Genomic DNA, 113,219 nt, shown 5'->3' with positions numbered 1-113,219 from the left:
TCGTCGGGGTCTCGTCGCTGGCCGCCGGCCACCTCACGCTGCTGCCTGCGTTGAAGGCAGCCCTGGCCGAGCAGGGCCGACCGGACATCATGATCGTCATCGGCGGCGTCATCCCGCCCGACGACGTGCAGACGCTCAAGGACATGGGCGCTGCCGCGGTCTTCCTGCCCGGCACGGTCATCGCCGAGGCCGGTCTCGACCTGCTCGAGAAGCTGTCTGCGCAGCTCGCGGACTGATGGCGGGCGACAGCCCCGCCCGGCGCTCGCGCGCCGTCGACGTGGCAGCGCTCCGCACGGGGATCCGTGCGGGGCGCCGCGCCGACGTGTCACGGGCGATCACCCTGGTCGAGTCCTCGCGCGTCGACCACCGCGCCGCCGCGCGTGAGCTCCTCGCGGAGCTCACCCCGGACGCCGGGGGTGCGATCCGGGTCGGCATCTCGGGGGTGCCCGGAGTCGGCAAGTCCACGTTCATCGAGGCGCTGGGCAGCGAGCTGACCGCGGCGGGCAAGCGGGTCGGGGTGCTCGCCGTCGACCCGTCCTCGGTACGCACCGGCGGCTCCGTGCTCGGCGACAAGACCCGGATGGCCCGGCTGGGCGCGGACCCGAACGCCTACATCCGCCCCTCGCCGTCGGCCGGCACGCTCGGCGGCGTCGCCCGGGCGACCACCCAGGCGATGATCGTGCTCGAGGCCGCCGGCTACGACGTGGTGCTCGTCGAGACCGTCGGCGTCGGCCAGTCGGAGGTGACCGTGGCCGGCATGGTCGACACGTTCCTCTTCCTGACCCTGGCGCGCACCGGCGACCAGCTGCAGGGGATCAAGAAGGGCATCCTGGAGATCGCGGACGTGATCGCGGTCAACAAGGCGGACGGCGACCGCGAGGCCGAGGCGCGCGGGGCCGCCCGTGAGCTGGCCGGTGCGCTGCGGCTCGTGCACGGCAAGGGGGAGTGGGCGCCGCCGGTGGTGACCTGCTCGGCCCTGGAGGGCACCGGCGTCCCCGAGCTCTGGGAGCGGGTGCTGGCGCACCGCGACCACCTGGGGGAGCGGGGGCTGGCCCGCAAGCGGGCCGGCCAGCAGCTGGAGTTCACCTGGGCGCTGGTCCGTGACGAGCTCGACCAGCGGCTGCGGCGCTCGGCCGCGGTGGCCGCGGTGCGCGAGGAGATCCGCGGGGCCGTGCTGGCCGGCGAGATGGCCGCCCCCGAGGCGGCGGACCGGATCCTCGCGGCCTACGACGGCTGACCGCCGGGTCGGCGTTGTCATCGCCACACGCCGTTGGTTTCTCCTTGCCTCCTGCATGTCACTAGGCTGGGAGGTGATGGCAGCCCTCTTCCCGATCCGCTCTGGTGCGACCGCGATGGTCGACGCCGTCATCGGGGACCTGCACGACGAGCTGATCGACTTCCGTCGTGACCTGCACGCGCACCCGGAGCTGTCGTGGCACGAGGAGCGCACGACCCGTCTGGTGGCCGAGCGCCTCGAGAAGGCCGGGGTCGAGGTCTCGCTGCTGCCGCGCAGCGGCCTGACCGCCGACATCGGCACCGGCGGCCCCCTGGTCGCGTTGCGCGCGGACCTCGACGCGTTGCCGGTCGAGGACCGCACCGGGGACCCGTGGGCGAGCACCGTGCCCGGTGTCGCCCACGCCTGCGGGCACGACGTCCATGTCACCGGCCTGCTCGGCGCCGGGCTGGCGCTCGCCGCCACCCACGCCGCGGGCCTGCTGCCCGGACGGGTCCGGCTGGTGTTCCAGCCGGCCGAGGAGGTGATGCCCGGCGGCGCCCTGGACGTGCTGGCCCAAGGCCGGCTCGACGACGTCGACCGGATCTTCGGTCTGCACTGCGACCCCAGCCTCGACGTCGGCGTGGTGGGACTGCGCGAGGGACCACTGACCGGCGCAGCCGACGCAGTCGACGTGCGGCTCAGCGGCAAGGGCGGCCACACCTCGCGGCCCCACCTGACCGAGGACCTCACCTTCGCGCTCGGCAAGCTGGTCACCGAGCTCCCCGCCATCCTGTCGCGACGCCTGGACCCCCGGGCCGGCGCGAGCGTGGTCTGGGGCCTGGTGCGCGCCGGTGCGGCACGCAACGTCATCCCGGCCTCCGGGCGGGTCTCCGGCACGGTGCGGATGCTCGACGCCGTGGCCTGGGGGGAGGCGGAGCGGCTGGTACGCGAGGCGGTCGACCAGATCATCGCGCCGTACGGCGTGAGCGCCGAGGTGACCTACCAGCGTGGTGTCCCGCCGGTGGTCAACGAGCCCGACTCGACGCGGATGCTCGGCCATGCGGTCGAGCTCGTGCTCGGCGCAGCCGGTCGCGTGCCGACCCAGCAGAGCCTGGGCGGCGAGGACTTCGGCTGGTACCTCGACCGGGTCCCGGGCGCGATGGCCCGGCTCGGCACCCGCACCCCCGGGGGCGCCTCCTACGACCTGCACCAGGGCGACCTGCGCATCGACGAGCGCGCCGTCCCGATCGCCGCCCGAGTGCTCGCGAACGCGGGCCTGGCCGGTGTCGGAACCGATCTTCGGCAGTGACCTGCGCCACCACGTCAGAGCCCCCCACGCGGGCGGACGACCGGGGAAGATAACCGGTCGGTAACGTTTATTGCAAGTCATCTGGTCCGCCAGCGGACACGCCTCGGGGAGGCTTACTGTTCTCACGGGTTTCGTCGGCTGGCGGAGCCGATACGGAACTGAGGAGGAGTCTTGCGCAAGCTTCGCAGGATTACGCTGGTCGTCGCGGCGAGCACGTTGGCACTGACCGGCTGTGGTGGTGGCGGCGACGACGACACCAAGGAGGCCAAGGGCTCCAAGGGTGGCGACGAGGCGGTCTGCAAGACCGCCGACGGTGACGGCCCCAAGATCGGCGTCGCCTACGACGTCGGTGGCCGTGGCGACCAGTCGTTCAACGACGCCGCCTACACCGGTCTGGAGAAGGCCGTCGAGGAGCTCGACGCCACCTGTGTCGAGGCCGAGGCCGGCACCGGCGAGACCGACACCATCCGCGGCAACCGCCTGCGGACGCTGGCCGAGCAGGGCTTCAACCCGATCATCGCCGTCGGCTACATCTACTCGCCGGCCGCCGCCGAGGTCGCCGCCGAGTTCCCGGACACGAACTTCGCCGTCATCGACGGCTTCGCCAGCTCGGTCGCCCCGGCCGACAACCTGGCCGACCTGACCTTCGCGGACAACGAGGGCTCCTACCTCGTCGGCGTGGCCGCCGCGCTCAAGAGCGAGGCCAAGCACGTCGGGTTCATCGGCGGCACGCCCGGTGACCTGATCAAGGGCTTCGAGGCCGGCTACGTCGCCGGTGTCAAGGCGGTGGACCCGCAGATGAAGGTCGAGGTCCAGTACCTGACCCAGGACCCGGACGACGGTGAGGGCGGCTTCGAGAACTCGCCCGGTGCTCGCACCGCTGCCGAGGGCATGCTCGACAAGGGCGTCGACGTGATCTACCACGCCGCCGGCAAGTCGGGCCTCGGCCTCTTCCAGGCCGTCGCCGGCCAGGACGGCAAGTGGGCCATCGGCGTCGACTCCGACCAGTACCTCACTGCCTCGGACGACCAGAAGGCGCACATCCTGACCTCGATGCTCAAGCGCATCGACACCGGTGTCTTCGACTTCGCCCAGGCGGTCGCCAACGACGAGGTGCCCAACGGCTTCGTGAAGTACGACCTCTCCAAGGAGGGTGTCGGCTACTCGACCTCCGGCGGCTTCGTGGACGACATCGCCGAGCAGATCGACGGCTACAGCGAGAAGATCGCCAACGGCGAGATCAAGGTTCCCACGGCACCCTGATCGTGCGCACCACCTTGCGGGCTCTTGCCCCGTGAGTTCCGGGCCCGGATCGGCCATCCCCCGCGGGCCGGTCCGGGCCCATCTGCGTCCAGCGGCAGCGCGCCGGCGGATCACACAGGAGGAAGTTTCGTGACAGACACGACCGAGCCGGTCGTCCCGCCAGGGGCGGTTGCGGTGAGGGTTGAGGGCATCGGCAAGAGCTTCCCGGGCGTGGTCGCCAACCACGACGTGAGCTTCTCGATCGGTCAGAGCACCGTCCACGCGCTGATCGGCGAGAACGGTGCCGGCAAGTCCACCCTGATGAAGATCCTGTACGGCGTGCAGAAGCCGGACGAGGGCACGATCGAGGTGAACGGCGAGCAGGTCAGCTTCAGCTCGCCCTCCGACGCGATCGACCACGGCATCGGCATGGTGTTCCAGCACTTCCAGCTGGCCGACAACCTCACCGTGCTCGAGAACGTCGTCCTGGGCGCGGAGAAGCGGCACGGCATCGGCGCCGCCGCCCGCGCGGAGATCGTGCGGATCTCCGAGGCGTACGGCTTCGACCTCGATCCCGACCTGCTGGTCGAGCGGCTGGGAGTCGGTGCGCGGCAGCGCGTGGAGATCCTCAAGGTCCTCTATCGCGGTGCCCGCATCATCATCCTCGACGAGCCGACCGCAGTGCTCGTGCCGCAGGAGGTGGACGCGCTCTTCGCGAACCTCCGCACCCTCAAGGCCGAGGGCCACACCATCGTCTTCATCAGTCACAAGCTCGACGAGGTCCGGGCCATCGCCGACGACATCACGGTGATGCGGCGCGGCACCACGGTCGCCTCGGTGAAGCCGCAGGGCATCACCTCGCGCCAGCTGGCCGAGCTGATGGTCGGCAGCGAGCTCCCCTCGCCGGCGACCGAGGAGTCCACCGTCACCGACGTGCGCCGCCTGGTCGTCGACCGGGTCACCTGCACCGACTCCACCGGACGCACCGTGCTCACCGACGTGGACCTCGTCGTCCACGCCGGCGAGGTCGTCGGCATCGCCGGCGTCGAGGGCAACGGCCAGACCGAGCTGGTCGAGGCGATCATGGGCATGGTGAGCCTCACGGGCGGCACCATCCACCTCGGCGAGCGCGACATCACCGCGCTGTCCGTGCGGCGTCGCCGCGAGCTGGGCATCGGGGTGGTCCCCGAGGACCGCCACCGCCACGCCCTCCTGCTGGACTCGCCGCTGTGGGAGAACCGCATCCTGGGCCACCAGACCCGCCGGCCGCTGGTCAGCCGCGGCTGGATCAACCGCAAGGTCGCCCGCGAGTCCGCGCGCCGCATCATCGCCGACTACGACGTGCGCACGCCCAGCGAGGAGACCACCGCGCGTGCCCTCTCCGGCGGCAACCAGCAGAAGTTCATCGTCGGGCGGGAGATGAGCTCCGGGCCGGACCTGCTGATCGCCGCGCACCCGACCCGCGGAGTCGACGTGGCGGCCCAGGCCGCCATCTGGGACCACATCCGCGAGGCCCGCCGCAGCGGGCTGGCGGTCCTGCTCATCTCGGCCGACCTCGACGAGCTGATCGGACTGTCCGACACCATCCGTGTGATCCTGCGAGGCCGGCTCAGCGAACGGCTCGACCCACAGCAGGTGACGGCCCAAGAACTCGGCTCGGCGATGACCGGAGCCGGCAAGGAGTCCCCGACCCCATGAACGCCGTACGACGAATCGGACTCAACCTGGCCGCCCCCGTGCTGGCCTTCGCGCTGGCCGGGCTGATCGCCTCCGCGATCCTGCTGAGCACGGACGCGGACGTCGGGCTGTTCTGGCGCACCCTGCTGGCGTGGCCCGAGCCGCGACAGCTCACCAACATCATCAACGGCGCCGCGATCCTCTACCTCGCAGGCGTCGCCGCGGCCATCTGCTTCAAGATGAACCTGTTCAACATCGGCGTGGAGGGCCAGTACCGCGTGGGCTCGTTCGTGGCGGCCTACGTGGCCGGCGAGGCCTGGCTGCCCGGGGCCGCGAACACCGTGTTCGCGATCGTGCTGGCCATGGTGGCCGGCGCCCTGTGGGCCGGCATCGCCGCCGTGCTCCGGGTGACCCGAGGGGTCAGCGAGGTGATCTCCACGATCATGCTGAACTCGATCGCCGGGCTGCTCGTCGGGTACTACCTGCGCAAGGTCGGCGTCAGCACGGGCAACTCGCGGGCCACCGAGCCGGTACCCGAGGAGAGCTGGGTGGGCGGCTTCTCGCTGCTGCCCGACGCGGCCAACGAGGTCTACGGACTCTCGATCCTCGCCGTCGTGGTCGGCGTCGTCTACGCGGTGGTGCTCAGCCGCACCAGCTTCGGCTTCGGGCTGCGCGCCACGGGAGCCTCGGAGACGGCCGCCAAGGCCGCCGGCGTGGACGTGAAGCGGATGATCGTCGTCACGATGCTGATCTCCGGCGCGATCGCCGGGCTGATCGGGATGCCGGTCCTGTTCGGCGAGGCGCACAGCTACGGCTCGTCGTTCCAGAGCGGCCTCGGCTTCTCCGGCATCGCGGTCGCGCTGCTGGGACGCAACCACCCCCTCGGCATCGCCCTGGGCGCCCTGATCTTCGCATTCCTCAACGACCAGGGAGCGCTGCTCAACATCCTGGTCGGGGTCTCCCCGGACATCGTCTCGGTCACCCAAGGCATCATCGTGCTCGCTGTCGTCGTGGCCTACGAGGTCGTGCGGCGCTACCGGGTCCGTCTCGAGCAACAGAGCGTCGCGCAGCAGATCGCCAGCGCCCAGCCCGAAGGAGTCAAGGCATGAGCGACACCCGTTCGCCGGCCGGCCTCACCCACAGGTCCGCGACCCCCGCTGCGCGGTGGAAGACCTCCACTCCGCTCCGCTGGATGCTGATGGTGGCCGGGGGGCTGATGCTGATCTCCCTGGTGCGCATCGTGACCGGGGTCGACGGCATCGACTCCGCCGGCGCGCTGCGCGCCGCGATCATCTCCTCGGTCCCGATCGCGCTGGCCGGCCTCGGCGGCCTGTGGTGCGAGCGGGCCGGCGTGGTCAACATCGGCCTCGAGGGGATGATGATCGCGGGCACCCTCGGTGCCGGCTACTTCACCTACCACTACGGGGTCGGTGTCGGTCTGCTCGGCGCGATCCTCTTCGGCGCCATCGGCGGCCTGATCCACGCCTACGCGACCGTGATCATCGGCGTCGACCACATCGTCTCCGGTGTCGCGATCAACATCATCGCGGTCGGCGTGGCCGGCTTCCTGGCCGAGGCGTTCTTCACCGGGCTGCCCGGTGGCGGCCCGACGCAGTCCCCGACCCTGCCGCGCACTCCGACGATCACGATCGAGCCGGTCGTCGAGTTCGCCAAGGACATGGAGGAGCGGCACTGGTTCTTCGTCTCGGACTTCTTCTCGGTCGTGGCCGCCCTCACCGACCGCATGTCGGTGGTGACCCTGCTGGTCTTCGCGCTCTTCGGGTTCACCGCCTGGATCCTGTGGCACACCTCGTTCGGCCTGCGTCTGCGCTCGGTGGGCGAGTCCCCGAGCGCCGCGGAGTCGCTGGGCGTCAACGTCTACCTCTACAAGGTCATCGCGGTCACCATCTCCGGCATGTTCGCCGGACTGGGCGGCGCCTACCTGGCCCTGGTGGCCTCCTCGGGCTACCAGAACGGGATGACCGGCGGGCTGGGCTACATCGGCCTCGCCGCGATGATCTTCGGCAACTGGCGCCCCGGCGGCCTGCTGCTGGGCGCAGGCCTCTTCGGCTACTCCACCGCGCTCGAGCTGCGCGGCGGCAGCGAGTCGGTGCACGCCCTGCTGCTGCTGGTCGGCGTGGTGCTGCTGATCCTCGGCGCCCTGCAGCTGCGCCGCACCGGTGTCTCCACGCGCGCGGTCGTCTTCGCCGGGCTGGGTGCGGTGTTCGTCGTGTGGTGGGCGCTCACCGACCGGATCCCGCCGGACTTCTCCAGCATGACGCCGTACGTCGCGACGCTGTTCGTGCTCGCGTTCGCCTCGCAGTCGCTGCGGATGCCGGCGACCGCCGGTCAGGTCTACCGCAAGGGCTCGGCGGGATGAGCACCGCCGACGGCGCCGACCCAGCCGACCCGGGCTGGGAGGAGCTCCGCCAGGCCGCTCGCGCCATGACGGCGCAGGCCTACGCGCCCTACTCGGGCTACCGGGTCGGGGCCGCGGCCCGGGTCGCGGACGGTCGCATCGTCGTCGGCTGCAACGTCGAGAACGCCTCGTACGGCGTGGCGCTCTGCGCGGAGTGCGGGCTCGTCTCGCAGCTCCACGCCAGCGGCGGGGGCCGGCTCACGCACTTCGTCTGCGTGCGCGAGGACGGGGACGTGATCATGCCGTGCGGCCGGTGCCGCCAGCTGCTCTTCGAGCACGGTGGGCCCGAACTGCTGCTACAGACGGTCTCCGGCATCCGCCGGATGGACCAGGTACTGCCGGACGCCTTCGGACCGGAAGCACTCGAAGGGAGAGATCAGTGAGCAAGCACGACGCCATCGAGGTGATCACCGCCAAGCGTGACGGGGGTGAGCTGAGCGACAGCCAGATCGACTGGGTGATCGACGCCTACACCCGCGGTGCCGTGGCCGAGGAGCAGATGGCGAGCCTCGCCATGGCGATCCTGCTCAACGGCATGGGTCGTCGCGAGATCGCCCGCTGGACCAACGCGATGATCGCGTCGGGGGAGCGGATGGACTTCTCCTCGCTGTCCCGCCCGACCGCCGACAAGCACTCCACCGGCGGTGTCGGCGACAAGATCACGCTGCCGCTGGCGCCGCTCGTCGCGGCCTGCGGGGTGGCGGTGCCGCAGCTGTCCGGGCGCGGCCTCGGCCACACCGGCGGCACGCTGGACAAGCTGGAGGCGATCCCCGGCTGGCAGGCGTCGCTGTCGAACGAGGCGATGCTCGAGCAGCTCGAGTCGGTGGGCGCGGTCATCTGCGCCGCCGGCACCGGGCTGGCCCCGGCCGACAAGAAGCTCTACGCGCTGCGCGACGTCACCGGCACGGTCGAGGCGATCCCGCTGATCGCCTCCTCGATCATGTCCAAGAAGATCGCCGAGGGCACCGGCTCGCTGGTCCTCGACGTGAAGGTGGGCAGCGGTGCCTTCATGAAGGACGAGGCGCGCGCCCGGGAGCTGGCCGAGACGATGGTCGCGCTGGGCAAGGACGCGGGCGTGCGCACGGTCGCGCTGCTCACCGACATGGCCACCCCGCTGGGCCGCACGGCCGGCAACGCGATCGAGGTCGCGGAGTCGGTGGAGGTGCTGGCCGGCGGCGGCCCCGCCGACGTCGTGGAGCTCACCCTGGCCCTGGCCCGGGAGATGCTCGCCGGCGCCGGGCGCGACGACGTCGACCCGGCCGACAAGCTCGCCGACGGCTCGGCGATGGACGCCTGGCGCCGGATGATCAGCGCCCAGGGCGGCGACCCCGACGCAGCGATGCCGCGCGCCCGCGAGGAGCACGTCGTCACGGTGCCCGTCAGCGGGACGCTGACCCGGCTCGACGCGATGGCGGTGGGCCTGGCGGCCTGGCGTCTCGGCGCCGGGCGCGGTCGCAAGGAGGACCCGGTCCAGGCTGGCGCCGGTGTGGTCTGGCACGCCCGCCCCGGCGACCGGGTGGAGCAGGGCCAGCCCCTGTTCACCCTGCTGACCGACGAGCCGGACCGCTTCGAGCGGGCGCTGGCCAGCCTCGAGGGCGGCTACGACATCGGTGACGCGGCGTCGTACACGCCCCAGCCGCTGGTGATCGACCGGATCTCCTGACCGGGCGCACCGCAGAGCCGGTCACCACCGCCGTCGCGCACGCTCCGAGAGGAGCCTGCGCGACGGCGGTCGTGCGTCCGGGTCAGGGCAGGAGCAGGACCACGGTCTCGGCGACGCAGGCGGGCTTGGTCTCGTTCTCGATCTCCACGACGTACTTCAGCGTCAGCTGCTTGCCGGCCGGGAGGTCGGTGACGTCGGCGACCGAGACGGTGGCCCGCACCCGGGAGCCGACCCGCACGGGGTTGGGGAAGCGCACCTTGTTGACGCCGTAGTTCAGCTTGGCGCCGGGCGTGGCCAGGTCGAAGACCTGGGTGCCCAGCCAGGGGACCAGCGAGAGCGTCAGGTAGCCGTGGGCGATGGTGCCGCCGAAGGGCCCCTGCTTCGCGCGCTCGACGTCGACGTGGATCCACTGGTGGTCGCCGGTGGCCTCCGCGAACTTGTCGACCCGGTCCTGGTCGATCTCGACCCACTCGGTGGTGCCGAGCTCTTCGCCGACAGCGGCGGCGACCTCGTCGAGGGTGGTGAACACGCGCATTCGTCTGCTCCTTGGTCTGGGACGTCAGGGTCCGGTGGGACAATGACGTGCATGACGACGTCCCACTCCCTCGCCGAACCTACCGCCGCAACGACGCCCACGTGGGAGCAGGTCCACCGCGCTCCCAAGGTGTTGCTGCATGACCACCTGGACGGCGGGCTCCGGCCGGCGACCATCGTCGAGCTGGCCGCGGAGATCGGCCACGAGCTGCCCGCCCCGGATGCCGAGTCCCTGGCCCGGTGGTTCACCGAGTCGGCGGACTCCGGCTCGCTGCCGCGCTACCTGGAGACGTTCGACCACACCGTCGCGGTGATGCAGACCGCCGAGGCGCTGACCCGGGTGGCCCGTGAGTGCGTCGAGGACCTGGCCGCCGACGGCGTGGTGTACGCCGAGATCCGCTACGCCCCCGAGCAGCACGTCGAGGGCGGGCTCAGCCTCGACGAGGTCGTCGCCGCGGTGCAGCGGGGCTTCGACGCGGGCACCGAGGCGGCCCAGGGCCGGATCGTGGTGCGCCAGCTGCTCACCGCGATGCGGCACCAGGCCCGCTCACGCGAGATCGCCGAGCTGGCGGTGGCCTGGCGTGACCGCGGCGTCGCCGGCTTCGACATCGCCGGCGCGGAGGCCGGCTACCCGCCCACCCGCCACCTCGACGCGTTCGAGTACCTGCAGCGCGAGAACGCCCACTTCACCATCCACGCCGGGGAGGCCTTCGGGCTGCCCTCGATCTGGGAGGCGATCCAGTGGTGCGGCGCGGACCGGCTGGGCCACGGCGTGCGCATCATCGACGACATCACCGTGCACGAGGACGGCTCCGTCGAGCTGGGCCGGCTCGCGGCCTACGTCCGCGACAAGCGCATCCCGCTCGAGATGTGCCCAGCCTCCAACGTGCAGACCGGGGCGGCCAAGTCGATCGCGGAGCACCCGATCGGGCTCCTCAACGACCTGCGCTTCCGGGTCACGGTGAACACCGACAACCGGCTGATGAGCGGCACCTCGATGACCGCGGAGATGTGGTCGCTGGTCGAGGCGTTCGGCTACACCCTCGACGACCTGCGCTGGTTCGCCATCAACGCGATGAAGTCGGCGTTCCTGCCCTTCGACGAGCGACTGGCGATCATCGACGGCGTGATCAAGCCCTGGTACGCCGACCCGTCCTGAGCGGCACCACCACCAGCCAGGGGACCCGCCAGCCCGACACCCTCAGCGGGCCGTCCACGAAGGCGGCGCGCGAGACGTCGACGGGCCGTCCCCGGGCCGGGTCGTAGCAGCGCAGCCGGCCGGGCTCCGCACCCACCACGAGCACCACGTGGCGCGGGGCCCGGCGGTTGCCGACGTAGAGCGGCGCCGGGGCGCGGCCGGCCAGCGCGTCCACCAGCCGGTCGAAGGCGCGAGCGCGCCCGCGCCTGCTGGGCCAGACCGCCCGCACGCCGTACGACGTGGCGGGGCGGCCGCTGGGGGAGCCGAGCAGCCGCGCCAGCGCCCAGGGAGCGGTGCCGAGCGCTCGCGGCCACGGGAGCTGTGGCCGGCCGTCCGGACCCAGCCACGAGGCGAGCCGGGCGTGCGTGGACGCGACCTCGTGGGCGAACCGCGTGCCCGCGGCGACCCACGCGCGGTACGGCGGATCGAGGAGCATCCGCGCGGTGACGGCGACCGCCGGCCCGCAGGTCGTCTGGTCGGGCTGGACCAGGCCCGTGGGGAAGGGCAGCGCCTGGTCCACGGGAGGCTCAGCCGTGGACGAGCGACTGGATGGCGTCGTAGGCGTCGTGCGGCCGCAGGGGCGTGCAGCCCAGCGCCACCGCGTGGTCCACCACGCGGCGCTGGTCGCGCATCAGCGCCGCGCCGCGGCGCACCAGGACCAGCGGGGGCTTGCGGTGCTCGCGCAGGTCCCGGGTGAGCCGGCGCCAGAAGGTCACCAGCGGATGGTGGTGCACGCAGTACGCCGCGGCGACCAGGCCGCGGGCACGGGCCGCCGGGACGATCTCCTGCGCGAAGATGCCCTCCGCCACGAAGAGCCGGTGATCGCCGAGGACGAGGGGCCGCGATCCGCAGCGGCCGTCCTGGGCGATCTCGTAGATCGGCACCTCCGCCCGCTGCTCGCGGCACAGGGTCTCGAGGGTCTCGAGCGCGTCGTCGTGCAGCCAGGACGCGGGGTCGTCCCAGTCGACCATGCCGGCGTTGGCGCCCTGCTCGATGCGCGGCAGGTCGGCGTCGCCGCCGTCACGGTAGAAGTCGTCGAGCCGGAGGACGGGGAGCCCGAGTCGCTCGGCGAGCCGGGACTTGCCGGAGCCCGACGGCCCGGCCAGGACGATCACTCGAGCGCGCACCGGATCATTCTGCCGCAGGCGGTCCGCGCTCCGGGACCAGGGGAGGTCAGTAGCCGGGCTGCGCGTCGCGGACCTGCTCGATGGCCTCCGGAGCGCGCCTGCCGCAAACGGTGGAAGGCGTCCTCCTGGTCCACCCGATGACCGACTACAGCCAACTCGAAGACCCGCTCGACAGGGTCATCGAGGCCGACGTGCACTCCCGCCCACGGAAGCCGACAAACCAGCCGCTCAGATCCCGATCGGGTGCCAGACCGTCTTGATCTCGAGGAAGTCCGTCATCGCATCCAGCGAGGGACGGACGCTCCAGTCCGGCTCGGCGTCCGGGGCCCGGCGGACCCGCTTCAGGTTCTCCGCGGCCCCGACCTCGAGCGCGGTGGCCAGCTCGGCGTCGCCGGCCACCCCGGTCAGGTCGATCGCGTTGACGTCCATGTGCGAGGCCAGCCACGGGCCGATCGTCGCGGCGGACCCGGTGAGCAGGTTCACCACGCCACCGGGCACGTCGGAGGTGGCGAGCACCTCGGCGAGGGTGATCGCCGGCAGCGGACGCTGGTGGGAGGAGACCACGACCGCGGTGTTGCCGGTGACGATCACCGGGGCCAGGACGCTGACCAGCCCGAGCAGGGACGAGCCCTGCGGGGCCAGCACCGCGACGACGCCGGTCGGCTCCGGGCTGGAGAGGTTGAAGTAGGGCCCGGCCACCGGGTTGGCGCTGCCGACGACCTGTCCGATCTTGTCGGCCCAGCCGGCGTACCAGACCAGCCGGTCGACCGCCTCGTCGACGACGGCCTCGGCCGCCGCCTCGTCGAGGCCCTCGGCCTGGCGCACGGCGTGCACGAACTGCGGGCGACGGTCCTCCATCACCTCGGCGACGCGGTAGAGGATCTGCGCGCGGTTGTACGCCGTGCGGCCGGCCCAGCCGCCGAACGCCTTGCGGGCCGCCACGACGGCGTCGCGGGCGTCCTTGCGGCTGGCCAGCGAGGCGTTGGCCACGAAGTTCCCCTCTGCGTCGTTGACGAGGTAGGAGTAGCCCGACTCCGAGCGGGGGAAGGCCCCGCCGATGTAGAGCTTCCAGGTCTTGCGGACCTCGATCCGCGTGGACTGCGAGTTGTCGCGCTTCATCACTTGAGGTACCCCTCCAGCCCGTGCCGGCCGCCCTCGCGGCCGTACCCGGACTCCTTGTAGCCACCGAAGGGGCTGGTCGGGTCGAACTTGTTGAACGTGTTGGCCCACACCACGCCGGCGCGCAGCCGGTCGGCCATCCACAGCATCCGCGAGCCCTTGTCGGTCCACACGCCTGCCGACAGCCCGAACGGCGTGTTGTTGGCCTTCTCGACCGCCTCGGCGGGGGTGCGGAAGGTCAGCACCGACAGCACCGGGCCGAAGATCTCGTCGCGGGCGATCCGGTGGGCCTGGGTGACGCCGGTGAACAGCGTCGGGGGGAACCAGAAGCCGCGCTCGGGCAGGTCGCAGGCGGGGGCCCAGCGCTCGGCGCCCTCGGCCTCGCCGATGGCGGAGAGGTCGCGGATCCGGGCCAGCTGCTCGGCGGAGTTGATCGCGCCGACGTCGGTGTTCTTGTCGAGCGGGTCGCCCACCCGCAGGGTGGCCATCCGGCGCTTGAGCCGGTCGAGGACGTCGTCGAGGACCGACTCCTGCACCAGCAGCCGGGAGCCGGCGCAGCACACGTGGCCCTGGTTGAAGAAGATGCCGTTGACGATGCCCTCGATCGCCTCGTCCATCGGGGCGTCGTCGAAGACGATGTTGGCGGCCTTGCCGCCCAGCTCCAGGGTGACCCGCTTGCGGGAGCCGGCGACCGTCTTCGCGATCTCGCGGCCGACGGCGGTGGAGCCGGTGAAGGCGACCTTGTCGACGTCCGGGTGCGCGACCAGGGCGCGCCCGGTCTCCCCGGCGCCGGTGACGATGTTGACGACGCCCGCCGGGAGGCCGGCCTGCTGGCAGATCTCGGCGAAGAGCAGCGCGGTCAGCGGGGTGGTCTCGGCCGGCTTGAGCACGACGGTGTTGCCGGCGGCCAGCGCCGGGGCGACCTTCCAGGCCAGCATCAGCATCGGGAAGTTCCACGGGATGACCTGCGCGGCGACGCCCACCGGCTGCGGGGTGCGGCCGTCGGCCAGCGGCTGGGCCACGGCGTACTCGAGCTTGTCGGCCCAGCCGGCGTAGTAGAAGAAGTGCGCCGCGGCGGTGGGCACGTCGACGTCGCGGGCCTCGCGGATCGGCTTGCCGTTGTCGAGGGTCTCCAGCACCGCCAGCTCGCGGCTGCGCTCCTGGATCAGCCGGGCGATGCGGTAGAGGTACTTGGCGCGCTCGCGGCCGGGCATCTTCGACCAGACCCGGTCGTAGGCGCGCCGGGCCGCCTTGACCGCGCGGTCGACGTCGGCGGCGTCGGCCTCGGCGACCTCGGCCAGCACCTCCTCGGTCGCGGGGTTGATCGTCTTGAACGGTGTGCCGTGGCCGTCGCCGAAGGCGCCGTCGACGAAGAGGCCGTAGGACTCCTGCAGGTCGACGATGCTGCGCGACTCGGGGGCGGGGGCGTACTCGAAGGTCATCGTCCTCAGTCCAGCGTGAAGTAGTCGGGACCGCTGTAGCGGCCGGTGCTCATCTTGGTGCGCTGCATGAGCAGCTCGTTGAGCAGGCTCGAGGCGCCGAAGCGGAACCAGTGCGGGTCCAGCCAGTCCGGCCCGGCCACCTCGTTGACGGTCACCAGGTACTTGATCGCGTCCTTGGCGGTGCGGATGCCGCCGGCCGGCTTGACGCCGACCATCTGGCCGGTGGCGGCGCGGAAGTCGCGCACCGCCTGGAGCATGATCATCGTGACCGGCAGGGTGGCGGCCGGCTGCACCTTGCCGGTGGAGGTCTTGATGAAGTGCGCGCCGGCCATCATCGCCAGCCACGAGGCGCGTCGTACGTTGTCGTAGGTCTGCAGCTCGCCGGTCTCGAAGATCACCTTGAGGTGCGCGTCGCCGCAGGCCTGCTTGACGGCCACGATCTCGTCGTGGACGTCGAGGTAGCGCCCGCTGAGGAACGCGCCGCGGTCGATGACCATGTCGATCTCGTCGGCGCCGGCCTCGACCGCGTCACGGGTGTCGGCGAGCTTGATGTCGAGCGCGGCCCGGCCGCTGGGGAACGCGGTGGCGACGGCGGCCACGTTGACCCGGTCGCCGACGACCTCCTTGGCGTGCGCGACCATGTCCGGGTAGACGCAGACCGCCGCGGTGCTCGGGCAGGTCGGGTCGGCCGGGTCGGGGCGCAGGGCCTTGGCCGACAGCGCCCGGACCTTGCCCGGGGTGTCCTGCCCCTCGAGCGTGGTCAGGTCGACCATCCGGATGGCCAGGTCCAGGGCGTAGGCCTTGGAGGCGGCCTTGATGGAGCGCGATCCCAGGGTTGCGGCCCGGGCATCGGCCCCGACCTGGTCGACGCCGGGAAGCCCGTGCAGGAAGCGGCGCAGCGAGGACTCCGAGCCGGTGATGTCGAAGAAGTCCCCTCCCGTCGGACCTGCTGCGGGAACGGCCGTTGCGGCAGCGTTGATGGGGGTGCTCGTCACCGAGCAAGCATAGGCCGACCGGCTCGTCGGTGAGCGGCACCCCCACCCGGGCTCACAGCCCGGCGGCGGCCTTGATGTCGTTGCGCACGGCGTCGAGCCGGCCCGCCGCGGCGATCCGTGCGGCGTCGACTCCCTCGCCGGCCTCGACCGGGACGACCACCTCGAGGTAGCACTTGATCTTGGGCTCGGTGCCGCTCGGGCGCACGATCACCCGGGCCCCGCCGGCCAGCCGGTAGCGCAGCCCGTCGGTGGGGGGAAGCTGCGGGGAGCCGAGGGACAGGTCGTCGATCCCCTCGACGGCCAGGCCGCCAAGCGACACCGGGGGAGTGGTGCGCAGCTGCTGCATCGCACGTCCGATCTCGGCGAGGTCGCTGACCCGGACCGAGAGCTGGTCGGTGGCGTGCAGGCCGTGCTCGCGGGCGATGTCGTCGAGGACGTCGGTGAGCGTGCGGCCCTGCGCCTTGACCGACGCGGCGAGCTCGCACAGCAGCAGCAGCGCGGAGACGCCGTCCTTGTCCTTGACGTGCTCGGGGTCGACGCAGTAGCCCAGCGCCTCCTCGTAGCCGAAGGCCAGGCCCTCGATGCGTCCGATCCACTTGAACCCGGTCAGCGTCTCGGTGTACGCCTGACCCGCGGCCGCCGCCATCCGGCCCAGCAGCGAGGACGAGACGATGGAGGTGGCGAAGACGCCGGTGCGTCCGCTGTCGAGCAGGTGCTTGGCGAGCAGCGCGCCCACCTCGTCGCCGCGCAGCATCCGCCAGCCGTGCGGCCCGGGCACCGCCGCGGCGCACCGGTCGGCGTCGGGGTCGTTGGCCACCACGAGGTCGGCGTCGGTGCGCTGGGCCAGGGCCAGCGCGAGGTCCATCGCGCCGGGCTCCTCGGGGTTCGGGAAGGCGACGGTGGGGAAGTCGGGGTCGGGCAGCTCCTGCTCGGCGACCACGTGCGGGGCCTTGAAGCCGGCCGTCTCCAGCACCTGGATGACCGACGTGGCGCCGACGCCGTGCAGCGGCGTGTAGACGATCTCGAGGTCACGCGGCCCGTCGGCGGCCAGGCCCGCGACGGTGTCCAGGTAGCGGTCCACGATCTGCTCGTCGAGGACCTCGCCGGGCGCGCCGCGGGGCACGTCGGCGAGGGCGCCCACCGCGGCGATCCGCGTGGCGATCTCCTGGTCGGCCGGCGACACGATCTGGCAGCCGTCGCCGAGGTAGACCTTGTAGCCGTTGTCCTGGGGCGGGTTGTGGCTGGCGGTGACCATCACCCCGGCGACGGCTCCGAGCTCGCGGATGGCGAAGGCCAGCAGCGGCGTCGGCAGCGGGCGGGGGAGCACCAGCGCGCGCAGGCCGGCGCCGGTCATCACCTCGGCGGTGTCGCGGGCGAACACGTCGGAGTTGTGGCGGGCGTCGAAGCCGATCACCACGCTGGAGTCGGCGGGCACCCCGCTGTCGCGCAGGTACGCCGCCAGGCCGGCCGCGGCGCGGGTCACCACGACGCGGTTCATCCGGTTGGACCCCGCGCCCAGCGCGCCACGCAGCCCCGCGGTGCCGAACTGCAGGGTGCCGGCGAACCGGTCGGCCAGGTCCGCCGGGTCGCCCCCGGCCTGCGCCGCGGCGACGGCCTGCTCGAGCTCGGCGCGGGTCTGGTCGTCGGGATCCTCCGCGATCCAGGCGCGCGCGAGGTCCAGCAGGTTCGAGAGGTCGACTGTGCTCATGACCGCACGGTAGCCCCTGCGCGGGTGCGCTGCGCCGGGGGTGCGGGCAGGATGGCGCCCGTGGTGACCTACTCGTTTCGTGACTCCTGGTGGCTGCCGCATCCGGTGCGGTCGGTGGCGGCCCCGCTCAGTGATCTCGAGCACTACCCGGGGTGGTGGCCGCAGATCCTCGCCGTCGCCCGGCTCGGTCCCGACGACGCGCTGGTGCTGTGCCGCTCGGTGCTGCCCTACACCCTGGAGCTGCGCCTGACCGCGGTGCACCGCGAGGCGCCGCTGCTGGAGACGACGATCTCCGGCGACCTCGAGGGCTCGGTGCGCTTCCGGCTCGCCGAGCAGGACGGGGGGACGCGGGTCGACTTCGAGCAGGACGTGCGCGTCACCGGCTCGCTGCTCGGCCTCGCGTCGTACGTCGCGCGGCCGGTGCTGCGCTGGAACCACGACCGGATGATGGCCGGCTGCCTGGCCGGTCTGCGGCGGAGACTGGCGGAGCCCGCTCAGGCCTCGATCGACGACATGTCGCCGTAGCGCGCGCCGATCACGGCCTCGCGGGGCACCGCGTCCGCCAGGGTGGAGAGCACGTCGGCGTCCAGATCGACGGTGGCCGCGGCGGCGTTCTCCTCGAGGTAGCGCACCCGCTTGGTGCCGGGGATCGGCACCACGTCGTCGCCCTGCGCGAGCACCCAGGCGAGCGCCAGCTGGCCCGGGGTGAGCCCGAGCGCGTCGGCCTGCTCGCGGATCCGGGCGACCAGCCGCAGGTTGTGCTCCAGCGCCTCCGCCTGGAACCGGGGGAAGTAGGAGGTCCGTCGCGAGTCGTCCTCGCTCAGCTGCTGCTGGCTGGTGATGGCGCCGGTGAGCAGCCCGCGACCGAGCGGGGAGTAGGGGACCAGGCCGATGCCGAGCTCGCGGATCGTCGGCAGGATCTCGTCCTCGAGGTCGCGGGTGAACAGCGAGTACTCGGTCTGCAGGGCGGTGATCGGCGCGGTGGCGTGGGCGCGGCGGATCGTCTGGGCGGAGGCCTCCGAGAGCCCGAGGTGGCGCACCTTGCCGGCGGCGACCAGCTCGGCCATCGCGCCCACGGTCTCCTCGATGGGCACGCTGCGGTCCACGCGGTGCTGGTAGTAGAGGTCGATGTGGTCGACGCCGAGCCGCTGCAGCGAGGCGTCGCAGGCCCGGTGCACGTAGTCCGGGCGCCCGTTGATGCCCACCCGGGTCCCGTCCGGGAGGCGCTCGTTGCCGAACTTCGTGGCCAGCTGGACCTCGTCGCGGCGTCCGGCGATCGCCTTGCCGACGAGCTTCTCGTTGGTGAAGGGGCCGTACATGTCGGCGGTGTCGAGGAACGTCACGCCCAGGTCGAGCGCGCGGCGGATGGTGGCGAGCGCCTCGGCCTCGTCGCCGGTGCCGTAGAACTCCGACATCCCCATGCAGCCGAGGCCGAGGGCGGAGACGGTCAGGGGGCTGGCGTGGCCGAGGACGCGGGTGCCGAGGGAGGTCATGGGCCGAGTCAACGCCGGTGGCCGGCGCACTTCAAGACCTCCGGCCCGCGAGCCGGGAGTCCGAGTCAGGCCGGCGGCAGCGCGTTGCGGTAGAAGGCGGCGCCGGCGAACGGGCCTCCGACGTAGGCCGCCTCGTCGGCGTCGTCGGGGGACTCCGCGATCTCGGCGGCGAAGCGCTCGGCGTCGTCGCGGGGCTCGTAGCCCAGGGCCCGTCCGGGGGCCAGGTCCCACCAGGCGCGGGTGTTGGCGGAGATGCCGTAGAGCACCGCGAAGCCCGGCGCCGGCGTGGTCAGCGCGGCGTCCACCATCCGCACGCAGTCGTCGTGGGACAGCCACGTGGACAGGTGCCGGCGGGTCTGGGGCTGAGGGAGGAAGGAGCCGATCCGGCAGGCGACCGTGTCCAGCGCGTGGCGGTCCGCGTACAGGCTGAGCAGAGCCTCGGCTGCGACCTTGCCCACGCCGTAGAAGGTGTCGGGGCGCGGGCGGGCGTCGACGCCGAGCAGGTCGGTGTCGGGCCGGCGCGGGGTGCGCCCCACCGCGTGGTTGGAGGAGGCGTAGACGATCCGCGGCACCGCGTGCGTCACCATCGCGTCGAGCAGCGCGGCGGTGGTCACGACATGGCTGGCCAGCGCCCCGGGGAGATCGGTCTCGTCGGGGATCCCGGCCAGGTGCACGATCGCGTCGAGGGGCTGGGCGCCGACCGCGGCCTGCACGGCGTCGGCGTCGACGGCGTCCGCGGTGTGCCACGCCCCGTCGTACCCCTCGGGCGCGGGCAGCAGGTCGAGGCCGACGACCTCGTGGTCGGCGTTGCACAGCGCGGGCATGAGGACCTGCCCGATGCTGCCGGCGGCTCCGGTGACGAGGATCCTCATCGCTGCCCTCTCGTGCCGTGACCCTGGGTCAGCGGCGGTAGGCGTCCATGTTGCGGCCCAGCTCCTCGAAGAGGTCCTGGTTGAGGCGGAAGGCTACCTTCACCTCGTCGACGACCACCTGGCGCTCCTCGGCGCTGAGGGCGAGGGCGTCGAGGCGCGCGCGGTAGCCGTCCTTGTAGGGCTTCGGCTTGGCGATGGCGGCGAACTCGTAGAACGCCACGCCGCGCCCCTGCAGGCCGAACGCCCGGTCCAGGACGCGGCCGATCACCTGTCCGCCGGAGAGGTCGCCGAGGTAGCGGGTGTAGTGGTGGGCCACGAAGCGCAGCGGCGAGGACGCCGAGGCCCGCACCCGCTCGGCGTACGCCGCGGCGGCCGGGCCGTCGGTGGCGGTGCCCCCGGCGGCCGGCAGCCAGTACTCGAGGTCGGCCCGGATCGCGGCGGTGCGGTCCAGGTCGGCGTCGAGCACCGCGGCGGCGACCGGGTCGCCGGCGAGCGCCCGGCCGGTGGACTCGAGGGCGTCGTAGACCTGCGCGAGGCGCAGCAGGTAGTCGGCGTAGCCCCGCTCGTTGATTCGCCCCTCCAACAGCTCGGAGGTGAACGACGCGCTCTCCGCGGCCGTGTGCTGGGCCTGGGAGCCCTCGCGCATGGCGACGGAGAGGGGGACGACGGGGTCGAGGACGTTCATGCGCGGCTCCCGGGCAGGGGTCGGTGGGCGTTCATGGTGACACGACACCCGGTGGATATTGACATAGCGTCAGCAAATGTCTGGACATTAGGGAAGGCTCACCTAAGTAATGTTAGGTTAACCTAATTCGACCCCCTGGGTCTCGGTCGTCTCATCCGTCTGCGAGGAGCAAGTCAGTGCCGTCCCTCTCCCGCGTCCGGTCCCCGCGTGGGCGGGCGCTGCTCGCCGTGCTGGCGAGCACTCTGCTGCTCGGCACCGGCTGTGGCCTCGACACCGGCTCCGCCCCTGCGCAGGGGGCCGCGCAGACTGCCGCGACGGCCGCGCCCGAGCTGTCCTCGGTCGAGCCGCTCGCCGACCCCCGCGACTGGCAGGGCGCCGTCACCGCCGGCGTCGCCCAAACCCCGGTCGACCCCGTCGCGGGCGCCGCGCCGCAGCTGCCGGTGACGCTCACCGACGCCCAGGGCACGCGGGTGACGGTGCGCGACACGTCGCGGGTGCTGGCCCTGGACGTCCACGGCACCCTGGCGCGCACGGTGTTCGAGCTGGGAATGGGCGATCGCCTGGTGGGTCGCGACGTCTCCACCCAGTTCCCCGAGGCAGCCGACCTGCCGCTGGTCACGCAGGGTGGGCACGACCTGAACGCCGAGGCGATCCTCGCGCTGGACCCCACCCTGATCATCACCGACACCTCGCTGGGCCCCTGGGACGTCGTGCTGCAGATGCGCGACGCCGGGATCCCGGTGGTCGTGGTCGAGGGCGAGCGGTCCCTGGACAACGTCGGCTCGCTGATCGAGCAGACCGCCCAGGCGATGGGCGTGCCGGCGGCCGGGCGGCGCCTCGCGGAGCGGACCTCGGACGCGGTCGACGAGGTGGGGGCCCAGATCGAGGAGGTCGCTCCCGCCGACGAGACCGACCGGCTCCGCGCGGTCTTCCTCTACGTGCGTGGCAACGCCGGCGTCTACTACATGTTCGGCACCGGGTCGGCGGCCGACTCCCTCTTCGACGCCGTCGGCGCCTACGACGTGGCCGAGGAGATCGGCTGGTCGGGCATGAAGCCGGTCACCGACGAGGGCCTCATCGCGGCGCAGCCCGAGGTGATCGTGATGATGAGCCACGGGCTGGAGTCCGCCGACGGCGTCGACGGCCTGCTCGAGCGTCTCCCGGCGCTGGCCCAGACGCCGGCCGGGCGCAACGAGCGCTTCGTGGACATGGAGGACTCCCTGGTCCTCGGCTACGGCCCGCGCACCGCCGAGGTGCTGAACGCGCTGGCCGTCGCGCTGCACGCCCCGGCCGCGCTGTCGTGAGCGTGCTGGCGACCCGGACCGGTCTCTACGCGCTGCTGGTGGGCGGTCTGCTCCTCGCCGTGCTGGCCTCGGCGGGCAACGGGCAGCTGGCGATCCCGGCCAGCGAGGTGCTCGGCTCGGTGCTGCACCGGCTCGGCCTCGACCTCGGCCCGATGCCCAGCCACCCCCAGGGCGACAGCACGCTGTGGCAGGTGCGCTTCCCGCGCGTCGCGATGGCCGTGCTCGCCGGGGCCGCGCTCGCCACCGCCGGCGCGGTGATGCAGGGGGTCTTCGGCAACCCCCTGGCCGAGCCGGGCGTGGTGGGCGTCTCCTCAGGCGCCGCGGTGGCCGCGGCCTGCGTGATCGTCTTCGACCTGGCCTTCGCCGGCTCCTGGACGGTGGCGCTGGCCGCCTTCGTCGGCGGACTGGTCACCACCCTGCTGGTCTACGTCCTCTCGCGCGACGCCGGGCGCACCGAGGTGGTCACGCTGGTGCTGACCGGGATCGCGATCAACGCGATGACCGGCGCCGCGCTGGCCTTCCTGATGTTCCTCGGCGACACCCAGGCCCGCGAGGAGATCGTCTTCTGGCAGCTGGGCAGCCTGAACGGCTCGCGCGGCGAGCACGTGATGGTGACGCTCCCGCTCACCCTGGTCGGACTGGCCGGTGCGCTGGTGCTGGCGCGCCGCCTGGACCTGCTCGCCCTGGGCGACCGCGCCGCGCGGCACGTCGGCGTCGACGTGGAGCGGCTGCGCCTGATGAGCATCGTGGTGGTCGCGGTGCTGACCGCCGGTGCGGTGGCCTTCTGCGGCGTCATCGCGTTCGTCGGGCTCGTCGTGCCGCACCTGGTCCGGATGGTCGTCGGCCCCGGCCACCGGCTGCTGATCCCGGCCAGCGCGCTGGGGGGAGCGGTCCTGCTGGTGCTCGCCGACCTCTGGGCGCGCACCGCCATCGCCTACGCCGACCTCCCGATCGGGATGCTGACCTCGCTGGTCGGGGGACCGTTCTTCTTCTGGCTGCTGCGCCGGGCCCGTCGTACGGCGGGGGGCTGGGCGTGAGCCGCCGGCCCGCCGGGACCGTCCTGCGCGCGCTGGAGGTGGGCGTGGTGCTCGGCGGCGCACCGATCCTGCGCGACGTGGAGCTGGACGTGCACCAGGGCGAGCTGCTCGCCCTGGTCGGTCCCAACGGCGCCGGGAAGTCGACGCTGCTCTCGGTGCTCGCGGGGGACACCGTCCCCACCCGGGGCCGCGTCGAGCTCGCCGGGGTCCCCCTGCGCAGCCTCGGCGCCCGCGCGCTGGCCCGGGAGCGGGCGGTGCTGCTGCAGAAGCAGGGGCTCTCGTTCGGCTTCCGGGCGCACGAGGTGGTGCAGATGGGACGCACGCCCTGGCACCGCACCGCGCGGGCCGACGACGACGAGGCGGTCGTCGCGGCCGCGATGGACTCCGGCGACGTCACCCATCTCGCCGACCGGCTGTTCCCCACCCTCTCGGGGGGCGAGCAGGCCCGGACCTCCTTCGCCCGGCTGCTGGCCCAGGAGGCGCCGGTGATGCTCCTCGACGAGCCCACGGCCTCCCTCGACATCCGGCACCAGGAGCAGCTGCTCGAGGTCGCCCGCGCCAGCGCCCACGCGGGCGCCGCGGTGGTCGTCGTGCTCCACGACCTCTCGCTCGCCGCCGCCTACGCCGACCGCGTGTGCGTGCTGGCCGAGGGTCGGGTCCGCGCGTGCGGTCCGCCGGGCGACGTGCTCACCGCGGACCTGCTCAGCGAGGTCTACCAGCACCGGGTCGACGTCGTCGCGCACGGTCACCAGCTGCTCGTCGTCCCGGTGCGCAGTCCCCGGGTCCCGATCCCTCAGGAGTGCCCATGAGAGCCCGCTTCCTCCTCCCGGCCCTGGTGGCGCTGGCCGCGCTGGGGCTGGCTCCGGCGCCGGCCCAGGCCGCCGCCCGGGTGAGCGTCGACGCCTCCGGCGCCGGCGCGGCGATCGACGCGTCGTACTCCACGACGCTGACGGTGCGCGGGCGCGGCTTCCAGTCGGTGCGCGGCGGGCACGGCGGCGTCTACGTCTGGTTCGGCACCGTCGGCAGCGGCTGGCGACCCAGCCAGGGGGGCGTCTCGGGCGAGGACTACCTCTACGTGCCCGACGGCGAGGCGAAGGCCAACCAGGGCTTCCAGCGCTTCGTGGCCTTCCCCGGGTCCGACACCGCCGGCTCCGCCAACGGCGGCACCATGAGCGACGCCGGCGACTTCTCGGCCGAGCTGGTCGTGCCCGGACCGGTCTTCGAGGCGGTCGGGCGCAACGGGAAGGCCCGCACCGTCGACTGCCGCGAGGTGACCTGCGGGGTGATCACCGTGGGGGCGCACGGCATCAAGAACGCCACCAACGAGACCTTCACGCCGGTAGCGGTCAAGGACCTGCACGGCGAGGGGGAGCGGCCCGCGAGCGGGACGCCGGCGGCAGGTGAGCCGGCCGGGGACGGCGCGGCGGCCGGCGCCGCCGGTACCGCCGGTGCCGCCCGGGGCGCCCGGGCGGCCGGGCGGGGCCGACCGCAGCTGAGCATCGACCGCGAGTCGGCCCGCGCCGGGCACGTGCTGGCCTTCAGCGCGAGCAGGCTGGTCCCCGGTGAGCAGGTCTCGGTGGTCCTCGACGACGGGCTGGCCGCGAGCGGCCCGTTCGTGGTCGGCGACACCGGCCAGCTGGCCGGCGTGGTCTCCCTGCCCGCCGACCTCGGCGCTGGCACCCACGAGCTCCGGCTCTTCGGGGTCGCCCGGGCGCCCGCGGTGCGCTTCGCGGTCGCCCCCGCCGCCGCGGACGGTGCGCCTGCCTCGGCCGGCGACGCCGCAGCGCCCCTCACGTCGGTCGCCGCGCAGGACGACACCGCGCCGAAGGTCTTCGCGGGCGTCGCGGCCGGGCTCTTCCTGGTCTCCGGGGGCGTCACCCTCGCGCGGCTGATCAGGAGGCGTCGTGCCACGCCGTGAGCTCACCGCGCCGCTGCTGGCGCTCGCGCTGGTCTGCCTCGGCTTCGCCCTCGCGCCGGGCGCCGCGAGCCACGCCGCGCACCCCGCCGCGCACCCCAGCGCGAGCCCGGCGCCGAGCGCGACGGGCGAGCCCACCACCGCCGTCGAGGTGGACGCGGCCGTGTTCCGCTGGGGCCTGAGCAACCAGAGCAACGCCCGGTCCCACAACCCCGCGGCGATCAACTTCCTGGCCGCCGGGGTCGCCGACCCGGGCCGTGGGGGAGCGGTACTGAAGCAGTCGCAGTGGCGCGCGGCAGCCGGCGCGGTCACCGTCGAGAAGCGCAACGGGTCCGGCTGGCGACGCGCCACCTGGCCGGGGCTGAGCACCTCGCCCGCCGGCGCGCCGATCGGGGTCTACGGCCCCTTCAGCGAGCACACGGTCGCGATCCGCTCGGGCACCGGCACCGTCGACGTCGCCGCCGGCACCGCCAGCATCGCCTGGCAGGGCACCTTCACCGTCGTCTACTACGCCGGGAACTCGATCTTCACGGTGAGCGACCCACGCCTGGAGGTGGCCGAGGGGCGGGGGAGCGTCACCGCGGTGCTCGGCGGGTTCGCGGCCGATCGCGACGACACCGGCAGCTGGGTGCCCACGACCCCGCGGCGGGTCACCCTCGCCGACCTCCCGGCGGTCTCCCTGGAGGAGCGGGGCTTCACCGCGCAGCCGGCCTACCTCGGCGTCCGCGCCCAGGGCAGCGAGCCCCAGGACCTCGCCGGCGAGCACGCCGGCGCGTTCCCGCCGTCGTTCGTGGGCTACCTGCGCGAGCTCGGCATCGACCAGTTCTGGTACTCCACCGGCCTGCGCTCGGACGAGACGAAGGCCGCGCTGCCGCTGAGCGTGAGCTGGTCGGCGACGGAGGTGGCGGCCCCGTCACCGACCGGCGGCGCCGACCCGGAGCCCGACGTCACCAACGAGGTGACCCCCGCGCCGACCGACCCTCCCGTCCCCGCGAGTCCCGCGCCGCCACCCTCCGCCCACGCGCCGGGGTCGCCCGCCGGTGCGCCGGCGGCGACCGGAGCGATGCCGACCGGCGCAGCCGAGCCGGGGATCCGGCAGGCGCCCACGAACGTCGCGCTCGCCGCGGCGGCGGCGGACCCGCCCCGATCTGCCGCCGGCCCGAGCAACCACGGACTGTGGTGGCTCGCCGGGCTGCTGCTCGTGGCCGCTGCGCTGCTGCTGCGGGTGCCCCACCGACCCTCGTCGCGCGTCCCCTCCCCACCCACCGGCTCCTAGGGCTCCGGCCCTGCGGCGTCACCCACGAAAGGAACCTCCATGCCCCCCTCCACCCGCTCGCGGGCGCGGCTCACGGCCGCCGGGCTCGCCACCGCGCTGGCCGCCTCCGTCACGGTCGCGGCCGTGCCGACGGCCCACGCCGCCGAGGCCGCGCCCGCGTCGCTGACCTGGTCGATCTCCCAGCAGTTCGTCGACCACCTCTCCACCCGCGTGCTCGCCGACGGCGCCGGGTTCGACAGCGAGACGGGCACGTTCTCGTTCCCCGGCGAGTCGACCTCGGTGGCCATGAACGGTGACGTCACCTACTCCTACGACGGCAGCGTGCGCGGCGCGTTCGTGATGGCCGGGACCGAGTACTACGCGGTCACGATCGCCGACCCCGAGGTCACCGTCGAGCCGGACGGCGACGGAGCGGTCACCGCCGTCGTCTCCGCCGCCAACGCGGCAGCGATGGGCAACCCCGCCGGCGGCACCGAGCCGAAGCGGGTGACGGTGACCGAGTTCGCCGACGCGGCGATCACGGCCACCGGCGTCAGCGCGACGCCCGACTGGGCCGGCGTGCTCCCGGCGGGCTCGCAGCCGGCGACGACGCTGGGCCTCAAGGAGGGCCAGCCGGTCGACGGCAAGAGCTTCCACCCGGACTTCCTCGCCCAGCTCACGGCCGGCGTACGGGCCCACTTCCACGCCAGCGGGGCGACCGCGGACCCGAAGAAGAGCCCGGGGCTGCTCACCGCCCGGTCCGTGCCGAGCGTCACCGCCACGGTGACCGAGGCGTCGTACGCGGACGGGCTCACCGTCGCGGTCCGCGGCTCCGGCTTCAACCCGCGGACCAACCCCGGTGACGACGGGGTCTATGTCGGCCTGGCGCCGGCGGACGCGGTGATCGACTACTCCGACCGGGAGAACGGGATGGCCGCGTTCGTGAGCGTGGACTGGGTGCGGGCCAGCCGCTTCTCCGGCGGTGACTTCGCCATGTCGCTGGTCGCGCCGACCGAGCGGCTGAAGCCCGGCACCCGCTACGTGGTGCACACCTGGCAGGCGCACACCCACTCGAACACCGGCCAGGACACGATCACCCCGGTCCAGGTCGACTGGTCCGCGCTGCAGGCGCCCGCGGTCCGGGTGAAGCCGGTGGTGAGCGTGAGGATGCGCAAGCAGGTGACGACCCGCGCGGCAGGCAGGGCCACGATCTCGGTCACCGGTCGCAGTGGCGCGGCCACCGGCAAGGTGCGGGTCCAGCTGTTGCGCCAGAAGAAGGTCGTCAAGGGCCTCGGGGTGCTCCGGCTCAACCGGGCCGGGAAGGTCACCGTGACCGTCCCGCGCGGCGCCCGCGGCTGGCGCAACCTGAAGGTGAGGTACCTCGGCGACACCGCCTACACCGCCACCACGAAGACGGTGCGCGTGCGGATCAGGAAGTAGCCGGCGACTCGGCCATCCTCAGCCCGCGACACCCAGCCCACGCAGGACGAAGCGCTCGATCGCGTCCGCCGGCAGGTGTCGCGGGCTGAGGCACGCGTGGATCAGCGACATCGTGGCCTCGACGTCGTCCACCACGAAGTCGCCGCCGGCGGCGCCGGCGGCGATGATCGCGCGGAGCACGTCCTCCACGGCCACCACGTGCTCGCGGATCGCCAGCCGCGCCCCGGGGCCGAGCATGCCGACCAGCTGCACGCCCAGGCCCATGTGGAACCGCTCGCCGGCGCGCAGCTGGTGGTGCAGGTAGACCCTCAGCTGGGCGACCGGGTCGTCGGCTTCGGCCAGCAGCCGGCGCAGCTCCGCGACGTAGCGGTCGGTCTCGTGGGAGGCGTAGGCCACCACCACCGCCTCCTTGTCGGGGAAGTGGTGGTAGATCGCGGTGCGGCCCAGCCCGGCGCGGGCGGCGAGCTGGGCCATCGAGATCGCGTCGAAGCTGTGCTCGGCCATCAGCGCGGCGAACGCGTCGAAGACGTGCTGACGCACCTGCTCGCGGTGGAGGGCGAGCGTGGCGCCGGAGATCTTGGGCACGGGGCGTCGGGCTAGATGCGGGGGACGATCTTGCCGAGCAGCTCGCCCATCCGCGACGCCGCGGCGCGGCCGGCCTCGAGGACCTCCGCGTGGTTCAGCGGCTCGCCGGTGATGCCCGCGGCCAGGTTGGTGACCAGGCTGATACCCAGGATCTCCATGCCGGCCTCACGGGAGGCGATCGCCTCCAGCGTCGTGCTCATCCCGACCAGGTCGCCGCCGATGGCGCGGATCATCCCGATCTCGGCGGGGGTCTCGTAGTGCGGGCCGGGCAGCTGGACGTAGACGCCCTCGTCCAGGCTCGGGTCGAGCTCGCGGCACAGCTCGCGCAGCCGGCGGGAGTAGAGGTCGGTCAGGTCCACGAAGTTGGCGCCCTCGATGGGCGAGGTGGCGGTCAGGTTGATGTGGTCGCTGATCAGCACCGGGGTGCCGGGCTCCCAGGTATCCTTGAGGCCCCCGCAGCCGTTGGTGAGCACGACGGCGCGGCAGCCGGCCGCCGCGGCGGTGCGCACGCCGTGCACGACCGCGGACACGCCGCGGCCCTCGTAGAAGTGGGTGCGGCCCAGGAAGACCAGCAGGTTGCGGTCCCCGGCGCGGACCGAGCGGATCGTGCCGGCGTGGCCCTGAACGGCCGGGGGCGCGAAGCCGGGCAGGTCGGTCACGGGGATCTCCGCGGTCGCCTCGCCGAGCGCGTCGACGGCGGGCAGCCAGCCGGAGCCCATCACGAGCGCGACGTCGTGCTTCTCGACGCCGGTGATCTCGGCGAGTGCTGCTGCTGCCTGGCGGGCCAGTTCCTGGTTCTCGGTCACGGGCGAACTCTAGACCCGAGGTGGCCGGGCCCCGGGAATCCCCGGGACCAAGGTCCTCACCCCTGGCGGGTGCGCGCGTACCGCGCCAGGCTGGTCCCATGATCGACCACTTCGGCATCAACTGCGCCGACCTCGAGGCGGCGAAGACGTTCTACGACAAGGTCCTCGGCGTCCTGGGGCACACCCGGCTGATGGACTACGACGTGGCGGTCGGCTACGGCACCGACCAGCCGGCGTTCTGGCTGGGCGCGATGCCCGAGACCGGCCCCAACCGGGAGGTGCACGTCGCCTTCACGGCCACCGACGCCGCCCAGGTCCGCGCCTTCCACGCCGCCGCCGTCGAGGCCGGCATGGAGTCGCTGCACGAGCCCCGGCTGTGGCCGGAGTACCACGAGCACTACTACGGGGCGTTCGTGCGAGACCCGGACGGCAACAACGTCGAGGCGGTCTGTCACACGGCGTCCGAAGGCGACTGACCGCCCCATCTGAGTCGCCTGCGGCGCATGCGCCGTACACCGCGACCAGCCCGCCCCGATGGGCGTACTCGCGGGTAACTGGAGGATCCCGTGCACCTGGTGCGTGCGATCCTCCAGTTACCTGAAGGTAAGGGCCGGCGCGGGGCCCGGCGGGTTAGAGGCCGGTGGAGCGGCAGGGGCGCCGGCGCAGGGCCGCGACGTAGTCGGCCGGGGCGTCGGCGGCCTCGGCGGCGTCGGCGAGCACCCCGAGGTACGACGCGGAGGGCAGGCCGCCCTCGTAGGCGTCGAGGACGTAGGCCCACACGACGAGATCGCCGGTGAGCGTGGCCACCCGGACCTTGGTCTTGCGGAACAGGCCGGTGTCGGCCGACTCCCAGCCGTCCAGGGCGGCCATGTCCTCGGGGGTGATGTCGTAGATCGCCACGAACACCTGCTCGATGGGGTCCTCGACAATCGTGGCGAGCGCGCCGTCCCAGCCGTGCTCCTCGCCGCCGAAGGTCAGCCGCCAGCCCTGGAGCCAGCCGGTGGTCTGCAGCGGGGAGTGGGGGCAGCGCTCGCTCATCCGGGCAGGGTCCATGTTCGACCCGTAGGCGGCGTAGAGCGTCACAAGCGGCACGTTATCGGCTCCGGGCCCCAGCCCTCGTCACCGGTGCCCACTGGGGCGCGGCGGGAGCGACAGCCTAGGCTTGGCCTCGTGACCCACTTCAACGTTCTCGTCCTTGGTGCCGGCCCCGGTGGATACGTGGCGGCGATCCGTGCGGCCCAGCTCGGGCTCTCCGTCGCAGTGGTGGAGGACAAGTACTGGGGAGGTGTCTGCCTCAACGTCGGCTGCATCCCCTCCAAGGCGCTGCTCAAGAACGCCGAGCTCGCGCACACCCTCACCCATGAGAAGGCCAAGTACGGCATCGAGGGCGACGCCACGATGTCCTTCGGTCCGACGCACAAGCGCAGCCGCCAGGTCTCGGCCGGCATCGTCAAGGGCGTCCACTTCCTGATGAAGAAGAACAAGATCACCGAGATCAACGGGTGGGGGACGCTGACCGGCCCGAAGGCGATCGACGTCAAGGACGGCGACGGCAACGTCACCTCCTACACCTGCGACAACCTGATCCTGGCCCCCGGCGCGACCACCCGGCTGATCCCGGGCACGTCGCTGAGCGAGCGTGTGGTCACCTACGAGGAGCAGATCCTCGACGCCGAGCTGCCCGGCTCGATCGTGATCGCCGGCTCCGGCGCCATCGGTGTCGAGTTCGCCTACGTGATGAAGAACTTCGGCGTCGACGTGACGATCGTGGAGTTCCTGGACCGGATGGTCCCCACCGAGGACGCCGACGTGTCCAAGGAGCTCGCCAAGCACTACAAGAAGCTGGGCGTGAAGGTGATGCTCTCGACGAAGGTCGAGTCCATCGACGACTCCGGTGACAAGGTCAAGGTCACGGTGAGCCCGGCGAACGGCGGCGACCAGCAGGTGCTGGAGACCGACAAGGTGCTGCAGGCGATCGGCTTCGCGCCGCGCACCGAGGGCTACGGCCTGGAGAACATCGGCGTGGAGCTCACCGAGCGCGGCGCCATCGCGATCGACGAGTTCGGCCGCACCAACGTCGAGGGCGTCTACGCGATCGGCGACGTCACCGGCAAGATGATGCTCGCCCACGTCGCCGAGGCGATGGGGATCGTCGCGGCCGAGACGATCGCCGGCGCCGAGACCATGCCGGTCGACTTCGACATGGTGCCGCGCGCGACGTACTGCCAACCGCAGATCGGCTCGTTCGGCTACTCCGAGGCCCAGGCCAAGGAGAAGGGGTACGACGTGAAGACGTCGACGTTCCCCTTCAGCGCCAACGGCAAGGCCGCCGGCCTGGGCGAGCCGGTCGGCTTCGTCAAGGTGATCGCTGACGCCGAGCACAACGAGATCATCGGCGCGCACATCATCGGCCCCGACGCCACCGAGCTGCTGCCGGTGCTGACCCTGGCGCAGAAGTGGGACCTGACCGCCGACGAGGTGGCGCGCAACGTGTTCGCCCACCCGACGCTGTCGGAGGCGGTCAAGGAGGCCGTCGAGGGTATCGCTGGGCACATGATCAACTTCTGAACCGCAAGCGCGAGCACGGGGCCGGCCGGCCCGGAGAACAGGAACAGGTGAACAGGGTGGATCGCGTCGTCATCATCGGTGGTGGCCCCGGAGGGTACGAGTCGGCACTCGTCGCAGCCCAGCTGGGAGCGGAGGTGACCGTCGTCGACTCCGACGGGATCGGCGGCTCGGCGGTGCTCACCGACTGCGTCCCGAGCAAGACGCTGATCGCCACCGCGGAGCTGATGACCGACGTCGCCGGCGCCGCCGAGCTCGGCGTCAACTTCGAGGACCACCAGGGCGACGCGGCCGCCGCGATCCGTGTCGACCTGGGCCGGGTCAACGAGCGGGTCAAGCAGCTGGCGGCGGACCAGTCGAGCGACATCCTGCGCCGCCTCGAGCGGGACGGCGTCCGCGTGCTGCGCGGGCGCGGGCGGCTCGACGGCCCGCAGCGCGTCGTCGCGAGCCTCCCCGACGGTGGCGAGGAGGTGCTCGACGCCGGGGCCGTGCTGGTCGCCACCGGCGCCGCGCCTCGCACCCTGCCGACCGCCCAGCCGGACGGCGAGCGGATCCTGACCTGGGAGCAGGTCTACGACATGACCGAGGTCCCCGAGAAGCTGATCGTCGTCGGCTCCGGGGTCACCGGTGCCGAGTTCGCCTCCGCCTACCTGGCGCTCGGCATCGACGTCACGCTGGTGTCCTCGCGCGACCGGGTGCTGCCCGGCGAGGACGCCGACGCGGCCACCGTGCTCGAGGAGGTCCTCAAGCGGCGGGGGATGAAGCTGCTCTCCCGCTCGCGGATGGAGTCGGTGACCCGCGAGGGGGACACCGTGACGGTGACCCTGACCGACGGGCGCAGCGTGGAGGGATCCCACTGCGTGCTGGCGCTCGGCTCGGTGCCCAACACCGCGGACCTGGGCCTCGAGGAGGCCGGGGTGATCCTCAAGGACGGCGGGTTCATCAACGTCGACCGGGTCTCGCGGACCTCGGCGCGCGGCGTCTACGCCGCGGGCGACTGCACCGGGGTGCTGATGCTTGCCTCGGTGGCCGCGATGCAGGGCCGGATCGCGATGTACCACTTCCTCGGCGACGCGGTCGCTCCGCTCGACCTGGCCATGGTCTCCTCCAACGTCTTCACCGCCCCGGAGATCGCCACCGTCGGCATCTCGCAGAAGGCCGTCGACGCCGGGGAGATGCAGGCCGAGGTGGTGATGCTGCCGCTGGCCGGCAACGCCCGGGCGAAGATGCAGAACGTCCGCGACGGATTCGTGAAGCTCTTCTGCCGGCCGGGCACGGGGATCGTGGTCGGTGGCGTCGTGGTCGGGCCGCGCGCCTCGGAGCTGATCCACCCGGTCTCCCTGGCGGTGGCCGAGTCGATCACCGCCGACCAGCTGGCGCACGCGTTCACGGTGTACCCCTCGATGAGCGGGTCCGTGGCCGAGGCGGCGCGCCGCCTGCACCGGGTCTGAGCCACCGGGCTCGCTCGCCCGGGAGAACTACACGCGCGTGGTTCGACGGAACCGTTTGCCCGTCGGTGTCGGAACGTGGTGCCATCACTACTGACACATCATTCGCTACCGCCCCATCGCTCCCGGGAGTCACACCATGCGTCCGCCCCTCCGTACGGCTCCTGCCCTGATGGTGTCCAGCCTGGTGCTGGCCCTGATCGGCCTCTCCGCCCCCGTGGCCGCCGTCGAGGCGCCCACGTCCAGCCCGGAAGCGGCGTCCGCTCCGGCCCGCGGCGTGGGGGCCGCGGCGGCCCGGGTCGAGCAGCGCTGGGCGGTGCCGGGCAGCGCGTCGATCACCATCCGCGGCCGCGGCTACGGCCACGGGCACGGCATGTCGCAGTACGGCGCGGAGGGCGCGGCGCGGGCCGGCCTGACCCACCGCCAGATCATCTCCCACTACTACCCGGGTGCCCAGTGGGGGAGCGCCGGGGGCACGGTCTCGGTGATGATCGGCGACGACACCTCCGACGACGTGGTGGTGCTGGCGCGCACCCGCCTCACCGTGCGTGATCTCGCCGCGCGGACGACGTGGGCCCTGCCGGCCAACGGCGCGAAGCGCTGGCGGCTCGCGGTGGACGCCGCCGGCCGCACGGTGGTCTCGTACCGCTCCGGCGGGTGGAAGCGGTGGAAGGTGCTGCGCGGCGACGGCCAGTTCTTCGCCGGGGGCGGCGCCATCTCGCTGGTCACCCCCCAGGGCGTGCAGCGCTTCCGCGGCAGGCTGCGGGCGGCCTCCCCGACCCCGGGGGCCCGCGCCAAGGACACCGTCAACGTGGTGACCCTCGACAACTACCTCAAGGGCGTGGTCCCGCTCGAGATGCCGGCGAGCTGGAGCCCCGCGGCCGTGCGCGCCCAGGCCGTGGCCGCGCGCACCTACGCGACGTACGAGCGCAGTCACCCCAAGGCGCGCCACTACCAGATCTGCGACACCACCTCCTGCCAGGTGTACGGCGGCTTCGACGCCGAGCACCCGCGCTCCAACGAGGCCATCACGGCCACCCGGGGACAGGTGCTGACCTACGGCGGGAAGCCCGCGTTCACCCAGTTCGGGTCGAGCAGCGGCGGCTGGACCTCGGCCGGCTCGGTGCCCTACATGCCGGCGCGCGAGGACAGCTACGACGGCTGGGCCGGCAACCCCGTGCACCAGTGGTCGACCACCGTCACCGACGCCACCATCGAGGCTCGCTGGCCGGCCGTGGGCGACCTGCGCGCGATCGTGGTCACCGAGCGCGACGGCAACGGGCAGTGGGGCGGCCGGGTGTGGCGGATGCGCCTGTCGGGCAGCAAGGGGACCGTGTCGGTCTCCGGAGACACGTTCCGCTCGGTGATGGGCCTGCGCTCGACCTGGGTCAACTTCGCCGTCCGCGCGCGCTAGGGGAGATTCCCCGGACGCGGCCGTCAACGTTCTCGGCGCCGCCGCCGTCATATCCGTGACAGCGCAGCCAGGGGGACGGGAACGACGTGCGAGCAAGTAGGCGCTCCGATGCCGGGGCGGAGTTCGAGGAGTTCGCTCTCTCGCAGACCCCTTCCCTGCTGGCCCTGGCACAGGCGATGACCGGCAACCCGCACGATGCCTGGGACCTGGTCCAAGAGACGCTGACCCGGATGGCGGAGCGCTGGGAGCGGACCCGGTTCGACTCCCCGCCGGCCTATGCCCGAACGGTCATGGCGCGACTCAACGTCGATCGGGCCCGGCGTCTGCGCAGGGAGATCTCCAGGACAGCCTTCGAGGTGGTCGAGGTCCCCGTGCCTGAGAGCGAGCTGGACGGGTGGCTGGTTGAGGGGCTCAGCGCGCTCTCACCGCAGCAACGCACGGTGCTGGCCCTGCGTTATGTCGAAGACCTCTCGGTGGCTCAGATCGCCGACCGGATCGGGTCCTCCGAGGGGACGGTCAAGAGCCAGCTCTCGCGAGGCGTCGCCCGGCTCAGGCAGCGGCTGCCGCTCGGCTGGACGGCCTCGAAAGGAACCCCAGGATGAACTCCGAAGACCGTGGCGAGCTGCTGATCCGCGAGGCGTACGAGCGGTTGAGCCAGAACCCGGCCTCCGCGTCGTCGGTGATGCTGGCGGGGGTCCGCGACCGACTCGCCTCGAGGCGACGCAGGCGGGTCCGCACGCGGATCGCGCTGGGGGTGGCGGCGGTCGGGTGCGCAGCGGCGGGGGCTGTGATCGGGGTCGAGCAGCTGCCGTGGGGCGACACGAACAAGCCGACCAGGGAGGTGGGCCCAGCCGAACGGGGCGGCAAGGTGACGGGGGACTCGGCAGCGTTGGTGCTGACCGCGGCGTCGGGCCGGCGCCACGAGCTCGGCGGCCCGGTGACGGTGAGCTGCGCCCCGGTCGACTTCGAGGGCCGAGAGGTGGAGGTGCTGACCGCGAGGGCGAGCGGTGCGCAGGGCGAGTCGTACCTGCAGTTCCAGGGTGCGGTCGACAAGCTGAGGCCGGGTTCGGTCTTCGCCTTCCCCTTGGACGAGTACGGTCCCGGTGCTGCCGCGATCCCGGAGTTCCTGATGGTCTTCGCCGCGATGGTCGACCCGGCAGGCGACCGGGTGATCGGTGAAGCCAGCAGCAACGAGGCCCGGACCGTCGGCAGGCTGGAGATCCTGGAGGCCTCGTGCGGGACGACTCCCCACATCGAGGTGGCGTTCGACCTTCAGTTGGGGGCCGAGTCGAGCGGTGCTCCCGTCTCGGTGACCGGAGCCCTCCGCTAGGTCAGCTCTGGTCCCAGCCCAGCAGGCCGCTCACCTCGGCGGCGAGGGTCATCGGGTCGAACGGCTTGGCGATGACGCCGGAGACCGGCAGCCCGTCCCACATCTGGCGGCTGCCGACCTGCACCTTGGCGGTCACCAGGATCACCGGGATGTGCTGGAGCGCCTGGTCGGCCTGGAGCCGTCGGAAGGTGGTGAGCCCGTCCATGTCCGGCATCATCACGTCGAGCAGCACGGCGTCGGGCAGGTGCTGGGCCGCCATCTCCAGGCACGCCATCCCGCCGTCGGCGGTGATCACCTGCCAGCCGCCGACCAGCTCGAGCGCGAGCTGAGCGATCTCGCGGATCGAGTCGTCGTCGTCCACGACGAGCACCGTAGGCTTCGCCACAGAGTTCCTCCCAAGAGCTGGCGATTCCGAGAATCGGCAACCCCCGTGCTCCGCTTCTCCCGAGACGGAGGGTACTCCCGCGCTGGTGCAGCTCAGGCGTCGGGTTCCAACTCGAGACCGATGACGGGCTCGGCGAAGCTGACCGCGTAGTAGGTCTGGCGATCGATCGGCTTGACGCTGACGTCCGCGTTGCGCTGCAGCATCTGCTCGATCGCGTCGCCGAAGCCCCAGGCGTCGTTGAAGGCGCAGATGTCCCAGGCGCACAGGCCTCGCGCCTCGGCGACTACCCGGGTCATCTTCGTGATCATCGCCTCGAAGATCCGGCCCTGGCGGTAGTCACCGTGCACCAGGGTGAAGCCGAGGTAGAACACCGCACCTCGGGCCGACTGCTCGGGGAAGTGGTGGGCGAAGTAGGCCGCGCTGATCCACGGGACGGTGTCGAGGTCGCGGGTCAGGGTGGAGATGCCGATGATCCGGTCGCCGTCCCAGGCGACGTACTTCTCCACCCGGGGGTCCGTCATCTCCTCGAGGAACTCGTGCTCGTGCAGGATCTGGCGTGCGGCGGCCTTGGTCTCCAGCTCACCGAAGGTCTGGCGGTACAGCTGGTAGAACTCCGCGGCCGTCTCGTCGCTGACGGCGGTCTCGCAGGTGATGACCAGCGCCGGCTGGGGCGAGGCCGCGTCGGGGCGGGGCTGCTCGTTCGTCATGCTCACCACCCCACGACTCGGTAGGCGGCCAACGCGAGGGCGCACGCCGGCTGGTCCTCGTAGTGCACGCTGGTCATCGCCTTGTGCACCTCGCCGTAGCCGCCACCCCGGTTGCGCACCATGGCCTCCAGGCTCAGCTCGATCTGCTCGGCGAGCGACTCCTCGCTGCCGGCGTGGTGCTCGACGAAGAGCCCACCCCCGGTCACCGGGTCGATCGTCCAGCCGATGCCCGCCCAGGCGCTCTCGCCCGGCTGGCCGGCGTGCGCCGCGGACAGCACGCAGTACAGGCGGTCGCCGTGGTTGCCGGCGAGGGTCGAGGTGTCGTGGCGGATGGTGCTGCCCGGGGGGATCACCGACGACAGGGTGATCAGGTTGAAGTTCGCGACACCGGCGCTCAGCAGCGCCTGGTCGAAGGCGGCCAGCGGCGTGCGTGCCTTCCCGACGCCGGTGCGGATGGTGATGTCCAGGCTCGCGGCCTGGTGGGGATCAGCGGGTCGATCAGCGTTCAACGTCGTTCCTTCTGTTGTTCCGGCCGCGTTCGGGCCGTGCTCTTCCGGGGGAGTGTCGTTCCAGGCGTGTGGTCCGCGGGCCGCGCGGCAGCGCGATCCGGGGTGGGTGGCTCAGGTGGTCTCCCTGGTTCGGGGGAGGGTGAACAGCACGGTGGTCCCGACGCCGAGCTCGCTCTCGGCCCAGATCCGGCCGCCGTGGCTCTCGACGATGCCGCGACAGATCGCCAGGCCGAGACCGGTGCCGCCCTTCTGGCGTGCGTCGGAGGAGTCGACCTGCTCGAAGCGGCCGAACACGCTCTCGACCTTGTCCGCCGGGATGCCGCGGCCTTCGTCACGCACGGTGAACAGCACCTCGCCGCCGTCGATGGTGGCGCCGACCTCGACCGTGCTGCCCTCGTCGGAGTAGTTGATCGCGTTGGCCAGCAGGTTGGTGATCGTCTGCACGATCCGATCCTTGTCCGCCATCACGTCGCCCGAGGACTCCTGGAGGGAGAGCTTGACTCCGCGCGCCGTGGCGAAGCCCTCCATCTCCAGCACGGAGCCCTCGACGAGCTCGCGCGCGGTGAGCGGGGCGAGGTTCTTCGAGCCGGTGCCGGACTCGAGACGCTCGATGTCGAGGATGTCGTTGATCAGCCGGATCAGCCGCTGGCTGCTGTCCAGGGCGATGGTGACCATCGGCATCGCCCGCTCCGGCAGCTCGCCCAGACGGCCGCTCGCGAGCAGGCCCAGCGAGCCCCGGATCGAGGTCAGCGGCGTGCGCAGCTCGTGGCTGACCACCGAGAGGAACTCGTTCTTCATCCGGTCGACCTCGCGGCGCTGGGTCATGTCGCGGAAGACGACCACCGCGCCACGGACCTCGTCCTCGTCGAGAAGCGGGCTGGCGGTGATCTCGACCGGGAACGAGGTGCCGTCGGCGCGGACGTAGACGTCCTCCTCGGCACTGGAGACCAGCCCGTCGCGGATCGCCTCGGTGACATAGCACCCGGACAACGGGTAGGGCTGCCCGTCGCTGCGGGCGGCATGGAACTCGTCGTGCGCACGAAGCCCCTGCAGCTCGTCGGGGGCATAGCCCAGGGCCGCGGCGCCGGAGGGGTTGACGAACGTGATCCGCCCGGCGTGGTCCACGCCGTAGATGCCGTCCCCGACGGAGGTCAGCAGCACCTCGTTCTGCCGGGCCAGGTGGCGCAGGTGGGCGGTCTGGTCACGGACGCGCCGCTCCAGGCCGCGGCGCAGCGCGGCGTTGTCGCGGGTGAGCAGGGTCTGGCGGACCCCGATCAGCAGCAGCAGGGCGAGCCACAGGAAGGCCTGGATGGCGTGCATGCGCTCGGCGGTTCCGAAGACCGCCTGGACGATCGCCGCGGCCAGCATCACGGTGAAGACCGTGACCGTGCCGACCGTGTCGGAGACCGCGGTGCTCCCCGAGGGCACGTCGGCGGTGTCGCTGGGGTACCACGCGGACAGCCCGATCAGTCCGTAGCCGACGATCCAGCCGAGATCCAGCAGGCTGCCGAACGCGAAGTCGCCGCGCCCGGCGAGTACGGCGAAGGTCAGGTCGGCGCCGGCGTAGGCGATGAAGCCGGCGGCCACCAGGGACAGCGCGGGGCGGTCGCTGCCCACGCTGCGCAGCACCAGCAGCACCGCCACGCTGGCCAGCACCACGTCGAGCCCCGGCAGCGCCATCGCGATCAGGTAGGTGCTCAGGCCCTCGGCGCGGGAGGTGAGCAGCTGGGTGTAGACCAGCACGGAGGAGATGATGAGCACCGCCGCCCCGGCGACGAGTCCGTCCAGGGCGACCATCAGCAGGTCGAAGCCGCGGCGGCGCACGCTGGGGAAGTTCAGCAGGGCCACGATCGACAGCAGCAGGGCGGCCGCGAGGGCCGCCTCGTTGAACGTGCTCGGCGCGTCCACCGGGTCGGCGCCGACCACGGCGGCCCAGATGTTGCCGGCCACCGCGACCACGCCGGCGCTGGTGATCAGCGACCAGGCCAGCCGGCGTCGTCCCCGGGTGATCGTGGCGCGGTAGGTGCAGCTGGCGGCTCCGACGAGTCCGGCGAGCACGAGTCCGGCGGAGCTCGCCGCCTGGCGGACCCCCTCCGGCGCGCTCGGCTGGAGCAGCAGTGCGAAGAGCAGCGCCAGGCCCAGGGCGGCCGGTGCCGCGACCCGGAACCGCCGTCGCTGGACGTCCAGCGACGGCATGATTCCCATGGACCCGGACGCTACCAGTCAGAGACCCTTGGAAGTGCCAAGGGCTAGCCCAGAACGAGCACCAGATCTCCGCCCTCCACGGACTGGGTCCCGGAGAGCGCGACGCGCTCCACGACCCCGTCCACCGGCGCGGTGATCGAGGCCTCCATCTTCATCGCCTCGATGGTCGCGACCGTCTCGCCCGCGCTCACCCTCGCGCCCTGCTCCACGGTGACCGTGACGACCCCCTGGAAGGGGGCCGCGACGTGCCCGGGCTTGCCCGGATCCGCCTTCTCCGTGGCGCTGACCTCGGTGGCGACACTGCGGTCGCGCACGCTCACCGGGCGCATCTGCCCGTTCACCGTGCACATCACGGTGCGCAGCCCGCGCTCGTCGGGGTCGCTGATCGCCTGGAGCCCGACCAGGAGCTGCTTGCCCTCCTCGAGGTCGATCTCGCACTCCTCGCCCTGACGCAGTCCGTAGAGGTAGTCCAGGGTCGGCAGCACCGAGACGTCGCCGTAGTTGGCGCGTGCCTCCAGGAAGCTCTTGGTCGGTCCCGGGAAGAGCAGCTCGTTGAGGGTCTGGCGCGGCTCGCGGGCCAGGCCCTCCTCCTGCTCGGCGGTCAGCTGCTCCGCGGGTGCCTGCCAGGTGCGGCCCTCGAGGGCCTTGCTGCGGAAGGGCTCGGGCCAGCCGCCGGGCGGGTCGCCGAGCTCGCCGTTGAGGAAGCCGATGACCGAGTCGGGGATGTCGAAGGCGCCGGGGTTCTCGGCGAACTCCGCGGGGTCGGCGCCGACCGCCACCAGGTGCAGGGCCAGGTCGCCGACCACCTTGGAGGAGGGCGTCACCTTCACCACGTTGCCGAGGATGTCGTTCGCCGCGGCGTACATGTCCTCGATCTGCTCGAACTTCTCGCCCAGTCCCAGGGCGATGGCCTGCTGGCGCAGGTTGGAGAGCTGACCGCCGGGGATCTCGTGACGGTAGACCCGGCCGGTCGGCGAGGGCAGGCCCGACTCGAACGGGGCGTAGACGCGGCGGGTCGCCTCCCAGTACGGCTCCAGCGCGTTGACCGCGGCCAGCGAGAGCCCGGTCTCGCGCTCGGAGTGGTCGGTGGCCGAGACCAGCGCGGAGAGCGCCGGCTGCGAGGTGGTGCCGGCCATCGAGGCGCTGGCGGCGTCGACGGCGTCGACCCCGGACTCGATCGCGGCCAGCAGCGTGGCCAGCTGCCCGCCGGCGGTGTCGTGGGTGTGCAGGTGCACGGGCAGATCGAAGCGCTCGCGCAGGGCGGTGACCAGGGTCCGCGCCGCGGGGGCGCGCAGCAGCCCGGCCATGTCCTTGATCGCCAGCACATGCGCGCCGGCGTCGACGATGCGCTCGGCCAGGCGCAGGTAGTAGTCGAGGGTGTAGAGCCGCTCGTCGGGGTTCGACAGGTCGCCGGTGTAGCACAGCGCGACCTCGGCGACGGTGGTCCCGGTCGCCCGCACCGCCTCGATCGCCGGTCGCATCTGCTCGACGTCGTTGAGGGCGTCGAAGATCCGGAAGACGTCGATGCCGGTGGCCGCGGCCTCCTCGACGAAGGCGTTGGTCACCGCGGTCGGGTACGGCGTGTAGCCGACGGTGTTGCGCCCGCGCAGCAGCATCTGCAGGCAGAGGTTGGGCACCGCCTGGCGCAGCGCCGCCAGACGCTCCCAGGGGTCCTCGCCCAGGAACCGCAGCGCCACGTCGTAGGTCGCACCGCCCCAGGCCTCGACCGACCACAGCTGCGGGGTGGTCCGGGCGACGTGCCCGGCGACCGCGAGCAGGTCGCGGGTGCGCACCCGGGTGGCCAGCAGGCTCTGGTGGGCGTCGCGGAAGGTGGTGTCGGTGACCGCGACCCGGTTCTGCTCGCGCAGCTGGCGCGCGAACCCGTCGGGGCCCAGGCTCAGGAGCTGCTGGCGGGTGCCGTCCGGCGCGGGCACGCTCAGGTCCACCGGGGGGAGCTTGGTGGCCGGGTCGAGGCTGACCGGCGCCGCGCCGTGCGGCTGGTTGACGGTGACGTCGGCCAGGTAGCTCAGCAGCTTGCTGCCGCGGTCCCCGGAGGTGCGCGCCCTGAGCAGCTGCGGATGCGTCTCGATGAACGACGTGGTGACGTGCCCCGCGGCGAAGTCGGGGTCGCTCAGCACGGCCTGCAGGAAGGCGATGTTGGTGGCCACGCCGCGGATGCGGAACTCGGCGACCGCGCGACGGGCCTTCTCCACTGCCTTGTCGAAGGTGCGCCCCCGACAGGTCAGCTTCACCAGCATGGAGTCGAAGTGGGCGCTGACCTCGGCGCCGGTGTAGACGGTGCCGCCGTCGATGCGGACCCCGCCCCCACCCGGCGAGCGGTAGGCGGTGATCTTGCCGGTGTCGGGACGGAACCCGTTGGCCGGGTCCTCGGTGGTGATCCGGCACTGCAGGGCCGCGCCGCGCACGCTCACGGTGTCCTGGGACAGGCCGAGGTCGGCGAGGGTCTCCCCGGAGGCGATCCGCAGCTGGGACTGGACCAGGTCGACGTCGGTGACCTCCTCGGTCACCGTGTGCTCCACCTGGATGCGCGGGTTCATCTCGATGAAGACGTAGTTGCCCTCACGGTCGAGCAGGAACTCCACCGTGCCGGCGTTGCGGTAGCCGATCTCGCGGGCGAAGCGCACCGCGTCGTCGCACATCCGCTGGCGCAGGTCCGGGTCGAGGTTGGGCGCCGGCGCGATCTCGACGACCTTCTGGTGTCGACGCTGCACCGAGCAGTCGCGCTCGAAGAGGTGGATGACGTTGCCCTCGCCGTCGGCCAGGATCTGCACCTCGATGTGGCGGGGCTCGACCACGGCCTGCTCGATGAACACGGTCGGGTCGCCGAAGGCGGCCTCGCCCTCGCGCATGCAGGTCTCGACGGCCTCACGGAGCTGGGCGGGGTCGTCCACGCGCCGCATGCCGCGACCGCCGCCGCCCGCGACGGCCTTGACGAACAGCGGGTAGGGCATGTCGGCGGCCGCGGCGACGAGCTCGTCGACGTCGGTGGAGGGCTCCACGCTGGCCAGGGTGGGGACCCCCGCCTGCTTGGCCGCCGCGATCGCGCGGGCCTTGTTGCCGGTCAGCGTCAGCACCTCGGCGGTGGGACCGACGAAGGTGATCCCCGCGTTGGCGCAGGCCTCGGCCAGCGCGGGGTTCTCCGAGAGGAACCCGTAGCCGGGGTAGACCGCGTCCGCCCCGGCGCGCAGCGCCACGGCCACGATCGCCTCGGGATCGAGGTAGCTGCGCACGGGATGTCCCCGCTCTCCGATCTCGTAGGCCTCGTCGGCCTTGAGCCGGTGCTCGGACCAGCGGTCCTCGTAGGGGAACACCGCGACGGTGCGCGCACCGACTTCGTAGGCCGCACGAAAAGCGCGGATCGCGATCTCGCCACGGTTGGCCACCAGCACCTTGGAGAACATGCGCAGAGGCTAGCCCCACTAGGGTGCGGCCCATACTGTGTCGCTCGTCTCATCCGCTCTGCGGAACGTCCCCCCGGGAGGGAACCCCTTGAAGTCAGTCCTGTCCGGCCGCGCGCGCGCTGCCGCCTCCACGCTTGCGCTGGCACTGCTCGCGGTGCCGCTGAGCTCGGTGCCCGTCTCCGCGGCCCCCGCGGACGGGCCCGCCGCTGCCCGCGCCGCCGCGCCGAGCAAGGTCGTCACCGGCTCCGAGCCGATCGACTACGTCGCGCTCGGCGACTCCTACAGCGCCGGCCCGCTGGTCCCGGCCCAGCGCGCCGACGCCGGCGGCTGCCTGCGCTCGACGAACAACTACCCGGCCTACCTGGCCGGCTACTTCGACGTGGCGAGCTACGTCGACGTGACCTGCTCGGGAGCCGAGACGATCGACCTGCTCTCGCGCCGCCAGACCACGATCATCCCGGGCCCCGCCCCGGCGCCGCAGGTCCAGGCGCTCAGCAAGGAGACCGACCTGGTGACGATCGGCATCGGCGGCAACGACTACGAGCTCTTCGGCTCGATGATCAAGGTCTGCAAGGCCGTCGCCGAGCTGGACCCCAAGGGTGCGCCGTGCAAGCGGCACTTCACCCGGCGCGGTGTGGACACCAAGCTGCGCGACGCCGACCGGATCCGCCGTGACGTCGGCAAGGTGCTGCGCGCGGTGCAGCGCCGGGCCCCCCACGCCGAGGTGTACGTCGTGGGCTACCCCCGGCTGCTGCCCCAGAAGGGCACCTGCAAGGCCGTGAAGTTCGCGGCCGGCGACTTCCGCTGGGGCAACCGTGTCGAGCGCCGGCTGAACCTCTCCCTGCGCAAGGCCGCGGCCAACAACGGGGCGCGCTACCTCGACCTCTACCCGGTCTCGCGCGGCCACGACGCCTGCGCCGGCGGGCAGGCCTGGATCAACGGCAGCACGCTCAACGTGCTGCGGGCCGCCGACCTCCACCCGTTCCGCATCGGGATGCGCGGGGCGGCCCGCGAGATCTACCGGCAGCTGACCGGGGGGCACACCGCCCCCGGCTACGCGTTCGCGCGGCCGCCGGTGGGCTCCCAGCGCACGCGCTGAGCCGTCTCGTGGTCCGGCGCGGCGAGTGCGCGCCGGACCCGAGACGCGTAGTTTGCTTCAGCATGGAGAGCAGTGATACCCGCGACGAGTCCTACGCCCAGCGTCTGCGGCAGCGCGAGGGCGTGTGGTGGAAGCGGCTGCTCGACGTGCAGCGGCCCTACCGGTGGAACCTGCGGCGCCAGGGCCTGGGGCGCACGCTCGACATCGGGTGCGGCATCGGGCGCAACCTGCGCTCCCTGGAGCCCGGCTCGGTGGGCGTGGACCACAACCGCGCCTCGGTCGAGGAGGCACGCAGCCGGGGGCTGCAGGCGCTGACCACCGAGGAGTGGGAGGAGAGCCCGCTCGCCGTCCCCGGCTCGTTCGACAGCCTGCTGCTGGCCCACGTCATCGAGCACATGGACGAGGCCGCCGGGCGCACGCTGCTGGAGGACTACCTCCGGTTCCTGCGCCCGGGCGGCCGCGTCTTCCTCATCTGTCCTCAGGAGCGCGGCTACGCCACGGACCCGACGCACGTCCGGTTCACCGACTTCGAGGCGCTGCTGAGGCTGACCCGCGACGTCGGGCTGGCCCACGAGCGGTCGTTCAGCTTCCCGTTCCCGCGCCGGGCCGGGCGGCTGTTCACCTACAACGAGTTCTGCGTCGTCGCCCGTCAGCCGGGGCGCGGCGCCGCCTGAGGTCCGTTCAGCGGGGGCGGCGCGCCAGAGCCCGGCCGGCCGCGCGGCCGGAGAAGATGCAGCCGCCGAGGAAGGTGCCCTCGAGCGCGTTGTAGCCGTGCATGCCTCCGCCGCCGAACCCGGCGACCTCGCCCGCGGCGTACAGGCCGGGGATGGGGGAGCCGTCGGGGCCCAGCACCCGGGCGTCGAGGTCGGTCTCCAGGCCGCCGAGGGTCTTGCGGGTCAGGATGTTGAGCCGTACGGCGATCAGCGGCCCGTGCGCGGGGTCCAGGAACCGGTGCGGCTTCGCGACCCGGATCAGCCGGTCGGTGCGGCTGCGCCGGGCGTTGCCGATCGCCATCAGCTGCAGGTCCTTGGAGAAGGCGTTGTCCAGCTCGCGGTCGCGGGCGACCAGCTCGGCCTCGACCGACGCCGGGTCGATCACCGGCGGGCCCCCGGCGCCGTCCACCGGGCCGCGCGCCAGCCGGTTCATGCCGGCGACCAGCGCGGCGACGTCACCGGCGACCACGAAGTCGACGCCGTGCTCCTTGAAGGCCTCCACCGGGGCCGGAGCTCCCTTGGCCAGGCGCGCGCGCAGCAGCACGCCCACGTCCTTGCCGGTGATGTCGGGGTTCTGCTCGGAGCCCGAGAGCGCGAACTCCTTCTCGATCACCGACTGGGTGAGCACGAACCACGAGTAGTCGTGGCCGGTGCCCAGGATCGCCTTGAGGGTGCCGAGGCTGTCGAAGCCGGGGAAGTTGGGCGCCGGCAACCGCCGGCCGGTGGCGTCGAGCCACAGCGACGAGGGCCCGGGCAGGATCCGGATCGCGTGGTCGGGCCAGATCGGGTCCCAGTTGTGGATGCCCTCGGTGTAGTGCCACATCCGGTCCCGGTTCACGACCCGCCCGCCGGCCCGCTCGGTGATCGCGAGCATCCGCCCGTCGACGTGCGCGGGGACGCCCGAGATCATCGTCGCCGGAGCCGGGCCCAGCCGCTCGGTGGGCCAGTTGGCCCGGATCAGCTCGTGGTTGTGGCCGATGCCGCCGGAGGTCACCACCACGGCGTCGGCGCGCACCTCGAAGTCGCCGACGCGCTCCCGCGAGGAGGCCTCGCCGCGGGCGGCGTCGCTCGGCTCCAGCACCGTGCCCCGGACGCCGACGACGACACCGTCGTGCACGACCAGCTCGTCGACGCGGTGCCGGAACGCGAACGAGACCAGCCCGGCCCGCTCGCCGGCCGCGACCGGCTCGGCGAACACCCGGACGACCTCCGGGCCGGTGCCCCAGGTGAGGTGGAAGCGGGGCACCGAGTTGCCGTGCCCGGTGGCGGTGCCGCTGCCGCGCTCGGCCCAGCCGACGAACGGCATCACCCGCAGCCCCAGGTTGCGCAGGTAGTCCCGCTTCTCTTCGGCGGCGAAGCGGACGTAGGCCTCCGCCCAGCGCCGCGGCCAGCGGTCCTCGTCGTCCTCGCGGTCGAAGCCGGCCGAGCCGAGCCAGTCCTGCAGCGCCAGCTCGGGGGAGTCCTGGATGCCCATCCGGCGCTGCTCGGGGGAGTCGACGAGGAAGAGACCGCCGAGCGACCAGTAGGCCTGACCGCCGAGGTTGGCGCGATTCTCCTGGTCGACGACGAGCACCCGGCGCCCGGCCTGCACCAGCTCGTGGGTGGCGACGAGGCCGGCCAGGCCGGCCCCGACCACGATGACGTCGGGCTCGAAGGTGGGGGTCACGCGCTCTCCTCGGGGATGGTGGTGGCGGGGGCGCCGGTGGTGGGGCGCCGGTGGTGCGGGTGCGCAGGTCCTCGAGCGTCCGGGCCAGCAGCAGGGTCTCTGGGTGAGGCGGGTGCGGCTTTCACACGTTAACTCGTGAAAGCCGTGTCGGACGGGGCCTCTGGGAGCGGTGGGGCCGCCGAGGCCCGAGCCCGGGAACTGGCCACACGAAACCCGCACTTCCCACGTGTTCCTTCACGTGGGAAGTGCGGGTTTCACGAGTTAACTCGTGAAAGCAACGGCCGTTCGCCCCACATCAGAACGCCCCTGACCCACCGGCCGGCTCAGGCCCGACGGTGCAGGCGCCGCACCAGATCCGGCTCCAGCGCCCCGAACCCGGTGCTGGCCCATGGCTCCGCGTCGGTCTCGAAGTAGTGCACCGGCACCCCGTCGCGGACCACGTCGAGCACGTCGGGGCGCGCCCCCGCGCCCAGCGCCCGCCGGCACGCGGCGCACAGCGGGACCCGGCCGGGGCCGTCGCCCGGGGCCAGCGTCCCGTGCGTGCTGGCCTCGCCGTGCAGCGGATTGAGGAAGCAGGTGGTCTCGGGGGTGAACGCCCTGCCGCGGCGGGCGGCGCGCAGGGCCTGGCGGCCGCGGCTGGACAGCACGAGGGCGCCGACGCTGTCGAGCACGTCGACCTCGTCCACGCTGCGTTCCCCGAGCACGCGGCGGGCCAGGTCGTAGTGGTCCAGGGCGGCCTGCCAGGCCGACTGGTCCCCGTGCCGCTCGATGTCGGTGTCGTCGATGTCCTCGCCCAGCGCGAGCAGCTCGGCGTGCGCACGCCGGTGCAGCTGCTGGTCGTGGGCGTCGCGGACCCGGTCCAGCGCCGAGGCCGGCAGCGCGTACGGCGCGTCGCGGCGCCCGACTGCCCGCGACGACGAGCGCCGTCGTACCAGCAGGGCCAGCAGCACCAGCGCCAGCAGCACGCCACCGACGACGAGACCGTCGGGAAGTCCGTCCGGCTCGGCGGAGCCGGTGGGCTGCTGGGTCTGGGCGGTGGTGCCGGGCGCGTCCGCGCCCCCGCCCGTCTCGGCCTCCTCCTCCGCGGCCAGGCGGGCGTCGCGACGGGCCTCCGCCTTCTGGTGGATCCGCGCGACCCGTCCGTCGGCGATCGCCGACGCGATCGTGGTCAGCTGGGCGCCGAGGTCGTCGGGGTGGAGCTCGCGGCCGATCGCGGTGATCTCCCAGGTCTGGTCGGGCTCGCCCTCGACCAGGGTGTCCCACTGGTTGACCTCGAGGTGGAAGTCGCCCTCACCGTAGAGGGGCTGGTTGGCGAGGTAGAGGCCCGGCTCTCCCGACGCGTCGTGCAGGCGGCTCAGCAGGTCCGCGGGCTCGCCACCGTAGGCGTCGTCGAGGTGGAAGGGGTAGAGCACCACGTAGGTGGGCGTGCCCTGGGCCTCGGCACGAGCCAGGTCCGCCTTGAGCTGGGCGAGCTCGGCGGGGTCGACGTGGCGCGCCATGCCCGGGCCCACGAAGACCCCGTCGCGCTCGAGGGCGATCTGGATGGTGCTCAGCTCGTCGGTCATCCGCGCTCCTTGGCTGTGCGGGAGGGGCCGCGGTCGCGGCCGGGCCTCCGCAGCAGGTTCACCAGGAGCATCAGCGCCAGGTAGCCGCCGCCGGCCAGCAGGGTGCCCAGCAGGAGCCCCCCGCCGAGGCCGCCCCAGTCGTCCGAGTCGAGCGCCACCACCTCGGAGTCGTCGACGAGCGCCAACCACTCGGTGATCCGGGTCTCGGGGTCCCCGACCAGGTCGAGCCACTCGGCGGGGCTGTCGTCGGTGGCGAGGACGTGTCCCTCGGCGGTGCCGTGCCAGCCCTTGCCTCCGGGCTCCCAGACCAGGTAGGCGGCATCGTCGCCGAGCTCCTGGGCGAGCTGGTCGATCACGTGGCCGACTCCCTGGTAGCCACCCTCACGGGTGGAGCCCCAGACCACGACGTACGCCGCCGGGTCGACGTCGGCGGCCGCCGCCTCGAGGCGCTCCTCGGCCCTCTCGGCGAGCATCGACCGCCCGTCCGGCGCCACGTGGACGCGGTCCTCGCGCAGCTCGGCCACCGCGGCGGCGACGCGGTCGCCGACGACCAGCTCGTCACTGTGCCGGGCCTGCAGGACCGCCACCGACGCCAGCCCCGCACCCGCGCCGAGCGCGAGCGCGAGGCCGAGGTTGCGCAGGCGGGAGCCCGGTCGTTGCCCGCGGGTCATCGCGCCACCGCTCGCCGCTCGTCGGCGACCTCGCGCCACAGGTCGTCGCTCAGGGCGCCGTAGCCGGTCCGCGCCCACACCGAGTCCCCGGTGTAGTAGGGGCGAGAGGTGCCCCATCGGCCGCGGGGAGGCTCGTGCAGCGGGACGAACTCGGCGGGGTCGTCGTGGACCCGCTCGCAGCGCCGGCAGACCGGCACCGGGAGCGACGCGCGCCCGGCCGGCGCCTGGACGCTGCGACGGGCCTCGCCGTGCAGGGGGTTGTAGAAGCAGCAGCGGTAGCGCTGCTCGCCGGCGCGCCCGGCCACCAGCGCCAGGCCGGTCCGGGCGAGCACCAGGGCACCGACGACGTCGAGGAGGTCGGGGGAGTCCAGCAGCTCCTCGGCCGTGGCGCGACAGCCGGTCGCGTCGTCGAGGTGGGCAGCGCCGTGACCGCGGGCCAGGGCGCGATCCAGCTGCTCCACCGCGTGCCGTGCGTCGAGGCGCACCCGCGCGAGGTTCACCACCGGCCCCGGCTGGGGGCGGCTGGCCGACCAGGCGCGCAGCGCCCGCCGGCAGAGGAGGAACACGCTCACGCCCACGGTCGCCGCCACGAACGCGAGCCAGCCCGTGGGCAGGGGCGCCTCCACCTCCGGGCGCGCCTGCGGACTGGTCCACAGCGAGCTCGTCGAGTACAGGGCGTGCTCGTCGGCGGTGAGCGGCTCCTCGGGGTCGAGGAGGGCCTCGAGCGCGATCGCCGCGGTGGCTGCGGACGAGGGCACCGGCGCCGTGGTGTCCTCGAGCGCCGGGCGCACCGACTCCTGGGCCGTGCGCGCCGCCTGGCTCACCTTGAGCTCGCGCTCGACTGGAAGCCCGAAGATGTAGTGGCTGACGCCCGTTTGGGGGAAGCCGACGACGATGAGCGCGTCCCGGTCCGCGCCGGCCTGCTCCATCCGGGCGTGCAGCACCTGGGCCAGGTCTCGGGTGGGCTGGTCCGCGGAGAGGCCCGGCGGCCGGTCGACCAGCACGACGTACGTGGACAGCCCGTGGGCCTGGCTCGCCTCGGCGGCCAGCTCGGTCAGCGCCGCGTCGATCTCCGGGGTGGCGCCGTTGCCCAAGGAGCTCGAGACCAGCACCGGGTCCTCGCGCAGCGCGTCGAGGATCTCGTCCACGGTGCGGGGGGCCTGCGCCTCGTCGCGCGTGGTCGGGGCAGCAGTCGGCACCGGCACAGGTTAGACGAACCGCAGGCCGGGGGCTGGCTCAGCCCGCGGCGGCGCGCAGCTTGGCCAGCAGCGGCTCGGCGGCCTCGGCCAGGAACTGGTCGATCCCGGCGTCGCCGACCTGGATCAGGGCGATGTCGGTGAAGCCTGCCTCCCAGAACGGCCTGACGGCCTCCACGATCGCGTCGAGGTCGGGGCCGCAGGGGATCTGCGCGGCGATGTCCTCGGGGCGAACGAAGCTGGTCGCGGCGGCGAACCCGGCCGTGGTGGGCAGGTCCGCGTTGACCGCCCAGCCCCCTGCGGACCAGCGGAACTGCTCGTGCGCGCGCTGCACGGCGCTCTCCTGGTCGGGGTCCCAGCAGATCGGGATCTGGCCCAGCGCCTTGGCCGGCGAGCCGATCGTCGGCGCGCCGGCGGTGGCGTTCCAGGCCTGGATCAGCTCGGCGGAGGGCTCGGTGGCGACCAGGTGGTCGGCCAGCGGGGCGAAGCGCGCGATCGCCTTCTCGCCCCCGACGGCCACCGCCAGCGGGACACCGCCGTCGGGCAGGTCCCAGATGCGGGCCGAGTCGACGCGGAAGTACTGACCCTCCCAGGTGACCAGCTCCCCGGAGTGCAGCCGCCGGATGATCTCGATCGCCTCCACCAGCATGTCCTGGCGCACATCGACGGCCGGCCAGCCCTCGCCGATCACGTGCTCGTTGAGGTTCTCGCCGGTGCCCAGGCCGAGGGTGAAGCGGCCGTCGGCGAGCAGCTGCAGCGTCGCCGCCTTCTGCGCCACCACGGCCGGGTGGTAGCGCATCGTCGGACAGGTCACGTAGGTGGCCAGGTCGACACGCTCGGTGGCGTGGGCGACCGCGCCCAGCACGCTCCACACGTACGGCGCGTGGCCCTGCGCCTCGAACCAGGGGAAGTAGTGGTCGCTGGCGACCTCGAAGTCGAAGCCGACCTGCTCCGCGGCCACCGCGTGGCGCACGAGGTCCTTGGGGCCGCTCTGCTCGGTCATCAGGGTGTAGCCGAATCGGGTCATGCGGGCACGGTGTCCCGATCGGTGGGGTTCCATGCGTGGGGGCTGCCGGGGCTGCCGGGGCGCCGGGAGGCTGCCGTTTGGTCCCCAACGGCGGCGAATCCCGGGATCTGGCCCCCGTCTCTGCCCAATCGGCGACCTCCGCGCCCGTCGCGGCGACCTCCGCGCCCGTCGCGGCGACCTCCGCGCCCGTCGCGGCGGGTACGGCGACCGGGGAGGCGGGGGGGGTCAGCGGGCGCCGTGCAGGCGGGGCAGCAGGTCGGGGTCAAGGGCGCCGTACCCGGTGCTGGCCCAGGGCTCGTCGGAGGTGTCGAAGTAGTGCACCGGCCGGCCCTGGCGCAGTACGTCGAGGGTGTCGGGGCGGCGCTTGGCCTTGAGGTCGGCCCGGCACGTCTTGCACAGCGGGACCTCGACCGTCGCCTCCCCGCGCTGAACGGGGGTGGTCCCGGTGGCTCGGCCGTGCAGCGGGTTGAGGAAGCAGGGGCGGGCCAGCTCCGGGGTCCGGCCGGCGAGCGCGGCGGCGAGGGTCAGCTCGCCCCGGCCGGCCAGCTCGATCGCGCCCACCACGTCGAGCACGTCGGGAGTGGGCGTGCCGCGGCGCAGCACGCGTCTGGCTCCGTCGTAGTGGTCCAGCGCGGACTGCCAGGCGTCGGCGTCGTGGTGCTGGCTGATGTCGGCTGCGTCGATCGCCTCGCCCAGCGCGAGGACCTCGCGCTCGGCGCGCAGGAGGAGCTGGCGGTCGTGGGCGTCGCGGATCCGGTCCAGCGTCGACTCGGGCAGCACCACGCCGCCGTGACGGCCCCCGGACCTGCGCCGCCACCAGCCCCAGCCGGCGGTGACGACCAGGGCGAACACCAGCCCGGCGACCAGCAGGCCGGAGGGGTCCCCGCCGATTGCCGCGTCCTCGTCGGGGGCCGAGGACGTGCCGCCGCCGGCGCCGGTGGAGTCCACGGTGGCCTCGTAGCGCTCCGCGACGGTGTCGGTGGCGACCATCTCGGTCAGCGCGACCAGCCCGGCCCCGAGGTCCTCCGGCTGCTCCGCCTCGGGGGCCTGCTGCACCTCGAACGCATCGACCGTCCGCGATCCGGGGGCGCTGTAGTCGCGGATGGCGAGCTGGTAGCCGTAGTCCTCGACGTCGTCGAGCGCGCGGTGCGAGACGTAGAGTCCCGGCTCGCCGAACCGATCGTGCAGCCGGGTCAGAAGCTCCTCGGGCTCGCCGGACCACGGGTCGCCGGCGGCGTAGGGGTAGACCACGACGTACATCGCCACGTCGCTGGCGGCGATGTTGGCCTGGATCTCGGCCAGCTCGGTCGCGTCGACGTGCTGGCGCACCGAGGGGTGCACGTGGACCCCGCCCTGCTCCAGGTCGGCCTGGATCCGGTCCAGCTCGTCACCCACGGTGTCCCCCTCCTGGCGCGTCGATCGCGCGCGTCCTGCGTCGGCCCAGGCGCCACTGGATCAGCTTCGCGACGAGCACCGCCGTCGGCATCGCCAGCAGCCCGATCGCGAGACCGCCCATGATGCCGTAGGCGACGCCCCAGCCGGCGCCGATGTCAGGGGTGCCCCGGTAGTCGGGTCCCACCTCCGCGGCCTCGATCTGGGCGATCATCTCCAGCAGGTGGGTGGTCGGGTCGCCGACGAAGTCCTCGCTCACCTCGCCGCGGATGTTCAGGGCGTGGTCCCACACGACGCCGTCGGTCGGGGCCTCCCACACGACGTACACGCCGGGTCGGCCCACGTCGTGGGCGAGCGCCTCGACCGTCGGGTGCAGACTCGGCATCCCGGCCACCCGCGCCATCTGGCCCACCACGAGGTGGACGGCCGGGTCGGCGGCGGCCACGGCCGCCTCGAGCCGGGCCTCCTGCTCGACGGACACCATCCGGCGGCCCTCCTCGGTCACGAAGACCCGGTCCTCGCGCAGCTCCTCAGCCGCGGCCCGGCCCCGGTCGCTCGCGGCCAGCGTGGGAGCCTCACCGTCGTCGGCACCCAGGACGGCGATACCCCAGCCGCCCGCGCCGCCGAGGGACGCCGCCGCCACGGCCAGGCCGAGCGCGGCGGCCCGCGAGAGCACTCGCTCCTCGCCGCGATCCTTGCCGCGATCCGCGCCGCGCTGGGCGCCCCGGCTCGGCCGGCTCACGTGTGCACCGGGGCTTCGCGGACCTGATCGACGTAGTCGTCGACCAGGCAGCCGAAGCCGGTGCGCGACCACACCGAGTCCAGCTTCCAGTACGGGCGGCGCCTGCCCCACCCTTGCGGCACCGTGAGCGAGTCCGGAGAGCGGCCCGCGCCGGCGTCCTTGCGGCAGCGGGTGCAGCAGGGGACCGAGACCCCCGCCGAGGCGGCCCGGCCGGTGGCCTCGCCGTGCAGGGGGTCGAAGAAGCAGCAACGGTACGGCGCGCCGCCGACGAGCGCGCGGGTGCCGGTGCGGGCCAGGGTCAGCGCGCCCACCTGGGAGAGGTCGTCCGGCTGGGCGAGCAGGCGCTCGGCCTGGGCCAGGCACTCGGCCGCGTGCGTGTGCCCGGGGCGGTCGGCCCGGCCCCGGGCGACCTTGCGTGCCAGCGCCCTGACCTCGCGCTGGACCTCCGCGCGCTGCACGCCCGGGGCCGGTGTCGCGGTGGCGGTCGCCAGCCTCGGTGCCGGAGCCTTCGGCCGGCGCCAGCTGCGCGCCGCGGCGTACGCCGCGAGCCCGGCGATCAGGGCCAGCGCGACGGGGAAGGCGTAGAGCTGCCAGGGGTCGGGCTCCCAGGCGATCCACTCGTCGTTGTCGGGTGCGGCGACGAAGGAGGTCTCGGCGCGGACCTCGGCGAGCTCGCCCGCGGAGATGGCGCCGTCGTCCGCGCCGTGCAGGGCCAGCGCCGCCTCACCGGCGGGGGTGACGCAGCACCCACCCTCCCTCAGCTCCGCCTCGGCGAGGCGAACGGCCATGCCGAGGGCGTCGTCGTCGATCTCGACGTCGTACACCGCCCAGCTCAGGGCCTGGGCGTCGGTCGCGGCCAGGTAGAGCCCCGGCTCGTCGAGCTCCAGGTGCAGCAGGCGGACCAGCTCGTCGGCCGGCCGGTCGGGCGAGAGGTCCTCGGGGTGAGCCACCAGGGCGACGTAGACGGGGACGCCGACCTCGGCCGCGAGAGCGGTGAGGTCGGCGTCCACGTCCACGGTGCGGCCCTGGCCATGGAGCTGGTGGACCAGGACGGAGTCCTGGACCAGAGCGTCGGCGATCTCGGCGACGGTCCGGGCCTGTAGGCCGGACTCCTCGGTCGAGGCGCCGGGGAGGGCCTCCAGCGAGGTCAGTCCTTCAGCTCGCAGATCACGGCACCGTTGGTGACCGTGGCCCCGACCTCGGCCTTGAGCCCGGTGACGGTGCCGGCCTTGTGGGCCTTGAGGGGCTGCTCCATCTTCATCGCCTCGAGGACGATGATGACGTCGCCCTCGGCGACGCTCTGGCCCTCCTCGACGGAGACCTTGACGATCGTGCCCTGCATCGGGCTGGTGACGGAGTCGCCCGACGCCGCGGCGCCGGACTTCTTGGCGCTGCGGCGCACGCGCTTGCCGGTGGGGGAGGTCGTCACCGGTCCGAGCCCGCCGCCCAGGCCGCCGAGCCCGGCCGGCAGGACGACCTCGATGCGCTTGCCGCCGACCTCGACGGTGACCGTCTGGCGCTCGCCCTGCTCGCCGCCCTCACCCTGCTCGCCGGAGTAGGGCTGGATCTGGTTGTCGAACTCGGTCTCGATCCAGGAGGTGTAGACGCCGAAGCCGGTGCCGTCCCCGATGTAGGCCGGGTCGTTCACGACCGCCTCGTGGAAGGGGATCACCGTGGGCATGCCGTCGACGCTGAACTCGCCCAGCGCACGACGCGAGCGCTCCAGGGCCTGGGTGCGGTCGCGACCGGTGACGACGAGCTTGGCGACCAGCGAGTCGAACGCGCCGGGAATGGTCTCGCCGGCCTCGTAGCCGCCGTCCACGCGCACGCCGGGACCCGACGGCGGGTTCCACTTGGTGAGCGTGCCCGGGGCGGGCATGAAGTTGCGCCCGCCGTCCTCGGCGTTGATCCGGAACTCGATCGAGTGGCCGACGACCTGCGGGTCGTCGTAGCCCAGCTCCTCGCCGGAGGCGATGCGGAACATCTCGCGGACCAGGTCGATGCCGGTGACCTCCTCGGAGACCGGGTGCTCGACCTGGAGGCGGGTGTTGACCTCGAGGAACGAGATGACGCCGTCCTGGCCGACGAGGAACTCGCAGGTGCCCGCGCCGACGTAGCCGGCCTCCTTGAGGATCGCCTTGGAGGAGGTGTAGAGCGTCTCCATCTGCTCGGGGCTGAGGAACGGCGCGGGCGCCTCCTCGACGAGCTTCTGGTGGCGGCGCTGCAGCGAGCAGTCGCGGGTGGAGACCACCACGACGTTGCCGTGCTGGTCGGCCAGGCACTGGGTCTCGACGTGGCGCGGCTTGTCCAGGTAGCGCTCGACGAAGCACTCGCCGCGGCCGAACGCGCCGACGGCCTCGCGGACCGCCGACTCGAACATGTCGGCGACCTCCTCCTCCTTGCGGGCCACCTTGAGACCGCGGCCGCCACCGCCGAAGGCGGCCTTGATCGCGATCGGCAGCCCGTGCTCGCGGGCGAAGGCGAGGACCTCGTCGGCGTCCGCGACCGGGTCGGCGGTGCCGGCGACGAGGGGGGCGCCGACCTTCTGGGCGATGTGGCGGGCCTGCACCTTGTCGCCGAGGGCGTCGATGGCGGCCGGCGGGGGACCGATCCAGATCAGCCCGGCGTCGATGACGGCCTGGGCGAAGGCGGAGTTCTCGGCGAGGAAGCCGTAGCCGGGGTGCACGGAGTCGGCCCCGGTCTTCTTGGCCACGTCGATGATCTTCTCGATCGACAGGTAGGAGTCGGCGGGGGTGCTGCCTCCCAGCGAGTGGGCCTCGTCGGCCAGACGCACGTGCAGCGCGTCGCGGTCGGGCTCGGCGTAGACCGCCACGCTCCCGATGCCGGCGTCGCGGCACGCGCGGATCACGCGGACGGCGATCTCGCCTCGGTTGGCGATGAGGACCTTCTGCAACGCACGTGTCTGGGGCACCCGGTAACTCCTGCTCTGAACTTCGGAGGATCTGTGCTGTTCTTCTGCGCTCGGCAGCGTACCGTCACTGCCGGCGCCCCCTCGATCGGGTCTCACGCCCGGCCGGTGCCGGCGGGCGTGCTCACTGCGGCGCGGACAGCGAGTAGATGGTGAGGCCGACCGCGCTACGACGGGGCACGGCGTACGGCGCCAGGGTCGGGGCGTGACGGGGCCGGTCGAAGACCACCACCCAGCGGACCCCGAGCTCGTAGAGGTCCGCGGCCGCCTCGGCCGTGGGCTCGCGGATGAAGCCGTCGTTGAGCTCCAGCAGCTCGGGGTCCCAGAACGGCGCGGCCGCGAAGTGGGTGCCGCTGTCGGGGTCCCAGGCCCGGATGGCCCGGTCGGTGTAGGCCCAGCCCTCCAGCAGGACCCGGCGCTCGGTGTAGGCCGCGACCGCGAAGCGGCGGTAGTCGCAGGCCTCGGTGACCTGGGCGCGGCAGTGCCGGTTGGTGATCACCACGTCGTCGGGGTCGGAGTGGTCGCGCAGCCAGCGCAGCGCCTCGAGCTGCGAGGAGTGGACCTGGCCGGGGATCTGCTCGGCGGTCTCCGGGCTGGCGGGCGGCTTCCACTTCGCCAGCGCCCGGGCGTCGGGCACCAGCCCGGCCCCGGCGAGGGCGATCACGGTGATCAGGGCCACCGCGCGCAGCAGGGGCTGGGGCGAGGCGGCCCGGCGCCGCTCCGCCAGCGCGATCGCGAGGGCCCCGGCCAGCGCCAGGCCCAGCAGGGCGCCGGTGGCGACGTACGCGGACGCCACGTCGGTCGGCTCGTCGGCGTCCACCGCGAAGAGCCACTGGGCGATCAGCATCGCGGCGATCCCGACGACGCCGCCGAGGACGAGGCGGGCCCGCGGTGCCGGCGCGCCCCGCAGCGCGGTGGCGATCCCCCAGGCGACCGCGATGCCCACCGGGCCCAGTGCGGAGAAGTAGAAGTAGTACTGGCTCGAGCCCGGGTGGCCCAGCAGCAGCAGCGCGCAGACGCCGGAGATCCCGGCCCCGGTCAGCAGCCACGCCGCCGGGTCGCGTCTGCCGTCTCTGCTGATCAGGAGCACCACGACCGCGAGGAACGGCGAGAGCAGGGCGAAGAGCGCGAGCACCGCCATCGCGACCCCCGCCGGGCTCGCCAGGACCACCTCGCCTCCCGTCGTCACCCCGACGCGGCTGGACAGGTACACCTCGGGGGACAGCAGCTCGACGCCACCGCCGCCGCCGCCGAACATCGTGCGCTGCAGGACCACCAGCACGAGCCCGGCGAGGGTGGTGTCGGTCCAGACCATCCGGCGCAGCTCGGGGGCCGCTCGAAGCAGGACGACGATCACCGAGGCCAGCAGCAGGCCCGCCACGACCACCGGCAGGGTGCTGCCCTTGGAGCCGCCCGCCGCCGCCAGCACGGCGACCAGCAGCACGACGGTCCCGCGGGGCGCCTCGCCGCGCCAGCGCAGCCCGATCAGCGCCACCGCGGGCATCAGCACCAGCATGCCGAACTGCTGGGTGGGGGAGAGCGGCCCGTGCAGCGGGGTGGAGATGGGTGTGGCGAGGGTCCACGGCTGCAGCTCCTGGACCAGGAACGCCGCGATCGCGCCGCCGGCGCCGATCCAGACCGAGCCGGTCACGCGCGCTCCCGCGAACGCCGAGACCAGGGGCACCGCGACGAGCAGCAGCACTGGGTCGAAGCGGAGCAGGAGCGTGTCGATCTCGGCGCCGGAGAGGTCGGCGATCTGGGCCGCCCAGGCGTAGCTGAACCAGTGGTAGGTGAGCGGCTCACCCGCCACCTGCGGGTAGTTCGGCGGGAACCGGTTGAGCAGCTCGCCGACCAGGGAGATGTGGAAGTGCACGTCGACGTACGAGGTGGCCCAACCGTCCCAGCGCACCGGCTGGCGGAAGATCTCGAGCACCCGCAGCAGCGGGATCAGACAGGCGGTGCAGACCAGCGCGGCCCAGCCCCACGGCAGCGGGTCCCAGCGCCGGGACAGCACCCGGCGCCGGGACCGCGGTGCGGCGAGGATGCCGACCGCGACCAGGGCGGGCACCCCCCAGGCCAGCGCCCGCAGCTCGGTGGCGGCGGCGAGCAGCTGCGCGGGCACGGACAGCACCGCGCCCATCGCGAGGCCGAGGACCAGGTCCTCCAACAGCCAGCCGTGCACGGGCCGGACGAGCCGCCAGATCAGCGCACCCGGCAGCACCTGCGCGAGCACGACGGCGAGCAGGGCCCGGCCGAGCTCCTCGGGGAAGACGCCGAACCGGGTGGCCACGTGCAGCATCACCCCGCCGAGGACGGCGGGCGGGAGCAGCTGCGCGGCGAGCTGAGCTGCCCCGGCACGGAAGGCGGCACCAGTCGAGGTGTCGGTCGTCATTGCCAGCGGATTGTGCCACGCAGATCCGCCCGGATCCGGGGAACCGCCAGGCGAGTTCCGCGCCGAGTCGAGGCCCGGGCTCGCCGTCCCTGCGGGGGCCGGGGAAACCACCACCTCCCGCCAGCGACCACCCAGTGCCTACGATCGATCGCATGCCTCGCGATCGCATCCTCGCCATCATCCAGGCCGGCGGCGCCGGCGGTCGGATGGACGTCCTGACCCGGGAGCGCGCGAAGCCGGCGCTGCCGTTCGCCGGGGTCTTCCAGCTGATCGACTTCCCGCTCTCGAACCTGGCCCACAGCGGGATCTCCGACGTCTGGCTCTCGCTGCAGTACCAGGGGGCCACGCTCGAGGAGCCGGTCGCCAACGGCCGCCCGTGGGACCTGGACCGCAACCGCGGCGGTCTGCGGCTGCTGATGCCCGAGGAGGGCACCGGCACCGACGAGGAGGACGGGTTCGCCCAGGGCAACGCCGACGAGCTGTTCCGCATCCGTGACCAGATCCGGGACTTCGCCCCGGACGTGGTGGTCGTGCTGAGCGCCGACCACGTCTACCGCCTCGATTTCAGCGACCTCGTCGCCACCCACCGCGAGGCCGGCGCGGAGTGCACGCTGGTGGTGACCGACGTGCCGATCGAGGAGGCCGGCGACCACGGCGTCGTCGAGCACGACGGGTCCGGCCGGGTGACCGGGTTCGCCTATAAGCCGGAGGACCCCAGCAGCGGCACCGTCGCCACCGAGGTGATCGCCTACCAGCCGGACGCGCTGATCGAGGTCGTGGAGCAGCTGCACCGCGAGCTGAGCTCCGGCAGCGAGGAGGGCGACAGCGGGCTGGGCGACTTCGGCGACCATCTGGTCCCGCGCTTCGTCGAGCGCGGCAGTGCGCACGTGCACCCGCTCGGCGGCTACTGGTGCGACCTGGGCCAGCCGCACAAGTACCTGCGCGCGCACCGCGACGTCCTCGTCGACGACGTCGGGGTGCTCTCCCAGCCCGAGTGGCCGATCCTCACCCGCCAGCCGCCGCGCGCCCCCGCGCGCGTGCTGGACGGCGGCCAGGTCGCCGACAGCATGCTCAGCCCGGGCAGCCGGGTGTCGGGCACCGTGCTGCGCAGCGTGCTCGGTCCCGGCGCCGTGGTCGAGGAGGGCGCGGTCGTGCGCGACAGCGTCGTGTTCGGGGACAGCGTCATCCAAGCGGGCGCCACCGTGGACGGGGCGGTCGTCGACTCCGGCTGCGTGATCGGCGCGGGCGCCGTGCTCGGGGACCCGGATGTCGACGCCACCGCCGACCCCGACCTGGTGATCCTGGTGGGTCGCTCCTCGACGGTGGGGGAGGGGATCCGGCTCGAGCCGGGCGCCCGCCTCGAACCGGGCACGACTGCCTGAGCACGCGCCCGCCTCAGCCGCCCTCGCGCAGGGCGCCCAGGGCCTCGCGGCAGTGCGCCTCGACCTCGTCCAGGTCTCGCTCGGTCTGGGCGAGGTCGGCGCGCATCCGGGCCAGGTCGGCGCGGCGCACCTCGATCTGCGCGAGCAGGTACTCCAGCTGGCCCGCCTCGCCGGGGCGGTCGTCGTACATGTCGACGATGCGGGCGATCTCGTCGAGCCCGAAGCCCAGCCGGCGCCCGCGCAGGACCAACTCGAGCCGGATTCGGTCGCGCCGGTGGAACACCCGGGTGGTGCCGCGTCGCTGCGGATGCAGCAGCCCCAGCGCCTCGTAGTGGCGGATCGTGCGCAGGGTGACGCCGTACTCCTGCGCCAGCTCGGTGATCGACCAGGTCGGTTCCATGCTGCTCCAGGATCGGTCGCTCGGGTCGGCTCGCTCGGGTCGGGAGAGGGCTTGCGGTGACGCTACGGAAGCGCCTTACGTTGACGTCAGCGTAACCGCGGGTGCCGTCCGCCCCGCCCGTCACCGCGAGGAGAGATGCATGTCGTTCGAGCTGTCGCGTGAGCACGAGGAGTTCCGACGCAGCGTCCGCGAGTTCGCGGAGGCCGAGATCAAGCCGCACGCCGCGCGCTGGGACCGCGAGCACCACTTCCCGGTCGACGTCGTGGCCAAGATGGGCAAGCTCGGGCTCTTCGGGCTCACCGCCCCCGAGGAGTACGGCGGCGCCGGGCTCGCCGGCGAGGAGGGCGGCTTCACCTCGCTGTGCCTGGCGATCGAGGAGATCGGCCGCGTCGACCAGTCGATGGGGATCACGCTCGAGGCCGCGGTGGGGCTGGGCATCAACCCGATCCTCAGCTACGGCACCGAGGCCCAGAAGCAGGAGTGGCTGCCCGCCCTGGTCGCCGGCGAGCGGCTCGCCGGGTTCGGCCTGACCGAGCCCGGCGCCGGCTCCGACGCCGGCGCGACGCGCACCCGCGCCGAGCTCTCCGAGGGCCAGTGGGTCGTCAACGGGTCCAAGCAGTTCATCACCAACTCGGGCTCGCAGATCACCTCGCTGGTCACCGTCACCGCGCGCACCGGCACCCGCGAGAACGGCACCGCCGAGATCAGCACGATCCTGGTGCCGAGCGGGACGCCCGGCTTCACCGCGGAGAAGGCCTACGACAAGCTGGGCTGGCACGCCTCGGACACCCACCCGCTCTCGTTCGAGGACGTCCGGGTCCCCGAGGCCAACCTGCTCGGCGAGCGCGGGCGCGGCTACGCGCAGTTCCTGGCCACCCTCGACGACGGCCGGGTCGCCATCGCCGCCCTCGCCGTCGGGTGCATCCAGGCCTGCCTGGAGATGAGCCTGGAGTACGCCGGCGAGCGCCAGACCTTCGGCGGCCCGATCGGGCGCAAGCAGGGCGTGGCCTTCCAGATCGCCGACCTCGAGGTGATGCTGCACGCCGCGCGCCTGCTCACCTACCGTGCGGCGGCGATGAAGGACGCCGGCGCCTCGGTGCGCGAGTTCAAGCAGGCCGCCTCGGTGGCCAAGCTGTACGCCACCGAGTCGGCGGTGACGGCCACCCGGATCGCCACCCAGGTCTTCGGCGGCTACGGCTTCATGGAGGAGTACCCGGTCGCCCGCTTCTACCGCGACGCGAAGGTGCTCGAGATCGGCGAGGGCACCTCGGAGGTGCAGCGGATGCTGATCGCCCGCGGACTCGGCCTGCCCGTGGAGTAGCCTGGTTTCGGGCCCTGCGTGCTCCCGAGGGGGGAGTACCGACCGCGGGGGTCTAGCCTTGCCGCCATGGGTACCCGCTGGCAGCGCCTCCTCACCGAGGGCAGCCGCTTTCTCGCCGTGGGTGGCGTCGCGACCATGGTGGCCCTGATCATCTTCAACGTCCTGGTCCACGGGTACCGCCCGGACTCGGAGCCGCTGCTGGCCGACCAGGTGATCCTCGCCTACGTGATCGCCAACACGGTGGGCATGGCCGTCAGCTACCGCGGCAGCCGGAAGTGGGCGTTCAAGGAGCGCGAGCCGGTGCACGCCGACGGCGGCGTCACCGCGTTCATCGTCATCAACGTGGTCACGATGACCCTGCCGATCGCGTGCCTGTCCTTCAGTCGCGGAGTGCTGGGGCTGGCCGACCCGGTCTCGGACAACATCTCGGCCAACGTGATCGGCCTGTCGATGGGGCTGGGGGCCCGGTTCTACCTGTTCCGGCGCTTCGTCTTCCGCCGGCCGGTGCACCTGCTGCACCTGCACCACGCGCCGGAGGAGATCGACGGGCTGGAGGGCCCCGTCGAGCTCAGCGGGTCCACAGATCGGGCCACGCGTGCCCGAGCCGGCCAGCCAGCTCACGGACGAGCGGGAGGCTGACGCCCACCACGTTGTGGTGGTCGCCCTCGATGCCGCGCACGAACGCCCCGCCGAGTCCGTCCACGGTGAAGGCGCCGGCGACGTGCAACGGCTCGCCGGTCGCGACGTAGGCGTCGATCTCGGCGTCGCTCACCTCGGCGAAGTGCACCGTGGTGGAGGCGGTCGCGGTGAGCGATCGGCCGGAGGCGACGTCATGGAGGTGGTGCCCGGTGTGCAGGACGCCGCTGCGGCCCCGCATCTCGCGCCAGCGCCGGGTGGCCTGCGCCGCGTCGGCCGGCTTGCCCAGGGCCTCTCCCGCCAGCTCGAGCACGGAGTCGCAGCCCAGTACGAGCGCCGCGGGCGGCAGCTGCGATCCGGCCACCACGGCCCGGCACTTGAGCTGGGCCAGGCCGTGGGCCAGCTCGGCCGGCGCGAGCCCGTCGAGCTGTGACTCGTCGACGCCGGAGACGATCACGACGGGGTCGATGCCCGCCGAGCGCAGGGTGGCGAGACGGGCGGGGGAGGCGGAGGCGAGGACGAAGCTGGTCACCGCAGGAGACTAGACGGCGCCCGAACGCCGAACAGGCCCAGCCCCACCCCGGACGGGCGGTGGAGCTGGGCCTGTGGGATGCCGGTCAGCTGGGCAGGCTGCTGGCTCGCCAGCCGCCGGGACCGTGCTGCACCCCAGGCGTGATCCTGCGGTGCGGCGCGCTCCAGGCCGGGCTCGGCGGCGGGTTCGGGTCGTCCTGCGCGGCAGCCAGCGCACCGAAGACCGTCACCAGGGCGGCGACCTCCTCGGGCGTGACGTCCGACTGGGCGATCCGCAGCAGCGGCTCGCTCGCTCGCTCGCTCACAGTGCTGGACTGCTCGCTCGCTCGCTCGCTCACAGCGGGATGTTCCCGTGCTTCTTGGGCGGCAGCGTCTCCCGCTTCGACTGCAGCAGGCGCAGCGCACGCACGATCTCCATCCGGGTCTCGTGCGGGGTGATGACCGCGTCGACGTACCCCCGCTCGGCGGCGATGTAGGGGTTGGCGAGGTGGTCCTCGTACTCCGAGATCAGCTCGGCGCGCCTCGTCTCGGGGTCGGCGGCCTCCTTGAGCTCGTTGCGGTAGAGGATGTTGACCGCGCCCTGCGCGCCCATCACCGCGATCTGCGCGGTCGGCCACGCGAGGTTGATGTCGGCGCCGAGGTGCTTGGAGCCCATCACGTCGTACGCGCCGCCGTAGGCCTTGCGGGTGATGATCGTGACCAGCGGGACGGTGGCCTCGGCGTAGGCGTAGATCAGCTTCGCGCCGCGACGGATGATCCCGTTGTACTCCTGGTCGGTGCCGGGCAGGAACCCCGGCACGTCGACGAACGTGAGCACCGGGATGTTGAAGGCGTCGCAGGTCCGCACGAAGCGGGCGGCCTTCTCCGAGGCGTCGATGTCCAGGGTGCCCGCGAACTGCATCGGCTGGTTGGCCACGATCCCGACCGGGCGGCCCTCGACCCGGCCGTAGCCGATCAGGATGTTCGGCGCGAACAGCGGCTGGACCTCGAGGAACTCCTCGTCGTCGAGCACGGTCTCGATGACCGTGTGCATGTCGTAGGGCTGGTTCGGGCTGTCCGGGATCAGCGTGTCGAGGGCCAGGTCGAGCTCGGAGAAGTCGAGGTCGGCCGGGTCGTGGAAGACCGGCGGCTCGTCGTGGTTGTTCTGCGGCAGGTAGGACAGCAGCGCCTTGACGTACTCGATGGCGTCGTCCTCGTCGGAGGCCATGTAGTGCGCGTTGCCCGAGCGGGTGTTGTGGGTCCGGGCGCCGCCCAGCTCCTCCATCGTGACGTCCTCGCCGGTGACCGTCTTGATCACGTCGGGGCCGGTGATGAACATGTTGGAGGTGCCGTCGACCATGATCGTGAAGTCGGTGACGGCCGGGGAGTAGACGTGGCCGCCGGCGCAGGAGCCCATGATCATCGAGATCTGCGGGATCACCCCCGAGGCGTGCACGTTGCGCCGGAAGATCTCGCCGTAGAGCCCGAGCGAGACCACACCCTCCTGGATGCGGGCACCGGCGCCCTCGTTGATGCCGATGATCGGGCAGCCGGTCTTGATCGCGAGGTCCATCACCTTGGTGATCTTCTCGCCGTACACCTCGCCCAGGGACCCACCGAACACGGTGAAGTCCTGGGAGAACACGCATACCTGGCGGCCGTCGATGGTGCCGTAGCCGGTGATGACGCCGTCGCCGTAGGGACGCTTGTCCTGCAGGCCGAACGCCGTCGAACGGTGCCGGGCGAGCTCGTCGAGCTCGACGAAGGAGCCCTCGTCGAAGAGCAGCTCGATCCGCTCACGGGCGGTCTTGCGTCCCTTGGCGTGCTGCTTCTCGATCGCCTTGGCCGAGCCGGCATGGACCGCCTCGTCGAGCCGGCGCTCGAGGTCCTGCAACTTGCCCGCGGTGGTGTGGATGTTGATATCGGTGGGGACTTCGGTCCCCTCGCCAACATGTGCGCTCACGCGTATGGCCTCCTCGTGGTCTGTGCGGCAATCTATCGCCCGTGACCGACGACCACGCGACGCGCCCACCACTTGACCACACTCGTCTTGTCGATGGGGTGGCGGGCATCCCCGGGGTGCGGGTGGAGATCGTCGAGGCGGCGCCCTCGACGAACGCGCTGGTCGCCGCGCGAGCCCGGGCGGGGGAGCCCGCCGGGCTGGTCGTCGTGGCCGAGCACCAGACCGCCGGCCGGGGACGCCTGGACCGCAGCTGGCAGACACCGCCCCGCGCGGCGCTCACCTTCTCGGTGCTGCTGCGGCCCACGGTGGCGGTCTCGGCGTGGCCCTGGCTGCCGCTGCTGACCGGGTACGCCGTGGCGCGCGGCCTGCGCGAACAGGGAGTGCCCGCGGAGGTGAAGTGGCCCAACGACCTGCTGCTCGGGGGTCTGAAGATCGCCGGGATCCTGGCCGAGCGGGTGGAGTCGCCGGCCGGGGCGGCCGCGGTGGTCGGGATCGGCCTCAACGTCTCCACCCGCCCCGAGGAGCTGCCCGTCGAGACCGCCACCTCGCTGGCGATCGCCCTGGGTCGGGAGCCGGACCGGACCGCGGTGCTGCTGGCCTGCCTGCGGGCGCTGTTCGCGCAGTACGCCACCTGGCAGGCGGACCCGGCGAGCCTGCGTGAGGCGTACGCCGCCACGTGCGCCACCCTCGGGCAGCCGGTCCGGGTGCACCTCCCCTCGGGTGCCGACCTCCTCGGCGTGGCGAGCGACGTGGACGCCGAGGGACGGCTGGTGGTGGCGACCGGCACCGGGGAGGTGGCGGTCAGCGCAGGTGACGTGGTTCACGTGCGCCCGGTGGGGCAATGAGAGGATCGCCCCGTGTCCTTTCCTGCGAAGCTCCTCAACGAGGGCGAACGGGTCGTGGTGTCTACGCGCACCCACCCCAAGGTGATGCTGCTGCCGACGCTGGTCGCGGTGCTCGCCGTGGCCGTCGCCGCGTTCGTCTCCACCCTCGGCAGCGGTGACGCCGCCCGGATCCTGCACTGGTGCGCCTGGGTGTTGGCCGCGGTGGTCGTGGTGGGCTGGTTCCTGCGCCCGCTGCTGCTGTGGGCGACCACCAGCTACACGTTCACGAACCGCCGCTTCATCAAGCGCGCCGGGGTGATCGCCCGGGCGGGACGCACGATCCCGCTCAACCGGATCAGCGGCGTGGACTTCGAGATCGGCGTGATCGACCGGCTGCTCGGCTGCGGCACGCTCGTCGTCTCCGACGCCAGCGAGCAGGGCCGGGTGGAGCTGCGCGACATTCCGCACGTGGAGAAGGTGCAGCTGCAGGTCGCCGACGAGCTGCATCGGCTCAGCGTGCGCGAGGGCGACGATGGCAGCTGAGCAGCCGACCACCCGTGAGGAGCTCGAGCGCGCGATCCTGCACGACGCTCCCGCCTACGACTCGAGCCAGGTCTCGCAGCAGGCAGGCGTGCCCCTGGAGGTGGCCAAGCGGCTGTGGCGTTCGCTGGGCTTCCCCGAGAACGAGAGCGAGGTCATCTTCACCGAGAGCGACCTCGAGGCCCTGACCACCCTGAACGCCGCGATCTCCGAGGGCCTGCTCGACCTGCCGACGGCCCTCAACCTGACCCGGGCGGTGGGCCAGACGATGGCCCGCCTCGCCGACTGGGAGGTCGGCACGCTGCTGGCCCGGGTGGACGAGCTCGAGGCCTCCCACGAGGCGACCGGCAGCCGGCTGGGCTCCGCGCTGCGGCTGGTGCAGGAGTTCAACGCGCCCTTCGAGCAGCTGATGGTCTACGCCTGGCGTCGCCACCTGGCCGCGGCGGTGGCGCGGATCGAGGCGCTGGGCTCGGAGGAGGACGACCTGCACACCGTGCAGATCACCGTGGGCTTCGCCGACATCGTGGCCTTCACCGCGCTGTCCAACGACATCGGCGAGAGCCGGATCGGCGACATGGTGGAGATCTTCGAGTCGCGCTGCCACGACGTCGTGGCCACCCACCGCGGGCGGGTCATCAAGAGCATCGGCGACTCGGTCCTGTTCGTGGCCAACGAGCCGCTCCAGGCGATCGACATCGCCGAGGGGATCATCACGGTGATCGGGCGTGACCCGCGGATGCCCGACGTCCGGGTGGGGCTCGCCACCGGCTCGGTGGTGATGCGGCTCGGCGACGTGTTCGGCCCGCCGGTGAACATGGCCGCCCGGCTGACCGGGGTCGCCCGGCGCAACCGGGTGATCGTGGACGCGGCGACGGCCGCCCTGCTGCCGGCGGACACCTTCGACACCCGGCGGCTGCCGGCCCGGCCGGTGCGCGGCTTCGGCCTGGTCGAGCCGGTCGCCGTACGACGCCACTGAGCGCGCGGTCCGGAAAAGGTTAAGGAACAGCACCGCCACAGAAGTGCCACATCGCCGGGGACGCGGCGACTCCTTGCCTAGCGTGACCGGGTGATCACCGTTCAGGACGTCCACGTCGACCCCGTCGCCCGCCGTGCCTGGCGTGGTGACCGGGAGATCGTGTTCTCCCGCAAGGAGTTCGCGCTCGTCCTCGCGCTGATCACCCGGGCCGGTCAGATCGTCACCCGCGACGAGCTGATGCGCGAGGTGTGGCAGACCTCCTTCTACACCTCGTCGAAGACCATCGACGTGCACCTCGGCTGGGTCCGGCGCAAGCTCGGCGACGACCCTCGCTATCCCGCGTTGATCAGCACACACCGGGGAAAGGGCCTGCGCTTCGAGTCCTCCGACCCCGCGGACACCGTCCACGCGGGCTCGGCCCAGCACGAGGACGCCGCCGCCCGCGGCTAGTCTGAGCGCGTGTCCGCCCGCTCCGCTGCCTCCACCGCCCCCAGCCCCGCGCGGGCGCCGAGCCGATCCGGCCAGGCGAGTGCGCCGACGCTCGCCGTGATCGGCGGCGGCCAGCTGGCCCGGATGATGGCCCAGCCGGCGATCGCCCTCGGGCTGCCACTGCGCCTGCTCGCCGAGGCCCCCGGGGTCTCCGCGGCCCAGGTCATCCCCGATCAGCAGGTCGGCGACTACCGCGATCTCGACACCCTGCTGGCGGTGACCGAGGGCTGCGCGGTGGTCACCTTCGACCACGAGCACGTCCCCACCGAGCACCTGCACGCGCTCGAGGACGCCGGCCACGCCGTGCGCCCCGGCCCCGAGGCCCTCGTGCACGCCCAGGACAAGGCGGTGATGCGCGCGCGCCTCGACGAGCTGGGGGTGCCCAGCCCCCGCCACGCGGTGGTGAGCAGCGCCGCCGAGGTGGAGGCGTTCGGCTTCCCGTGCGTGCTGAAGACGACGCGCGGCGGGTACGACGGCAAGGGCGTGTGGGTGGTCTCCGCGCCGCAGGAGTGCGCCGAGCCGTTCGCCGCGGCCGAGGCCGCCGGCGTGCGGATCCTCGCCGAGGAGCTCGTCGACTTCCGCCGCGAGCTCTCCGCGCTGGTGGCGCGGTCCCCGAGCGGCCAGGCCGCGGCGTACCCGGTGGTCGCCTCGACGCAGGTCGACGGCATCTGCAAGGAGGTGGTCGCGCCCGCGCCCGACCTCGACCCCGAGCTGGCCGGGCAGGCGCAGCGGATCGCGCTGCAGGTGGCCGGTGAGCTGGGCGTGACCGGCATCCTGGCGGTCGAGCTCTTCGAGACCGTCGACGGGCGGATCCTGGTCAACGAGCTGGCGATGCGCCCGCACAACACCGGCCACTGGACCCAGGACGGCGCGGTCACCTCGCAGTTCGAGAACCACCTGCGCGCGGTGATGGACCTGCCGCTCGGCTCGCCGGCGCCGCGGGAGCGGTGGACGGTGATGGTGAACATCCTCGGGGGCGCGCACGAGGCCGGCCGGCTCTACGACGGGTTCCCGCACGCGATGGCGCGCGACCCGCGGCTGCGGGTCCACCTCTACGGCAAGGACCTGCGCCCCGGCCGCAAGGTCGGGCACGTGAACGCCTACGGTGACGATCTCGACGACTGCCTCGAGCGCGCGCGGCACGCCGCCGCGTGGTTCGCCGGCGAACTCGGCAACGAAAGTGAGTGACCAGGTGACTTCACCCTCCACCGGGCCGGGGACCGGCCCGCGGGTCGGCATCGTGATGGGCTCCGACTCCGACTGGCCGGTGATGAAGGCGGCCGCCGACGCGCTGGCCGAGTTCGACGTGGCCTACGAGGCCGACGTGGTCTCGGCGCACCGGATGCCCGAGGAGATGCTGGACTACGGCCGGCAGGCCGCCGGCCGCGGGTTGTCGGTGATCATCGCCGGCGCCGGGGGAGCGGCCCACCTGCCGGGGATGCTGGCGGCGCTCACCCCGCTCCCGGTGATCGGGGTGCCGGTGCCGCTCAAGCACCTGGACGGGATGGACTCGCTGCTCTCGATCGTGCAGATGCCGGCCGGCGTGCCCGTCGCGACGGTCGCCATCGGCAACGCCCGCAACGCCGGGCTGCTCGCCGTACGCATCCTGGCGGCCGGCGACCCGGCCCTGCAGCAGCGGATGGTCGAGTTCCAGGAGTCGCTGCGGTCGTCCGCGCAGGCCAAGGGCGAGACCGTCCGCCGCGAGGCCCGCCCCTCCCGCCCCCTCGGCTTCTGACCCGCTCCCGCCCCCGCCCTGCGCCCGTCCCGCGCCGCTGCCCTGCGCCCCCGCTCGCTTGTAACGCGGGGTTATGCCCACTGCCACAGCGAAATATCACGGTGGCAGTGGGCATAACCCCGCGTTACAGCTGGCTGTACGTCGGGCGCCGGCTGTACGTCGTACGTCGGGCCGTACGTCGGGCGTCGGGCGTCGGGTCGGCCGGAGCGAGAGCGGGCGTTGAACGCGGGGGGCTCGAAGCGGGGTGTCGGCGGTGGGAGACAGCGCGTCGACCCCGACGATGGGGGCATGGTTTCCAGGCTCGACGACGTCCCCTGGCCGGTCCGCACCGATCGGCTCTCCCTGCGTCCGCTGCGGATCGACGACCTGCCCCAGCTATGGGCTATCCGCTCCCTCGAGCCGGTCAGCCACTGGATGAGCTTCGCTGCACCGGACTTCGCGACCTTCGAGGAGCTCTTCGCCGATGACTCTCGGCGCGCCAGGACCTTGGTCGTGGAGCGCGAGGGCGCGATCATCGGCGACCTCATGCTGTCCATCCAGGACGCGTGGGCCCAGCGCGAGGTGGCCGATCGGGCCACCGGTGTGCAGGCCGAGATCGGCTTCGGGCTCAGCCCGGACCACGCGGGGCAGGGCTATGCCACCGAGGCGGCCCGCGCGCTGCTGCGGATCTGCTTCGTGGACCTCGGGCTGCGGCGGGTCACCGCCGAGTGCTTCGCCGACAACGAGCGCTCGTGGCGCCTCCTGGAGCGGATCGGGATGCGCCGCGAGACGCACAGTGTCCGCGACTCCCTGCACCGCTCGGGCGCCTGGCTCGACGGCTACGGCTATGCCCTGCTCGCCGAGGAGTGGCACTCCCAGTCGGCGTGAGTTCACGCCGACTCGGCGTCGTACGGCGGTGAGTTCACGCCGACTCGGCGTGGGGGGGGGGGGGGGGGGCGGCTACTGGACGAAGTTGTCGGGGGTGACGGGCAGGTCGCGGACCCGCACGCCGGTGGCGTGGTAGGTCGCGTTGGCGACGGCGGCGGCGGTGCCGACGATCCCGATCTCCCCGACCCCGCGTGAGCCCATCGGGGTCACCGCCGGGTCGGACTCCTCGAGCCACTCCGCGTCGATCTCGCGCACGTCGGCGTGCGCGGCGATGTGGTAGGTCGCCAGGTCCTGGGTCACCACGTGGCCGAACCGCGGGTCGCGCACGCCCTCCTCGAACAGCGCCGCGGAGAGGCCCATGGTGAGGCCGCCGATCAGCTGCGAGCGGGTCGTCACCGGGTTGATCACCCTCCCCACCGAGTAGACGCCGAACAGCCGCGGCACCCGGATCTCGCCGGTGAAGCGGTGCACCCGCGCCTCGGCGAACACCGCCCCGAACGAGTGCAGCGCGAACTCGCCGGCCATCGGGTCGTTGGCGGGGCTCGCGGTGAGCTCGCAGCCCGGCGTCGGGTGGTCGCCGAACCGCTCGCGGAACGCCTGGGCCGCGGCCACCACCGCGGTGCCCCACGAGCTCGTCCCCGAGGAGCCGCCGGCCACCGAGGCGGCCGGGAGGTGGCTGTCGGCGAGCTCCAGGTCGATGTCGGCGACCTCGACGTCCAGCGCGTCGGCGGCGATCTGTGCCAGCACCGTCCACGCGCCGGTGCCGATGTCGACGGCGCCGATCTGCACGGCGTACCGGCCCGACTCCAGTGAGCGCACGGTCGCCTCGTTGCCCGGCATCACCATCGCCGGGTACGTCGCCGCCGCCACGCCGGTGCCGACCCACCACTCGCCCTCGGCGGTGGCGCGCGGCTGCGGCGGCCGCTGCGCCCACCCGAAGCGCTCCGCGCCGCGGCGGAAGCACTCCATCAGCTGCCGGTCGTTGAACGGCTGCCCCGTCTCGGGGTCGAGCTCGGGCTCGTTCCGCGAGCGCAGCATGATCGGGTCCACGCCGCAGGCATACGACAGCTCGTCCATCGCCGTCTCCAGCGCGTAGGCGCCCGGCATCTCGCCCGGGGCGCGCATCCACGACGGCACCGCGACGTCGAGCTCGGCCACCCGGTGCGTGGTACGGCGGTGCGGCGCGGCGTACATCATCCGGGTCACCGTGGCGGTCTGCTCGGCGAACTCCTTGATCGCCGACGTCTGCGAGCTTGCGTGGTGCTCGATCACGTCGAGGCGGCCGTCGGCGTCGGCGCCGAGCCGGAGCCGCGAGACCGTCGCCGTGCGGTAGCCGGCCAACGAGAACATCTGCTGGCGGGTCAGCGCCAGCCGGACCGGGCGCCCGGCGTGGGCCTGGGCGGCCAACGCCGCGACCACCTCGTGGCAGTGCGGCAGTCCCTTGCTGCCGAAGCCGCCACCGACGTAGGGAGCCACCACCCGCAGTTCGTGCTGCTCCATTCCGAGCACCCCCGACAGCGTCGCGGCGACGGCGTGCACCCCCTGGGTGGAGTCCCACAGGGTGAGCCGCGGCCCGGAGCCGGACAGCGACCACAGCGCGGTGACCGCGTGCGGCTCCATCGGGTTGTTGTGCTCGTGCGGGGTCCGGTAGGTCGCCTCCAGCAGCGTCTCGGACTCGCCCAGCGCGGTGTCCGGATCGCCGTCCTCGGTGTCGGTGGTCGCGCCACCGTTGACCTCCTCGGGGGCGTAGAGCTCGCTGGCGTCGGTGAAGTCGGCGGCGTGCGGCTCGACCTGGTAGTCCACCTGGACCAGCCGGGCGCCCTCGCGCGCCGCCTCGGAGGTGCGGGCGACCACGCAGGCCACGACCTGGCCGTGGAAGCCGACCGCGTCGTCCTGGAGGACGGCGAGCTCACGGTCCTCGGTGTCGGCCAGCCGGGGGGCGTTGGTGTGGTCGAGGACCGCCACCACGCCGGGGTGGGAGAGCGCGGCGCCGGCGTCGACGCCGACCACGCGTCCCTTGGCGATCGTCGAGGTCACCAGCCACAGGTGCAGCGGGTTCTCGATGCCGTCGTCGGCGCCGCGCTCGACGGCGTACGTCGCGGCGCCGGTGACCTTGGCCGCGCCGTCGTGGCGCCGCTCGGGGGTGCCCATCGCCCGGGCGGCGATCGGGGCGGCCAGGTGCTCGGGGGTGGGGCTCATCGCTGGTCTCCTCGCGCGGCGGCGAGCCGGGTCAGCACCAGGGCCGTGGCCCCGCGCACCATCGCCACCTTGTAGCCGGTCTGCTCGGTGGTCACCGCGTCGGCGAGCTCGGCGTCGGCGGCCGCGCGGACGGCCTCCTCGGTGAGCCGTGCCCCGCGCAGCGCCTCCTCGGCGCGCAGGGCACGCCACGGCTTGTGCGCCACCCCGCCCCAGGCGATGCGGACGTCGCGCACGGTGTCGCCGTCGAGGTCGAGGGCCGCGGCCACCGACACCAGCGCGAAGGCGTACGACGCGCGGTCGCGCGCCTTGTGATAGCCCGAGAGCGCCGCCATCGGCAGGTCCGGCAGCTCGATGGCGGTGATCAGCTCGCCGTGCTCCAGGGTGGTGTCCTGCTCGGGGTGCTCGCCCGGCAGCCGGTGCAGCTCAGCGAACGGGAGCCGTCGCTCCCCGTCGGGGCCGAGCACGACGACGCTCGCGTCGACCGCGGCCAGTGCCACCGCGAGGTCGGAGGGGTGCACGGTCACGCACTCCGGCGACGCGCCGAGGATCGCGTTGTAGCGGCCGTAGCCCTCGGCCGCCGAGCACCCGGTGCCCGGCTCGCGCTTGTTGCACGGGGTGCTCAGGTCCTGGAAGTACACGCAGCGGGTGCGCTGCAGGAGGTTGCCGGCGGTCGTGGCCTGGTGCCGGATCTGACCCGAGGCGCCGGAGAGCAGCGCGCGCGCCACCACCGGGTAGCGCCGGCGCAGCTCGGGGTGGGCCGCCAGGTCGCTGTTGCGCACGTTGGCGCCGATGCGCAGCCCACCGTCGTGCTCCTCGACGGCGTCCATCCCCAGCCGGCGCACGTCGACCAGCGTGGTGGGGGTGGCGATCCCGAGCTTGAGGTGGTCGACCAGGTTGGTGCCGCCGGCCAGGAAGGCGGCGTCGGGGTCCGCGCTCACCGTGGCCACGGCGCCCGCCGCGTCGTCGGGGCGCCGGTAGTCGAGCTCCCTCATGCCGGGCTCCCGCTGGCGGCCTCGCGCACCGCGGCGAGGATGTTGGCGTAGGCGCCGCAGCGGCACAGGTTGCCGCTCATCCGCTCCCGGATCTCGTCGTCGCTGAGCTCGGCGTGCGCGCACAGGTCGTCGCTGACGCTGCTGGGGTGGCCCTGGGCCGCCTCCTCGAGCATGCCGACCGCCGAGCAGACCTGACCGGGGGTGCAGTAGCCGCACTGGAGGCCGTCGGTGTCGAGGAAGGCCCGCTGGACGGGGTGCAGGTCACCGTCGGCGGCGTCGGCCAGCCCCTGGGCGGTGACGACCTCGGAGCCGTCGAAGGCGACGGCCAGCGCGAGGCAGGTCAGGTGCCGGCGTCCGTCCAGGAGCACGGTGCACGAGCCGCACTGGCCGTGGTCGCACCCCTTCTTCGGCGACGTCACGCCGAGGCGCTCGCGCAAGGCGTCCAGCAGCGTCGTCCGGGTGTCGACCCGGACCCGTCGGGGCGCCCCGTCGACGGTGAGCTCGATCTCGGTCTCCACTCGCTTCTCCTCGTCCGGGGCCGGTGCGCGAGGGGCGGTATCCCAATCACCCGCGGGCAAACCCCTGTGGCGCCATGCCCGCCGGCTCGACGGGGCGGCGATGCGTCAGCGAGCGCGGCGCCACTCGATGGCGGGGCAGGTGTCCATCACCATCGCGAGGCCGGCCTGCGTCGTACGGCGGAAGGCGAGCTCGTCGATGACGCCGAGCTGGAACCACACGCCCTTCGCCCCGACCGCCACCGCCTCGTCGGCGAACTGACCGGCCGCCTCGGAGCGGCGGAAGACGTCGACCACGTCGATGTCGAACGGCACGTCGGCCAGCGTCGGGTAGCCCTGCTCGCCCAGCACCGTCGGCGCGGTGGGGTGGATCGGGACGATCCTCTTGCCGCGCTCCTGCAGCAGCCGGGCGATCTCGTAGGCGGTGCGGCTGGGGTCGCCGGAGAGCCCGACGACGGCCCAGGTCTCGAGCTCGTCGAGCATCAGTGCCACGGCCGCGGGATCCTGCCAGTCGGTGCTCATGGGGCCACGCTACGACGACCGGCAAGCCCTCGGTCGGCATCCCGGTCTGGCTGCATCGCACAACTACCCACGGGTAGCATTGGGCGCATGAGCAGCCAGGACTCGTCGACCTACCCGCTGTACGCCCTCTCCGAGGAGCACCAGGCGATCCGGGAGGCGGTCCGGGCGGTGTGCGACGCCAAGGTCGCGCCGTACGCCGCGGCCGTCGACGAGGAGGTCCGCTTCCCGCGTGAGGCGGCTGCCGCGCTGCAGGCCGCCGACTTCCACGCCGCCCACGTGCCCGAGCAGTACGGCGGGGCGGGCGCCGACGCGCTGGCCACCGTGCTGATCATCGAGGAGGTGGCCCGCGCCTGCGTGTCCTCCTCGCTGATCCCGGCGGTCAACAAGCTGGGCTCGCTGCCGGTGCAGATCGCGGGCTCCGAGGAGCTCAAGGCCAAGTACCTCGGCAAGCTGGCCGCCGGCGAGGGCGGCTTCTCCTACTGCCTCTCCGAGCCCGACGCCGGCTCCGACGCGCTGGGCATGAAGACCCGCGCGGTGCGCGACGGCGACGAGTGGGTGCTCAACGGCGTGAAGCGCTGGATCACCAACGCCGGCGAGTCGGAGTTCTACACGGTGATGGCGGTGACCGACCCCGACAAGCGCAGCCGCGGCATCTCGGCGTTCGTGGTGGAGAAGTCGGACCCGGGCGTCTCGTTCGGGGCCCCGGAGAAGAAGCTCGGCATCAAGGGCTCACCGACGCGCGAGGTCTACCTCGACAACGTCCGGATCCCCGCCGACCGGATGATCGGCGCCGAGGGCACCGGGTTCGAGACCGCGATGAAGACCCTCGACCACACCCGGGTGACGATCGCCGCGCAGGCGGTCGGCGTCGCCCAGGGGGCGCTGGACTACGCGCTGGAGTACGCCAAGGAGCGCCAGCAGTTCGGCAAGGCGATCGCGGAGTTCCAGGGCCTGCAGTTCATGCTCGCCGACATGGGCATGAAGGTGGAGGCCGCCCGGCAGATGACGTACGCCGCGGCCGGGCGCAGCGAGCGCGGGGACGACGACCTGACGTTCTTCGGCGCCGCCGCCAAGTGCTTCGCCTCCGACGTGGCGATGGAGGTCACCACCAACGCCGTGCAGATCCTGGGCGGCTACGGCTACACCCGCGACTACCCGGTCGAGCGGATGATGCGCGACGCCAAGATCACCCAGATCTACGAGGGCACCAACCAGGTGCAGCGGATCGTGATGGCACGCCAGCTGCTGGCGGGGGTGCAGAGCGAGCTGTGACGGGCTGGGGCCCGGGCTGGGGCGCCCAGCAGGTCACCTGGGCGGGGTTTCGCCGAGCGCCGGATCGGGCCCCTCGGTGGCCAGGGTGAGCAGGCGCAGGTCGCCGGCCAGGCGCTCCATCAGGTCGCGGTCGACGTCGCCGAACAGCTCCGCCTCGACTTCTCCGACCGCGGCGAGCACCTGCGCGAAGCGCGCGCGCCCCGCCTCGGTGAGCTCGACGTTGACCTGGCGCCGGTCGCGGCTGTCGAAGGCGCGCCGTACCGCGCCGGCCTCCTCGAGCTTGGCGATGCGGTGCGTGATGGCCCCCGGGGTCACCTGAGCGAGGTCCTGCATGGCGCCGACGCTGAGCGGATCCGGCGAGCGGATCAGGCTGGAGAGCAGCGGCAGCTCCCAGAACTCGATGCCCTGCGGAGCCAGCCTGCGGCGGGCCTCGGTGTCGAGATGGTGAGCGAGTCGGCGCAGGCGGGTGTGCACCTCCTTCACGGTGAGGTCCACCCCCGGCCCGCGGACGTGGTCCAGGATCGAGTCGACGCGGTCTCGTCGCTGCGCCATCGGACCTCCTCGTTGGCATTACTTCAACGCTGCGACTATTTTAGCGTGAACCAAATGGAGGTCTGCTCGCCGATGTCGTCACCCACCACCTCAGCTCCGCGGGGCGCCGCCCTGCCCGCCGGACACGCCGATCACGCCAGGGCCACCATCGCGCTGGCGATCCTGGGCATCTTCGTCACCTACGTGCCCATCACCGCCGTCAGCGTCGCGCTCACCACCATCGGCGCCGACACCGGAGCCTCGACGGCCGGGCTGCAGTGGGTCTCGGACGCGTACGTGATCCCGATGGCGGCGGCGGTGCTCTCGGCAGGCGTGTTCGGCGACATCCACGGACGGCGCCGGGTCTTCCTGGTGGGGATGGTGCTCACCATCCTCGGTGGCGCGACCGCCGGCCTCGGCTCGGCTGTCCTCGACGACCACGCCCTGCGCGTCCTGTGGATCGGGCAGGCGATCGCCGGGCTCGGCGCCGGTCTGCTGATCCCGACCACCCTGGCCCTGATCGCCCAGGCGGTCCCGGACTTCCGCGCCCGCGGCAAGTTCATCGGCTTCTGGTCGATGGGCCTGATGTCCGGCCTCGCCCTCGGCCCGATCTTCTCCGGGACCGTGCTGCAGGTCGGTGCCTGGCACTGGATCTACGCCCCGTCCACCACGCTCGCGGTGGTGGCCACCGGGATTGCGCTGCGGCTGCTCCCCGAGTCGGCCCCGGTCGAGGGCCGTCGCCTCGACTGGCCAGGCCAGCTGGCCGCCACGGTCGCGATCGCATTCTCGATCTTCGGCATCATCGAGGGTGGCGAGCAGGGCTGGACGTCCTGGCAGGCGCTGGTCGGGCTGTGCGTGGGCGCGGTCGCCCTGCTGGCGTTCCTGGTGATCGAGCGGCGCAGCGAGGCCCCGCTGATGGACCTGGCGATCTTCCGCTCGCCGGCCTTCTCCGCCTCCGGGTTCGCCGGGGTGATCGCGATGTTCTCCATCGTCGGCGGCATGTTCCTGCTCAGCCTCTTCCTGGGTTTCGTGCAGCGCCTCGACGCGCTCGAGATCGCGCTGCGGCTGCTCTTCGCCACCGGGCTCGGTGTCGCGGTCGGGCCGTTGGCGGCCCTGCTGATGCAGCGGCTCAAGGCGATGCACGTCCTGGCCCTCGGGCTGGTCATCGGCGCCACCGGTCTGTTCTCGCTGACCTTCATCACCGCCGAGACCGGTGTGTGGGACCTCGGCTGGCGCCTGGCGATCTTCGGCCTCGGCAACACCACGATGATGACCGCGGTGACGACCGCCGCGATCAACTCGACCCCGCTGCGGATGGCCGGCATGGCGGCCGCCACCAACACCGTGCTGCGCCAGTACGGCGCCGCGCTCGGCCCCGCGATCCTCGGCGTGGTCTTCAGTCACCGGCTCGCCGGGGGCGCCACCCCCGAGGACGCCTTCGCGGCCGCGCTGATCACCAACGTCGCCCTGCTGCTGCTGGCCGCGGTGGTCTGCCTCGTGGCGGCGCGTCGAGAGACGCACCCGGCCGGCGCGCACTGAGCCGCCCGGCCCCCCGCCACTGCCGGGGGAGCGGATCAGGGCAAGGCGCCGGCCCAGGCGCGCAGCGTCGGCGCGCCGGGACCGGCCAGCTCCTCGGCGAGCGCGGCGCGCCCGGCGACGGTGGTGGCCAGGGCCGCCGCCGGCCCGGTGACCTCGGGCCCGCTCCCGTGCCGCCACTCGAGGTCGACGGCGCGGTAGGACAGCGACGGCCGCCCGCCCCGGATCATCCCCATCATCGGCAGGGGGCCGAGCAGGAAGTCCAGCACCGGAGCCCAGTGCTCTACGGGCCGGTCGACGGGCAGGCCCAGCGGTACGACGATGTCGACGCGGTGGACCATCACGTCGGTCAGCGACGAGCGTGAGCCCAGCCCCGGCGGAGCGAAGCGGTTGTCGGCCTGGCGGCGCAGCGCCGCGGCGAGGTCGGCGCCCGACCAGTCGGCGAGGGTGGTGGTGAGCCACTGGGTGGCCCGGCGCGGCACCCCGCGGCCGTGCACGAACGCGGCCGCCATCGTGCGCCGGTCCGCCTCCAGCACGCTGACCAGGTGGCAGGCCACCGCGTGCACCGTCCAGTCCGGGCACAGGCTCTGGGTCGCCCACTGCTCGGGGCCGAGGGTGTCCCACAGATCCGCCATCGCCCGGCGCTCGGCCGCGATGCTCTGCCAGTGCTCGGACATCGTCCCAGTCTGGGCCGCGATCCCGCCGGGCGCGACCCCCTCGCCCGGAGCCCTACACCGGCGGCTTGCTCGCGAGGCTAGCGGAGCGTGACCCGACCGGCGTCGACGTCCCAGCGCGCGTCGAGCCGGACGTTGTCGAGCAGCCGTCGGTCGTGGGAGACCAGCAGCAGGGCGCCGTCGTAGCTCTCCAGCGCCTCCTCGAGCTGCTCGATCGCGGGGAGGTCGAGGTGGTTGGTCGGCTCGTCGAGCACCAGCAGGTTCACCCCGCGGGCCTGGAGCAGAGCGAGCGCGGCCCGGGTGCGCTCGCCGGGGGACAGGCGCGCCACCAGGCTCGCCACCTGGTCGGCCTTGAGGCCGAACTTGGCGAGCAGCGTGCGCACCTCGGCCGGCGTCATCTGGGGCACCACGGCCTCGAACGCGTCGCCCAGTGCCAGGTCCTCGGCCAGCCCGGTGCGGGCCTGGTCGATCTCGCCCACCGCCACCGAGGCGCCGAGGCTGACGCTGCCGGAGTCGGGGGTCAGCCGGCCCAGGAGCAGGCCGAGCAGGGTGGACTTCCCGGCGCCGTTGGGGCCGGTGATGGCGATCCGGTCGCGGGCGCTGACCTGCAGCGACGCCGGACCGAACGTGAAGTCGCCGCGGCGCAGCGTGGCCTCGTTGAGGGTCGCGACCACCGAGCTGGACCGGGGGGCCGCCCCGATCGTGAACTGCAGGGCCCACTCCTTGCGCGGCTCCTCGACCTCCTCGAGCCGGGCGATGCGCGACTCCATCTGGCGCACCTTCTGGGCCTGCTTCTCCGAGGACTCGGTGCTGGCCTTGCGCCGGATCTTGTCGTTGTCGGGAGCCTTCTTCATCGCGTTGCGCACGCCCTGGGAGCTCCACTCGCGCTGGGTGCGCGCCCGCGCCACGAGGTCGGCCTTCTTGTTCGCGAACTCGTCGTAGGACTCGCGGGCGTGGCGCCGGGCCACCGCGCGCTCCTCCAGATAGGCGTCGTACCCGCCGTCGTAGACCGCGACCTTCTGCTGGGCCAGGTCCAGCTCGACGATCCGGGTGACGCACCGGGCCAGGAACTCGCGGTCGTGGGAGACCAGCACCACTCCGCTGCGCAGCCCGCGGACGAAGGACTCCAGCCGCTCCAGCCCGGCCAGGTCGAGGTCGTTGGTCGGCTCGTCGAGCAGGACGAGGTCGAAGCGGCTGAGCAGCAGCGCGGCGAGCGCGGCGCGGGCGGCCTGGCCGCCGGAGAGCGAGGTCATCAGCGCGTCGGCGCCGACGTCGAGGCCGAGGTCGGCCAGCACGGGTGGGATCCGCTCGTCCAGGTCCGCGGCGCCGCTGGCCAGCCAGTGGTCGAGCGCGACGGCGTAGGCGTCCTCGACACCGGGGGCGCCGGACTCCAGGGCCGCGGCGCTCGCCTCCATCGCGGCGGTGGCCCGGGCGGCGCCGGTGCGCCGGGCGATGTAGTCGGCGACGCGCTCTCCGGGGACCCGCTCGTGCTCCTGGGGGAGCCAGCCCACGAACGCGTCGGAGGGGGCGGTGGAGACGGTCCCGGCCAGGGGCGCGTCGAGGGCGGCGAGCAGCCGGAGCAGGGTGGTCTTGCCGGCCCCGTTGGCGCCGACCACCCCGACCACGTCCCCGGGGGCGACCGTGAGGTCGAGGGACTCGAAGAGCGTGCGGTGGGCGTGCCCTCCGGACAGATCCTTGGCGACGAGGGTTGCGCTCACGGGGGCATCCTAGGCGCCGGTGGATCGGCCCCCGACCGCCGTACCGCGCGAGCTCACGCCGACTCGACCGCCGTACGGCGCGAGCTCACGCCGACTCGGCGTTGTACGTGCGCGAGCTCACGCCGAGTCGGCGCGAAACTCGGGTGAGTTCGCGCCGACTCGGCGTGGGTGGGTCAGCGGGTGACGACTACGTGCTCGTTGGGGACGCAGTGGGTCATTGTGTGACCGGTGACGTCGCGCGGGCCGTTCTTGCCCAGGTTCTCCAGGCGACGCTTCTCCTCGTCGTTGAGCTGCTGGGTCTCCAGCGGCGCGAGGTGGCGCACGTCGTCGGCGGTGATGCCGAGCCCGTCACCCACGCGCTGGCCCAGCTCGTCCTCGCACATGAAGAAGTGCCAGACCATCCGCTCCTGGACCTCCCGGGTGGCCTCGGAGATGTTCGCGACCAGGTTCGCGACCAGGTCGTCGCGCTCCCAGTCCTCCATCAGCCGGAACCGCTCGCCGGCCTGGGCGTAGTCGTTGGTCCGCGGGATCCGGGACCGGGTCAGCCGGCCGCTGATCTCGGGGCCGGTCTCCACGTGCCCGGGCTTGATGGCCTCGCTGAGACCGTTCATCGTGGACGGCTCGTAGTTCACGTGCGGGTTCTGCCCCTCGGCGAGGTCCACCTGGTAGGACATCTCGCCGCCGCGCTGGTTGGTCTGCACGCGGGCGTTCTTCGGCGCGTTCACCGGCAGCTGCAGGTAGTTCGGGCCGACCCGGTAGCGCTGGGTGTCGCTGTAGGAGAAGGTCCGCCCCACCAGCATCTTGTCGTCGGAGAAGTCCAGGCCGTCGACCAGGACACCGGTGCCGAAGGCGATCTGCTCGTTCTCGTTGTGGTGGTCCTCGACGTTGCGGTTGAGCGTCATCGTGCCGACGAACCTCGGCTCGAAGATCTCCTCGGGCCAGACCTTGGTGTCGTCGAGCGGGTCGAAGTCCAGCTCGGGGTGGTCGTGGTCCTCCATCAGCTGGACGTAGAGGTCCCACTGCGGGTAGTCACCGCGCTCGATGGCCTCGTAGAGGTCCTTCGAGGCGTGTCCCAGGTCGCCGGCCTGGATGTTGGCGGCGTCCTCCTCGGTCAGGCTCTTCACGCCCTGCCGCGGCTGCCAGTGGTACTTGACCAGGTGCGAGACGCCCTCGGCGTTCACCCACTTGTAGGTGTTCACCCCGAAGCCCTGCATGTGCCGGTAGTCGGCGGGGATTCCGCGCGGGCTGAACAGGTTCACCAGCATGTGCATCGACTCCGGCGTCTGCGACATGAAGTCGAAGATCCGGGCCGGCTCCTGGCGGAACGTGACCGGGTCCGGCTTCAGGGAGTGGATCACGTCGGGGAACTTGATCGCGTCGCGGATGAAGAAGACGCCCAGGTTGTTGCCGACCAGGTCCCAGTTGCCGTCCTCGGTGTAGAACTTCACCGCGAAGCCGCGCGGGTCGCGGGCCGCCTCGGAGGAGTCGCGCCCGCCGATCACCGTGGAGAAGCGGATCGCCAGCGGCGTCTTCTTGCCGGCCTCGGCGAAGAGCTTGGCTCGGGTGTACTTGGCGATCGGCTCGTCGCCGACCTTCCCGGAGGCCTCGAACTCGCCGTAGCAGACGAACCCGCGCGCGTGCACGACCCGCTCGGGGATGCGCTCGCGGTCGAAGTGGCTGATCTTCTCCAGGAAGTGGTAGTTCTCCAGCGTGGCCGGGCCGCGGGACCCGACCGTGCGCTGGTTCTGGTTGTCGTAGACCGGATGCCCCTGGCGGGTGGTGAGCATTCGACGGCCGTCGTCCTGGGTCATGGTGAATCCTCTCGTCGGTCGATGGTCGTGCGGGTGCGGGCGGTGGTCACGCGCGCGACGACTCCGGGGACGCGGCGCACGCGGGGCACAGGCCCCAGAAGGTCACCTCGGCCTCATCCACGACGAAGCCGTCGGTGGTCGACGGTTCCAGGCACGGCGCGGCACCCACCACGCAGTCCACGTCGACGGTCCGCCCGCAGGAGCGGCAGACCAGGTGGTGGTGGTTGTCGCCGACCCGGGCCTCGTAGCGGGCCGGGGAGCCGGCCGTCTCGACCCGGCGGGCGACACCGGTGCGTCCGAAGGCGTCCAGACAATCGTAGACCGTCTGGATGGAGACATCACCGGCCCGGGCCCGCGTGCGGGCCACGATGTCCTGGACGGGCAGGTGCTCCCCGTGTACGAGGGCATCCTCGAGCACGGCGAGCACGGCTACCCGCGGGCGCGTGACACGTAGGCCCGCTGCGCGGAGCCGTTCGGCTTCGGCTGCCTCCATGGGCGCCCTGGTACCCGATGCGACCCGATCCATGCCCGTCGCGCGGGCGGCGTCAGCCGGGGAAGATCCGCGGGAGGTCGCTGGCCCGGCCGGTGAACTTCGGCTCACGCTTGTCGCGGAACGCCGCCACGCCCTCCTTGCCGTCGCCGACCGAGGTGTGCCACATCGCCAGCGAGTCGGCGAGGTGCGCTTCGAGGGGGTGAGCGGCGGCCGAGTTGCGGTAGAGCATCTGCTTGGCCAGCGCCAGCGCGACGGGGGAGCGGCCCACCACGAAGGAGCGCGCGAGCTCGAGGGCGGCCGGCAGCAGGTCCTCGGGCTCGTGCACCGAGCGGACCAGCCGCCCGGCGTGGGCCTGCTCGGCGGTGAGGATGTCGGCGGAGTAGATCCACTCCAGGGCCTGCTGGATCCCCACGATGCGCGGCAGGAACCACGTGGAGCACGCCTCCGGCACGACCCCGAGGCGACCGAAGACGAAGCCGATCCGCGCCTTGGTCGAGGCCAGCCGGAGGTCCATCGCCAGCGTCATGGTGGCGCCGATGCCGACGGCCGGGCCGTTGATCGCGGCGATCACCGGCTTGGGGCAGGCGTGGATGGCGAGCGTCACCTTGCCTCCGGTGTCGCGCACGCCCTGGTCGTACGGCGCCTCGGTGAGGTGCGCGCGCAGCCCCTCCGGGGTGGGGTCGGCGTCCTCGTCGAGACCGAAGACGTTGCCCTCGGCGGAGAGGTCCATGCCGGCGCAGAAGGCCCGGCCCGCGCCGGTCACGACGATCGCCTTCACCTCGTCGTCGCGCGCCGCGTCGAGGAAGACCTGCTCGAGCTCGGCGGCCATCGTGACCGTGAACGCGTTCAGCGCGTCGGGGCGGGCGAGGGTCAGCGTGGCGACGCCGTCGGCGTCCACGCTCCAGTCGAGGGTGGAGAAGGAGGTCATCTGGGGAGTCCTGACGGTGTGCAGAGCTTCTTGGGGATGTCGTCGGTCTTGTCTTCGGCGATGTAGTCGAACATCTGCTGGGAGCGCTCCGCGTCCCAGGTCACCCGCAGGTCCGAGATCGGCACGCCGCAGGTGAGCCCCTTGTCGCCGTTCACCCGGGTCATCGCCATCGCGAACTTGCCCAGCGTGAAGACACCGGTGCCCTCGCTGACCCGCACCGCGTCGGCTGCCGCCGTGTTGAGGCGGAAGTAGCGCACCGGGTTGAGCACCGTCCACGGCGAGAGCACCTTGGCGCCGAGCGCGGAGACCACCTCGCGCTGCGCCGCGGCACGGTCCACGTCTCCGCGCGCCGAGTAGGTCTTGCGTGAGCGGGCGTAGCCGAGAGCGGTGAGCCCGTCGACCTCCTGGCAGCCCTTCTTGATGTTCAGCCGCGCGGCGGGGTCCTTCATCGCCTGCTTCGGGCAGATCTCCACGCCCCCCACGGCGTCGACCATGTTGATCACGCCGCCGAAGCCGATCTCGATGTAGTGGTCGACGCGGATGCCGGTGTTCTGCTCGATGGTCTCCACCAGCAGCGGCGCCCCGCCGTAGGCGAAGGCAGCGTTGACCTTGCCGGTCCCGTGCTCGGGGATCTCCACGGTGGAGTCCCGGGGGATCGACATCAGCACGTTCGGGCCCGAGCCGGTGTGCAGCAGCATGATGGTGTCGGTGCGCTGGCCCTGGCGCTCGCCGGCGCGCACCGCCTTGCGCTGCTCGTCGCTGAGGTCGTCGGCCTTGTCGCTGCCGACGACCAGGTACGTCGTGCCGGGCTGCTCGCCGGGCCGGTCGCCCTCGGGGGTGGCGTCCACCTTCTCGACCTTCTGCAGGGCCCAGATGGGGGTCGCCACCAGGAAGATCAGCCACAGGATGAGCAGCGCCCACACCCAGCGCAGGCGGGGGCGCGGACGCCAGCGGCGGCCTCGAGGCGGCTCGCCGGGCGGGGCCGGAGCGGGGCGCGGTGGCGCGGTGCGCGTGGACGACGAGGGCCGAGGGGCCGGGCGCGGCGTGGGCTCGGCGGCGGGCCGACGGACACCGGGTGCCGGCTGCACCGGCATCACCTGGGTCTCGTCGGGGCGCGGGCGCCGGCGGGGCGTGGTGGGGATCGCCCGGGTGGCGTCGTCGGGCGGCGTGCCCGTCGCGCCGGAGCCGTAGAGCCAGTCGTACTCCGGAGTCCCCTTGTCGGGTCCGCCGTTGGGGGGACGGTCAACCATGTTCCAGACGCTACCGCGCCGCGCCCACCAGTTCGGTGACCGACGCCGCCATGGCGTCGACGAGCACGTCGAGGTCGGGGGCCGCGTCGTAGTCCGCGGTGATCCCGAAGGTCAGGGTGTCGCAGTAGGAGAAGATCGCCACGCCGAAGCGCACCTGGTCCGCGATCGGCACGTAGGGCAGCAGCGACACCGCCTCGCGGCCCAGGGCGTAGAGGGGCTGTCGTGGTCCCGGCACGTTGGTCGTCACCGTGCTGATCTGGCGCTGGGGCAGGCCCAGGCCCAGCTTCATCGCCCAGGCGACCGGGGCGAAGGCACTCAGCTCCAACGCGGCGGTCAGGTTGCCGCCGGCCTCGATCTGGTGGCTGGCGCGCAGCTTGCCGATGCGCTCGTGCACCGCCAGCAGCCGCTCGACGGGATCGGCGAGGTCGACGGGCAGGTGGGGCAGCATCATCGAGACCCGGTTGTCGGGGATCGACTCCTCGCCCGGCGCGCGGGTGGAGACCGGGACCAGCGAGCGCAGGGCCCGCGCGTCGGGGGTCTCCCCGCGGTGCAGCAGCAGCGCGCGGAAGCCGCCGGCCACGGCGGCGAGCGCGACGTCGTTGACGGTGACGCCGTAGGCCTTGCGCACCGCGCGCACGTCCTCCAGGCGGGTGTCGGTCCAGGCGTAGCGGCGGCTGCCGTCCAGGGCCCCGGTCAGCGAGGTGGCCGGGCCGGGGCGCAGCGTGCCGGCCAGGGCCAGCAGCCCGCGGGCGGAGTCCAGGCTCGAGCGCATCAGCCGGCCGGGGCTGCGCACGGTCCGGCCGAGCGCCGCCACCGTGTGGGCCGGGGTGGTGCTCAGGTCCCACAGGGCCTGCGCGGTGAACGCGGCCGTCGAGACCGGTGCCGCGGGCTGCCAGTCGTCGGGCACCGCGGGACGGGGCTCGGGGGTGGGGTCGAGCACGAGCTTGTAGAGGTCGGTGCCGGAGACCCCGTCGACGACGCTGTGGTGGAGCTTGGACAGCAGCGCCCACCGACCCTCGGGCAGGCCCTCGCAGAACCAGTACTCCCACAGCGGCCGGCCGCGGTCCATCCTGCGTGACATCACCCGGCTCAGCAGCCGGCCGATCTCGGCGGGACCGCCGGGCGAGGGCAGGGCGGTGTTGCGGATGTGCCAGCGCACGTCGAAGTCGGGGTCGTCGACCCAGGCCGGGGGAGCGATGTCGAAGGGGACCTGGCGCAGCTTCTGGCGGTAGCGCGGCACCAGCGGCAGGCGGCCGGCGATCGTCTCGACGAACTCGTCGAAGTCCGGGGCTGGCCCCTCGAAGATCGCGAACGATCCGATGGCCATCGAGGCGGTGGGATCGACGTCCTCCGCCTCCAAGAAGGCCGCCGCCAGCGGTGTGAGTCGCTCCATGTTCACTCCCTGTCCGGGAGCACCTCGGCCCCCCGCCAGGCGTCGGCCCCGTCACCACGCCCGGATCGACCATGGCAGAAGGGCGCCGCGCTGTCCACGGGTCGCACGACCCCCGCGCGGGCTCGAGGAGATCCCCGCCACTTCTGCGCCCGATGCCCGCGGCCCTTCGGCGCCGCGGCCCTCGGGCGCGACTAGCGTTCCGCGCATGAGCGAGCACCAGACCGAGCTGATGGACCCCTCGGCACTGGCCCATTCGGCACTGGCGGAGCCGGTACTGGCGCACCCGCCGGCCTACGCGCGGGTGTCGCTGGCGATGCTGATGCACACCGCCGAGGCCAACCTGCTCGGCAACGTGCACGGGGGCGAGATCATGAAGCTGGCCGACTCGACGGCCGGCGCGGTCGCCCAGCGGCACAGCGGCGGCCCGGCGGTCACCGCGGCGATGGACGAGATGGTCTTCCTCAACCCGGTCCGGGTCGGCGACATCGTCAGGACCTCGGCCCAGGTCAACTGGGCCGGGCGCTCCTCGATGGAGATCGGCGTGCGGGTGGAGGCGCAGCCCTGGGACGACGCCGCGGAGCCCCGCCACGTCGCCTCGGCGTACTTCGTCTTCGTGGCCGTCGACGCCGACGGCGCGGCTCGCCCCGTGCCCGCCCTGGTGCCCGAGACCCGCACCGAGGTACGGCGCTCGCGTGAGGCCGAGATCCGGCGCTCCCACCGGCTCGCCCGCAAGCAGGAGATCGACCGCGGCCGCGACCGCTGAGCCGGGCCATCCGGCGAGGAGAGTGAGCCGACACCGGCGCGTCGTACCCGCCTGTGACTGCTGGGACTGGTGATACTGGCTGTCTTGGGTCGGCCAGCTCCGCACGACCCATCAGCTCAGCAGGACCCATCAGTAGAGAGGCACTTCGGATGCCACCCGAATCTTCCCCCGGGTTGCCCGATCGAGACGGCGACCTGCCCGGCCCCGGACGACCGGTCGCGCTGAGCGCGGACGACCGTGCCGGGCGCGTGCGGTTCCGTCGCGCGATCACGCTGATGCTGATGACGCTGGTCCTGCCGGGCTCCGCGCAGCTGGTCGCCGGCAACCGGCGCGTCGGGCGGATCGCCCTTCTGACCTGCGCCGCGGTGCTGGCGATCGCACTGCCGGTGCTGCTGCTCGGCTTGGTCTGGCACGGCCTCCTCTACTGGCTCGGCACCAACACCTTCTTGCTGGGGGTCCTGCGGCTGCTGCTGATGGCGCTGGCCATCGGCTGGGCGGTGCTGTTCATGGACGCCTGGCGCCTCGGCGCCCCGCTGACCCTGCGCCAGAACCACCGGCTCGCGGTCGTCGGCGTCAACGGCCTGCTGTGCTTCTCGGTCGCCGGGACGCTGCTCTTCGGCGCCCACGTGGTGGGAGTCCAGCGCGACTTCCTGACGATGTTCGGCGACGGCAAGGTGGCCGGCTCCTCGGACGGGCGCTTCAACGTGCTCCTGCTCGGCGGGGACTCCGGCGCCGGCCGCTGGGGGCTGCGCCCCGACTCCCTCACGGTGGCCAGCGTGGACGCCGAGACCGGGCGCACGGTGCTGATCGGGCTGCCGCGCAACATGGCGAACTTCCCCTTCGCCAAGGGCTCGACGATGGCCGAGCAGTTCCCCGACGGCTTCGACTGCGACGACTGCTACCTCAACGGCGTCAGCACCTGGGCCGAGGACAACCCCGAGCTCTTCGGAGACTCCGAGCACCCCGGCATGGACGCCACCGTCTCCGCGGTGGAGGGCATCACCGACCTCGACATCAGCTACTGGGCGATGGTCAACCTCGAGGGCTTCAAGGACCTGGTCGACGCGTTCGGCGGCGTCACCCTCAACGTGCGCGACCGGATCCCGGTGGGCCTCCCGCACGACGACTTCTTCCACTACATCGAGCCCGGCGAGCGCAAGCTCGACGGTCACGACACGCTGTGGTTCGCCCGGGCCCGTGAGGGCTCCGACGACTACTCGCGGATGGCGCGGCAGAAGTGCGTGATGAACGCGATGATCACCCAGATCAGCCCGACCACGGCGGTCCGCAACTTCGAGAAGATCGCCGCGGCGAGCTCGGCGATGGTCTCCACGAATCTGCCCGGCAGCGAGTTGGACCGGTTCCTCCCGCTGGCTCTCAAGGCCAAGGGTCAGAAGATCTCGACGCTCTCGCTGGTCCCGCCGATGATCCAGACCGCGGATCCCGACATCGACCTGGTCCACCGCAAGGTCGCCGAGGCGATCGACGCCTCCGAGGGCACGGCGAAGGCGCCGAAGAAGAAGAAGGCGAAGGCGGCCCAGCCGCCGACCTCGGTGACCGGCGGCTCGATCGGCTCCCTGCGCGAGGGCTACGCCGCCAACCAGGCCGAGGACCTGGGCTCGGCCTGCTGAGCGGCCGCGGGTGCGGACCGGCTCAGGCCACGCCCTAGGGTGTATGCCGTGCCCCCCGACGACCATCCGAACGAGCGCGTGCTCGCCGTCGTGGTCACCTTCAACCGCCTGGCGCTGCTCCAGCGGCTGCTCGCCCGCCTCGCCCAGGTCGGCCGGCTCGACGGCGTGCTCGTGGTCGACAACGCCTCCACCGACGGCACCGGCGCCTGGCTGGCAGCCTCGGCCCCGGCGGGCGTGGAGACCCTCACCCTGCCGGAGAACCGGGGCGGCGCCGGAGGCTTCCACGCCGGTCTGGCCGCCGCTGTCGAGCGCGGTGCCGACCTGGTCTGGCTGATGGACGACGACGGCGTCCCCGAACCGGACTGCCTCGACGTGCTGCTGGGCCACCGCGACCTCGACTTCTGGGGCCCCGCGGTGCTGGCCGAGCAGGACCCGACCCGGCTGTGCTTCCCGATCCGCCTGCCCGGCTCCACCCAGGTCGTGCACGCGATGGCGCAGGTCGAGGCGGCCGCGCGCGACGGGCTGATCCCCGACGTGGTCATCCCCTTCAACGGCGTCCTGCTCACCCGCGAGCTGGTGGAGCGCATCGGCCTGCCGCGCGAGGAGTTCTTCATCTGGGGCGACGACGTGGAGTACCTCTGGCGCGCCCGCGCCGCCGGCGCCCGGGTGGCCACCGTCGTCGACGCCCGCTTCCTGCACCCGGCCACCGACGACCTGGGCACGCCGATGGCGCACGGGCGCACGACGTACAACCACAGCCCGAGCGACCTCAAGCACTACTGCATGGCGCGCAACAACCTCGTCAACCTGCGCGACTACCGCGGCCGCCTGCCCGCGCTGGCGTTCGTGGCCAAGACCGCGTGGTTCTACACCTTCACCCGGCCCAGCGTCCGTCGCCTGCGGCTGAGCGCCCGCGCGATGTACGCCGGGCTGCGCGGTGACTTCACCGGGCACCGGAGGTACCTGTGAGCGAGAGCGTCGCGGTCGTCATCGTGACCTACAACCGGGCCGAGCTGCTCGCCCGGATGCTGGACGGGCTGGCCGCCCAGACCCGGATGCCCGATGCCGTCCACGTGATCGACAACGCCAGCTCCGACGAGACCCGCGCGGTCCTGCAGGCACGTCGCGACCTGCCCCTGGTGCTCACCCACAGCGAGGAGAACCTCGGTGGTGCCGGCGGCTTCCACCTCGGCGTCCAGCAGGCCTACGAGGCCGGGCACGACCGGATCTGGCTGATGGACGACGACGTGGTGCCGGCCCCGGACTGTCTCGAGGTGCTGCTGCGCCACGACGCGCCGTGCCTGGCCGCGGTGCGCGAGGACCTCGCCGGACGGCTCGTGGAGAAGGCCGCCGTCCGCTTCGACCTGCGCAACCCGCTCGCGGTCCGGCCCAAGCGGGCCACCGTCGACTCGACGTACGCCGACCGGGGCGCCATGCCCGAGACGGTGCCGGTCGAGAACGTGGCCTTCGAGGGCTTCCTGGTGCACCGCCGGGTGATCGACGCGATCGGCCTGCCGGACCCGTCGTTCTTCATCTTCTACGACGACGTCGACTTCGCCGTGCGGGCCCGCCGCGCCGGTTTCCCGGTGCTGGCCGTGCGCGACGCGGTGCTGGTGCGCCAGCTCGACTTCGACCAGCAGCACTCCCTGGACACGTGGAAGGGGTTCTATATGTTCCGCAACCTCTTCGTCGTCCACTTCCGCTACGGCGAGAACGCCCTCGTCCGACTCAAGCCCTACCTCATCGCCCTCGCCGTCGTCTGTCTCAGCCCGCTGCGCGGCGGACGGGCGGAGGCGGTGAACGTGATCCGTGCCATTCGCTCGGCGCGGACCATGCGTCGAGTGCCCGAGCGTGCCCTTTCCCGTCGCTAGACTGACGGTCGCGTCAACCCACAGGAGAAGCTCCCCTTGACTGACCCCGGCAACCCGCCCCTGCCCGACCTCGTCGTCGTCGGCTCCGGATTCTTCGGTCTGACCATCGCCGAGCGCTGTGCCGATGAGCTGGGACTCAAGGTCCTGGTGCTCGAGCGTCGTGCCCACCTCGGTGGCAACGCCTACAGCGAGATCGACCCCGAGACCGGGATCGAGGTGCACAAGTACGGCACTCACCTGTTCCACACCTCCAACGAGAAGGTGTGGGCCTACGTGAACCGGTTCACCGACTTCACCGACTACCAGCACCGGGTGTTCGCGAAGTACCAGGGACAGGTCTACTCCTTCCCGATGAACCTGGCGCTGATCAACCAGTTCTTCGGCCGCTCCCACACGCCCGACGAGGCGCGTGCGCTGATCGCCGAGCAGGCCAGCGAGATCGCCACCGCCGAGGCGACGAACCTCGAGGAGAAGGCGATCTCCCTGATCGGGCGCCCGCTCTACGAGGCGTTCGTGAAGGGGTACACCGCGAAGCAGTGGCAGACCGACCCCAAGGAGCTGTCGGCCGACATCATCACGCGGCTGCCGGTGCGCTACAACTTCGACAACCGCTACTTCAACGACAAGTACGAGGGCCTGCCGGTCGACGGGTACACCGCCTGGCTCGACGCGATGGCGGACCACCCGAACATCGAGGTGCGCCTGGAGACCGACTTCTTCGACGTCGCCGACGACTACCGCGGCAGGGTCCCGATCGTCTACACCGGCCCGGTCGACGAGTACTTCGACAACCGCGAGGGCCGGCTGTCGTGGCGCACCATCGACCTGGAGGCCGAGACCGTCGACGTCGACGACTACCAGGGCACCGGGGTCGTCAACGCCAACGACGAGGACGTGCCCTGGACCCGGGTCCTGGAGTTCAAGCACCTCCACCCCGAGCGCACCTACCTGCCGGGCAAGACGATCGTCGTGCACGAGTACTCGCGCTTCGCCGAGGAGGGCGACGAGCCCTACTACCCGGTGAACACCGCGGAGGACCGGGCCAAGCTGCTCAAGTACCGCGAGCTGGCCAAGAAGGAGGAGATGGTGCTCTTCGGCGGCCGGCTCGGCACCTACAAGTACCTCGACATGCACATGGCGATCGGCTCGGCGCTGTCCATGTTCGAGAACAAGCTCAAGCCGCACTTCGCCGAGGGTGCGCCGTTGACCAGTGGGGGAGTGGACGAATGAGCACCACAGAGATCGCGACCGGGACCCTGCAGAGCCAGGCGACGGGCACCGGCCCGCGCCGGGTGCTGATGCGCCAGGTGCTGCCGGCGGACCGGGACCTCGACGTCCTGCCGCTCTACGTGGACACCCAGCCGGTGTCCCTGGACGCCGACAAGTACGAGATCGGCACCAACCGCAACGCCCGGGCGCTGCACGCGGCCGCCATGCGCCAGTCCGCCTCGAGCGGCGACAGCATCCACCCCGACCAGATCGTCGGGCGCCACACGGTGCGGATCCTCTCGGGGGCGAAGCTCTCCTTCGGCACCTACTTCAACGCCTTCCCGGCCGGCTACTGGCGGCGCTGGTCGGTGGTCAGCCAGGTGCGCCTGACGGTGTCGCTGAGTGGCCGCGGCGCGTCGGTGGTGGTCTACAAGTCCACCGCCAACGGGCGCTCCCAGCGCGTCGACCAGGCCAGCACCGAGGACGTGGACAGCGCCACCTTCTCCTTCGACCTGCCGCTGAAGCCGTTCGTGGACGGCGGCTGGTACTGGTACGACGTGGTCGCCAGCGACCAGGACACCGAGGTCAGCGCGGTCTGGGACGCCGAGGTTCCCGAGGACCGGGCCACGCCCGGCTCGGTCGCCATCGCGATCACCACCATGAACCGCCCCGACTTCTGCGCCGAGCTGCTCACCCAGATCGGTGACGACGAGGGCGTGCACGAGCTGCTCGACGAGGTGCTCGTGATGGAGCAGGGCACCCAGAAGGTCTCCGACAGCCCGCTGTTCCCCGGCGTCGAGAAGTCGCTGGGCGACAAGCTGCGGGTGATCGAGCAGGGCAACCTCGGCGGGTCCGGCGGCTACGCCCGCGGGCAGCTGGAGACGCTGCGCAAGGGCACCGCGACGTACGTCATGTGCATGGACGACGACGTCGTCTGCGAGCCCGAGGGCATCATCCGCGCGGTCACCTTCGGCGACCTCGCCCGCCGCCCCACCATCGTGGGCGGTCACATGTTCAGCCTCTACGCCCGCTCGCGGCTGCACAGCTTCGGCGAGATCGTCCAGCCGTGGCGCTTCTGGTGGCAGTCCGCGCCGGGCGTCTTCACCGACTGGGACTTCGCCGCGCGCAACCTGCGCTCGACGCGGTGGCTGCACAAGCGCATCGACGTGGACTTCAACGGCTGGTTCATGTGCCTGATCCCGACCGTGGTGCTCGAGGAGATCGGGCTGTCGCTGCCGCTGTTCATCAAGTGGGACGACAGCGAGTTCGGGCTGCGGGCCAAGGCGGCCGGCTACCCGACGGTGAGCTTCCCCGGTGCCGCGGTGTGGCACGTGCCGTGGACCGACAAGAACGACGCGCTGGACTGGCAGGCCTACTTCCACCAGCGCAACCGCTTCATCGCGGCGCTGCTGCACTCGCAGTACGACCGCGGCGGGCGGATGCTGCGCGAGAGCCTCAACCACCAGATCGCCAAGCTGGTCGCGATGCAGTACTCCACCGTCGAGCTGCGCCACCAGGCGCTCGAGGACGTGCTGGCCGGGCCCGCCGCGCTGCACCGCGACCTGCCGGTGCGGCTGCCGCAGATCAACGCCTTCCGCAAGCAGTTCACCGACGCCCAGCTCGAGGCCGACCCGGACGCGTTCCCGCGGGTCCGGCGCTCCAAGCCGCCCCGCAAGGGCAAGGACGGCACCGAGATGCCGGGGCGGTGGGCGCTGCTGGTCACCGCCGGCGTCGCCCCGCTGCGCCAGCTCAAGCGGCCGCGTGCGCTCTCGCGCAAGCACCCCGAGGCGGAGATCCCCGCCATGGACGCGCAGTGGTACCGCCTGGCGCGCTACGACTCGGCGATCGTGTCGATGCCCGACGGCACCTCCGCGGCGCTGTACCAGCGTGATCCCGAGCGCTACCGCGACCTGCTGCGCCGTACGATCCTGATCCACCAGCGGCTGCGCCGCGAGTGGCCGCGACTGGCGCAGGAGTACCGCGACGCGCTCGACGAGGTGACCTCTCCGCAGGCCTGGGAGGAGACGTTCCGTCCCTGGATGGACCCGGAGGGGGAGGACCAACTCGGTGACTGAGCACGCGCAGGCGGTGCGGGTGGTGGACGCCCCCCTCGCCCCGCCGTCTGCCACCAGCGGCTTGTTCGAGGTGTTCCGGCGCCGCTACCTGCTCAAGCTGCTGGTGCGCCGGGAGATCTCGGCGCGCTACCAGGGTTCGTTCCTGGGTCTGTTCTGGTCCTACCTGCAGCCGGCGTTCCGGTTGGCGATGTACTACTTCGTGATCTCGGTGATCCTGGATCGCGGGATCGAGAACTTCGCGATCCACCTGTTCGCCGGCATGGTGATGGTGCACTTCTTCACCGAGACCTTCGGGGCCGGGACCCGCTCGATCGTGCGGAACAAGGGCTTCGTGAAGAAGATGGCGGTGCCCCGGGAGATGTTCCCGGTCGCCTCCACCCTGGTCTCGGCCTATCACGTGGTCCCCGGGCTGGTGCTGCTCGTCTCCCTGTGCCTGTGGTTGGGCTGGACGCCGGACCTGACCGGGATGGCGGCGGCGGTGCTCGGCTTCGCGCTGGTCGCGGTCCTCGGCACCGCGCTGGGGTTGCTGTTCAGCGCGGCGAACGTGTTCTTCCGCGACTTCGGCAACGTGGTGGCGACGCTGACCCAGTTCACCACCTTCAGCGTGCCGATGATCTACCCCTACAGCATGGTGGCCGATCGCTTCGGGGAGTTCGCGCACTACTACCTGCTCAACCCCATCGCCGAGGCCGTGCTGCTCTTCCAGCGCGCCTTCTGGGTCGGCACCACCGACGACCCGACGGCCACCATCGCCGAGCACATGCCCGACCACCTCTTCGCGATCGGCTTCGCCCACCTCGGGGTCGCGGTGGTGCTGCTGGCCGTGGCCCAGCTGGTCTTCACCCGGCTCGAGAACAAGATCCCGGAGCGTCTGTAGATGACCAGGTCCATCGTCGTCGAGGACGTCTCCAAGTCGTTCACCCTGCGCTACCACCGCACGCTGAAGCAGATGTCGGTGGCGGCGCTGCGCGGCAAGCCGCTCAGCGAGACCTTCCAGGCCCTCGACCACGTCTCCTTCACCGTGGAGCAGGGTGAGTCGATCGGCCTGATGGGGCTCAACGGGTCGGGCAAGAGCACGCTGCTCAAGCTCATCAACGGGATCATGCGACCCGACTCGGGGTCGGTGCTCACCCGGGGCCGTATCGCCGGGCTGATCGCCACCGGCGCGGGGTTCCACCCGCAGCTCAGCGGTCGCGAGAACATCTTCCTGAACGCCGCGGTCCTCGGCATGACCGAGGCCGAGACCCGGCGCAAGCTCGACGACATCGTCGAGTTCGCCGACGTGGGCAAGCACCTGGACTCGCCGGTGGGCCACTACAGCTCGGGCATGTTCGCCCGGCTGGGCTTCGCGGTGGCGATCCACGTCGACTCCGACATCTTCCTGGCCGACGAGGTGCTCGCGGTGGGCGACAAGCCCTTCAAGGAGAAGTGCATGCAGCGCATGCAGGAGGTGCGCGACAGCGGTCGCACCCTCTTCTACGTCAGCCACGCCGCCGGCTCGGTGCGCAAGATGTGCGACCGGGTGCTGGTGCTGGAGAAGGGCCGGCTCGCCTACGACGGCGAGGTCGACGCCGGCATCCACTACCTGAAGTACGACGCCCCGTCCGGCACCGACCAGGAGATCGCCGACGAGGAGCTCGCCAACGACGTCTGAACTCGTGTGCGTGGGGGAGCAGCGACCGTTCGGAAGGAAAACGCGACCCCTGCGCAGCCGGGCCGAGCCTGGGGGCTCGTGAGTTTTCCTTCTCAACGGTCGCTGGCCGGCTGACCCTGCCTCGTCCGCGGGGACAGGCCGGGGTGACAGCGGGGGATCCCGGGCGTGTCGGGGTGGCGAGACGGTGTCGGAAAGCCCACAATCACCTGCCCCGGTTTGACAAACTTCGAATCCGTCGGCGTGTCGACTGGAAATTACACTCTTGTAGTTACTCGCGAAGTCTTGCGGTGACCAGTGTGACTGATGTGAAACTTGCTACCCATGTGAATCACTTCCCCCGCACTGGAGTAGCAGACGATGCGTCCCAGCAAGGCCCGATACGTCACTGCCTGCCAACAAGCGCTGGCTCTGGCTGCCGTCTTCGCGGTCTTGGCGCCCGCAGCCACCGTCATCTCGCTGGACGTCGTGCACCAGGGGCCGAGCGGGTCGGCGGCCGTGGCGGATCGGGCCGAGCCGGAGACGGCCGTCGTGCCGACCGCTCCCGTCGACGCCGTCGTCCGCGAGACCCGGCTGACGCCGGCAGCCCCCGGCTCGGCGCGCCGCGGCCAGGGCGGCGCCGAGCCTCAGACGCCCCGCGAGGCGCCCCAGGGCGGCGCGGGGGAGGCGCCCCAGGGTGGCGAGGGGGAGAACCCTGGTAGCGGCGACAAGCCAGGCGACAAGCCGGGCGGCAAGTCGGGCGACGCGGTCGTCAGCGCGCCGGAGCGGGTCAGCGGCTACGGGGCGGTCGGGGTCACCTGGAGCGGCCAAGACCGGATCGACGACGAGACCATCACGGTGCAGGCCCGTACCCGCACGGCGGACGGTTGGTCGGAGTGGACCGAGCTGGCCTACCACGACGAGCACGGTCCTGACCCGTCCACCACCGAGGGTGCGAAGGCCCGCCCCGGCACCGACCCGCTGTTCGTCGGCAACGTCGACGAGGTCCAGGTCCGGGCGAGCACCGACGCCGGTACGGCGGTGCCGGCGGACATGAAGGTGGCCGTGATCGAGCCCGGCCAGGCCGAGGGCACCGAGGTCGAGACGCCGGCGTACGGCGCCGGCGCGCCGGCCGCGGTGTCGCCGTCCACCAGCCCCTCCGCGGCGCCGTCCTCGGCTCCGGAGCCCGCGGACGCGGCCGAGTCGGCGGACCCGGCGATCGCGCTCCAGGCGGCCGCTCTGCCGGCCCGCCCCCAGATCTTCTCCCGCGCCCAGTGGGGCGCCGACGAGCGCCTGCGCGACAACGGCTCCCTGCGCTACGGCAAGGTCACCGCCGGCTTCGTGCACCACACGGTGAACGCCAACAACTACACCCAGGCCGAGGTGCCGGGCATCATCCGCAGCATCTACGCCTACCACACCCGCTCGCGCGGCTGGAGCGACGTGGGCTACAACTTCCTGGTCGACCGGTTCGGGCGGATCTGGGAGGGACGCTACGGCGGCGTCACCAAGGCGGTCGTCGGGGCGCACACGCTCGGCTACAACGACTACGCGTTCGCCATGTCGGCGATCGGCAACTTCGAGCTGGTCCAGCCGTCCGCGGCGATGGTCAACGCCTACGGAGACCTGTTCGCCTGGAAGCTCGGCCTGCACGGCGTCTCCGCCTCCTCGGCGCGCCAGAAGGTGGGCTCGGGCACGTTCGCGGCCATCAGCGGGCACCGCGACGCGGGCTCCACCGCCTGCCCCGGCCGCTACCTCTACGCCAAGATCGGTGCGATCCGGACCCGGGCGGCCAGCCTCCAGACCAACGCGCCCACCCCGACCCCGACCCCGACTCCGACGCCCACTCCGACGCCCACGCCCACGCCGACTCCGACGCCGACGCCGACGCCTGATCCGAAGACCCCGGTGACCGTCAACCCGGCCCCGGACTCGAACCTGGTCGGCAGCGCGCACCCCGACATCGTGATGCGCAGCGCGACGGGCAAGAAGGGCGTGATCCTGCCGACCCGCGGGCTGCTCAAGTTCTCGGCGCCGATGCGCCGTGCGGGTGCCTGGGCCGGACACCTCGTGGTGACCAGCCCCGACCTCAACCGCGACGGACGCAGCGACCTGGTCGCCATCAACCGCAAGACGCGGGTCACCACGACGTACGCCGGCAACGGCGCCGGCCGGTTCACCACGCGGCTCAAGCAGATGCGCAAGCTCTTCGTCGGCTTCGACCAGATCGTCGCGGTCGGTGACCTCGACGGCAACGGGCGCAACGACCTGGTTGGACGCCGCAAGAAGGACGGGCGGCTCTTCCTGTTCTCCGGCAGCGGCAAGGGCGGCTTCACGGCCCGCCAGCTCACCAAGGGGTGGAACGCCTACAACCACGTGACCTCCACCGGCGACGTGACCGGCGACGGGCGGCCCGACCTGCTGGCCCGCGACCGCTCGGGGAACCTGTGGATGCACGCCGGTGCCGCCGGCGGCACCGTGGCCGCGCGGGTGCGCGTCGGCAGCGGTTGGGGCGGCTACGACGTGATCGCCGGCTACGGCGACTACAACGGCGACGGGCGCGCGGACCTCTTCGTGCGTCGGCGCAGCGATCAGCTGGGTTTCGTGGTGCCCTCGACCGGCAGCGGCTCGTTCGGCCACCCGCTGGGTCCGATCGGCTCGTTCGCCGGGCTCTCCTCGGTCACCGGTGGCGGGAACGTCCTCGGTGACAGCGCCCCCGACCTGGTCGGCCTGCAGGGGGCGCGACTGACGGTGCTGCGCCACCTGGGGGAGTACGACCTCGGCGAGCCGGTCCCGACCAACCTCAAGCTGGGCACGGCCGACCTGGTCCTCAACGTGGGCGACTGGAACAAGGACGGCATCGGCGATGTGATGAGCCGTCACGCCGAGTCGGGTGCGATGAGCCTGCGGCTGGGCAAGGGTGGCGGCCAGTTCGCGCCGCCGAAGCTGCTGGCCAAGGGGATGGGCAAGCTCAAGGGGCTCGCCGCCGTGGGTGACGTGACCGGCGACGGCCTGCCCGACCTGATGGGCCGCGTCGGTGCCAAGAGGTGGGTCTACCCGGGCCGCGGCGCCACGCTGGCGCTCGGCAAGCGGATCCCCGCCGTGATGGCCGACGACCGGCTCGCCAAGGTGAACCTGTCCGGCTACGACTGGGTCATCGAGACCCGCGACGTCACGCTCAGCCGCCGGTCCAGCCTGATCGTGCGGGAGTCCAGCACCGGACGCCTCTGGGTGCTGCGCGACAACGGCCAGGGCGGCTTCGAGGCCCCGCGCTTCCTCGCCGACGGGCTGCTCGGCTACGACCTGGCCGGCTGACCCGCCGCCCACCCGCCCACCGCCGGACGCCCACCGCCGGCTGTAACGCGGGGTTATGCCCACTGCCACAGCGAAATAACGCTGCGGGAGTGGGCATAACCCCGCGTTACATGGGGGCTGGCGGGGCGCCGGCGCGCGGGCGCCGGAGCGCGGGGGGCGCGCGGGTTAGGGGGCGGGGTAGAGGGCGGTGGCCCGCTCCGCGTCGTACGTCGCGGTACGGCGCGCGGGGTCGGGGTGGGCGACGAGGACCACCGAGCCGGCCTGCGCCAGCGGGCTGAGGAAGCTGAGCAGGCCATCGGCGGACGCCGGGTTGGCGGTGCTCAGCAGCCGGCCGCCGGCCTCGACGAGCCCGGCCTCGCGAGCGCGCGCCCACAGGGCGGCCCAGCCGGCCCCGGCCACGGCGAGGTCGTCGTCGCTCGGCGGGTCCACGGCGGCGAACGCGTCCGGCTGGGACCACACCTCGATCCCGAAGTCGAGCACCGGGCCGGGCACCGGCTCGGCGAAGCGGACGCCGAGGGGCCGCAGCGAGCACGCCACGACGGGGGTCTGCGCGGCCGTGGGGGCCCAGGTCTCCAGCGAGTCCGGGCCGCACACGACCACGTCGGCGGAGCCCTCCCAGACCACCTCGAGCCCGACCGTCCAGGCGGCCCCCAGGAAGACCGTGCCCAGCCAGTGCGTGGGCAGGTCGAGCAGCATCCGGTCGCCGCGCTCCAGGTCGAGCTCCTCGCTGAGCAGCGACGCCGTCTTCGCGACCCAGTTGGCGTACGTCGTCACCGAGAGCTCGACGCGCTCGCCGCTCGCGTCGTCGTAGAACGTCACGAGGGGACGGCCGGGGTCGCGGCGGAGCAGGGCGGTGAGCGTGCTGGTGAAGGTCACCGGCCAAGCCTAGGGGCACCCGTGCGCGAGCCCACGTCTACGCTTCGGCCCATGATGGACGACGCGTCGCTCGACGACTTCTGGGCCGTGATCCCCGCCGGCGGCGCGGGCACCCGGCTCTGGCCGCTCTCCCGGGCCGGGGCGCCGAAGTTCCTGCACGACCTCACCGGCAGCGGGCGCTCCCTGCTCCAGGACACCGTCGACCGGCTGACCCCGCTGGCCGAGGACCGCTTCCTGGTCGTCACGGGCGCCGCCCACCGCGAGGCCGTGCGCGCCCAGCTGCCCGCGCTCCCGGCGCACGCGGTCGTCGCGGAGCCCTCCCCGCGCGACTCGATGGCCGCGATCGGCCTGGCCGCCGCACTGCTCGAGCTCCGGGCGCCCGAGGCAGTGATGGGCTCGTTCGCCGCCGACCACGTGATCACCGACCCGGCGCTCTTCGAGCAGTGCGTACGGCGTGCGGTCGGCGCCGCGCGCGAGGGCTGGCTGGTGACGCTGGGCATCGAGCCGACGCACCCGGCGACCGGCTACGGCTACATCGAGGTGGGTGACCCGCTGCCCGGTCTCGACGCCGCCCGGGCGCTCGGCTTCGTCGAGAAGCCGTCCCTGGAGGTGGCCACGGGCTACCTGGCCTCGGGGACGCGGCGCTGGAACGCGGGCATGTTCGTGGTGCGCCCCACCGTCCTGCTGGACCTGCTGGCCCAGTGGCATCCCGGCTTCGCCGCCGACCTGCGCGCCCTGGCCGCGGCAGCCCACCAGCCCGCGTCTACGCCTGTGCCCGCGCCTGTGCGGGGGAGCGCCGACGCGACCGCGGGTGAGGAGGGGCAGCGGGCGCTGGAGGCCGCCCTGGCGCGCTGGTGGCCAGGGCTGCCCAAGATCGCCCTGGACCACGCGGTCGCCGAGCCCGCGGCCGCCGCCGGGCGGGTCGCCGTCGTCGCGGGTTCCTTCGGCTGGGAGGACATCGGCGACTTCCGCTCCCTCGACGAGCTGCTGCGCGCACCGGGCGAGGAGGTCGCGGTGCTCGGCGAGCGCGCGCTGGTCCACGCGGTCGACGCCAGCGGGCTGGTGGTCCCCGACGGGTCGCGCACGATCGCCGTGGTGGGCCTCGACGACGTGGTGGTCGTGGAGACCCCCGACGCGCTGCTGGTCACCACCCGCGAGCGCGCCCAGGACGTCAAGGCGGTCGTCGCGGCCCTCAAGCATGCGGGCCGCGACGACCTGACCTGACCCGGCTGCCTCGGTCGAGACCGCCGGTCAGGCTGCCCGGTCAAGGCCGCCGATCAGGCGGCGTTGGGCTCGGGGGAGTCCAGGTAGGGGTAGTCGAGCATGAACTTCTCCAGGGCCTCGCCGCTCGGCTCGGCGCAGTACTGCCACACGCCCTTCTGCTTGCCGCTGTCGGGGCTCTCGCCCTCGCCGCCGATCGACCAGTGGGTGAGCGCGATGTGCTTGCCCTCGGGGAACGGCTTGCCGTCCTCCTTGGTCCACGGCACGGCCTTGAACTTGTCGCGGAAGTTCTTGGTGCCCTCGAACTTGGTCGCGATGCCGGTGATGGTGTCCATCGTCTCCTCGTCCGCGGCGGCCGTCTCGTCGTACCAGAGGATCGTGAAGCCGTGCTCGAGGTTGTGCACCATCAGGCCCAGACCGGGGCGGTCGTCGGGGGTGTACATCTTGCGGTCCATGGAGTCCCACTGGTCCCAGTGCTGGCCGAAGGCCGGCGGGGCGTCCTCGTAGGAGATCTCGGTCCCGACCGGGACGTGGTCCTGCTGGCCGACGGCCGGCTTGGTGATGACCTCGTCGCACGTCGTCGCGGAGGCGCCGATGGCGGCGAGGTCCTTCTCCTCGAACTTCTTGCGATCCCACTGGTCCTTGAGCGGCTTGTAGGCGGCCGCGGCCACGATGAGCAGGGCGATGCCGACACAGACGCCGACGATCGCGAAGCCGCGGCGCCGGTCGGCGCGCTTCTGCTGGTTGCGCATCTTGTCGACGACGGCGCGACGATCGTTCTTGGCGGGCTTGACCACGAAAACCAGCTTCCTCGGAGGGGACCTACGAGGGAGGATCCTACGGAGTGCTGTCCAGCGGCTGCAGGAAGACCTCGCCGAGCGCCGGTGCGCCGGCCCGGTCCGCGGCCGACGCAACGGCGAGGGACCAGCCGTGTGCGAAGGCCAGCGCGGACAGCACCGGGCGCATTTCGGGTCCCACGCCCGCCACTCGCAGCCCCGCCCGGTCGGCGGTGTCGAGCGCGGGGTCGTCGACCGGGGCCGCCTCCTGGCCGAGCACCAGCCTGATCGCGGACGCCAGCTCGCCGGCGGCAGCGGGACTGCCGAAGGGCAGGCGGTCTTCGGGGCGACCGGCCAGCGCGCGCACGACCGCCTCGCGGGCGCCGTACCCGAACAGGTCGCCTCCCTCGGCGCGCACCAGCGCCGCGGCGCCCGGGCCGTCGTCGGTGGGCGGCAGCACCAGGTCGTCCCGCCCGCGGACGACCGCGCAGGGCCGGGCGCCGAGCTTGCCCTGGGCGAGCTCCGCGGCACCGGCGATCTCGTCGGCGACGGCCGGGGCGGTGACGGCCAGCGGGTTCCCGTAGGCGTCGACGCGTCCGGCGAAGTCCTCCAGGACCCGCAGGCCGGCCGCGCCGACGGCGATGTCGGTCTGGCCCTCGCGCCAGGCGCGCCCGGCGGTGTCGGTGACGACCACGCCCACGTTGAGCCCGGTGCGGCTGTGGATCTCCGCTCGCAGCCGGCGGGCCGAGGCGTCGGGGTCCAGCGGCAGCAGCACGATCCAGCCGGCCCGCACGTTGGAGGCGTCGATGCCGGCCGCGGCCATGGTCAGCCCGTGCCGGGTCCGGACGATGCTGGTGGGGCCCCGGCGCGCCACCACCCGCACCGTCTCCTCGGCCAGCGCGGAGTCGCGATCGCCCTCGCGCACCCGGCCCTCGGCCTTCGAGACGACCTTGCTGGTGACGACGAGGACGTCGCCCGCGCGCAGGTCGACCGCGGCGAGCAGGGCCGCGGCCAGGTCGCCGCCCGGCTCGATCTCCCCGATCCCGTCGGGCGCGACGACCTCGATGCGGCCGCCCGAGGTCGTCATCGGGTGCCGGCGAGGGCGACGGCGGCCGCCGCCATCGTGGCGGTCGCCTCGGGCGAGGTCATCATCAGCGGGACGGCGCGACACGCGATCCCCGCGGCCTCCACCGACGCGACGTCCGCGGCGTCCGCCTCGTCGACGAGCCAGCCGTCGAGCACCCCGCCCGCCGAGCGGGCGCCGTAGTGGCGCGCCACCGCGGCGGCCGACACCTCGACGCCGATCGCGGTCAGCATCTGCTGGGCCATGCCACGCACGTGGGTGCCGCCGACGATGGGGGACAGGCCGACGACGGGGGCGCTGGTGTCGAGCAGCGCCTCCCGGATCCCGGGAACCCCCAGGATGGTGCCCACCGAGACCACCGGGTTCGACGGGGGCACCAGCACCAGGTCCGCCCCGGTGATCGCCTCGACGACCCCGGGCGCGGGACGGGTGGCCTCGAGCCCGACGAAGACGACGGCCTCGGCCGGCACCTCCGCGCGCAGCCGCACCCAGTACTCCTGGAAGTGCACGACGCGCCGGCCGCTGGGCTCGGCGGCGTCGGCGATCGCGACGTGGGTCTCGACGCGCTCGTCGGTCATCGGCAGCAGCCGCACCCCGGGCTGCCAGCGCCGGCACAGCGCCTCGGTGACCGCGGAGAGGGGATAGCCGGCCTCGAGCATCTGGGTGCGCACCAGGTGGGTGGCCACGTCGCGGTCGCCCAGCCCGAACCAGGTCGGCTCCACGCCGTACGCCGCGAGCTCCTCGCGCACGCTCCAGGTCTCCTCGCGCCGTCCCCAGCCACGCTCGAGGTCGATGCCGTCGCCCAGCGTGTACATCACCGTGTCGAGGTCGGGACAGACCTTGAGGCCGTGCATCCACAGGTCGTCGGCGGTGTTGGCCACGACCGTGACCCGGGCGTCGGGCTCGACCCCGGGGAGCCGGCCCTCGCGGATGCCGTGGAGCAGGCCCTGCAGGAACCGGGCGCCGCCCATGCCGCCGGAGAGGACCGTGATTTCGCGCATGCGGATACCTTGCCGCACAGGGGGCACGGTGGAGTCCAGGGGGGCCTGGACCGGTTGTCCATTACCAGATGCGGGCTTGACTTCCGGTATCCGACAGGCATGTAATTCCAACAGTGTCACTCGTGCTCTCATTGTCTCTGACTGCGAGTCGCAGCCGCAGGGATGAGGGGGGCGTCACATGAGGACGACAAGCGGGGGTTTCCGAGGGCCAGTCCCTTGGCTGGCCGGGTCGAAAGGGCGGAAGCCGTGAGAGAACTGTTTCTCCTCGACGGGGACGCCGAGGACATGGGTTGGCAGGACCGGGCGCTGTGCGCGCAGACGGATCCTGAGGCGTTCTTCCCTGAGAAGGGTGGATCCACCAGGGAGGCCAAGAAGGTCTGCCTGACCTGCGAGGTGCGCGACGACTGCCTCGAGTACGCGCTGATGAACGACGAGCGCTTCGGCATCTGGGGCGGTCTGTCCGAGCGTGAGCGCCGCAAGCTGAAGAAGCAGGCTGTCTGAGCCGCGTCCCTCACAGGGGCGACGGCTCGGCCGCGCCCCTCTGAGGGGCGCGGCTAGGGTGGTCCGACGTGAGTGACGCCGAGAATCATCCCGCCCACGTCACCCTGATCCTGGTGGCCCACGACGGTGCGCGCTGGCTGCCGACGGTCCTCGACGGGGTGCGTGACCAGCGTCGCCGCCCCGACCGCGTGGTCGCGGTCGACACCGGCAGCAAGGACGAGAGCCCCGAGCTGCTGCGCGCCGCCCTGGGTGGCGGCGCCCTGGTGCAGGCACCCGGCTCCACCTCGTTCCCGGCCGCCGTCGAGCTGGGGCTGGCCCACGCCGACTCCACGGCCGAGGGGCGGGCCGGTGCCGAGGAGTGGATCTGGCTCCTGCACGACGACTCCACCCCCGACCCCGGCGCCCTCGAGGCGCTGCTGGCCGCGGCGCAGGCCGACCCGACCGCCGACGTGCTCGGGCCGAAGCTGCGGGAGTGGCCCTCGCTGCGCCGCCTGCTCGAGGTCGGGGTGACGATCTCCGCGACCGGACGACGCGAGAGCGGGCTCGAGCGCGGCGAGTACGACCAGGGCCAGCACGACGAGGTGCGCCAGGTCCTCGCCGTCAACACCGCCGGGATGCTGGTGCGCCGCTCGGTGCTCGAACGGCTCGGCGGGTTCGACGAGCAGCTGCCGATCTTCGGCAACGACATCGACTTCGGCTGGCGCGCCGCCGCCGCCGGGCACCGCACCGTCTGCGTGCCCCAGGCGGTGGTCTTCCACGCCGAGGCCGCGCACCGCGGCGTACGGCGCACGTCGCTGACCGGGCGCCACACCCACTACGCCGAGCGTCGCGCCGCCCTGTTCACGCTGCTGGCGAACTCGCCGCGCCGGGCGCTGGCGTTCCGCACGCTGCGACTCGCGCTGGGCACGCTGCTGAGGATGGTCGGCTTCCTGCTCGTCCGTTCGGTCGGCGAGGCCCTCGACGAGCTGGCCGCCCTGGTCTCCCTCTATCGCCGGCCCGGCCAGATCCGCCAGGCCCGCCGCGCGCGCCGCGAGCTGCAGGGATCGGATCCGGAGCGGGTCCAGCCGCTGCTGGCGCCGCGCTGGCTGCCCTACCGGCACGGGCTGGACTTCGTCAGCGACCTCGCCGCCGCCGCCACCCACCAGGCCGCCGACGTGGCCGAGCGCCGGCGGGCCGCCAGGCTGGAGGCGGAGGGGCCGGCGCCGGTGGCGGCGCAGCACCGCGCCCCGCGCACCCCCAGCGCCGACGAGGAGATGCTGGAGGAGGACTCCGGCCTGGTCGCCCGGTTCCTCACCAACCCGCTCGCGGTCTGCGTGCTGCTCTTCGTGGTGCTGGCCGTGGTGGGCGCCCGCGAGGCCCTCGGGTCGATCGGCGGTGGCGCGCTCTCCCCGGCTCCCGACGGGGCCAGGGACTGGTGGCGGCTGTACCTGGAGTCCTGGCACCCGCTCGGCCTGGGCACCGACGTGCCCGCCCCGCCGTACCTGCTGCCGCTCGCGCTCGGCGCCACCCTGCTGCTCGGCCACGCCGGCGCCGTGGTGTCGCTGCTGATGCTGGGCGCCGTCCCGATGGCGATGTGGGGGGCCTGGCGGTTCCTGCGGGTGGTCTCCCGGCTGGTCGACCCGCGGATGCCGTCCCGGTGGGTGCTGGCCTGGGGCGCGGCGACGTACGCCCTGGTGCCGGTCACCAGCGGCGCGTGGAGCGAGGGCCGGCTCGGCACGGTGGTCACCGCCGTCGTGCTGCCGTGGCTGGCCCACGCCGCCCTCGGCTTCGCCGACCCCGACGCCGACCGTCGCTGGCGAGCGGCGTGGCGCACCGGGCTGCTGCTGGCGCTGGCCGCCTCCTTCGCCCCGGTGACCTGGCCCTTCGCCGCGCTGCTGTGCCTGGCGGTGCTGGGAGCCGGCTTCGCGCTGGCCCCGCGCGCGATGCGCGACCGGTCGGTCTGGGCGCCGCCCGTGGTGGCGCTGCTGGTGGTCCTGGTGCTCCTGCTGCCCTGGCTGGTGCCGTTGTTCGGCACCGGGTCGTTGGCCGGCCTGCTGCTCGAGGCGGGGCGCCTTCCCGTGGCCGACATCGACGGGTTCCGGCTGCTGGTCGGGGCCGCCGCCGACCAGAGTGCTCCGTGGGTGCTCGGCGCCCTGGTCGGGGTGCTGGCGGTCGCCGCCCTGCTCGCCCGGCGGGCCAGGGCCGCGGTGGTGGTCTGCTGGATCGTCGCCCTGGTCGCGGCCGTCGTCGCGGCCCTGCTCAGCCGGGTGCGCCTGGACCTGGCCACCGCGGACACCGGCCCGAGCCTGGGGCTGTTCGTCGTCGTGCTGCAGGGCGCGGGGGTCGTCGCCGCGTCGCTGGCCGGACAGGACCTGGTGCGCGCGGTGCGGGCGACCCGCGAGCCCGCCGGCGGTGCGAGGCTGCGCATCGGCGCGGTCCGGGCCGGCGCGCTGGTGGCGGCCGTGGCCGCGCTGGTCGTGCCGCTGGGCGGGCTCGGCTGGTTCCTGGTGTCGGCCCCCGACGCCCTCGACGAGGACGCCGAGGCCGACATCCCCGTCTACATGCGTCAGAGCGCGCTGCGGGGCCCCGAGCACGGGGTCCTCGTGGTGCGCGGCAGCGTCGAGGACGGGCTGACCTACCGGGTGCTGCGCGAGGACGGGACGACGCTGGGGGAGGACGAGATCCTCGCCCTCGCCGACGAGGACGCCGCGTTCACCGACACCGTCACGGACCTGGCGTCGCGACCGACCGCGGAGGTGGTCGACGAGCTCGCGGACTCCGGCATCGAGTACGTCGTACTGCCCTCGCCCGCGGACGGCCGGATCGCCGCCACCCTGGACGCGTCCGAGGGCCTGGTCCAGGCCAGCGCCGAGGATCGCTCGACGCGGGCGTGGGAGGTCGCCGAGGAGCCCTCGACCGATGCGGTGCAGGGCTCCGACTCGTGGCTGCGGCCCGCGCTGCTCGTCCTCCAGGGGCTGGCGCTGCTGGTGGTCGCCGTGCTGTGCGGACCGACCCGGAAGGACAAGCGATGAACCACCTCCCACCCGAGGCCACCCACCCGGACTCCGCTCACCGGGCGGCTGCCCGGGGCGGTCGTCGGATCCACCCCCTCACCGTGCTGGCGGTGCTGGTGCCGGTGCTCACCGTGGCGGTCCTGACGCTGGTGCGGAGCCCCGACTCCGCGGCCGACGCGGACCGGGAGCCCTCGCGCACCCCGTTGACCGCCACCGCGCTGGCCTGCCCCTCGGGGCTGGGCGCGGGCGACCAGGTCAGCGTGGCCAACGTCGAGGGCGCGACCGGGGAGGTCGCGCTGCGCGGCCCCGGCGAGAGGGACGCGCTGCTGCTGCGCAAGCGGCTGGCGACCACGCGCATCGACATCGACGAGCCGGTGGTCGTGCGAGGCACCGACGAGCTGGCGCCGGGTCTGTTGGCCGGCGTCGAGGCGGCGCGCGGGCGGGCGGCCGCGGTCCAGTGCCTGCCCCCCGAGCCGACCCAGTGGTTCACCGGCCTCGGCGCCGGCGCCGCCCACGCGTCGGTGCTCGAGTTGGTCAACCCCGACGCGGGACCGGCGGTCGCCGACATCACGGTCCTGGGAGAGAACGGCGTCCTGGACGTGCCCGCGCTGCGCGGGGTGACGGTGCCCGGAGGCACGTCGGTGAGCCTCGACCTGGCCGCGGTGGTACCCGAGCGCGACGAGCTCGCGCTGCGGGTGCTCACCTCGCGCGGGCGGCTGTCCGGCCACGTCCGTGACGAGATCGACGAGCTCGGCGGCGGGGTGCGCAGCGAGGACTGGCTGGCCTCGCAGCGCGAGCCGGCCGTTGCGAACCTTCTGCTCGGCCTGCCCGGCGGCTCCGGTGCGCGCACCCTGGCGGTGGCCAACCCCGGCGACGACGAGGTCCGCGTCAGCGTGAAGGTGCTCACCGAGGAGAGCTCGTTCGCCCCGGTCGGCGTCGAGGACGTGCGGGTGGCGCCGCAGAGCGTGGCCACCGTCGAGCTCGACGGGGTCGTGGCGCGCGAGGTCGAGGCGGGGGCGCGGGGACTGCTGGTGACGTCCAGCGCCCCGGTCACCGCGACGCTGCGCTCCGTGGTCGGTGACGACCTCTCGCACGCCGTCGCCGCGCAGTCGTGGCAGGAGTCGGGGATCGTGCTGCCCGAGGGCGGCTCCCGGCTGGTGCTCGGCGCGGACGGCGTCGGCACGGCGCGGGTGCGCACCTGGGACGCCGCCGGTCGTCGGCTGACCTCGAAGCGGGTGGAGGTGGCGCCCGGCCGCGCGTCATCGGTGGCGTTGCCCGCCGCCGCGGCGATGCTGCGGGTCACCGCCGAACGCGCCCGGGTCTCCGGGGCGGTGCTGGCCCAGGACGGGGGCGCGGTGTCGCTGGTGCTGCGTCCGCTGGTGCTCGACGGACTGGTCCCCGCGGTCACGCCGGCGCTGCAGTAGCCGCCGGCGCCGCTGCGCGCCGTACTGGCCACACGAAACCCGTACTTCCCACGTGTTCCTTCACGTGGGAAGTGCGGGTTTCACGAGTTAACTCGTGAAAGCCCAGCCGCGGGAGCCCGGCTACCCCTCGCCCTCGTAGCGCGGGTCGACGTCCTCCGCGTCGATGCCGAGCAGCTCGGCCACCTGCTCCACGACGATCGTGAGCAACATCGCCTCGAGCTCCGCGCGCCCCTCGCAGCGGTGCTCGATCGGGCGGCGGAAGAGCACCAGCCGGGTCGGCTCCTCGCCGGTGCCGCGCACCAGGGAGGAGAGCGGCACGGTGTCGGGCTGCCAGTCGTCGGGGATCTGGGGGGCGTCCTCCACGGCGTACTCGACGACGCCGAGACGGTCCTGCCAGCGCTGGTCGACCTCGGTGACGATGCTCAGGGCCAGGTCGTCGAACCGCTCGCGCCGGCTCCGACCGGCGGGCCGGCCCGGGAGCTGGGGGAGCACGCCGGGGCCTCGCGCGCCGCGCCCACGCCGGTCGCGCGAGCGTCCACGCGGACCGGCGGGGGAGGGCGTCGTGCGCTCGTGCGGCGAAGGCGACAGAGGCGGGACCGGGTCCATGCCCGCGAGCCTAATCCGGTCCGGGGGCGGCGAGGGGTACCTTCGTCGCGTGAACCCCGCCCGTCGATGCTCGCGTACCGCCTGTGGCCGCGCTGCGGTGGCCACGTTGACCTACGTGTACGCCGATCAGACGGCCGTGCTGGGCCCCCTGGCCACCTATGCCGAGCCGCACGCCTACGACCTGTGCGAGCAGCACAGCGAACGACTCTCCGCGCCCCGCGGATGGGACGTGCTGCGCCTGGCTCGCGACACCAGCGAGGCCGGACCCTCCGGTGACGACCTGCTCGCGCTGGCCGACGCCGTGCGTGAGGCCGGCCGTCCGGCTCCGCCTACCGCGGCCGGACCCACCGGGCTGTCGGCGCAGATCGGCGGGGAGCACGGCCGCGAGACCGGTCGCCGCGGACACCTGCGCATCCTCACCTCCGACTGACCTGGCCCGCGAGCCGCGCCGGGCCAGCGCGAGCGCGCGGACCGCTAGGCTCAGCCCCATGTCGCCGACCAGCACCCTCGATCCCGAGAACCTCGCCGCGATCTTCAAGGCCTACGACGTCCGGGGCACCGTCCCCGACCAGCTCGACGAGGAGCTGGCGCGACGCACCGGAGGCGCCTTCGTCCAGGTGACGGGGGCACCGCAGGTCGTGGTCGGCTACGACATGCGGCCCAGCTCGCCGGGGATGGCGCGCGCCTTCGCGGAGGGCGCCAGCGCCGCCGGCGCCGACGTCGTGCTGATCGGGCTCGCCTCCACAGACGAGCTGTACTTCGCCTCGGGCCATCTCGGCCAGGCCGGGGCGATGTTCACCGCCAGCCACAACCCGGCGCAGTACAACGGCATCAAGATGTGCCGGGCCCACGCCGTGCCGATCGGCATGGAGACCGGGCTCGCGCAGATCCGGGACACGGTCGCCGCGGGCGAGGTCGCCGCCGCGGCGACCCCGGGCACCATCACCGAGCAGGACGTGCTCGACGCCTACGTCGCCCACCTGCTCACCCTGGCCCCGGTGCGTGGACGCCGCCTCAAGGTCGTGGTCGACGCCGGGAACGGGATGGCCGGCCTGACCGCGCCCGCCGTCTTCGAGGCGCTCGGCGACACGGTCGAGCTGGTGCCGATGTACTTCGAGCTGGACGGGTCCTTCCCCCACCACGAGGCCAACCCGATCGAGGCGGCCAACCTGGTCGACCTGCAGCAGCGGGTGCTCGCCGAGGGGGCCGACATCGGGCTCGCCTTCGACGGCGACGCCGACCGGTGCTTCCTGGTCGACGAGCAGGGCCGGGCGGTCTCCCCGTCCACGCTGACCGGACTGATCGCGGCGCGCGAGCTCGCCCGCGAGCCCGGCTCGACCGTGATCCACAACCTGATCACCAGCCGTTCGGTGCCGCAGATCGTCACCGAGCTGGGGGGCACGCCGGTGCGCACCCGGGTGGGCCACTCCTACATCAAGGCCACGATGGCCGAGACCGACGCCATCTTCGGTGGGGAGCACAGCGGGCACTTCTACTTCCGCGACTTCTGGCGCGCCGACTCCGGGATGCTCGCCGCGCTGCACGCCATGGCTGCGCTCGCCGAGAGCGACGGCACCCTCAGCGAGCTGCTCGGCCAGTACGAGCGGTTCGTCGCCTCGGGTGAGATCAACACCACGGTCGCCGACCAGGCGGCGGTGCTGGCGGAGCTCGAGGCGTCGTGGACCGGGGACGGGATCACCAGCGACAAGCTGGACGGGCTGACCGTGGAGCACCACGACTGGTGGTTCAATGTGCGGGCCTCCAACACCGAACCGCTGCTCCGGCTCAACGCCGAGGGCAAGGACGAGGCGACCATGACCCGCATCCGCGACGAGGTGCTCGCGGTGATCAGGAGAGACGCATGAACCTGGACCCCAAGCTGCTGGAGATCATCGTCTGCCCGGCGTGCCACGCCGACCTGCGCCCCGAGGAGGCGGCCGGCGAGCTGGTCTGCACCGGCTGCGGCCTGGCCTACCCGGTGCGCGACGACATCCCGGTGCTGCTGGTCGACGAGGCACGTAAGCCGGACTGAGCGGACGGGGCGAGGGCGTGGGCATCTGGTTCGACGAGTCCCGGCTGGACGACCAGTCGGTGCTCGAGCTGCACGACGGCGTGCTGCGCCGTCTGGCCGAGTCCGGCGCCCGGGTGCGCCGCGAGAGCGACGAGGCGGCGGCGGCGATCCTGGACGCGGTGGAGCGCATCGGCGACCAGCGCCCCCGCGCGATCGTCGCCGCGGGGCCGGACTCGAGGCTGCTGCGCGCGGTGCTCGAGCCGTGGTGCCCGGTGCCGTTCGTGGCCTGGCCCGCCCCCGGCCTCCCGGGCTGGGCCGGCAGCCTCGACCTGGTCGTGATGCTGTGCCCGGAGGGCTCCGACGTCGGCTCCGCGTCGGCCGTGGCGGAGGCGGTGCGTCGCGGCTGCCAGGTCGTGGTCGCCTGCCCCGAGCGCTCGATGGTCGCCGAGCACGCCGCCGGTCGCTACAGCACGGTGCTGCCCACCGTCACCGGTGACCAGCTGGCCACCGCGGTGGTCATGCTCGACTTCCTCGACCGGGTCTCGCTGGGCCCCAGCGCGAACCCGCAGACCGTCGCCGAGGCGCTCGACGCGGTGGCGATCCGGTGCGCGCCGCTGCGCGATCTCGCCGTGAACCCCGCGAAGATGCTGGCCATCGCGCTCGCCGACACCGTCCCGCTGGTGTGGGGCGGCTCGGTGCTCGCCGCGCGTGCCGCACGCCGGGTGGCGGAGTCGATCCGGCGCGCCAGCGGGCGCACCGCCCTGGCCGGCGACGCCGAGCACCTGCTCCCGGTGCTGGAGGTCACCCGCGAGCGCGACGTCTTCGCCGACCCTTTCAGTGACCCGGGCGCCGACGGGACCGGCGAGATGCGCCCCGTCCTGGTCGTGCTCGACGACGGCTCCGAGGACCCGGCGGTGCGCGAGCAGCGCGGCCGGCTCCAGGCGGCCGCGCAGAGCCGCGGCATCCGCGTGGAGACGCTGACCTCGGGGCTCGCGGACGCCGAGGAGTGCGAGGTGTCGCGCTACGCCTCCCTGGTGCTGCAGGGCACGTACGCCGCGGAGTACCTGCGCGCCGGCCTGGCCGAGGACTGAGCACCGGCGGCGCGGTCTCGAGGAGACGATCGTCGGGCCTCGCGAGGGCGGCTAGGCTTTGCCGGTGACGACGAAAAGGCGCGACCCGCGCACCGCTGACGCCGCCCCGCTGCCGGGAGCCACCCTCCGCACCCGCGAGGGCCGGCGATGAGCGGCGGCCTGTTCGCGCTGCTCGACGACGTGGCGGTCCTCGCCCGTCTGGCAGCGGCCTCGATCGACGACGTCGGGGCGGCCGCGGGCCGCGCCAGCGCCAAGGCCGCCGGCGTGGTCATCGACGACACGGCCGTCACCCCGCAGTACGTGCACGGACTGGCCGCCGAGCGCGAGCTGCCGATCATCAAGCGGATCGCCACCGGCTCACTGCGCAACAAGCTGGTCTTCATCCTGCCGGTCGTGCTGCTGCTCAGCGAGTTCCTGCCCTGGCTGCTGACCCCGATCCTGATGGCCGGCGGCACCTTCCTGTGCTACGAGGGCGCGGAGAAGATCTGGGGGAAGATCGCCGGCCACGAGGCGCACCCCGAGGAGCTGGCAAGCGAGATCAGCCCCGAGCGCGAGAAGGCGATGGTGGCCGGTGCCGTGCGCACCGACCTGATCCTCTCGGCCGAGATCATGGTGATCGCCCTCAACGAGGTCGCCGACGAGGCCTTCTGGTCGCGCGCGATCATCATGGTCGTCGTCGCCCTGGGCATCACCGTGCTCGTCTACGGCGTGGTCGCGCTGATCGTGAAGATGGACGACGTCGGGCTGCGCCTGACCACCCGCAGTTCCAGCATGGCCAAGAAGGTCGGCCACGCGCTGGTCAAGGGGATGCCGCGGCTGCTGAGCGCGATCTCGATCGTCGGCACCGCGGCCATGCTCTGGGTCGGCGGACACATCCTCCTGGTCGGGGTCGACGAGCTGGGCTGGCACCCGCCCTACGAGCTCGTGCACCACCTCGAGGAGCTGGCCCACGACCTCGTTCCCGCGATCGGCGGGCTGCTGGGCTGGCTGGCCAACACGGCGGCCTCGGCCGTGATCGGCCTGGTGGTCGGTGCCGTGGTGGTGGCGGTGCTCACGCCGTTCGGGATCGGTCACGGCTCCAAGACCAAGCACGACGAGGCTCCGGCCGGCCACGGCGAGGATTCTTCCGCCCAGCCGGGTTCGCCCTAATCTGGAGCGCACGTCATCTGAGGCGCCCGTCGGTCTCCGCCGCGCGCTGCAGCCAGCATCGCCTTAAGGGGAGATCCATGGACTACAAGGTCGCAGA

At 72.8% G+C, this 113,219-nt stretch carries 105 protein-coding genes (2 of these 105 cut by a window edge); 56 read left to right on the top strand and 49 right to left on the bottom strand.

Annotated elements, in window-relative coordinates; translation table 11 throughout:
- The 9 genes from scpA to AC6EH9_RS12230 all read left to right on the top strand — a co-directional run.
- Positions 1-236, top strand: the 3' end of a protein-coding gene (gene scpA / locus AC6EH9_RS12270) for a methylmalonyl-CoA mutase (protein WP_498423481.1). Its footprint begins 1,954 nt before the window's first position; the window shows 236 of its 2,190 coding nt (coding positions 1,955-2,190); the start codon falls outside the window, past its left edge; it ends in the stop codon at positions 234-236.
- Positions 236-1,237, top strand: a complete 1,002-nt coding sequence (meaB, locus tag AC6EH9_RS12265; protein ID WP_498423480.1) for a methylmalonyl Co-A mutase-associated GTPase MeaB — start codon at positions 236-238, stop codon at positions 1,235-1,237. Before scpA ends, meaB begins: the two co-directional genes overlap by 1 nt.
- 76 nt (positions 1,238-1,313) lie before the next feature.
- Positions 1,314-2,525, top strand: a complete 1,212-nt coding sequence (locus AC6EH9_RS12260) for an amidohydrolase (RefSeq protein ID WP_498423479.1) — start codon at positions 1,314-1,316, stop codon at positions 2,523-2,525.
- A gap of 171 nt (positions 2,526-2,696) precedes the next feature.
- Positions 2,697-3,788, top strand: a complete 1,092-nt coding sequence (locus AC6EH9_RS12255; protein ID WP_498423477.1) for a BMP family lipoprotein — start codon at positions 2,697-2,699, stop codon at positions 3,786-3,788.
- A 129-nt stretch (positions 3,789-3,917) separates the two neighbouring features.
- Positions 3,918-5,465, top strand: coding sequence for an ABC transporter ATP-binding protein (locus tag AC6EH9_RS12250; RefSeq protein ID WP_498423476.1), 1,548 nt, complete (start codon positions 3,918-3,920; stop codon positions 5,463-5,465).
- On the top strand, positions 5,462-6,553 hold the full coding sequence (locus tag AC6EH9_RS12245) for an ABC transporter permease (protein WP_498423475.1): 1,092 nt from the start codon (positions 5,462-5,464) through the stop codon (positions 6,551-6,553). Before AC6EH9_RS12250 ends, AC6EH9_RS12245 begins: the two co-directional genes overlap by 4 nt.
- Positions 6,550-7,824, top strand: a complete 1,275-nt coding sequence (locus AC6EH9_RS12240) for an ABC transporter permease (RefSeq protein ID WP_498423474.1) — start codon at positions 6,550-6,552, stop codon at positions 7,822-7,824. The genes AC6EH9_RS12245 and AC6EH9_RS12240 overlap by 4 nt, the downstream gene beginning before the upstream one ends.
- A complete protein-coding gene (locus tag AC6EH9_RS12235; RefSeq protein WP_498423473.1) occupies positions 7,821-8,246 on the top strand; it encodes a cytidine deaminase in 426 nt (141 codons plus the stop codon). The genes AC6EH9_RS12240 and AC6EH9_RS12235 overlap by 4 nt, the downstream gene beginning before the upstream one ends.
- Entirely contained in the window at positions 8,243-9,526 is a 1,284-nt protein-coding gene (locus AC6EH9_RS12230) for a thymidine phosphorylase (RefSeq protein ID WP_498423471.1), read from the top strand. Before AC6EH9_RS12235 ends, AC6EH9_RS12230 begins: the two co-directional genes overlap by 4 nt.
- An 82-nt stretch (positions 9,527-9,608) precedes the next feature.
- Here the strand turns inward: AC6EH9_RS12230 and AC6EH9_RS12225 are convergent, their stop codons facing one another.
- Positions 9,609-10,061: a MaoC family dehydratase gene (locus tag AC6EH9_RS12225; RefSeq protein WP_498423470.1), complete on the bottom strand. Its 453-nt coding sequence runs from the start codon at positions 10,059-10,061 to the stop codon at positions 9,609-9,611.
- Positions 10,062-10,112: 51 nt separating this feature from the next.
- Here AC6EH9_RS12225 and AC6EH9_RS12220 point away from each other — a divergent pair, with 51 nt between their 5' ends.
- On the top strand, positions 10,113-11,219 hold the full coding sequence (locus AC6EH9_RS12220; RefSeq protein WP_498423469.1) for an adenosine deaminase: 1,107 nt from the start codon (positions 10,113-10,115) through the stop codon (positions 11,217-11,219).
- Here the strand turns inward: AC6EH9_RS12220 and AC6EH9_RS12215 are convergent.
- The 6 genes from AC6EH9_RS12215 to AC6EH9_RS12190 all read right to left on the bottom strand — a co-directional run bounded on the left by AC6EH9_RS12215 (position 11,191) and on the right by AC6EH9_RS12190 (position 17,649).
- Positions 11,191-11,778: a hypothetical protein gene (locus AC6EH9_RS12215; RefSeq protein WP_498423468.1), complete on the bottom strand. Its 588-nt coding sequence runs from the start codon at positions 11,776-11,778 to the stop codon at positions 11,191-11,193. The two genes, AC6EH9_RS12220 and AC6EH9_RS12215, sit on opposite strands and share 29 nt — an antisense overlap.
- 7 nt (positions 11,779-11,785) lie before the next feature.
- The gene (locus tag AC6EH9_RS12210) at positions 11,786-12,385 is read right to left on the bottom strand and encodes a nucleoside/nucleotide kinase family protein (RefSeq protein WP_498423466.1); all 600 of its coding nucleotides are present in this window, start codon (positions 12,383-12,385) and stop codon (positions 11,786-11,788) included.
- A gap of 228 nt (positions 12,386-12,613) precedes the next feature.
- Positions 12,614-13,504: an aldehyde dehydrogenase family protein gene (locus AC6EH9_RS12205; RefSeq protein WP_498423465.1), complete on the bottom strand. Its 891-nt coding sequence runs from the start codon at positions 13,502-13,504 to the stop codon at positions 12,614-12,616.
- Positions 13,504-14,946, bottom strand: coding sequence for an aldehyde dehydrogenase family protein (locus AC6EH9_RS12200; protein WP_498423464.1), 1,443 nt, complete (start codon positions 14,944-14,946; stop codon positions 13,504-13,506). Before AC6EH9_RS12200 ends, AC6EH9_RS12205 begins: the two co-directional genes overlap by 1 nt.
- 5 nt (positions 14,947-14,951) lie before the next feature.
- Positions 14,952-15,941: a deoxyribose-phosphate aldolase gene (gene deoC, locus AC6EH9_RS12195; protein WP_498423463.1), complete on the bottom strand. Its 990-nt coding sequence runs from the start codon at positions 15,939-15,941 to the stop codon at positions 14,952-14,954.
- 52 nt (positions 15,942-15,993) lie between these two features.
- Positions 15,994-17,649: a phospho-sugar mutase gene (locus AC6EH9_RS12190; protein ID WP_498423462.1), complete on the bottom strand. Its 1,656-nt coding sequence runs from the start codon at positions 17,647-17,649 to the stop codon at positions 15,994-15,996.
- A 51-nt stretch (positions 17,650-17,700) separates the two neighbouring features.
- On the opposite strand from AC6EH9_RS12190, the gene AC6EH9_RS12185 reads away from it, so the two are divergent.
- Positions 17,701-18,174, top strand: coding sequence for an SRPBCC family protein (locus tag AC6EH9_RS12185; protein ID WP_498423461.1), 474 nt, complete (start codon positions 17,701-17,703; stop codon positions 18,172-18,174).
- On the opposite strand, the gene AC6EH9_RS12180 is transcribed toward AC6EH9_RS12185, so the two are convergent.
- The 3 genes from AC6EH9_RS12180 to AC6EH9_RS12170 form a co-directional block, all read right to left on the bottom strand.
- Entirely contained in the window at positions 18,144-19,142 is a 999-nt protein-coding gene (locus tag AC6EH9_RS12180) for an aldo/keto reductase (protein ID WP_498423459.1), read from the bottom strand. The two genes, AC6EH9_RS12185 and AC6EH9_RS12180, sit on opposite strands and share 31 nt — an antisense overlap.
- A 65-nt stretch (positions 19,143-19,207) precedes the next feature.
- On the bottom strand, positions 19,208-20,014 hold the full coding sequence (locus tag AC6EH9_RS12175) for an NAD-dependent epimerase/dehydratase family protein (RefSeq protein WP_498423458.1): 807 nt from the start codon (positions 20,012-20,014) through the stop codon (positions 19,208-19,210).
- 28 nt (positions 20,015-20,042) lie between these two features.
- Complete coding sequence (locus AC6EH9_RS12170; RefSeq protein WP_498423457.1) at positions 20,043-20,699, bottom strand: biliverdin-producing heme oxygenase; 657 nt, start codon at positions 20,697-20,699, stop codon at positions 20,043-20,045.
- A gap of 176 nt (positions 20,700-20,875) precedes the next feature.
- On the opposite strand from AC6EH9_RS12170, the gene AC6EH9_RS12165 reads away from it, so the two are divergent.
- The 6 genes from AC6EH9_RS12165 to AC6EH9_RS12140 are packed head-to-tail and all read left to right on the top strand — an operon-like array spanning position 20,876 to position 27,650.
- A complete protein-coding gene (locus AC6EH9_RS12165; RefSeq protein ID WP_498423455.1) occupies positions 20,876-22,003 on the top strand; it encodes a heme/hemin ABC transporter substrate-binding protein in 1,128 nt (375 codons plus the stop codon).
- Positions 22,000-23,040, top strand: coding sequence for a FecCD family ABC transporter permease (locus AC6EH9_RS12160; protein ID WP_498423454.1), 1,041 nt, complete (start codon positions 22,000-22,002; stop codon positions 23,038-23,040). The genes AC6EH9_RS12165 and AC6EH9_RS12160 overlap by 4 nt, the downstream gene beginning before the upstream one ends.
- Positions 23,037-23,849 (top strand): heme ABC transporter ATP-binding protein, encoded by an 813-nt coding sequence (locus tag AC6EH9_RS12155; protein ID WP_498423453.1) that lies wholly within the window; start codon positions 23,037-23,039, stop codon positions 23,847-23,849. Before AC6EH9_RS12160 ends, AC6EH9_RS12155 begins: the two co-directional genes overlap by 4 nt.
- Complete coding sequence (locus AC6EH9_RS12150) at positions 23,846-24,958, top strand: hypothetical protein (RefSeq protein ID WP_498423452.1); 1,113 nt, start codon at positions 23,846-23,848, stop codon at positions 24,956-24,958. Before AC6EH9_RS12155 ends, AC6EH9_RS12150 begins: the two co-directional genes overlap by 4 nt.
- Positions 24,945-26,231 (top strand): hypothetical protein, encoded by a 1,287-nt coding sequence (locus AC6EH9_RS12145; RefSeq protein WP_498423450.1) that lies wholly within the window; start codon positions 24,945-24,947, stop codon positions 26,229-26,231. Before AC6EH9_RS12150 ends, AC6EH9_RS12145 begins: the two co-directional genes overlap by 14 nt.
- A gap of 39 nt (positions 26,232-26,270) precedes the next feature.
- Positions 26,271-27,650: an HtaA domain-containing protein gene (locus AC6EH9_RS12140; RefSeq protein WP_498423449.1), complete on the top strand. Its 1,380-nt coding sequence runs from the start codon at positions 26,271-26,273 to the stop codon at positions 27,648-27,650.
- A gap of 18 nt (positions 27,651-27,668) precedes the next feature.
- On the opposite strand, the gene AC6EH9_RS12135 is transcribed toward AC6EH9_RS12140, so the two are convergent.
- Positions 27,669-28,235, bottom strand: coding sequence for a TetR/AcrR family transcriptional regulator (locus AC6EH9_RS12135; RefSeq protein ID WP_498423448.1), 567 nt, complete (start codon positions 28,233-28,235; stop codon positions 27,669-27,671).
- A gap of 11 nt (positions 28,236-28,246) precedes the next feature.
- Positions 28,247-29,041 (bottom strand): purine-nucleoside phosphorylase, encoded by a 795-nt coding sequence (locus tag AC6EH9_RS12130; RefSeq protein WP_498423447.1) that lies wholly within the window; start codon positions 29,039-29,041, stop codon positions 28,247-28,249.
- Between the two features lie 98 nt (positions 29,042-29,139).
- Here AC6EH9_RS12130 and AC6EH9_RS12125 point away from each other — a divergent pair, with 98 nt between their 5' ends.
- Complete coding sequence (locus tag AC6EH9_RS12125; RefSeq protein WP_498423446.1) at positions 29,140-29,517, top strand: VOC family protein; 378 nt, start codon at positions 29,140-29,142, stop codon at positions 29,515-29,517.
- A 154-nt stretch (positions 29,518-29,671) separates the two neighbouring features.
- Here the strand turns inward: AC6EH9_RS12125 and AC6EH9_RS12120 are convergent, their stop codons facing one another.
- A complete protein-coding gene (locus tag AC6EH9_RS12120; RefSeq protein WP_498423445.1) occupies positions 29,672-30,124 on the bottom strand; it encodes a gamma-glutamylcyclotransferase family protein in 453 nt (150 codons plus the stop codon).
- Between the two features lie 87 nt (positions 30,125-30,211).
- On the opposite strand from AC6EH9_RS12120, the gene lpdA reads away from it, so the two are divergent.
- The 5 genes from lpdA to AC6EH9_RS12095 all read left to right on the top strand — a co-directional run bounded on the left by lpdA (position 30,212) and on the right by AC6EH9_RS12095 (position 35,798).
- Positions 30,212-31,609: a dihydrolipoyl dehydrogenase gene (gene lpdA / locus AC6EH9_RS12115; RefSeq protein WP_498423444.1), complete on the top strand. Its 1,398-nt coding sequence runs from the start codon at positions 30,212-30,214 to the stop codon at positions 31,607-31,609.
- A 56-nt stretch (positions 31,610-31,665) separates the two neighbouring features.
- Complete coding sequence (locus AC6EH9_RS12110; protein WP_498423443.1) at positions 31,666-33,057, top strand: NAD(P)H-quinone dehydrogenase; 1,392 nt, start codon at positions 31,666-31,668, stop codon at positions 33,055-33,057.
- 136 nt (positions 33,058-33,193) lie between these two features.
- Positions 33,194-34,468, top strand: coding sequence for a SpoIID/LytB domain-containing protein (locus tag AC6EH9_RS12105; protein WP_498423442.1), 1,275 nt, complete (start codon positions 33,194-33,196; stop codon positions 34,466-34,468).
- Between the two features lie 86 nt (positions 34,469-34,554).
- A complete protein-coding gene (locus AC6EH9_RS12100; RefSeq protein ID WP_498423440.1) occupies positions 34,555-35,070 on the top strand; it encodes a SigE family RNA polymerase sigma factor in 516 nt (171 codons plus the stop codon).
- Positions 35,067-35,798 carry a hypothetical protein gene (locus tag AC6EH9_RS12095; RefSeq protein WP_498423439.1) on the top strand — a complete coding sequence of 244 codons (732 nt, stop codon included), beginning with the start codon at positions 35,067-35,069 and terminating at the stop codon, positions 35,796-35,798. Before AC6EH9_RS12100 ends, AC6EH9_RS12095 begins: the two co-directional genes overlap by 4 nt.
- Before the next feature lies 1 nt (position 35,799).
- Here AC6EH9_RS12095 and AC6EH9_RS12090 read toward each other — a convergent pair whose 3' ends face one another.
- The 5 genes from AC6EH9_RS12090 to AC6EH9_RS12070 all read right to left on the bottom strand — a co-directional run bounded on the left by AC6EH9_RS12090 (position 35,800) and on the right by AC6EH9_RS12070 (position 43,026).
- The gene (locus tag AC6EH9_RS12090; protein WP_498423438.1) at positions 35,800-36,183 is read right to left on the bottom strand and encodes a response regulator; all 384 of its coding nucleotides are present in this window, start codon (positions 36,181-36,183) and stop codon (positions 35,800-35,802) included.
- Between the two features lie 92 nt (positions 36,184-36,275).
- Entirely contained in the window at positions 36,276-36,890 is a 615-nt protein-coding gene (locus AC6EH9_RS12085; RefSeq protein WP_498423437.1) for a hypothetical protein, read from the bottom strand.
- Between the two features lie 2 nt (positions 36,891-36,892).
- Positions 36,893-37,399, bottom strand: a complete 507-nt coding sequence (locus AC6EH9_RS12080; protein ID WP_498423436.1) for a pyruvoyl-dependent arginine decarboxylase — start codon at positions 37,397-37,399, stop codon at positions 36,893-36,895.
- 111 nt (positions 37,400-37,510) lie between these two features.
- Positions 37,511-39,604, bottom strand: a complete 2,094-nt coding sequence (locus tag AC6EH9_RS12075; protein WP_498423435.1) for a PAS domain-containing sensor histidine kinase — start codon at positions 39,602-39,604, stop codon at positions 37,511-37,513.
- 44 nt (positions 39,605-39,648) lie between these two features.
- Complete coding sequence (locus AC6EH9_RS12070; protein ID WP_498423434.1) at positions 39,649-43,026, bottom strand: pyruvate carboxylase; 3,378 nt, start codon at positions 43,024-43,026, stop codon at positions 39,649-39,651.
- 88 nt (positions 43,027-43,114) lie between these two features.
- On the opposite strand from AC6EH9_RS12070, the gene AC6EH9_RS12065 reads away from it, so the two are divergent.
- Positions 43,115-44,125, top strand: coding sequence for an SGNH/GDSL hydrolase family protein (locus AC6EH9_RS12065; RefSeq protein ID WP_498423433.1), 1,011 nt, complete (start codon positions 43,115-43,117; stop codon positions 44,123-44,125).
- A gap of 62 nt (positions 44,126-44,187) precedes the next feature.
- Positions 44,188-44,799, top strand: coding sequence for a class I SAM-dependent methyltransferase (locus AC6EH9_RS12060; RefSeq protein ID WP_498423431.1), 612 nt, complete (start codon positions 44,188-44,190; stop codon positions 44,797-44,799).
- Between the two features lie 7 nt (positions 44,800-44,806).
- Here the strand turns inward: AC6EH9_RS12060 and AC6EH9_RS12055 are convergent, their stop codons facing one another.
- The 10 genes from AC6EH9_RS12055 to AC6EH9_RS12010 all read right to left on the bottom strand — a co-directional run bounded on the left by AC6EH9_RS12055 (position 44,807) and on the right by AC6EH9_RS12010 (position 58,418).
- Positions 44,807-46,504 carry an FAD-binding dehydrogenase gene (locus AC6EH9_RS12055; protein WP_498423429.1) on the bottom strand — a complete coding sequence of 566 codons (1,698 nt, stop codon included), beginning with the start codon at positions 46,502-46,504 and terminating at the stop codon, positions 44,807-44,809.
- 323 nt (positions 46,505-46,827) lie between these two features.
- Positions 46,828-48,069 carry a hypothetical protein gene (locus AC6EH9_RS12050; RefSeq protein ID WP_498423427.1) on the bottom strand — a complete coding sequence of 414 codons (1,242 nt, stop codon included), beginning with the start codon at positions 48,067-48,069 and terminating at the stop codon, positions 46,828-46,830.
- Positions 48,066-48,740, bottom strand: coding sequence for a hypothetical protein (locus AC6EH9_RS12045; protein WP_498423425.1), 675 nt, complete (start codon positions 48,738-48,740; stop codon positions 48,066-48,068). The genes AC6EH9_RS12050 and AC6EH9_RS12045 overlap by 4 nt, the downstream gene beginning before the upstream one ends.
- On the bottom strand, positions 48,737-49,939 hold the full coding sequence (locus tag AC6EH9_RS12040; RefSeq protein WP_498423423.1) for a hypothetical protein: 1,203 nt from the start codon (positions 49,937-49,939) through the stop codon (positions 48,737-48,739). The genes AC6EH9_RS12045 and AC6EH9_RS12040 overlap by 4 nt, the downstream gene beginning before the upstream one ends.
- 37 nt (positions 49,940-49,976) lie before the next feature.
- Positions 49,977-50,963 (bottom strand): TIGR03557 family F420-dependent LLM class oxidoreductase, encoded by a 987-nt coding sequence (locus AC6EH9_RS12035; protein WP_498423421.1) that lies wholly within the window; start codon positions 50,961-50,963, stop codon positions 49,977-49,979.
- A gap of 225 nt (positions 50,964-51,188) precedes the next feature.
- Positions 51,189-52,358, bottom strand: coding sequence for a hypothetical protein (locus tag AC6EH9_RS12030; protein ID WP_498423419.1), 1,170 nt, complete (start codon positions 52,356-52,358; stop codon positions 51,189-51,191).
- Positions 52,351-53,097, bottom strand: coding sequence for a hypothetical protein (locus AC6EH9_RS12025; protein ID WP_498423417.1), 747 nt, complete (start codon positions 53,095-53,097; stop codon positions 52,351-52,353). The genes AC6EH9_RS12030 and AC6EH9_RS12025 overlap by 8 nt, the downstream gene beginning before the upstream one ends.
- Complete coding sequence (locus AC6EH9_RS12020) at positions 53,094-54,113, bottom strand: hypothetical protein (protein WP_498423415.1); 1,020 nt, start codon at positions 54,111-54,113, stop codon at positions 53,094-53,096. The genes AC6EH9_RS12025 and AC6EH9_RS12020 overlap by 4 nt, the downstream gene beginning before the upstream one ends.
- A gap of 131 nt (positions 54,114-54,244) precedes the next feature.
- Positions 54,245-56,029 (bottom strand): acetyl/propionyl/methylcrotonyl-CoA carboxylase subunit alpha, encoded by a 1,785-nt coding sequence (locus tag AC6EH9_RS12015; RefSeq protein WP_498423413.1) that lies wholly within the window; start codon positions 56,027-56,029, stop codon positions 54,245-54,247.
- Positions 56,030-56,150: 121 nt separating this feature from the next.
- Positions 56,151-58,418 (bottom strand): hypothetical protein, encoded by a 2,268-nt coding sequence (locus tag AC6EH9_RS12010; RefSeq protein WP_498423412.1) that lies wholly within the window; start codon positions 58,416-58,418, stop codon positions 56,151-56,153.
- Positions 58,419-58,570: 152 nt separating this feature from the next.
- On the opposite strand from AC6EH9_RS12010, the gene AC6EH9_RS12005 reads away from it, so the two are divergent.
- Complete coding sequence (locus tag AC6EH9_RS12005) at positions 58,571-59,800, top strand: glucose-1-phosphate adenylyltransferase family protein (protein ID WP_498423410.1); 1,230 nt, start codon at positions 58,571-58,573, stop codon at positions 59,798-59,800.
- A gap of 13 nt (positions 59,801-59,813) precedes the next feature.
- Here AC6EH9_RS12005 and AC6EH9_RS12000 read toward each other — a convergent pair whose 3' ends face one another.
- On the bottom strand, positions 59,814-60,200 hold the full coding sequence (locus AC6EH9_RS12000; RefSeq protein ID WP_498423408.1) for a MerR family transcriptional regulator: 387 nt from the start codon (positions 60,198-60,200) through the stop codon (positions 59,814-59,816).
- A 139-nt stretch (positions 60,201-60,339) separates the two neighbouring features.
- On the opposite strand from AC6EH9_RS12000, the gene AC6EH9_RS11995 reads away from it, so the two are divergent.
- Together AC6EH9_RS11995 and AC6EH9_RS11990 are read left to right on the top strand one after the other, a co-directional pair.
- Positions 60,340-61,521 carry an acyl-CoA dehydrogenase family protein gene (locus AC6EH9_RS11995; RefSeq protein WP_498423406.1) on the top strand — a complete coding sequence of 394 codons (1,182 nt, stop codon included), beginning with the start codon at positions 60,340-60,342 and terminating at the stop codon, positions 61,519-61,521.
- Between the two features lie 66 nt (positions 61,522-61,587).
- Complete coding sequence (locus AC6EH9_RS11990) at positions 61,588-62,160, top strand: GtrA family protein (protein WP_498423404.1); 573 nt, start codon at positions 61,588-61,590, stop codon at positions 62,158-62,160.
- On the opposite strand, the gene AC6EH9_RS11985 is transcribed toward AC6EH9_RS11990, so the two are convergent.
- From AC6EH9_RS11985 to AC6EH9_RS11975, 3 genes are all read right to left on the bottom strand, one after another.
- On the bottom strand, positions 62,090-62,689 hold the full coding sequence (locus AC6EH9_RS11985) for a Maf family protein (RefSeq protein WP_498423403.1): 600 nt from the start codon (positions 62,687-62,689) through the stop codon (positions 62,090-62,092). The genes AC6EH9_RS11990 and AC6EH9_RS11985 overlap by 71 nt on opposite strands.
- Positions 62,690-62,774: 85 nt before the next feature.
- Positions 62,775-63,026, bottom strand: a complete 252-nt coding sequence (locus AC6EH9_RS11980; RefSeq protein ID WP_498423401.1) for an acyl-CoA carboxylase subunit epsilon — start codon at positions 63,024-63,026, stop codon at positions 62,775-62,777.
- Positions 63,023-64,630 carry an acyl-CoA carboxylase subunit beta gene (locus tag AC6EH9_RS11975; protein ID WP_498423400.1) on the bottom strand — a complete coding sequence of 536 codons (1,608 nt, stop codon included), beginning with the start codon at positions 64,628-64,630 and terminating at the stop codon, positions 63,023-63,025. The genes AC6EH9_RS11980 and AC6EH9_RS11975 overlap by 4 nt, the downstream gene beginning before the upstream one ends.
- Before the next feature lie 98 nt (positions 64,631-64,728).
- Here AC6EH9_RS11975 and AC6EH9_RS11970 point away from each other — a divergent pair, with 98 nt between their 5' ends.
- From AC6EH9_RS11970 to AC6EH9_RS11940, 7 genes are all read left to right on the top strand, one after another.
- A complete protein-coding gene (locus AC6EH9_RS11970; RefSeq protein ID WP_498423398.1) occupies positions 64,729-65,475 on the top strand; it encodes a biotin--[acetyl-CoA-carboxylase] ligase in 747 nt (248 codons plus the stop codon).
- Between the two features lie 12 nt (positions 65,476-65,487).
- The gene (locus AC6EH9_RS11965; protein WP_498423396.1) at positions 65,488-65,997 is read left to right on the top strand and encodes a PH domain-containing protein; all 510 of its coding nucleotides are present in this window, start codon (positions 65,488-65,490) and stop codon (positions 65,995-65,997) included.
- A complete protein-coding gene (locus tag AC6EH9_RS11960; RefSeq protein WP_498423394.1) occupies positions 65,987-66,970 on the top strand; it encodes an adenylate/guanylate cyclase domain-containing protein in 984 nt (327 codons plus the stop codon). The genes AC6EH9_RS11965 and AC6EH9_RS11960 overlap by 11 nt, the downstream gene beginning before the upstream one ends.
- Positions 66,971-67,060: 90 nt before the next feature.
- Positions 67,061-67,420 carry a winged helix-turn-helix domain-containing protein gene (locus AC6EH9_RS11955; protein ID WP_498423392.1) on the top strand — a complete coding sequence of 120 codons (360 nt, stop codon included), beginning with the start codon at positions 67,061-67,063 and terminating at the stop codon, positions 67,418-67,420.
- A gap of 96 nt (positions 67,421-67,516) precedes the next feature.
- On the top strand, positions 67,517-68,647 hold the full coding sequence (locus AC6EH9_RS11950; RefSeq protein ID WP_498423529.1) for a 5-(carboxyamino)imidazole ribonucleotide synthase: 1,131 nt from the start codon (positions 67,517-67,519) through the stop codon (positions 68,645-68,647).
- Entirely contained in the window at positions 68,571-69,194 is a 624-nt protein-coding gene (gene purE, locus AC6EH9_RS11945) for a 5-(carboxyamino)imidazole ribonucleotide mutase (protein WP_498423527.1), read from the top strand. The genes AC6EH9_RS11950 and purE overlap by 77 nt, the downstream gene beginning before the upstream one ends.
- Positions 69,195-69,482: 288 nt before the next feature.
- On the top strand, positions 69,483-70,061 hold the full coding sequence (locus AC6EH9_RS11940) for a GNAT family N-acetyltransferase (protein ID WP_498423389.1): 579 nt from the start codon (positions 69,483-69,485) through the stop codon (positions 70,059-70,061).
- Positions 70,062-70,133: 72 nt separating this feature from the next.
- Here AC6EH9_RS11940 and AC6EH9_RS11935 read toward each other — a convergent pair whose 3' ends face one another.
- The 4 genes from AC6EH9_RS11935 to AC6EH9_RS11920 form a co-directional block, all read right to left on the bottom strand.
- Entirely contained in the window at positions 70,134-72,260 is a 2,127-nt protein-coding gene (locus tag AC6EH9_RS11935; RefSeq protein WP_498423388.1) for a xanthine dehydrogenase family protein molybdopterin-binding subunit, read from the bottom strand.
- Positions 72,257-73,252, bottom strand: a complete 996-nt coding sequence (locus tag AC6EH9_RS11930; protein WP_498423386.1) for an FAD binding domain-containing protein — start codon at positions 73,250-73,252, stop codon at positions 72,257-72,259. The genes AC6EH9_RS11935 and AC6EH9_RS11930 overlap by 4 nt, the downstream gene beginning before the upstream one ends.
- Positions 73,249-73,770, bottom strand: a complete 522-nt coding sequence (locus tag AC6EH9_RS11925; RefSeq protein ID WP_498423384.1) for a (2Fe-2S)-binding protein — start codon at positions 73,768-73,770, stop codon at positions 73,249-73,251. The genes AC6EH9_RS11930 and AC6EH9_RS11925 overlap by 4 nt, the downstream gene beginning before the upstream one ends.
- Positions 73,771-73,875: 105 nt before the next feature.
- Positions 73,876-74,289 (bottom strand): CoA-binding protein, encoded by a 414-nt coding sequence (locus AC6EH9_RS11920; protein ID WP_498423382.1) that lies wholly within the window; start codon positions 74,287-74,289, stop codon positions 73,876-73,878.
- Positions 74,290-74,376: 87 nt separating this feature from the next.
- Between AC6EH9_RS11920 and AC6EH9_RS11915 the strand changes: the two genes are divergently transcribed.
- Positions 74,377-75,561: an acyl-CoA dehydrogenase family protein gene (locus tag AC6EH9_RS11915; protein ID WP_498423380.1), complete on the top strand. Its 1,185-nt coding sequence runs from the start codon at positions 74,377-74,379 to the stop codon at positions 75,559-75,561.
- Between the two features lie 33 nt (positions 75,562-75,594).
- Here the strand turns inward: AC6EH9_RS11915 and AC6EH9_RS11910 are convergent, their stop codons facing one another.
- Entirely contained in the window at positions 75,595-76,113 is a 519-nt protein-coding gene (locus AC6EH9_RS11910) for a MarR family winged helix-turn-helix transcriptional regulator (RefSeq protein ID WP_498423378.1), read from the bottom strand.
- A gap of 54 nt (positions 76,114-76,167) precedes the next feature.
- On the opposite strand from AC6EH9_RS11910, the gene AC6EH9_RS11905 reads away from it, so the two are divergent.
- Complete coding sequence (locus AC6EH9_RS11905) at positions 76,168-77,631, top strand: MFS transporter (RefSeq protein ID WP_498423525.1); 1,464 nt, start codon at positions 76,168-76,170, stop codon at positions 77,629-77,631.
- 35 nt (positions 77,632-77,666) lie between these two features.
- Here the strand turns inward: AC6EH9_RS11905 and AC6EH9_RS11900 are convergent, their stop codons facing one another.
- The 7 genes from AC6EH9_RS11900 to AC6EH9_RS11870 form a co-directional block, all read right to left on the bottom strand.
- Positions 77,667-78,305: a maleylpyruvate isomerase family mycothiol-dependent enzyme gene (locus tag AC6EH9_RS11900; protein ID WP_498423376.1), complete on the bottom strand. Its 639-nt coding sequence runs from the start codon at positions 78,303-78,305 to the stop codon at positions 77,667-77,669.
- A gap of 77 nt (positions 78,306-78,382) precedes the next feature.
- Positions 78,383-80,020 carry a ribosomal protection-like ABC-F family protein gene (gene abc-f, locus AC6EH9_RS11895; RefSeq protein ID WP_498423375.1) on the bottom strand — a complete coding sequence of 546 codons (1,638 nt, stop codon included), beginning with the start codon at positions 80,018-80,020 and terminating at the stop codon, positions 78,383-78,385.
- Positions 80,021-80,193: 173 nt separating this feature from the next.
- Entirely contained in the window at positions 80,194-81,831 is a 1,638-nt protein-coding gene (locus AC6EH9_RS11890; RefSeq protein ID WP_498423373.1) for a catalase, read from the bottom strand.
- A 46-nt stretch (positions 81,832-81,877) separates the two neighbouring features.
- Positions 81,878-82,324 (bottom strand): Fur family transcriptional regulator, encoded by a 447-nt coding sequence (locus tag AC6EH9_RS11885; protein WP_498423371.1) that lies wholly within the window; start codon positions 82,322-82,324, stop codon positions 81,878-81,880.
- 52 nt (positions 82,325-82,376) lie between these two features.
- The gene (locus AC6EH9_RS11880) at positions 82,377-83,252 is read right to left on the bottom strand and encodes a crotonase/enoyl-CoA hydratase family protein (RefSeq protein ID WP_498423369.1); all 876 of its coding nucleotides are present in this window, start codon (positions 83,250-83,252) and stop codon (positions 82,377-82,379) included.
- Positions 83,249-84,502, bottom strand: coding sequence for an LCP family protein (locus AC6EH9_RS11875; protein WP_498423368.1), 1,254 nt, complete (start codon positions 84,500-84,502; stop codon positions 83,249-83,251). Before AC6EH9_RS11875 ends, AC6EH9_RS11880 begins: the two co-directional genes overlap by 4 nt.
- 10 nt (positions 84,503-84,512) lie before the next feature.
- Positions 84,513-85,895 (bottom strand): WS/DGAT/MGAT family O-acyltransferase, encoded by a 1,383-nt coding sequence (locus AC6EH9_RS11870; protein ID WP_498423366.1) that lies wholly within the window; start codon positions 85,893-85,895, stop codon positions 84,513-84,515.
- A 205-nt stretch (positions 85,896-86,100) separates the two neighbouring features.
- On the opposite strand from AC6EH9_RS11870, the gene AC6EH9_RS11865 reads away from it, so the two are divergent.
- From AC6EH9_RS11865 to AC6EH9_RS11825, 9 genes are all read left to right on the top strand, one after another.
- A complete protein-coding gene (locus tag AC6EH9_RS11865) occupies positions 86,101-86,658 on the top strand; it encodes an acyl-CoA thioesterase (RefSeq protein ID WP_498423363.1) in 558 nt (185 codons plus the stop codon).
- Between the two features lie 149 nt (positions 86,659-86,807).
- Entirely contained in the window at positions 86,808-88,289 is a 1,482-nt protein-coding gene (locus tag AC6EH9_RS11860) for an LCP family protein (RefSeq protein WP_498423361.1), read from the top strand.
- A 48-nt stretch (positions 88,290-88,337) separates the two neighbouring features.
- Positions 88,338-89,258, top strand: coding sequence for a glycosyltransferase (locus AC6EH9_RS11855; RefSeq protein ID WP_498423359.1), 921 nt, complete (start codon positions 88,338-88,340; stop codon positions 89,256-89,258).
- The gene (locus AC6EH9_RS11850; RefSeq protein WP_498423357.1) at positions 89,255-90,160 is read left to right on the top strand and encodes a glycosyltransferase family 2 protein; all 906 of its coding nucleotides are present in this window, start codon (positions 89,255-89,257) and stop codon (positions 90,158-90,160) included. Before AC6EH9_RS11855 ends, AC6EH9_RS11850 begins: the two co-directional genes overlap by 4 nt.
- A gap of 36 nt (positions 90,161-90,196) precedes the next feature.
- Positions 90,197-91,390 carry a UDP-galactopyranose mutase gene (glf, locus tag AC6EH9_RS11845; protein ID WP_498423356.1) on the top strand — a complete coding sequence of 398 codons (1,194 nt, stop codon included), beginning with the start codon at positions 90,197-90,199 and terminating at the stop codon, positions 91,388-91,390.
- Positions 91,387-93,444 (top strand): glycosyltransferase, encoded by a 2,058-nt coding sequence (locus AC6EH9_RS11840; RefSeq protein WP_498423354.1) that lies wholly within the window; start codon positions 91,387-91,389, stop codon positions 93,442-93,444. Before glf ends, AC6EH9_RS11840 begins: the two co-directional genes overlap by 4 nt.
- Positions 93,437-94,321, top strand: a complete 885-nt coding sequence (locus AC6EH9_RS11835) for an ABC transporter permease (protein WP_498423352.1) — start codon at positions 93,437-93,439, stop codon at positions 94,319-94,321. Before AC6EH9_RS11840 ends, AC6EH9_RS11835 begins: the two co-directional genes overlap by 8 nt.
- On the top strand, positions 94,322-95,098 hold the full coding sequence (locus AC6EH9_RS11830) for an ABC transporter ATP-binding protein (RefSeq protein ID WP_498423350.1): 777 nt from the start codon (positions 94,322-94,324) through the stop codon (positions 95,096-95,098). It abuts the gene before it with no gap.
- Between the two features lie 357 nt (positions 95,099-95,455).
- Positions 95,456-98,389: an FG-GAP-like repeat-containing protein gene (locus AC6EH9_RS11825; RefSeq protein ID WP_498423348.1), complete on the top strand. Its 2,934-nt coding sequence runs from the start codon at positions 95,456-95,458 to the stop codon at positions 98,387-98,389.
- Positions 98,390-98,554: 165 nt separating this feature from the next.
- Here AC6EH9_RS11825 and AC6EH9_RS11820 read toward each other — a convergent pair whose 3' ends face one another.
- Positions 98,555-99,265, bottom strand: coding sequence for a TIGR03089 family protein (locus AC6EH9_RS11820; protein ID WP_498423346.1), 711 nt, complete (start codon positions 99,263-99,265; stop codon positions 98,555-98,557).
- A 51-nt stretch (positions 99,266-99,316) separates the two neighbouring features.
- On the opposite strand from AC6EH9_RS11820, the gene AC6EH9_RS11815 reads away from it, so the two are divergent.
- Complete coding sequence (locus tag AC6EH9_RS11815; protein WP_498423344.1) at positions 99,317-100,489, top strand: mannose-1-phosphate guanylyltransferase; 1,173 nt, start codon at positions 99,317-99,319, stop codon at positions 100,487-100,489.
- 53 nt (positions 100,490-100,542) lie between these two features.
- Here the strand turns inward: AC6EH9_RS11815 and AC6EH9_RS11810 are convergent, their stop codons facing one another.
- From AC6EH9_RS11810 to cofD, 3 genes are read right to left on the bottom strand one after another with little or no spacing between them, the layout of a single operon-like run.
- A complete protein-coding gene (locus AC6EH9_RS11810; protein WP_498423342.1) occupies positions 100,543-101,283 on the bottom strand; it encodes a DUF3105 domain-containing protein in 741 nt (246 codons plus the stop codon).
- Positions 101,284-101,323: 40 nt separating this feature from the next.
- Complete coding sequence (gene cofE / locus AC6EH9_RS11805; protein ID WP_498423340.1) at positions 101,324-102,349, bottom strand: coenzyme F420-0:L-glutamate ligase; 1,026 nt, start codon at positions 102,347-102,349, stop codon at positions 101,324-101,326.
- The gene (cofD, locus tag AC6EH9_RS11800; RefSeq protein WP_498423338.1) at positions 102,346-103,347 is read right to left on the bottom strand and encodes a 2-phospho-L-lactate transferase; all 1,002 of its coding nucleotides are present in this window, start codon (positions 103,345-103,347) and stop codon (positions 102,346-102,348) included. Before cofD ends, cofE begins: the two co-directional genes overlap by 4 nt.
- Before the next feature lie 285 nt (positions 103,348-103,632).
- Between cofD and AC6EH9_RS11795 the strand changes: the two genes are divergently transcribed.
- From AC6EH9_RS11795 to AC6EH9_RS11785, 3 genes are all read left to right on the top strand, one after another.
- Positions 103,633-103,848 carry a WhiB family transcriptional regulator gene (locus AC6EH9_RS11795; RefSeq protein ID WP_498423523.1) on the top strand — a complete coding sequence of 72 codons (216 nt, stop codon included), beginning with the start codon at positions 103,633-103,635 and terminating at the stop codon, positions 103,846-103,848.
- A gap of 68 nt (positions 103,849-103,916) precedes the next feature.
- Positions 103,917-106,859, top strand: a complete 2,943-nt coding sequence (locus AC6EH9_RS11790; protein ID WP_498423336.1) for a glycosyltransferase family 2 protein — start codon at positions 103,917-103,919, stop codon at positions 106,857-106,859.
- Positions 106,856-108,265, top strand: a complete 1,410-nt coding sequence (locus AC6EH9_RS11785; protein ID WP_498423335.1) for a DUF5719 family protein — start codon at positions 106,856-106,858, stop codon at positions 108,263-108,265. The genes AC6EH9_RS11790 and AC6EH9_RS11785 overlap by 4 nt, the downstream gene beginning before the upstream one ends.
- A 120-nt stretch (positions 108,266-108,385) precedes the next feature.
- Here AC6EH9_RS11785 and AC6EH9_RS11780 read toward each other — a convergent pair whose 3' ends face one another.
- Complete coding sequence (locus AC6EH9_RS11780) at positions 108,386-108,757, bottom strand: metallopeptidase family protein (RefSeq protein ID WP_498423334.1); 372 nt, start codon at positions 108,755-108,757, stop codon at positions 108,386-108,388.
- A gap of 163 nt (positions 108,758-108,920) precedes the next feature.
- Here AC6EH9_RS11780 and AC6EH9_RS11775 point away from each other — a divergent pair, with 163 nt between their 5' ends.
- From AC6EH9_RS11775 to ahcY, 6 genes are all read left to right on the top strand, one after another.
- Positions 108,921-109,301 (top strand): DUF3499 domain-containing protein, encoded by a 381-nt coding sequence (locus tag AC6EH9_RS11775; protein WP_498423332.1) that lies wholly within the window; start codon positions 108,921-108,923, stop codon positions 109,299-109,301.
- A gap of 58 nt (positions 109,302-109,359) precedes the next feature.
- A complete protein-coding gene (locus AC6EH9_RS11770; protein WP_498423330.1) occupies positions 109,360-110,736 on the top strand; it encodes a phosphomannomutase/phosphoglucomutase in 1,377 nt (458 codons plus the stop codon).
- Positions 110,733-110,903, top strand: a complete 171-nt coding sequence (locus AC6EH9_RS11765) for a Trm112 family protein (RefSeq protein WP_498423328.1) — start codon at positions 110,733-110,735, stop codon at positions 110,901-110,903. Before AC6EH9_RS11770 ends, AC6EH9_RS11765 begins: the two co-directional genes overlap by 4 nt.
- Positions 110,904-110,920: 17 nt before the next feature.
- Positions 110,921-111,973 (top strand): SIS domain-containing protein, encoded by a 1,053-nt coding sequence (locus tag AC6EH9_RS11760; RefSeq protein ID WP_498423326.1) that lies wholly within the window; start codon positions 110,921-110,923, stop codon positions 111,971-111,973.
- A 147-nt stretch (positions 111,974-112,120) separates the two neighbouring features.
- Positions 112,121-113,122 (top strand): DUF808 domain-containing protein, encoded by a 1,002-nt coding sequence (locus tag AC6EH9_RS11755; protein ID WP_498423324.1) that lies wholly within the window; start codon positions 112,121-112,123, stop codon positions 113,120-113,122.
- A gap of 77 nt (positions 113,123-113,199) precedes the next feature.
- Positions 113,200-113,219, top strand: partial view of an adenosylhomocysteinase gene (gene ahcY / locus AC6EH9_RS11750; protein WP_498423322.1) — the 5' portion only. 1,426 nt of this gene lie beyond the right edge of the window; only the first 20 of its 1,446 coding nucleotides appear in the window; its start codon is at positions 113,200-113,202; the stop codon falls past the right edge of the window.

The organism is Nocardioides sp. Z21_20 (genome assembly GCF_059766585.1).
This window is presented reverse-complemented; position numbering and strand designations above follow the sequence as displayed.

Excerpts from the sequence above, each read along its gene's own strand:
- meaB (WP_498423480.1), top strand. The coding sequence starts at position 236 with ATGGCGGGCGACAGCCCCGCCCGGCGCTCGCGCGCCGTCGACGTGGCA.
- AC6EH9_RS12260 (WP_498423479.1), top strand. The coding sequence starts at position 1,314 with ATGGCAGCCCTCTTCCCGATCCGCTCTGGTGCGACCGCGATGGTCGAC.
- AC6EH9_RS12245 (WP_498423475.1), top strand. The coding sequence starts at position 5,462 with ATGAACGCCGTACGACGAATCGGACTCAACCTGGCCGCCCCCGTGCTG.
- AC6EH9_RS12240 (WP_498423474.1), top strand. The coding sequence starts at position 6,550 with ATGAGCGACACCCGTTCGCCGGCCGGCCTCACCCACAGGTCCGCGACC.
- AC6EH9_RS12235 (WP_498423473.1), top strand. The coding sequence starts at position 7,821 with ATGAGCACCGCCGACGGCGCCGACCCAGCCGACCCGGGCTGGGAGGAG.
- AC6EH9_RS12225 (WP_498423470.1), bottom strand. The coding sequence starts at position 10,061 with ATGCGCGTGTTCACCACCCTCGACGAGGTCGCCGCCGCTGTCGGCGAA.
- AC6EH9_RS12220 (WP_498423469.1), top strand. The coding sequence starts at position 10,113 with ATGACGACGTCCCACTCCCTCGCCGAACCTACCGCCGCAACGACGCCC.
- AC6EH9_RS12205 (WP_498423465.1), bottom strand. The coding sequence starts at position 13,504 with ATGAAGCGCGACAACTCGCAGTCCACGCGGATCGAGGTCCGCAAGACC.
- AC6EH9_RS12200 (WP_498423464.1), bottom strand. The coding sequence starts at position 14,946 with ATGACCTTCGAGTACGCCCCCGCCCCCGAGTCGCGCAGCATCGTCGAC.
- AC6EH9_RS12190 (WP_498423462.1), bottom strand. The coding sequence starts at position 17,649 with ATGAGCACAGTCGACCTCTCGAACCTGCTGGACCTCGCGCGCGCCTGG.
- AC6EH9_RS12185 (WP_498423461.1), top strand. The coding sequence starts at position 17,701 with ATGGCGCCCGTGGTGACCTACTCGTTTCGTGACTCCTGGTGGCTGCCG.
- AC6EH9_RS12180 (WP_498423459.1), bottom strand. The coding sequence starts at position 19,142 with ATGACCTCCCTCGGCACCCGCGTCCTCGGCCACGCCAGCCCCCTGACC.
- AC6EH9_RS12175 (WP_498423458.1), bottom strand. The coding sequence starts at position 20,014 with ATGAGGATCCTCGTCACCGGAGCCGCCGGCAGCATCGGGCAGGTCCTC.
- AC6EH9_RS12170 (WP_498423457.1), bottom strand. The coding sequence starts at position 20,699 with ATGAACGTCCTCGACCCCGTCGTCCCCCTCTCCGTCGCCATGCGCGAG.
- AC6EH9_RS12150 (WP_498423452.1), top strand. The coding sequence starts at position 23,846 with ATGAGAGCCCGCTTCCTCCTCCCGGCCCTGGTGGCGCTGGCCGCGCTG.
- AC6EH9_RS12140 (WP_498423449.1), top strand. The coding sequence starts at position 26,271 with ATGCCCCCCTCCACCCGCTCGCGGGCGCGGCTCACGGCCGCCGGGCTC.
- AC6EH9_RS12125 (WP_498423446.1), top strand. The coding sequence starts at position 29,140 with ATGATCGACCACTTCGGCATCAACTGCGCCGACCTCGAGGCGGCGAAG.
- AC6EH9_RS12105 (WP_498423442.1), top strand. The coding sequence starts at position 33,194 with ATGCGTCCGCCCCTCCGTACGGCTCCTGCCCTGATGGTGTCCAGCCTG.
- AC6EH9_RS12095 (WP_498423439.1), top strand. The coding sequence starts at position 35,067 with ATGAACTCCGAAGACCGTGGCGAGCTGCTGATCCGCGAGGCGTACGAG.
- AC6EH9_RS12085 (WP_498423437.1), bottom strand. The coding sequence starts at position 36,890 with ATGACGAACGAGCAGCCCCGCCCCGACGCGGCCTCGCCCCAGCCGGCG.
- AC6EH9_RS12075 (WP_498423435.1), bottom strand. The coding sequence starts at position 39,604 with ATGGGAATCATGCCGTCGCTGGACGTCCAGCGACGGCGGTTCCGGGTC.
- AC6EH9_RS12070 (WP_498423434.1), bottom strand. The coding sequence starts at position 43,026 with ATGTTCTCCAAGGTGCTGGTGGCCAACCGTGGCGAGATCGCGATCCGC.
- AC6EH9_RS12060 (WP_498423431.1), top strand. The coding sequence starts at position 44,188 with ATGGAGAGCAGTGATACCCGCGACGAGTCCTACGCCCAGCGTCTGCGG.
- AC6EH9_RS12050 (WP_498423427.1), bottom strand. The coding sequence starts at position 48,069 with ATGACCGACGAGCTGAGCACCATCCAGATCGCCCTCGAGCGCGACGGG.
- AC6EH9_RS12045 (WP_498423425.1), bottom strand. The coding sequence starts at position 48,740 with ATGACCCGCGGGCAACGACCGGGCTCCCGCCTGCGCAACCTCGGCCTC.
- AC6EH9_RS12035 (WP_498423421.1), bottom strand. The coding sequence starts at position 50,963 with ATGACCCGATTCGGCTACACCCTGATGACCGAGCAGAGCGGCCCCAAG.
- AC6EH9_RS12010 (WP_498423412.1), bottom strand. The coding sequence starts at position 58,418 with ATGACGACCGACACCTCGACTGGTGCCGCCTTCCGTGCCGGGGCAGCT.
- AC6EH9_RS12005 (WP_498423410.1), top strand. The coding sequence starts at position 58,571 with ATGCCTCGCGATCGCATCCTCGCCATCATCCAGGCCGGCGGCGCCGGC.
- AC6EH9_RS12000 (WP_498423408.1), bottom strand. The coding sequence starts at position 60,200 with ATGGAACCGACCTGGTCGATCACCGAGCTGGCGCAGGAGTACGGCGTC.
- AC6EH9_RS11995 (WP_498423406.1), top strand. The coding sequence starts at position 60,340 with ATGTCGTTCGAGCTGTCGCGTGAGCACGAGGAGTTCCGACGCAGCGTC.
- AC6EH9_RS11990 (WP_498423404.1), top strand. The coding sequence starts at position 61,588 with ATGGGTACCCGCTGGCAGCGCCTCCTCACCGAGGGCAGCCGCTTTCTC.
- AC6EH9_RS11960 (WP_498423394.1), top strand. The coding sequence starts at position 65,987 with ATGGCAGCTGAGCAGCCGACCACCCGTGAGGAGCTCGAGCGCGCGATC.
- AC6EH9_RS11940 (WP_498423389.1), top strand. The coding sequence starts at position 69,483 with ATGGTTTCCAGGCTCGACGACGTCCCCTGGCCGGTCCGCACCGATCGG.
- AC6EH9_RS11935 (WP_498423388.1), bottom strand. The coding sequence starts at position 72,260 with ATGAGCCCCACCCCCGAGCACCTGGCCGCCCCGATCGCCGCCCGGGCG.
- AC6EH9_RS11930 (WP_498423386.1), bottom strand. The coding sequence starts at position 73,252 with ATGAGGGAGCTCGACTACCGGCGCCCCGACGACGCGGCGGGCGCCGTG.
- AC6EH9_RS11920 (WP_498423382.1), bottom strand. The coding sequence starts at position 74,289 with ATGAGCACCGACTGGCAGGATCCCGCGGCCGTGGCACTGATGCTCGAC.
- AC6EH9_RS11915 (WP_498423380.1), top strand. The coding sequence starts at position 74,377 with ATGAGCAGCCAGGACTCGTCGACCTACCCGCTGTACGCCCTCTCCGAG.
- AC6EH9_RS11910 (WP_498423378.1), bottom strand. The coding sequence starts at position 76,113 with ATGGCGCAGCGACGAGACCGCGTCGACTCGATCCTGGACCACGTCCGC.
- AC6EH9_RS11905 (WP_498423525.1), top strand. The coding sequence starts at position 76,168 with ATGGAGGTCTGCTCGCCGATGTCGTCACCCACCACCTCAGCTCCGCGG.
- AC6EH9_RS11900 (WP_498423376.1), bottom strand. The coding sequence starts at position 78,305 with ATGTCCGAGCACTGGCAGAGCATCGCGGCCGAGCGCCGGGCGATGGCG.
- AC6EH9_RS11890 (WP_498423373.1), bottom strand. The coding sequence starts at position 81,831 with ATGACCCAGGACGACGGCCGTCGAATGCTCACCACCCGCCAGGGGCAT.
- AC6EH9_RS11885 (WP_498423371.1), bottom strand. The coding sequence starts at position 82,324 with ATGGAGGCAGCCGAAGCCGAACGGCTCCGCGCAGCGGGCCTACGTGTC.
- AC6EH9_RS11880 (WP_498423369.1), bottom strand. The coding sequence starts at position 83,252 with ATGACCTCCTTCTCCACCCTCGACTGGAGCGTGGACGCCGACGGCGTC.
- AC6EH9_RS11875 (WP_498423368.1), bottom strand. The coding sequence starts at position 84,502 with ATGGTTGACCGTCCCCCCAACGGCGGACCCGACAAGGGGACTCCGGAG.
- AC6EH9_RS11870 (WP_498423366.1), bottom strand. The coding sequence starts at position 85,895 with ATGGAGCGACTCACACCGCTGGCGGCGGCCTTCTTGGAGGCGGAGGAC.
- AC6EH9_RS11865 (WP_498423363.1), top strand. The coding sequence starts at position 86,101 with ATGAGCGAGCACCAGACCGAGCTGATGGACCCCTCGGCACTGGCCCAT.
- AC6EH9_RS11860 (WP_498423361.1), top strand. The coding sequence starts at position 86,808 with ATGCCACCCGAATCTTCCCCCGGGTTGCCCGATCGAGACGGCGACCTG.
- AC6EH9_RS11840 (WP_498423354.1), top strand. The coding sequence starts at position 91,387 with ATGAGCACCACAGAGATCGCGACCGGGACCCTGCAGAGCCAGGCGACG.
- AC6EH9_RS11830 (WP_498423350.1), top strand. The coding sequence starts at position 94,322 with ATGACCAGGTCCATCGTCGTCGAGGACGTCTCCAAGTCGTTCACCCTG.
- AC6EH9_RS11825 (WP_498423348.1), top strand. The coding sequence starts at position 95,456 with ATGCGTCCCAGCAAGGCCCGATACGTCACTGCCTGCCAACAAGCGCTG.
- AC6EH9_RS11815 (WP_498423344.1), top strand. The coding sequence starts at position 99,317 with ATGATGGACGACGCGTCGCTCGACGACTTCTGGGCCGTGATCCCCGCC.
- cofE (WP_498423340.1), bottom strand. The coding sequence starts at position 102,349 with ATGACGACCTCGGGCGGCCGCATCGAGGTCGTCGCGCCCGACGGGATC.
- cofD (WP_498423338.1), bottom strand. The coding sequence starts at position 103,347 with ATGCGCGAAATCACGGTCCTCTCCGGCGGCATGGGCGGCGCCCGGTTC.
- AC6EH9_RS11795 (WP_498423523.1), top strand. The coding sequence starts at position 103,633 with ATGGGTTGGCAGGACCGGGCGCTGTGCGCGCAGACGGATCCTGAGGCG.
- AC6EH9_RS11785 (WP_498423335.1), top strand. The coding sequence starts at position 106,856 with ATGAACCACCTCCCACCCGAGGCCACCCACCCGGACTCCGCTCACCGG.
- AC6EH9_RS11770 (WP_498423330.1), top strand. The coding sequence starts at position 109,360 with ATGTCGCCGACCAGCACCCTCGATCCCGAGAACCTCGCCGCGATCTTC.
- AC6EH9_RS11765 (WP_498423328.1), top strand. The coding sequence starts at position 110,733 with ATGAACCTGGACCCCAAGCTGCTGGAGATCATCGTCTGCCCGGCGTGC.
- AC6EH9_RS11755 (WP_498423324.1), top strand. The coding sequence starts at position 112,121 with ATGAGCGGCGGCCTGTTCGCGCTGCTCGACGACGTGGCGGTCCTCGCC.